Source organism: Allosphingosinicella sp., assembly GCF_059502505.1.
In genome coordinates, this window is sequence record NZ_JCACEU010000016.1 from 55558 (window position 1) to 168075 (window position 112518).

The following is a 112518-nucleotide window of genomic DNA, read 5'->3' on the forward strand; positions in this document are numbered from 1 at the left end:
CGCCAAGACCCATCTCGACGAGACTTTGCTCAGCGCTTTTGCCGACCTGGCCAAGACGCAGAAGCTGGCGGCCGCCCGCGACGCACTCTTTGCCGGCGAGCAGGTGAACGTGACCGAGGGCCGCGCCGCCGAGCATCCGGCTGAGCGGGGCCAGGGCGCCCCCGACAGCGTGCGGCGTGCGCAGGCGCTGCATGCGCGGATGCGGGCGTTGGTCGATGCGATCGAGGTGGGGGCGTTCGGGGACATCGCGCATGTCCTGCACATCGGCATCGGCGGCTCGGCCTTGGGACCCGACTTCCTGATCGACGCCCTCGGGCGGGACGCTGGCCGCTACGAGACGGCGGTGGTCTCCAACGTCGACGGTGCGGCGCTGGAGGAGGCGCTGGGGCGGTTCGATCCGACCGCGACCCTGATCGTCATCGCGTCCAAGACCTTCACGACCAGCGAGACGATGCTGAATGCGCGCTCGGCGATCGCCTGGTTGGAGGAGGGGGGCGTCGAGGATGCCTATGGGAGGGTGATCGCGCTCACCGCCAGCCCGGAGCGGGCGGTAGAATTCGGCATCGACGAGACGCGCATCCTGCCTTTCTCCGAGACCGTCGGCGGGCGCTATTCGCTGTGGTCGTCGATCGGCTTTCCGGTCGCGCTGGCGCTCGGTTGGGACGGCTTCCAGGAGCTGCTCGAAGGCGCGGCCGCGATGGACCGGCATTTCCAGCTCACCTCCACGCTGAAGAATGCGCCGGTGCTGGCTGCCTTCGTCGACCGCTACTACGCCAATGTGCGCGGGGCCGAAACGCGGGCGGTGTTCGCTTATGACGAAAGGCTGCGGCTGCTCCCGTCCTATCTCCAGCAATTGGAGATGGAATCGAACGGCAAGAGCGTCACCGTGGCTGGCGAGCCGGTCGGGCGGGCGACCTCACAGATTACCTGGGGCGGCGTCGGCACGGACGCGCAGCATGCCGTCTTTCAGCTGCTTCACCAAGGCACGCATCTCGTGCCGGTCGAGTTCGTCGCCGCGGTCGAGCCGGATCATGCGCTGGCGGCCGACCATCACCGCCAGCTGCTGATCAACTGCTTCGCGCAAGGCGCTGCGCTGATGGCCGGCAAGCAGGCGGACGATCCGGCGCGCAGCTACGCCGGTGACCGGCCGTCGACCACGATCCTGCTCGAGCGGGTCGATGCGTTCACGCTGGGCGCGCTCATCGCCTTCTACGAGCACCGGACGTTCGTGAATGCGGTGCTGCTCGGCATCAATCCCTTCGATCAGTTCGGGGTAGAGCTCGGCAAGGAGATGGCGAAGGCGATCGACGGCGGGCAGGCGATGGCCTTCGATCCTTCGACCGAGGCTTTGATCGAGCGTGCCCTGGGAGGAGCTGCCTGATGGCGTACGATTATGACCTGTTCGTGATCGGCGCGGGATCGGGCGGGGTGCGCGCGTCGCGGGTTTCGGCGGCGCATGGAGCGCGGGTGGCGATCGCGGAGGAGCATCGGGTCGGCGGCACCTGCGTGATCCGCGGCTGCGTGCCGAAGAAGCTGCTCGTCTACGGGGCCCATTTCGCCGAGGATCTTGCCGACGCGCGGCGGTTCGGTTGGGAAGTGCCGAAATGCGACTTTAACTGGCAGGTGTTGCGCGACAACGTGCTCGCCGAGGTCACGCGGATCGAGGGCGCATATAGCGACACGCTGCAGAACAATAAGGTCGAGATCATCAGGCAGCGCGCCACCGTTACGGGGCCGAACGGCGTTCGCCTCGCCGACGGGTCGGAGATCAGCGCCGGCAGGATCCTGATCGCGACGGGATCGTGGCCGCAGGTGCCGGACTTTCCCGGTGCCGAACACGGTATCACCTCCAACGAGGTGTTCCACCTGGACAAAGTGCCGCGGCGGGCGGTGATCGCGGGCGGCGGCTATATCGCCAACGAGTTCGCGGGCATCTTCCACCAGTTCAGCTGCCACGTGACGCTGGTCAACCGCGGCGAGCAGATATTGCGCTTCTACGACGCCCAGATCCGCGACCGGCTGATGCAGATCTCCGTGACCAAGGGCATCGACTTCAAGTTCAATGCGCCGTTCGAGCGGGTCGAGAAGCAGGGCGACGGATCGTTGGTCATTCATGTCGGCGGACATGAGCCCATCGAGGCCGACATGCTGTTGTTCGCCATCGGCCGGATTCCGAACACGAAGGGGCTGGGGCTGGAGACGGCCGGGGTCGATCTGGCCACCGATGGCGCGGTGATCGTCAATGCCGACAATCAGTCGACCTGCCCGTCCATCTATGCGGTCGGCGACGTTACTAACCGCGTGCAGCTTACCCCGGTCGCGATCCGGGAGGGGCAGGCGTTCGCGGACACCATATTCGGCGGCAAGCCGACGCGGATCGACTATGAGAACATCCCCTCGGCCGTGTTCAGCCACCCGCCGATCGGCGGCGTCGGAATGACCGAAGGCGAGGCGCGCAACCGCCTCGGATCGGTCAAGGTCTATACGTCCGACTTCCGGCCGATGAAGAACGTGCTCGCCGGGCGCAACGAGCGCTCGCTCTACAAACTGGTCGTCAACGGCGAGACCGACCAGGTGGTCGGCCTCCACATGATCGGGCCGGATGCGCCGGAAATCCTCCAGGCCGCCGCCATCGCGGTGAAGGCGGGGCTCAAGAAGAGCCAGTTCGACGAGGTCGTCGCGCTGCACCCGACCATGGCGGAAGAGCTGGTGCTGATGCGCTGAGGTCAGGGCGTGCGGTCGTAGCGCCCCTGTGAGGGTTGGCCGGCGGAGCCGAGTTCGAAGGCCGTCGCGCGGCCGTCCGAGGCGGCGAAATCGAGCTGCGTCGCCGGATCGGTGTCGAAGGCAAAGCGGTTGCCCCCCAGCGGGATGAGCGGAATGCGCGGCCGCTCGGCGCGCTGATAGTAGAGGCGGCCATTCTCGGCGACCAAAGTCCGCTCGCCATAGCGGCCGGCATAAGCGGTCAGGGGAAGCGCGGGGGTGCGGGGCTCCAGGCGAGCGGTGATGCCGCCGGCAATCGCCTCCAGGCGCGCGCGGTCCGTGGCGGGAGCCGCCACCGCGAGCTTGCGCAAGACGTGGGCATGGGCGGCATCGAGCGCCTGCGGCACCGGCATGCGGATGGTCGGCGGAATGCCGACCGCCTCCCAATCCTTGCCGGTCGAGGCGAGGACGGCGCGACCCACCGACACGCTCAGCACGAAGCCGCCGGCAATGGGCACCAGCTCATTGCGGAAGCCGGCGCCGGCGGTGGTCTCGCCGACCAGCTCGCCGAACTTGTAGCCGCCGACATGGCCGGCAAATTCCTCCGCGGCCGAGGCGCTGCCGGGGCTGGTGAGGACGTAGAGCGGCTTGCCGACCATGCGGCCGGCCGGGAGCTCGGCCAGGGTCGACAATTTGTCGGGGCTCGGATTGCCGTTCATGTGGAAGGTGACGAGCGGCCGGTCGGCGGGCAGGAAATGGCTGGCAATATATTGCACCGCCGCCGGGCTGCCGCCGCCGTTGCGCCGGATGTCGATGATGATTGCGTCGCCGCCGGCGAGGAAGCGCATCGCATTGTCGAGCGCGGCGGCGCTTTCCGGGCCGATCCACATGAAGCCGTCATAGGCCATGTAGCGGACGTTGCCCGGCAGCAGCCTGAGCTCGGTGACACCGTGATTGGCGGCGCGGACCTCCGCCTCGTAGCCGGCGACGTCCGGCGCCGCCTCATCATGCGCCGCCGAGAGCAACCCCGCCTGCTGCGGATCAAAGCTGAAGTTGAGGTGCCGGTCCTTGCCCGTGGCCTCGAGATCGGCATTGACGCGCTCGGCGAAGGCCGCCGGCTCGCGCACGTCGTAGCGACCGGAGCTGAGGCCGTCGGCGAGCACCTTGTCGAGCGCGGGACGCCGCTCCGGCAGGACGTAGCGTTCGGCGAGGACCCGGCGGATCTCGGCCACCGCTGCCCGCGGGTCGAACTGTTGGTCCTGCACCGCCGGCGCCTGCTGTCCCTGCGCCATTGTCGCCACGGCGGCCGCCCCCAAAGCCAATGCTGTCCCCGCAGTCATGATCGCACGCATGCTCCCTGCTCCATTTGCCCCTGTTGTGGTCAGTTATCCCTTGGGTCTGATTGGCTTTTCGCGCAAAGACGGGGCTGTGCTTGCCAGATTCTGGCAAAATTGCGGGGGGAGTGATGGCCGCAAGGCTCGACCAGTTGGACTTGAGGCTGCTCGCTTGCCTCCAGGAGGACAATCTCCAGACCTCCGACATGCTTGCGGAGAAGGTGGGGCGCTCGCCCTCGGCGGTGGCGCGGCGCGTGCGGCGGCTTCGTGCCAGCGGCGCGATCGTCCGGGACGTGGCGGTCGTCTCGGAGAAGACGGCGGGCAACCCGCTCTTCGCGGTGATCCACGTGCAGTTCGACCGGCATGGGCCGCAGGGCGAGGACGCCTTGCGGCGGAGCCTGGTCGCGAGCTCCCATGTCCAGCTCTGCCTCGACATTGCCGGCGCCTATGACCTGCTGCTGCTCGTCGTCGCGAGGGACATGGACGATTTCAACGGCTTCACGACCGAGCAGCTGGCAGGGCAGCCCGCCGTGCGGCGCTTTGAGAGCACCTTCGTCAAGCGCCGGGTGAAGGCGAGCCTCGCGCTGCCGATGCCGCCGCTGGCGCGCGCAAACGGAGGCCGCTAGGAAAGCCGCATGGCCGCTCCCTCCTACATGTCCGGCTTTGGAAGCCATTTCGAGACCGAAGCCGTGGAAGGGGCGTTGCCCAAGGGGCGCAATTCGCCACAGCGGCCGGCCTTCGGACTCTATGCCGAGCAGCTTTCGGGAACGGCGTTCACGGCGCCGCGGCATGAGAATAAGCGGAGCTGGCTCTATCGGATGCGGCCAAGCGCGGAGCATCCGCCCTATCGGCGCTACGAGGGGGCGAAGCTGTTCGCGCCGGGCACCACCAAAAACGCGCTGCCGCCCAACCGGCTGCGCTGGAACCCGCTGGCGCTGCCGGAGGAGCCGACCGACCTGATCGATGGGCTGGTGACGATGGTCGCTAACCGGCCGCCGGAGGACCTCGAAGGGGTGGCGGTGCATGTCTACCGGGCGAACCGGGACATGGAGCGGCGCTTCTTCTTCGATGCCGACGGGGAGCTGCTGTTCATTCCGCAGCAGGGGCGGCTGGCCTTGCTGACGGAGATGGGGCGGATCGACATCGCTCCCGGCGAGGTCGCTTTGGTGCCGCGCGGGGTGCGGTTTCGGGCCGTGCTGCCGGATGGGAGCGCCCGCGGCTATGTCGCCGAAAATCATGGCGCGTTGTTCCGGCTGCCCGAGCTGGGACCGATCGGCGCCAACGGCCTTGCCAATCCGCGGGACTTCGAGACGCCGGTTGCGGCCTTTGAGGATGTCGAAGGCGAGGTGGAGCTGATCCAGAAGCATGGCGGGGCGATCTGGACGACGACGCTCGACCATTCACCGCTCGATGTGGTCGCCTGGCACGGCAATCTGGCGCCGTGGCGCTACGATCTCAGCCGGTTCAACACGATCGGCACGGTGAGCTTCGACCATCCCGATCCGTCGATCTTCACCATGCTGACCTCGCCGTCCGACGTGCCGGGGCGGGCGAACGCCGATTTCGTGATCTTTCCGCCGCGCTGGATGGTGGCGGAGGACACGTTCCGCCCGCCCTGGTTCCACCGCAACGTGATGAGCGAGTGCATGGGCCTGATCCACGGCGCCTATGACGCGAAGGCGGAAGGCTTCGCACCGGGCGCGATGAGCCTGCACAATATGATGGCGGGGCACGGGCCGGACGTGGCGAGCTGGCGAGGCGCAAGCGAGGCGGAGCTGAAGCCGCACCGGATCGAGGGCACAATGGCCTTCATGGTCGAAAGCTGCTGGCCGTTCCGTCCGACCGACTATGCGCTCTCCTCGGATGCGCTGCAGACGGATTATGACGCGGCCTGGGGCGGCTTTCCCAAGGCGCGGCTCCCGCAAAGATGAGCACCGGCGGGGCAGCTCACCCCTTGCCCCCGCTTAATGAAGGTAGGCGGGATCGAAGCCGGTCAGATGCGTCAGGCGCTCAGGGTCCAGCAACGTCAAGCGCTTGTGCCTGAACGTGATCAGGCCGTCCTCGCGAAGCCGCTTGATCGTTCGATTGACGTGAACCGATGTGAGGCCGAGGGAGTCGCCGAGCTCTTCCTGCGTCACCGGGAGGTCAAACTCTTCGGCATCGTTCACCAGGCCGATCGTCTTCACGCGGTGCCAGAGCTCGCAGAGGTGGTGGCCCATTCGGTTGAACGCGTCACGCTGGCCGATATTGGCGAGCCGTTCGCGCAAGGTCGCCTCGTCAGCCAGGCTGACCCGCCATAGCGCCCGCTCGATCGACCGGTGGCGGTCCATCAGTTCGCGCATCTGCTCCACCGGCACGACGGCGACCTCGGCATCCGTCAACAATCCGATGCTGTGATCCATCTCGCCAAGCATGGTGCCATGGAGGTCGCAGATGTCGCCGGGAAGCATATAGGCGACAATCTGGCGGCTGCCGTCCTTCAGGACCTTGTAGCGAAAGGCCCAGCCCTGGAGCAGCAGCTGCACGGCGTTGGGCCGTTCGCCCTGGCGGACCAGATCGCGGCCCCGTGTGCGGGGCTCAGGCTTTTCCGAGATGCGCTCCAGGGCTGCCGTCTCTTCTTCGGTGAAGTCGGTAAATCTCGACAATTTCCTCACGAATGCGTTGGCCATCGATCCCCCTCGTCGGGCATACATAGGTGCCGGATTCGGAACGGCGCCTAAACAATTGTTAAGTCCGCGGATGTCCGCAATGCCCGAAGGATATGTGAGCGCTTCCGGTCGTTCATCGACCATGATGGGAGACAACGAAATGGCGGACATGGAGAAGAAGCCCCAAGCTGACCCGGCAGGCGGGGCGGAAGGCGGTATGGCCGAAGGAACGGCTGGCGGGCCTGGGCAGGGCAACCGCCTCAAGGACTTGTCCGACGAAGCGGTGCGGGAGCTGGAAGAGAGCGAGGAGCCGCACGCGGGCCGTGGCGACGGCGGCTGAGATTTTCACGCGCTTCCACTTGTCCTGAGCTTGTCGAAGCACGGCCTTTCTTCCATGCGGCGTCGCAAGGAAGGGCAGGGCTTCGACAGGCTCAGCCCGAGCGGGGTTTGGCCAAGTGGCAAGCACAACAGACGTCGTCATCATTGGGGCCGGGCATAACGGGCTCGTCTGCGCTTATTATCTCGCGTCCAAGGGACTGAAGGTCACGATGCTCGAGCGCCGGCATGTGGTCGGCGGCGCGGCGGTGACCGAGGAATTCCATCCCGGCTTCCGCAATTCGACGGCGAGCTACACTGTCAGCCTGCTCAATCCGACGGTGATCCGCGACATGCGACTCTACGAGCATGGCCTGAAGGTCGTGCTTCGCAAGACCGATAATTTCCTGCCGGCCAAGGGCTGCGAATACCTGCTGGCGGGGAGGGACGGGCTCACCCGGCGGGAGATCGCGCGCCATTCGGCCAAGGATGCCGACGCGTACGACCTCTATTCCGATGCCTTGGTGTCCGTGATCGATATCCTGCAGCAATGGCTGCTGCGGGCGCCGCCTAATGCCGGCGGCGGTGTGGCGGACATCCTCGCCATGCTGAAGCTCGGCAACAGCGTGCGCGGGCTCACCCCCGAGCAGCAGCGCAATCTGTTCGACTTCTTCACCAAGAGCGCGTCGGACATTCTCGACCGCTATTTCGAGACGGATATCGTCAAGGCGCTGTTCGGCTTCGACGCGGTGGTGGGCAATTATGCGAGCCCCGAGACGCCGGGCTCGGCCTATGTGCTGCTCCATCATCTGTTCGGCGAGGCGGCGGGGGTGCCCGGTGCCTGGGGACATGCGATCGGCGGCATGGGCGCGATCACCCAGGCGATGGCGAAGGCCTGTGCGGAGAAGGGCGTGGAGATCGTCCTTGATGCGCCGGTCGAAGAGATCATCGTCGAGGGCGGCAAGGCGGTAGGCGTGTTTGCGGGTGGGCGGGCCTGGCGGGCGCGGCAGGTTGTGGCGAACGTCCACCCACGGATCCTGTTCGAGCGGCTGATTCCGCGCGGCGCGGTGGCGCCGGAGATCGACCGGCGGATGCGGGGCTGGGCGAGCGAAAGCGCGACCTTCCGGATGAACGTAGCCTTGTCCGAACTGCCGCGCTTCACCTCGCTGCCCGAGGCGGGGGATCATCTCACCGCCGGGATCATCATGGCGCCGTCGCTGGACTATATGGACCGCGCCTTCGTCGATGCGAAGCGCGACGGCTGGTCGCGGGAGCCGATCATCGAGATGCTCATCCCTTCCACGCTGGACGACAGCCTTGCGCCGCCGGGGCAACATGTCGCGAGCCTGTTCTGCCAGCACTTCCCCTATGACCTGCCCGGCGGCTGGGAGGCGCGACGCGACGAGGCTGCCGACCACATCATCGCGACGGTCGATTCCTACGCGCCGGGCTTCAAGGCGTCGGTAATCGGCCGCCTCGCGCTCGCACCACCCGATCTGGAGGCGCGCTTCGGCCTGATCGGCGGCGACATCTTCCATGGCAAGATGGGGCTGGACCAACTCTTCTCGGCGCGGCCGATGCTCGGCCATGCCGATTACCGGATGCCGCTTACCGGCCTCTATCTTTGCGGCTCTGGCGCCCATCCGGGCGGCGGGGTAACGGGCGCGCCAGGGCATAATGCCGCGCGCGCCGTGCTGGCCGATCGCAAGAGACTGAGGACATTCACATGAAGACCAGAGCCGCCATCGCCGTCGGACCCAACCAGCCGCTCGAGATCCACGAGGTCGACCTGGAGGGGCCGCGCGCCGGCGAGGTGCTGGTCGAGATCATGGCGACCGGCATCTGCCACACCGACGCGTACACCTTGGAGGGCAAGGACAGCGAGGGCATCTTCCCGTCGATCCTCGGCCATGAAGGCGCGGGGATCGTGCGAGAGGTCGGGCCGGGGGTGACCTCGGTGCGGCCGGGCGACCATGTTATTCCGCTCTACACGCCGGAATGCCGGCAGTGCAAAAGCTGCCTCTCGCAGAAGACCAACCTCTGCACCGCAATCCGCGGCACGCAGGGCAAGGGGCTGATGCCGGACGGGACCAGCCGCTTCCGGCTCGGGAGCGAGACGATCTACCATTATATGGGCTGCTCGACCTTCTCGAACTTCACGGTGATGCCGGAGATCGCGGTGGCGAAGGTCCGCGAGGACGCGCCGTTCGACAAGATCTGCTACATAGGCTGCGGCGTCACGACGGGCGTCGGAGCGGTGATCTGGACGGCGGGTGTGGAGCCGGGCGCCAACGTCGCCGTGTTCGGGCTCGGCGGCATCGGCCTCAACGTCATCCAAGGGGCGAGGATGGCGGGCGCCGACAAGATTATCGGCATCGACATCAACCCGGCGAAGCGGGCGATGGCCGAGCAGTTCGGCATGACCCACTTCATCAACCCGAACGAGGTCGGCTTCGACAAGGTCGTCCAGGCGGTGGTCGACGCGACCGACGGCGGCGCCGACTACAGCTTCGACTGCACCGGCAATACCGACGTGATGCGCCAGGCGCTGGAATGCTGCCACCGCGGCTGGGGCGAGAGCGTGATCATCGGCGTGGCGGAAAGCGGGCGCGAGATTGCGACGCGGCCGTTCCAGCTCGTCACCGGCCGCGTCTGGAAGGGCACCGCGTTCGGCGGCGCGCGCGGCCGCACCGACGTGCCGCGGATCGTCGACTGGTATATGGACGGCAAAATCGCAATCGATCCGCTCATCACCCACACGCTCGCGCTAGACGACATCAACAAGGCGTTCGACCTGATGCATGCGGGGGAGAGCATCCGCTCTGTTGTCATCTACTAACCCCTTCTCCCCTTGCGGGAGAAGGATACGGAGCCTTGGCGACGAAGGAGCTTAGGCGGAGTTGGATGAGGGGTCGCGGCCTTGCGGCCGCGCGGCGGCAAAGCCGCCGACCCCTCACCAGGCTTCGCTAGGCAGCGAGCTGCCAAGCTTCGCCATCCTCTCCCGCAAGGGGAGAGGAGAATGGAGGATCAGCTTGGACACCATCTCCGTCACGCGCGCCCATGGCGGGACGCAGCACGTGGTGAAGCATCAGAGCCGCGCCACGGGCACCGAGATGACCTTCTCGGTCTTCGTGCCGCCGCAGGCGGACGCGGGCGCGGCTTGCCCGGTCGTCTGGTATTTGTCGGGGCTCACCTGCACCCACGCGAACGTTACCGAGAAGGGCGAATATCGCCGCGCCTGCGCCGAGCTGGGCCTGATCTTCGTGGCGCCCGACACGAGTCCGCGCGGCGAGGGGGTGCCGGACGACCCCTCCTATGATTTCGGGCAGGGCGCCGGCTTCTATGTCGATGCGACCGAGGAGCCGTACGCGCGCAACTATCGCATGTACAGCTATGTCGCGGAGGAGCTGGCCGAGGTGGTCGCGTCGGCCTTTCCGATCGATCTGGGGCGGCAGGCGATCATGGGCCATTCGATGGGTGGGCATGGGGCGCTGACGATCGCGCTGAAGAATCCGGGGCGGTATCGCAGCATCTCCGCTTTCGCTCCGATCGTGGCGCCGTCGCAGGTGCCCTGGGGCGAGAAGGCGTTGTCGCGCTATCTGGGGCCGGACCGCGGCGCCTGGATGAAGCATGACGCGGTGGCGCTGATCGAAACCGGTGCGCGCGTGCCGGAGATACTGGTCGACCAGGGGGAGGCGGACAGCTTCCTCGAGCGCGAGCTACGGCCCGAACTGCTCCGCGCCGCGTGCCGCGATGCTGGCATCGATCTCACGCTCCGGATGCAGCCAGGTTACGACCACAGCTACTTCTTCATCTCCACCTTCATGGAGGACCACCTGCGCTGGCACGCCGAGCGGCTCGCCCGCTAGGGGAAGCTCAGAGCCCCCACCAGGGGAGGGCGCCGTAATAGGAACGCACTTCCTCGGCATGCTCGCGGTCGATCGGGCGGTCGGTGTCGTCGAGCGACATGCGCGGGGCGCGCTGGAGCTGCTCTCGGGTCATGTCGACCGAATAGCCGTCGCGATCGACGTCGTAGGTGAGCGAATCCCACGGGATCGGGTGAACGTGGCTGCCGACGCCGAGCACGCCGCCAAACTCCATCAGCGCATAACCGACCCTGCCGCTGCGCTTGCCGATCATCATCGAATGGATCGTGCCGAGCTTCCTGCCGTCGCGGTCGAAGACGCTGGTGCCCTCGACCCGGCGGGAGGAGATCATCTCATGGGCGTGCTCCAGCTCCGCTGCGGGCATGGATTGGGCACCTCCGGCACCCATGACGGTGTTGCTGCTGCTTGCCATGGTCCTGTTCCTTCGCGCGCAAGGTTCCCCGGAAAGACAAGGACGCCCCAGCCGAAGCGGAGGCGTCCCGTGAAGCCGTCAAGGCGACGGCTGCTCAAGATGTGTTTCGGCCAATGCCGAAGGAACGAATGAAGCGCTCGCGGGTTCCGGCAGCCGAATTTCAGATGATGGGGTGGCGTTCCCAATTGGGCGCGTCGACGCGCTTGGTGATTCCGCCGTGGAGGCGGCGGATCGTGTTGCTGCCGGTGTTGACGAACAGGAAGGGGAGCAGGCCGTGGACCAGGCAGGCGAGGCCGGCCCCGATCAGGGTGAAGCCGACACTGCCGGCATGGACCATGTGATGGCCATAGCTTTCGCCGACCTCGTGCGGATGCTTCGTGAAGAGGTTGCCGTCCGCCATTGCCCGCCGTTCCCAAACTGAATAGCGCCTCTTACACCTCGCCTAACCGGCTCTCAAGGGACACCCACCGTGTTCGACCGCTTTCCCGAACCCGTCGCCGATCCGCTGCACGCGGTGATGGCACGCTGCCGCGCCGATCAGCGGCCGGAGAAGATGGATCTCGGGGTCGGCGTCTATCGCGACGACAGCGGCGTCTCGCCAATCATGCGAGCGGTGCGGGAAGCGGAGCTGTGGCTCGCGGAGCATGGCGACACCAAGGCTTATCAGGCGCTTGCAGGCGAGCATTCATTCATAGATGCAATGACGTCGCTCGTGCTGGGAGATGGTCACCCTGCTGTGCGCGAGCGGCGGGTCGCCGCCATTCAGGGAACCGGCGGCACAGGATCGCTACGCATTGCTATGGACCTCGCGTGGATCGCGGACCCTGGCGCCAGATTGTTGCTCGGGGTGCCGAGCTGGCCCAACCATGGGGCCCTGGCCTTAGCGGCGGGGCTGGAGCTGGTCACCCACACCTATCTGGACGTGGCGACGCAGACGATCGACTATAGGGCCATCGCCGAGGCGGCGCGGAGCGCCAGGGCAGGGGACCTGTTCGTCCTGCACGGGCCTTGCCACAATCCGACCGGCGCGGATCTGACGCGGGAGCAGCGCCTTGAGCTGCTGGCAATTCTTGCCGAGCGCGACGCGGTGCCGCTGATCGATGCCGCTTATTATGGTCTGGGCGAGGGCCTGGAGGTGGATCTCCAGATCCTGCGCGACGCGGCGTCGGCGGTGCCGCGGGCGTTCATCGCCGTCGCATGCTCGAAGAGCTTCGGCCTCTATCGCGAGCGCACGGGTGTGCTGCTCGCCATCTGCGCGGACACGGGCGAGCGCGACCGGGTGCAGGGTCAGATGGAGAGGACCAGCCGCACGCTCGTTTCCATGCCGCCGGCGCACGGGGCAGCGGTGGTGGCTCGCGTCCTGGCCGAGCCGAACCTCCGCGCGTCCTGGGAGGAGGAGCTTGCCCAGATGCGCGAGCGGGTCATCGGGCTCAGGGCCGAGCTCGCCGCCTTGTCGAACGAGGCGCCGATCCTGGCGGGCATCGATCGCCAGCGCGGCATCTTCCGGATGCTGCCGCTGACGCCGGAGCAGACCGACAGGCTCGGCTGCGACCACGGCATTCACATGGCACAATCCGGCAGGATCAACCTTGCCGGCCTGAAGCGCGGCGATGCACCGCGACTGGCGCAGGCGCTGGCGTCGATCGTCTAGTTGCGGCAGACCCGCACGTCGGCCCAGCCGCTCTTGCCGTCGCGCACGCGCTCGATCGTGCAGCTCGGCTCGCGCATCGCTTCCCGCTCCTCGTCAAGGGACGCGAGCGAGTAGCTGGGGTAATCGTACGGATAGTCGCGGTCGTAATCGAACATCGCTTTGCCATTGCGGACGTCGACCCCGCCGCCATGCTCGAAATAGCCGTCGTCGCGGCTGACGGTGCGGATATAGTCTCCCGGCGCGAAGACTATGTAGGGACAACCATAGCCACGGTGGACGGGGACGAATTCGCTCCACCCGAGTTCGGCCGCGGCCGGCGCGGCGGTGAGGCCGAGAGCTAGGACGCAGAACAGCTTGCGCATTATCACCTCCAAGACATTCGTGAAATCAGGCCTAGCATCGCGGGCCGGGAGGAGTCCTGCGGCTCGCGCGGGCGCGAATTCCACTCTGGGACAGTTGCAGGCGCGGCGCTGCCGCGGCTAAGGCGGTTGACGTAAACGTAAGGGAGGGGACGCATGGCCGAGGCTTTCATCGTAGAGGCCGTTCGCACGGCCGGCGGCAAGCGCGGCGGCGCCTTGAAGGATTGGCACCCGGCCGACATGGCCGCCGAGGTGCTCGACGCGCTGGTCGAGCGCTCCGGCATCGATCCTGTCCTGATCGAGGACGTGATCATGGGCTGTGTCGGCCAGGCCGGCGAACAGGCCTTCCATATCGGACGCAATGCGGTGCTGGCGTCGAAGTTGCCCCAGTCGGTGCCGGCGGTGACGATCGACCGGCAATGCGGCTCTTCGCAGCAGGCGCTGCAATTCGCTGCTCAGGCGGTGATGAGCGGCACCCAGGACGTGGTGATCGCGTCCGGCGTCGAGTCGATGACGCGTGTGCCGATGGGCCTGCCGGTGACGCTGCCGATGCAGCATGGCATCGGCACCGGCCCCTTCTCCAAGCGCATCCAGGACCGGTTCGGCGTGCCGATGTTCAGCCAGTTCATCGGCGCCGAGATGATCGCTGAGAAATACCAGTTCCGCAAAGAGCAGCTCGACGAGTTCGCGCTCGACAGCCACCGCAAGGCGGCGCGGGCGACGGAGGAGGGCGTGTTCGCCGACGAGATCGTCGCACTGCCGGTGACCGGCGAGGACGGCGAGACGCGCCTCCATGATCGCGACGAGGGCATACGCTATGGTGCGACGCTGGAGGGCATCGCCTCGGTCAAGCTGCTGAAGGAAGGCGGCAAGATCAGCGCCGCCAACGCTTCTCAGATCTGCGACGGCGCGAGCGGGGTGCTCGTCGTCAGCGAGCGGGCGCTGAAGGAGCATGGCCTGAAGCCGCTGGCGCGGGTCGCAAACCTCACCGTCACTGCCGGGGATCCGGTGATCATGCTGGAGGAAGTAATCCCCGCGACTGCGCGCGCCCTGCAGCGGTCCGGCATGAGGATCGAGGAGATCGACCTCTATGAGGTGAACGAGGCGTTCGCGCCGGTGCCGCTCGCCTGGCTGCGCGAGACCGGCGCCGATCCGGCGCGACTCAACGTCAATGGCGGTGCGATCGCGCTCGGTCATCCGCTCGGCGCCTCGGGCACCAAGCTGATGGCGACTTTGGTCCACGCACTGAGGAAGCGGGGCAAGCGCTACGGCCTGCAGACGATGTGCGAAGGCGGCGGCATCGCCAATGTGACGATCGTCGAGAGCCTCGCCTGAGACGGGGCTTTGCCGCGGGCCGGATTGCGCGCTATTCCTGGGGCGGGATGAGCCACTTCAGGGAAATCCCGTCCTCATGATCATTCGAATTGTGCGCGCGGCGCTGGCCGGCGCGGTGGCCTGGTGGGTCGGCATGCAGCTCACCTTCGTGCCGGCGCAGGCGATCCTTGCCGATCCGGCGCTGCAAAGCGCGAAGATGAACGCGATCTACGAGTTGGCGCCGCCAGCGCGGATCGCCACCGATCCCTGGCTGCTCCCGCTCGGCATGCTGATCACGGCGCTGGCCCAGGCGCTCGTCTTCGCCTTCATCCGGCGCGGCCTGCCCGAAGGGCTGATTGCGCGCGGCCTTGCCTTCGGGGCGGTGGCGTGGGGCCTCTTCACGCCTTGGTTCGAATTCTACCTGCCCTGGAACCTGATGCTGGAGCCGACTGCCTTGGTGCTCGTCGAATTGCTCTGCTGGGCCGGCATCCTAGCGCTGGTCGGCGTGGCAATATCGCTCGCGTTCGGACGTGAGCGCGAGGCGCGCGCGGCTGGCGGCTAGGCCTCGCCGACGATCTGGCGGGCGAGGCGGAGGGCCGCGGCGTGGGGCGTGGTGCCCTGCGTCTCGGCGAGATCGAGCACCTCCGCCAGGCGCCGGCCGATCCCCTCCAGCCGTTCCTCGATCGAACTCTGCAGGGGCGGTGCGCGGCCGGGCAGCCTTGCCAGCTCGTCGGCGCTGCTGAGGATGCCGCCGGCGCTGACGATGAAGTCGGGAGCCAGCAGGATGCCTCGCGAACGCAGATCCTCGGCAAGCCCGGCGCGGCTCAGCTGGTTGTTGGCGGCGCCGACGATCGCGCGGCAGCGCAGCTCGGTGATGGTCGCATCGTTGACCACGCCGCCCAACGCGCAGGGGGACCAGATGTCGACCTCCTCGGCGTGGATACGTGCGGGGTCGGCCACTCGCGCGCCGAACAGTTCAGCGGCGGCCTTGGCATGATCGCTTTTGATGTCGGCGACGGTGAGGATCGCACCATCGGCGGCCAGCCGCTCGCATAGCCGCCAGCCGACGCCGCCGAGGCCCTGCACGGCAATCCTAAGGCCGGCGAGATCGTCCTGGCCGAACAACCGGCGCGCGACGTGCCGGAGCGCGTGCCAGGCCCCTTGTGCGGTGTAGACGGCGGTGTCGCCGCGGCCGCCGGTCGCGGTGCCGGCGACATAGGGCGTGAACGCCCGCAACGCCTCGCAGTCCCAGAGCGTGAAGCCGACATCCTCGCCGGTGGCAAAGCGGTCGCCGATCCCGTTGAGAAATCGGCCATAGGCGGCGAGCAGGCCCTGCGGCTTGGTGTTGCTGCCGTCGCTCATGATCACAGCCTTGCCGCCGCCGCATCTCATCCCGGCGAGGGCCGATTTGTAGGTCATCGCCTGCGAGAGACGGAGGGCGTCGCTCGCTGCATGATCGAGGCTGTCGTAGCGCAGGAAGCGCGTGCCGCCGGCCGCGGGACCGAGGCGGGTGTTGTGGACCGCCACCACTGCCGTGAGGCCATTCTCCTCGTCGCGGATGGTGTGGACTTCCTCATGGCCGTCCCAGTCTTCCAGATGCTCGAACATTGCGATGCGCTCCTGCGATCGCGCCATATTATGCACATGTTGGGCAGCAGAGGGTTGCGAACTGCACGGATTGGGTGCTTGTTGTTGGCATGATCTGCCAATCGGAGGCTCGATGAGGCTGGACGCGATCGATCGCAGGATATTGGAGGCGCTCCAGGAGGAGGGGCGGCTCAGCAATCTCGAGCTTGCCGAGCGGGTCGGACTGTCGCCATCGCCATGCCTAAGGCGCGTCAAGCTGCTCGAGCGGATGGGAATTGTCCGCGGCTATCGGGCGCAAGTGTCGCGCGAGGCAGTGGGGCTCGATCTCACCGTGTTCGTCGCGGTGAATCTGGAGGGCCATGGCAGCGACAATCCGCGGCGGTTCCGCGAGGTCGTGCTGGCAATGCCGGAAGTGGTCGCCTGCTACATCGTATCGGGCGAGAGCGACTATCTGCTGCACGTCGTCGCGCCCAATTTCGAGGCCTACCGGCTGTTCGTGCTGGACCACCTGTTGAAGGCGCCGGGCGTCAAGGACATACGCAGCAGCTTCGCTCTCGACGTGCTCAAGGAGGCGGCGCCGCTGCCTCTGGCGCATCTGAAATAGGGCGCCTCAGCCCTCCGCCTTCATCCTCTCGCGGCGCTCCAGTTCCTCCTCGCTGGGCTCCTTGGTCTGGAACGAACCGGTCTGCACTGGCCCGGCCGGCTCGTAGCTGGCGAGGACGACGCCGCTCGGGGAAACCTTGCTGTCGACCAGCTTCAGCGCACCCGAAGCGCCATTCTCCCCGAACAGCCTTTTGCCTTTGCCGAGCAGGACCGGGAAGGTCTTCAGGTACAGCCGGTCGATCAGGCTCCGGGCGAGCAGGTCCGGGTAGAGCCCGCTGCTGCCCTGGATGACGAGGTCGGGGCCGCTGCCCTGCTTCAGCCGCGCGACGCCCTCGACTCCGTCGCCGATCGCGTGGGAGTTTGCCCAGGAAAGCGGCTCCTTCGACGAAGTGACGACATATTTGGCGGCGCGGTTGAAGGCCTGGCCGATCGGATCGTCGTCATAATGCGGCCAGTGGGCGGCGAAGATCTCGTAGGTCCTGCGGCCCAGCAGGAGATCGAACGGCTCCTCGAACAGGGGCGCCATGCTCTCGCCGACCGTGTCGTCCCAATAGGGCGCGACCCAGCCGCCGTAGCGGAAGCCGCCGGTCGGGTCCTCCTCCGGGCCGCCCGGAGCCTGCATGACGCCGTCGAGCGAGACGAAGGCTCCGGCGATGATCCTACGCATCGGCGGTTTCGCCGGCGACCGCGCGCTCGATGGCGGCGACGTCGATCTTGCGCATCGTCATCATCGACTCGAAGGCGCGCTTCGCCTTCGACTGGTCGGAGCTGCCGACCGCGTCCAAGAGGACGCGCGGGGTGATCTGCCAGGAGAAGCCCCAGCGGTCCTTGCACCAGCCGCATTCGCTTTCCTGCCCGCCATTCTGGACGATCGCATTCCAGTAGCGGTCGGTCTCCTCCTGGTCCTCGGTGACGACCATGAAGCTGACCGCCTCGTTCGGCTTGAAGTTCGGGCCGCCGTTGAGGCCGACGAAGGCGCGGCCGAGCAACGTGAAATTCACCGTCAGTTCGGCGCCCTGCTCGCCGCCCGGGAATTCGGAAGGTGCGTGCATGGCGTCATCGACATGGCTGTCGGGGAAGGTCGCCGCGTAGAATTCCGCGGCCTTGCGCGCCTCGCCATGATCGAACCAGAGGCAGGTGGTGAGCTTGTCCGGCATTGATCTTCTCCCAATGATGTTTTCAGTTCCGCTCGCCCTGAGCCTGTCGAAGGACTGTCCTTCCCTTCCGGAGTGGGAAAGAAGGGCAGGGCTTCGACGAGCTCAGCCCGAGCGGGGTTGAGGGTGGTTGCCCGCCACCCCGACAGGAAGTGGCGGGCTGGGCCTTATTTCGCGCCGGCGAGCTCGCGCTCGGCCGAGGCGTTCGGGGCCCCGGCGCTGCTGTCGACGATCGGCTCGAAGCCGCCCCAGAACATGCGCATGCCGTCGAACGGCATGTTGGCATGGTCCGGCTGCATGTCCGGATCCTTCATCAATTTGTCCCAGCCCTGGTCGCGGGTCGCCTTGTCCGGCCACTCGATCCAGGAGAAGACGACATTCTCGTCCTCCTTGGCCTGCACGGAGCGGCGGAAGTCGGTGAGCTTGCCGTCGGGGATGTCGTCGCCCCAGGCCTCGACGACGCGGAGCGCGCCATATTCCTCGAACTTGCGCGACGCTTTTTCGGCCATGTCGTTATAGGCCTGCTTGTTGGCGTGCGGCACCGGTAGGACGAAGCCGTCGATGAAGGCACCCTTGCGCGAGCCTTTGTCGAGCAATGGCGCGAAGCCACCGAAGATCATGCGTTTGCCGTCGAACGGCATCTCCGCGCCCATATTGGCCATGCGCTCGTCGGTCATCATCCGCTGGTTGGCGGCGTCGCGCACCTCCTTCGAGGGATATTCGAAGAAGGAGAAGACGACGTCCTCGTCCTCGGTCGCCTGCACCGCCTTGCGGAAATCGGTGACCTTGCCGTCGGGCACGTCGTTGCCCCAGGCCTCGACCATCCGGGTGGCGCCGAATTCGTGGAACAAGTGCGCCGCGCCCGAGGCGTGGCTGCGATAGAGGTCGCGGTTTGCCTTGGGCACGGCGACGATGAAGCCTTCCACATAGGTCATGATCTCTCTCCTCTTCGAATGGTTGGTCAGGCGACGGCCTCGTGCGCGGGCTGACCGGCGGTGGCGGCCTTCACCGGCGCGCCGATCGACCAGCTGTGGCCGAACGGGTCTTTGAGCTGGCCGTAGCGGTCGCCCCAGAACTGGTCGCCCAGCGGCATGGTCGGCGTCGCGCCGGCCTGCGTTGCGCGGTTCCAGACCTCGTCGGCATCGGTCACCTGCAGGTGGAGCGTCACTCCGCCCGGCGTGGAGCCGGCGCCGCATTCGCCATATTCCGGGAACTCGTCGTTCAGCATCACCGAGCCGCCGTTGATGCGGAGGTGGGCGTGCATGATGCGCTCGCCGTCCTCGGCAAGATGGGGCGGCATCGCCTCCATGGCGCCGAACGCCGCCTTGTAGAAGGCGACGGCGTCATGCCCACGCCTGTCCTTGATGGTGAGATGCGGCGTCACGCCGCCGCTCGGGCCCTGGTCGGGGTTCGCGCTCATCTTGCCCTCCTTCGCTCGTGGGAATGTCTATTCGGCGGCGACAGGCGTGCGCGCCTCCGCTTCCGCGATCTCGGCCAGCTGGTCGGCGCACATCATCCAGCCCTGCTCGAAGCCCATTTCCTGGTGCTTCTTCACCGCTGCCTCGTCCCAGTGGCGGACGCGGGCGGTGTAGCGGGTGCCGGAACCTTCCGGCTCCAAGGTGATGATCGCGACCATCGCGAAATCGCAGCCTTCGTTGCTCAGCACCTGCGGCTGCCAGCCGGGCTTGAAGGCGTTGGTCCAGACGATCCGTTCGCCCGGCACCACTTCCAAGAAGACGCCTTCGCCGCCGTCCGTGTCGCCTTCGGGGCTGCGCATTTCGGTATACATGCGGCCGCCGGTCCTGAGGTCCCACTCGACCGCCGGCGTGCTCCAGGGTTTCGGCACCCACCATTCGGCCGTCCGCTCGGTATAGATGCGGTAGACCGTGTCCGGCGACGCATCGATGTAGCGGGTGACGGAAAGCTCTTTTGCTGCGTTGCTCATCATTCTGCTCCGTTTAGGATTGATTGCGAGGGCCGACGGCGCCGAACAGCGCGCCCTGCGGATCGGTCGCGACGATCATGAAGTCGCCGCCTGGAATCTCGCTCGGCTCCTGATGGACGGTGCCGCCTCCGGCCGTGACCGCGGCCGCGGCGGTGTCGATGTCGGTGACGTAGAAGTAGAAATGCCAAAGCGGCGGCGGCCCGCCGGCCGGGTTGCGCATGACCGCGCCGATCATCCCGCCATTGTGGTTGATGAAGCGATATTCGCCCAACTCGCCCATCGGCATGGCGTCGCCTTTCTCCCAGCCAAACTGGCCGGTGTAGAAGGCGAGGGCGCCGTCCTGATCGGTGGTTGCGAGCTCGTTCCAGCAGCAATGGCCGGGCTTCATGCTGGCGACGAAGGCAGTGCTCGGCTGCTCGCTGGCGCCGCGCATGACGTAGAAGGTGATGCCCTGCGGATCGGCGACCATCGCCATCCGGCCGACGCCTTCCAGGTCCATGGCGGGCATGTGGACGGCGCCGCCGTCCCGCGTGATGCCGTCGACCGCCTGGTCGACATCGTCGACCCCGACATAGCCGAGCCAGACCGGGCGCATCCCGGCCTCGGCCGCGCCTTGCGGCAGCTTCATGTGCCCGGCGACGGCGACTCCGTTGGCGGAGAATAGCCGGTAATCGACACCCGGCTGGCCGGCGCCCGCGGCCGTCCAGCCGATCACGTCGCCGTAGAAGCGCGCGGCGGCATCGGGATCGCTGGTCAGCAGCTCATACCAAATGAAGCTGCCGTGCGGGTTCCTGGCCGTCTGCTCGAGCGTCTGCGACTCAGCGGTCAAAGTCTCGGACATCGTCTTACTCCCTTGCGCTGGCCTCTCCCGTAGAAGAGGCGCTGCCATCGTTGTGGGCCGGGAATGACTTCCTGTAACCCAGGTTAAGCGGCGTCGCCAACCGTTCGGCGGCGAACGGCCCTCCTCAGGCGGCCTCCCGTTCCTCGAAATCGGCAAGCTGCGCCGCCAGCGCCCGTTGAAAGGCGGGACGCGCCTCGCACCGTGTCTGATAGGCGGCGAGGTTCGGATGCTCGGCCACCAATCGGGTGTGCCTCAGGCCCCGCAGGACGGTCGTCATCATCAGGTCGGCGACGGTGAAGCTGCCCTCGAGATAGTCTTTGTCGCCGAGCCAGTCGGCGACGCGCTTCAGCCGCTCGCGCACCTTCTTCTCGGCCTCGGGCCGGCGCAGCTTCGCCCACTCCTCGCCGCGGTTGAAGATGTCGATGTTGATCAGCTCGAAGATCATCGGCTCGATGCTGTTCAGCGCCGCGACCAGCCAGCAGGTCGCCCGCGCCCGGCCGATCTCGTCCCTGGGCAGCAGCGTCTCGCTGCTCTCGCCGATGTGGAGCAGGATGGCGCCAGTTTCGAACATGTGGAGGTCGCCTTTGACGAACACCGGCACCTGACCGAACGGCTGCTCCAGGAAATAATCCTGCGGCCGCTCCGTCATCGCGTCGAGCAGGCGGACGCGATAGTCGATTCCCGCTTCCTCCAGCGCCCAGCGGACCCTCAGGTCGCGGACCACGCCCTTGGCGAAGTCCGGCACCCAGTTGAATGCGGTGATCTCGATGGCGGCATTGGATTCTACAGGCATGGATCCCTCCGGATCAGATGAACAGGCCGTCGAGCCACTGCTCGCCCAGCATCGCGGTCGCGGTGACGAGGAACGAGGCGAGGCCGATCAGGAAACTCTGCTTGTTGGACACGGATCGTCTCCCGCGGTGGAGGGTGTCAGGCATTCTCGAACGCGGCCGCGCCTTGCTCTGCGGCGGCGGCGTCCATCCACATCGGTTCCCAGACATGCCCGTCGGGATCCTCGAAGGACCGGCTGTACATCATCCCCATGTCCTGCGCCGGGCGCGTCTCGCGGCCGCCGGCGGCGACGGCCAGTTCGGTGATGCTGTCGACCGCCTCGCGGCTGTCGCGCGAGATGCACAGCAGCACCTGACAAGTCTCGTGGGCGTCGGGGATCTTCTTGTCGGTGAAACCCTGGAAGAAGGGGTGAGTGAGCAGCATCACGAAGATGGTGTCGGAGAACACCATGCACGCCCCCTGGTCGTTCGTGAACTTGCGCTCGTTCACCGCGCCGATCGCTTCGTAGAAACTCTTCGCCCTCGGAAGGTCGGTGACGGGCAGGTTCACGAAAATCATTTGGGACATGGCGTCTCTCCCTTCGCTCAACATGGATCAGCGAATCACTGTTTGACCGTGATGCGCGTCTGAGTTATGAAAAGCAACTATGAAGTTACAAAAAATAACTGAGTCGCGGCAGAATGGTCCTAGACGGCGTTACGACGACGCCTGCGGCACCGCCCACGGACTCGAACTGATCGGCGAGCGTTGGGCGCTGTTGGTGCTGCGCGAGCTCATGCTTGGGCCAAAGCGCTTCGGCGACATCAAGGCTGACCTGCCGGGAATCAGTGCCAATGTGCTGACGCAGCGGCTGGAGGGGCTGGAGGAGAATGGCCTGGTCGTCCGCAAGCGCCTGCCGCCGCCCGCCAATGCCCAGGTCTATGAGCTCACCGAATGGGGCTACGAGGCCGAGCCGATCGTCCAGACGCTCGGCCGCTGGGCGGCGCGCTCGCCGGCCCACGATCCGACTTTGCCGATCAGCGCGACCTCGATCATGCTGAGCTTCCGGACCATGTACAATGCTGAGCGGGCAAGGGCGCTTGGCGCCGCCATCGGCTTCCGCTTCGGCGCCGACAGCTTCGTCGCGACGGCCGAAATCGGCGAGCTGAAGGTCACGCGCGGCGACACCGCGGGAGCGGACGCCACCTTCGTCGGGGAACCTACCGCGCTCGGCGGCGCCGTCTACGGCAAGGTGCCGCTCGACGAGCTTGCCGCCGCGGGGGTCCTCAAGGTCGAGGGCGACCTCAAGGCGGCCGAACGCTTCATCGCCATCTTCGAATTGCCCCCGAAGGTCGGCGCACCGGCCTAGGCTCCCCTTGTCGAGGCGCGGCACTTCCCTCTAGGAGCGCGGCAAAAGGGGAGAGACCATGAAGCTCGACAACAAGATCGCCGCCATCGTGACCGGCGCCGCCTCAGGCCTTGGCGAAGCCACCGCCCGGGCGCTTGCCGCGCGCGGCGTCAGGGTCACGGTGTTCGACCGGGACGCCGAGAAGGGCGAGCGCGTCGCCGCCGAGATCGGCGGCGTGTTCGCGCAGGTGGACGTAACGTCGAACGAGGCTGTGGATGCCGGCTTCGCGAGGGCGCGCGAGGCGCACGGGCAGGAGCGGATCCTAGTCAACTGCGCCGGTGTCGCCAATGCTGCCAAGACGGTCGGCCGCGACAAGGCGACCGGAGAGGCGAAGCGCTATCCCATCCAACAGTTCGAGCTCGCCATCCAGATCAACCTGATCGGCACCTTCCGCTGCATCGCCGCTTCCGCCTACGGCATGACCGGTCTCGACCCGCTCGAGGATGGCGAACGCGGCCTCATCGTCAACACCGCCTCGGTCGCCGCGCAGGACGGCCAGATCGGCCAGGCCGCCTACAGCGCGTCGAAGGCCGGCGTGCTCGGCATGGCGCTCCCGATCGCCCGCGACCTGATGAGCGAGGGCATCCGCGTCAACACAATCCTCCCCGGCATATTCGAGACGCCGATGATGGCGATGATGCCGCAGAACGTGCGGGACGCGCTCGCCGCCCAGGTCCCGTTCCCCAAACGCCTCGGCCGTGCCGACGAATATGCGCGCCTCGCCGTCTTCATGGCCGAGAACCCCTATCTCAACGGCGAATATGTGAGGCTCGACGGCGCCATCCGCATGGCGCCGCGCTAGGCTCAGCCGGGCGGCAGCGGCTGCCTCATGATGATGGTCTGCCCGTCCCGGGTGATGTTGAAATAAAGCCAGCGTTCGTCGTCGCTGGGCATCCCGCGGGTCTCGCTCACGCCGTCCACGGCGGTGAGGCGCTCCAGCCCCTCGCCGGTCGGCCTGATGCGATGGACGGCAAACTCGCGGCCTTTGCGGCCTTCGACGACTGCCGAGAAATAGATCCAGCGTCCCGAGCGGCTCCAATAGGGGTGGCCGTCAAAGCTCTCGGAATTGGTGATGTTGCGGCGGGCGCCGGTTGCGAGGTCGACGATGACGATCTCGCCGTTGCGGTTGATCTCACCGACGGCGTTCGGGAACCATTCGATCAACGCGGCGGAGCGGCCGTCCGGCGAAAGGGAAGCGAAGGTCTCCACCCGACGAGTGTCGCTGATCGTCTCGACGCCGGAGCCATCCGCCCGTACCCGCAGGATCGCCGAGTCCGTGTCGCCGCCCTTGTCGTTCGGATCGAAGGTGCGGTTGAACACGAGCCATTGGCCGTCGCCGCTCCACTTGGGATGGCCGTCCTTGCCGGGATGCGGCGCCACGCTCCTGGCCGCGCCGCTCGACAGGTCGAGCACATAGACCTCGTCATTGCCGTCGCGGTTGGAGATGAAGGCGAGGCGGGTCCCGTCCGGAGACCAGGCGGGGTGGGTGTCGTCATGGGTGGAGACGTGGAGCCGCCGGATCCTCCCGGTGGCGACGTCGATCGCGTAGAGCTGGGAGCGGCCGTCGAAATTGCCCTGAAAGGCCACCGAGGCGCCGTCCGGCGACGGCGTGGGGTAGCCCATCTCGAACCGTCCGAGAGGCTCCACCGCTGCGGGGGCGGAGGATTGAAGTGCGATCGCCAGGAGCAGGTATGCCATCATCATCATAGGTCGGCGGTCACTCTGAAAAGGACGTTCCTGGGCGCGTTGAAGTAGAAGGCGTTGCTGGCCCGAACCTCCCAGACATAGACGTCGAACAGATTATTGACCTGCAGGCGGAAGGTCATCGGAGTGCCGGCGATTTCGCGCTGGTACCGCACGCCCATGTTCACGAACTCCGCGGGGGGGACGACCAGGCTGTTGGTGACATTGGCGATCCGGCGGCCGAAGCTGTTGATCCCTGCGTCGAACGACAGGCCGGGCAGCTGCGGTGGCCGGTATTCGGCGCTGAGCAGGATCGTGCGGTTCGTCGAAGCGACCGGACGGCGCCCGATCAGCCCACCCGCTACAGCTTCTCCGCTGACCTCCGCGTCCAGCAGGACGGCGCCGGCGACGATGTTGAGGTCGGGGGTGATCGCGCCGGTCAGCGAGACTTCCGCGCCGCGGTGCCGCACCTGGCCGAGCCTCCGATAGAAGTTCTCCGCGTCGAGGCTGAAATAGGGCTTTTCGAGATTGAAGACGCCGGCGACCAGCCGCGTTCCCGGCGCGATCGTCCAGCGCAGGCCGCCATCATATTGGCGGGTGAGGATCGCGGGCGGGGCCTCGTCACGATTGACCGCGACATCGGGCGCGACGGGGCTTTCCTCCAGGCCGCGGCTGATGCCGCCGTAGAGGGCGATTGCATCGGACAGCAGGATAGCGGCGCCGGCATTGTAGAGCCAGGGCGCGGCATCGGTGGGGGCTTCGCTGCGTCCGGGTATGTCTGACGTCTTGCGATAGTCGGTCTTCTGGAGGCCGAGCGTCAGCTCCCCGACCTCGGTCCAGCGGCCTTCATAGCCGATCCCGTAGGAAAGCTGGCGCACCCGATCGATCGACTGCGGCCCGAAGGTGAAGGCGGGCTCCGACGCGATCGGCACGTCGCCAATGTCGGCGGGTCCGAGCTCGGCCGCCGACGAGCCGCCGTAGCGCCGCCTTTGATCGCGCCCGCGCAGGGTCGCCTGGAGGATGTGGCGACGGGGTCCGTCGCTGAAGGGGCGTGCGGCTCTGACTTCGCCGGACGTGGAAGCGAATTTCTGATCGGGCGTGGCGACGACGCGGTGGCGGGCGGCGATCCCGTCAGGCGCGGTGTCGAGGAACTGGTCCGAGAAGCTCTGCCGGGAATTGAAGAAGGATCGGAACGCACCGGCGCTCAGCGACCAGCCGTCCCTGGTGTAGCGCAGGATCGTGCCGTAATTCACGTCCTCGGCATCGCTCAGCGCCCACGGCTGGACCATGTAGCGGCCGCGCGCGATCCGTTTCGGGAGGAAGTCGCCGGCAACGAAGATCCGTGGCTGGGTATCCTCGCTGCGATGGATGAGACCGCTCCAGAAGGGGACGACCTCCAGTCCCTCGAGCGGCCGCCAGCGCAGGATCGCCGCTGCGGCGGCATGGTTCGCTGTTCCGCCGTAGATCGGATTGTCGCGGCTGGCATTGACGCCGAGACCGAGCGACAGGCGGTCGGCGATCAGCGGCACCTGCCCGTCCAGCTCGGCCCGCACCGTGCCGAGGGTCTCGACCGAGGCGACGGCGCTTAAGGCCGCTTCATCGCCCGGCAGCCGCAGCCGGTAATCGGCCACTCCGGTCGGCGCGATGAAGGTGTAGCCCTGGGCCGAGATCCCCACCCGGACCGACGAGCCCCTCACCAGCCGGGTGTTGAAGCCCGTCACTGCATCCAGGTACAGGCCCTCGAGCCGCACATTGCCGGCAGCGAAAGGCGAGAAGCCGCGGACATTGTCCGGATTGTAGAGGCCGATGCTCTCATTGCCGATGCTGCTGCCGAAGGCATCTTCGGCGGACCTCAATGCATTCTCGGCCGCCCGTTGCGCCAGCGCGGGAGAAGCCAAGGCGATCGATGTGCAGGTTGCGGAAAACAGCAGGGATTGGCGAACGACCTGGGAAGCGCCCATTCAACATGGCCTTTCAAGTCATCCCCAGGCCGGACGCTAGCAGTCAGCCGCGCCGCCGTCCCGCGAGAGGCGGCGCACTCGTCGCGGCATCTGGCGGTTCATCGCACATCCGGGCGATCAAGCGCCTTCTCTTTTCCTCGGGGTGCTGCCACTCACCATCGGGGAGGGGCACAATGGCAGCAGTCCTGGCGGGTATCAGGGTCATCGAAATGGCCGGACTCGCGCCGGCGCCGTTTGCGGCGATGATGATGGCCGATCATGGCGCAGATGTGATCCGGATCGAGCGGGCGGGGCATGCGCATCCGATCCCGGCGGAGAAGGATATCCTGCGGCGGGGGCGGGCGGAGGTTCTGACGCTCGACCTCAAGAGCGAAGAGGGCGTCGCGCGGGTGCGGGAGCTGGCGCGCGAGGCCGACGGGCTGATCGAGGGGTTTCGGCCGGGGGTGATGGAGCGGCTGGGGCTGGGGCCGGAGGTGCTGCTCGGCGACAATCCGCGGCTCGTCTATGGCCGCATGACGGGTTGGGGGCAGGGGGGTCCCCTTGCCGAGGCGGCCGGTCACGACATCAACTACATCGCGCTTGCCGGCAATCTTCACGGCTATGGCCGGGCAGGGGAGAAGCCGACGCCTCCGGCGAACGCGGTCGGGGATTTCGGCGGCGGGGGAATGTTGCTGGCGTTCGGGATGTTGGCGGGCATCCTCTCGGCGCGGAGCAGCGGCAAGGGGCAGGTGGTCGATTGCGCGATGGTGGACGGGGCGGCTTTGATCGCTGCGCAGACATGGTCCTTGCTCGCGGCCGGCATGTGGAAGGACGCGCGGGGCGCCAACCTGCTCGACAGCGGTGCGGCCTTCTACGACAGCTATGAATGCGCGGACGGCCGGTTCGTCGCGGTGGGGGCGCTGGAGCCGCATTTCTTTGCGGTGCTGAAGGACAAGCTCGCCCTCTCCTGCGGGCAGTTCGATCCCGGGCTGCGGGACGAGCTTGCGGCCACGTTCCGCACGCATCCGCGCGATCATTGGTGCGCGTTGCTCGAAGGGAGCGACGCTTGTTTCGCACCGGTGCTGTCGATGGCCGAGGCGCCTCGTCACCCGCACATTGCGGCGCGTGGGACTTTCATCGAGGATGGCGGCATCGTCCAGCCGGCGCCCGCGCCTCGCTTCAGGGAGATATGATGCTCGACACCAGCCGCCGCACCTGCTTCACCGAGAGCCACGAGCTGTTCCGCGACAGCGTGCGCAAGTTCTTCGAGCGCGAGTTGACGCCCCACCTGGAGCGTTGGGAGAAACAGGAGATCGTCGACCGCGATTTCTGGAACAAGTGCGGCGAGGCGGGGCTGCTCTGCCCGACCGTGCCGGAGGAATATGGCGGGCTGGGGCTCGACTTCGGCTATAATGCGGTGATCGACGAGGAGCTGGCTTATGCCGGCTCCACCGCCGGCATCACGCTCCATAGCGACATCGTCGCCGATTATATCGTCGCTTATGGCAGCGAGGAGCAGAAGCGGCACTGGCTGCCGCGTATGGTGTCCGGGGAGACGCCCACCGCCATCGCCATGACCGAGCCGGGTGCGGGGTCGGACCTGCAGGGCGTCCGCACCCATGCAGTCAAGGACGGCGCCGACTACGTCATCAACGGCTCCAAGACCTACATCACCAACGGGCAGCATTCCGAGCTGACGATCGTCGTGGCGAAGACGGATCCGAGCCTCGGCGCGCGCGGCACCTCGCTGATCCTCGTCGAGGCGGAGCGGGAGGGCTACGCGCGCGGGCGCAACCTCGACAAGGTCGGCATGCACAGCCAGGACACGTCCGAGCTGTTCTTCAACGACGTGCGCGTGCCGCAGACCAACCTGCTCGGCGCGGAGGGCATGGGCTTCGCCTATCTCATGAACCAGCTGCCGCAGGAGCGGCTGTCGATCGCCTGTTCGGCGCAGGGCTGCGCGCAGCGCGCGTTCGACGAGGCGGTGAAGTTCACCAAGGAGCGCAAGGCGTTCGGCAAGACCGTCTTCGAATTCCAGAACACCAAGTTCACGCTCGCCGATCTCGCCGCCAAGCTGCAGGTCGGCTGGGCGCATCTCGATTGGGCGATCCGCCGCCATGTCGCCGGCGAGCTGACGGCCGCGGAGGCGTCGGCCGCCAAGCTCTGGCATACCGAGCTGCAATGGGAGCTGTGCGACGCCTCGCTCCAGCTGCACGGCGGCGCCGGCTACATGAACGAATATCTAATTGCGCGGCTGTGGCGGGATGCGCGCGTCACGCGCATCTTCGGCGGCACCAACGAGATCATGAAGGAAGTCGTGAGCCGCTCGATCTAGGCCGAATGCTCACGCTGGAAAGCCACGGCGGCGCCGAGGAGGCCGGGCTCGTCATGGGTGAGGAGGCGGACCTGGATGTTCTCCATGCGCTGGCGGTAGCGGCCCTTGGCGATGAAGCGGCCGCCGAACAGCGGCGATTTGAGCTTGTCCGCCATGCGGTTCGACAGCGAGCCGGCGAGCACCACCGCCATCGATCCATGGGCGAGCGAGAGGTCGCCGGCGACCGAGCCATAGCATTTGACGAACTGGTCGAGCGCCAGCGCGGCGGCGGGATCGCTGTCCTCGAGCGCGGCTTTCCACAGGCCGGCGACGCCGCCCACTTCCCACGCGGCGCCGCCGATCAGGCGGTAAATGTCCTCCAGGCCGGGCCCCGAGACGATCCGCTCCACGGAGGCGCGGCCGTAGAGCTGGCGGTAGAGGAGGGCGAGCTGCTCCTCCTCCTCATTGAGCGGGGCGAAGCCGATATGGCTGCCTTCGGTCTCGATCACATGGATCGCGCCCGCCCGGCGGAGGAGCATGGCGACGCCGAGGCCGGTGCCGGGGCCGATGATGCTGGTCACGCTCTCGCCGGCAAGCGGCCGCACCGGCCCGAGGATCGGCTGGAGCTCGGCTTCGTCGAGCACGCTCACCGCATAAGCGATCGCGCCGAAATCGTTGAGCAGTGTCAGCCGCTCGACGCCGATGTCGCGGGCGAGGGTGCGGGTCTCGACGATCCAGCGGCTGTTCACGAAGCGCAGCACGTCGCCGCCGATCGGCGCCGCGACGCCGATCGCCGCGGCGGCGGGGAGGGGCTCGCCGAGTTCCGCGGCGAAGGCGCGCCAAGCCGACGCGATGCCCTCATGGTCGGCTGTGCGATAGCGGAAGACCCGGCCGAGACGCGGCGGCTCGCCGGGTGCGAGCTCCGCCAGGGCGAAGCGGGCGTTGGTGCCGCCCACGTCGACGGCGACGATCCGGTCGCTGGCAGCCGCCATCAGCCTGTTTTGCCGTTCGAAATGCTCAGGAGAACCGCCATTGCGGCGCCCTAGCACGGGCGCTCGCGCTCAGCGACAGATTCGGAAACAGCACGCCGCTTGTGCAGGGCGGATCGTGCACCTAGCCTCCCTGTGCCGCAGCCATGGGAGATGAAGTGATGCGCACCATCAGACTGGCCTCGTTCCTCGCCGCATCTCTCGCGCTGGCGGTTGGTTCGCCGGCCGCGCTGGCGCAGCGCACCGCCAAGCCGGTGCTGCACGGCCGTCACTGGGTGGCGATTACCGGCAAGCCGCTCGCCGCGACGGCCGGGGCGATGATCTATGGCAAAGGCGGCAATGCAGTCGATGCGGCCTGCGCGATGCTGGCGGCGACCTCGACCATGTGGGATGTGCTCTCCTGGGGCGGCGAGACGCAGGCGTTGATCTACAATCCGAACACCAGGAAGGTGATCGGCATAAACGCGCTCGGCGTCGCGCCGACCGGAGCGACGCCCGAATATTACCGCAAGAAGGGCATGCGCTACCCGCCGGAATATGGGCCGCTCGCGGCGGTGACGCCGGGCACGCCGGGCGGGCTGATGGTGATGCTGTCGGAATATGGCAAGCTCAGCCTGGCCGAGGTGCTGGCCCCCGCCATCCAGATGGCCGAGGGCTATCCGATCGAGAAGGCGACTGCCGACAATATCGAGCTCGACAAGGACGAGATCAAGAAGTGGCCCTATTCGCGCGCCCTGTTCCTGACCCATCCGGGCCGGGAGCGCGAGGCGCCCGATCCGGGCGAGATCTTCCGCCAGCCCGACCTCGCCGCGACCCTGCGCAAGCTGGTCGAGGCCGAGCGGCAGGCGCTTGCCGCCGGCAAGACGCGCAAGGAAGCGATCCAGGCGGCGTACGACCTTTTCTACACGGGTGACATTGCCAGGGAATTGGTGCGCTCGACCCGGGAGCAGGGCGGGCTGTTCACGATGCAGGATCTCGCCAACTGGCGAGTGCGGATCGAGGAGCCGGTCAGCGTCAATTACAAGGGCATCGAGGTCTACAAGCTCAGGGAATGGACGCAGGGGCCGGCCATGCTCCAGGCGCTCAACATCCTCGAAGGCTTCGACCTCAAGGGGATGGGCTATAATAGCAGCCGCTACATCCACACGCTCTACCAGGCGATGAACCTCGCCTTCGCCGACCGCGACTTCTATTATGGCGACATCTATTCGGGCCCCGAGGAGCCGATCCGCGGCCTGCTCTCCAAGGACTATGCGCGCAGCCGCGCCCAGCTCATCCGCCCCGATCGCAACGATCCGAACATAGCGCCGGGCGATCCCTATCCCTTTCAGGGTGGCCGCAACCCGTATCAGGATTTGCTGAGGAACTGGAACCGCGGCCGGAGCGAATCCGGGCAGCGCTCAGCACCGCCACAGGCGATGGCGATCTTCGAGAAGAGCTTCCGCTCGGGCACCACGACGGTGGAGGCGGCGGACGCCGAAGGGTGGGTGGTGTCGATCACGCCCAGCGGCGGCTGGGTCCCGGCGGTCATCGCCGGCCGGACCGGCGTGGGCCTCAGCCAGCGGGCGCAGAGCTTCGTCCTCGACCCGGCCGAAAACCCCTTCAACGTGATGGCGCCGGGCCGGCAGCCGCGGGTGACGCTGACGCCGACACTGGCGCTGAAGGACGGCAGCCCGTTCCTCTCCTTCGCCGTGCAGGGCGGCGACACGCAGGACCAGAATCTGCTGCAATTCTTCCTGAACGTCGTCGAGTTCGGCATGAACGTGCAGCAGGCCACCGAGGCGGCGAACATCAATTCCTACCAGATGCGCGCCTCCTTCGGCGCGCACGAGACCCAGCCGGGCCGCCTGTTGCTGAGCGACCAGGTGCCGGCCTGGGTGCGCCGCGAACTGACGGAGAAGGGCTACACCCTCGTCTTCGAGCCGCGCACGTCGGGCCCGATCAACGCGATCTTCTTCGACCGCGAGCACGGCACCTTCTGGGGCGGATCGAGCAATCACGGTGACGATTACGGCATCGCCTGGTAAGCCGCTTTAGCGGTTCCGCCGTCCGTCGATCAGGCTGTCGACCAGCGACGGATCGGCGAGGGTCGAAGTGTCGCCCAGACTTCCGAACTCGTTCTCCGCGATCTTGCGGAGGATGCGGCGCATGATCTTGCCTGACCGCGTCTTGGGGAGGGCGGGGGTGAAGTGGAGGTGGTCGGGCGTGGCGATCGGGCCGATCTCCTTGCGCACATGCTGGCGCAGCTCCGCCTCGAGTTCGGGACCGTCTTTCTCGCCGGCGATCAAGGTCACGTAGCAGTAGATGCCCTGGCCTTTGATGTCGTGCGGATAGCCGACCACCGCGGCTTCCGCCACGGAGCGGTGCGCGACCAGGGCGCTCTCCACCTCCGCAGTCCCGAGGCGGTGGCCGGAGACGTTGATCACGTCATCGACCCGACCGGTGATCCAGTAATAGTCATCCTCGTCGCGGCGGCAGCCGTCGCCGGTGAAGTATTTGCCTTTGTAGGTCGAGAAATAGGTCTGCACGAAGCGGTCGTGATCGCCGTAGACGGTGCGCATCTGCCCCGGCCAGGAGCGGGCGATGCAGAGATTGCCTGAGGCGGCGCCTTCCAGAACCTGGCCGTCGGCGTCGACGAGCTGCGGCTCGATGCCGAAGAAAGACACGCCCGCCGATCCGGGCTTCGCGTCTTGCGCGCCGGGGAGGGTGGTAATCATGATGCCGCCGGTCTCCGTCTGCCACCAGGTGTCGACGATCGGGCAGCGGGAGTCGCCGACCGTTTCGTAATACCAGCGCCAGGCCTCCGGATTGATCGGCTCACCGACGGTGCCGAGGAGGCGCAGCGACGAGCGGCTGAACCGCTTCACCGGCGCTTCGCCCTCGCGCATCAGCGCCCGGATCGCGGTCGGGGCGGTGTAGAAGATGTTGACCTGGTGCCGGTCGATCACGTCCCAGAAGCGGCCGAAATCCGGGTAGTTCGGGACCCCCTCGAACATCAGGCTCGTCGCGCCGTTCGAGAGCGGGCCGTAGACGATGTAGGAATGGCCGGTGACCCAGCCGACATCGGCCGTGCACCAGAAGATCTCGCCCGGCTTGTAGTCGAACACAGCGTCGAACGTCAGGTTCGTCCAGACGGCATAGCCGCCGGTGGTGTGAAGCACGCCCTTTGGCTTTCCGGTCGAACCGGACGTGTAGAGGATGAACAGCGGATCCTCGGCCTTCATCGGCTCGGCCGGGCAGTCGGCATCAACGTCGGCTGCCGCCTCATGGTACCAGATGTCGCGGCCGGGGCTCATCTCGATCGGGCTGCCGCGATGCCGGATCACCAGCACCGTCTCGACATCGGCGCCCTTGGCGAGCGCTTCGTCGACATTGGCCTTCAGGGGAACATGCTTGCCGCCGCGAACGCCGGAATCGGCGGTGATCACGAACCGGCTGCCGCAATCTTCGATGCGCCCATGCAGGGCTTCCGGCGAGAAGCCGCCGAACACGACGGAATGGACCGCACCGATCCGGGCGCAGGCGAGCATCGCCACCGCCGCTTCGAGGATCATCGGCAGGTAGATGGTCACGCGGTCGCCCTTGCGGACGCCGAGCGCCTTCATCGCATTGGCCATCCGGCAGACTTCGGCGTGCAGCTCCGCATAGGTGAGGCGGCGCGTCTCGCCCGGCTCGTCCGCTTCCCAGATCAACGCGGTCTCGTCGCCGCGGGTGGGCAGGTGCCGGTCGACGCAATTGTGGCAGAGGTTGAGGACGCCGTCCTCGAACCATCGGATATCCACCGGATCGAAGGACCAGTTGGCGATCTTCGCGGGTTCCCTGAACCAGTCGATCCGCTTCGCCTGTTCCGCCCAGAAGCCCTCCGGATCGTCGAGCGAGCGGCGGTAGAGCGTCCGATAATCCTCGGCCGAAAAATGAGCGTTGCGCACCGCCTCGGGCGGCGGGGGATACCGGTCGATCATGCTGCTTCTGCCGTGCTGCTGTTGTTCAAGATCTCCCGATGGCTGTTCGGGATGCGCTCAGTCGTCGGCGCCGTGCATCCGCCAAGGCCGAGAGCGCCCAGCGACACGGCGAATTGGCGGCGAGTCCAGACCTGCGTCACGTCACGACATCTGAAGCCGTTTGATGTCCCTGTCGAGTGCTGCCGGGCCGGAGGCACCGTTCGCGTCCCGGCTTGATGCCGATCAGCTTCTTCTTCCGGAACTTGGCGCTGAAATCGAGCATTTAGCCGTAACGATCTCCGGCTGCCCTGCGCCTGTCCTGGCTTTTCTCTCCGCTTCCAGGGCCGCCGACCGAAAAGGAACTCCTCGATGCTGTTTGGCAGCAAGACCGATGAAGGCACGCGGCTCCTCACCCAGCCGATGCAGGTGCTGGAAAAGGGCGTCTATCGCGGGCCCCATTATTACAGCCACACGCCGATGGTCCGCATCATGCTGGACCTCGGTCGTATGGAGGACTGGCCGTCGGACCGCATCCCGGGCTTTGCCGACGCATTGATCGAGGTGCTGCCGGGGCTCGACCGGCACGGCTGCTCCTACAAGAAGAGGGGCGGCTTCATCCGCCGGCTTCGGGAAGGAACCTGGATCGGGCATGTCGCGGAGCATGTCGCGCTGGAGCTCCAGACGCTAGCCGGTCATCGGGCGACGCGTGGCAAGACGCGGAGCGTGAAGGGCAAGCCGGGCGTCTACAATATCATGTTCGCCTATCGCGAGGACGAGGTCGGGCTGCTGGCTGGACGGATCGCGCTCGAACTGGTGAATTCGCTGCTCCCGCCGGACCTTCAGGGAATCAACGGGCTCGATCGGATCGCGGCGGCGCGCGGCGAGTTCGACTTCGAACGGCGCATGGACGCGCTGAAGCTGCTGGTGCGCCGCACCTCCTATGGACCGACCACCCAGTCGCTAATCAACGAGGCGAAGCGGCGCGGCATCCCGGTGATGCGGCTCGGGGAGGGGAGCCTCGTCCAGCTAGGCCATGGCAAATATCAGCAGCGTATCCGCGCCAGCATCAGCGGGACCACCTCGCAGCTCGCGGTCGACGCTGCAGGCAACAAGAATTTCACCAAGCAGCTGCTCGGCGACAACGGCATTCCGGTGCCGCGGGGAGTCGTCGTGCGGCATGTGGAGGATGCGGTGAAGGAGGCGCGCCGACTGCGCTATCCGCTCGTTACCAAGCCGCTCGACGGCAATCACGGCCGCGGCGTCACAATCGGCATCACCGACGAGGAGGGGCTGCGCTTCGGCTTCGAGGAGGCGCAGCGCGAAGCCAAGGGCGGCCGCAGCGTCATCGTCGAGGAGTTTTTCGAGGGCAACGATCACCGCATCCTGGTGATCAACGGCAAGCTCGTCGCGGTTGCGGAACGCGTGCCGGCGCATGTCGTCGGCGACGGGGTGCATAATATCGCCCAGCTCATCGAGGAGACGAACAAGGACCCGCGCCGCGGCGAGGGGCACGAGAATGTCATGACCCGCATCAAGGTCGATGCGCATGTCACCGAGTATCTCGCGCGCTTCGGGTTCACCACGGACAGCGTCCCGGAGCCGGGGCGGATCGTCTATCTGCGCGCGACAGCGAACCTCTCGACCGGCGGCACCGCCGTCGACCGCACCAACCAAATCCATTTCGACAATGCCGAGATCGCCCGCCGCGCCGCGATGATCATCGGCCTCGATATCGCCGGCATCGACTTCATGGCGCCGGACATCTCAAAGTCGGTCCGGGAGACGGGCGGCGGCATCATCGAGGTCAATGCGGCGCCGGGCTTCCGCATGCACATCGACCCGTCCGAGGGCGCGCCGCGGGACGTCGCCCGGCCCGTGATCGAGATGCTGTTCCCGCCCGGCGCCCGGTCGCGCGTGCCGATCATCGCCATCACCGGCACCAACGGCAAGTCGACCACCGGCCGGATGGTAAAGCACGTGCTGCGGCATACCGGCTGCACTGTCGGCCTCACCTCGACCAGCGGGGTCTATGTCAACGACATGCTGATCGCCGAGGGCGACGCCACCGGTCCGCGCAGCGCGCGGATGGTGCTGCGCGATCCGAGCGTGGAGGTGGCTGTGCTGGAGACCGCCCGGGGCGGGCTGCTGCGGGAGGGACTTGCCTTCGAGCAGGCCGACATCGGCACCGTCCTCAACGTCGCACCCGATCATCTCGGCCTGAAGGGCATCGAGACGGTCGAGGACCTTGCCGAGGTCAAGTCGCTGATCATCGAGACCGTGCGGCGCGACGGAACGTCGGTGCTCAATGCCGACGACCCGCTGACGGTGAAGATGGCGCGCCGGGCGCGCGGGCGCGTCGTCTGGTTCTCGATGAAGGGCGGCGCCGACATGCCGGTCTTCCTGCGTCATCATATCGAGGATGGCGGCATGGCCGTGATCCGCGAGCCGGGCGAGGAGGGCGGCGTCATCGTCCATTATGATCGCGGCCTGCGCGAAGTGGTGATGAAGGCGGGCGACATCCCCGCGACGTTGCATGGGATGGCCGGCTTCAACATCGCCAACGCGCTCGCCACCGTGGCGATCTGCATCGCCCATCGCGTGCCGATCCTCACCATCCGCAGCGCGCTGACTTCCTTCCAGTCGTCGTTCGAGCAGAATCCCGGCCGCCTCAACGTTCACGACGATGCATGCGGCTTCAGGGTCATCGTCGATTATGCCCACAATGCCGCGGGCCTGGAGGCGCTGGGCGAGGTGGTGAACGGCCTGCGCCACCGCTATCGGCGGAGCATGGCGGTGCTCTCCATCCCGGGCGACCGGCGCGACGAGGACATAATCGGCCTCGGGCGCATCGCCGGTGCGATCTTCGACGAGCTTTATTTCCGCGAGGACCCCGGCAACCGCGGCCGCCCCCGCGGCGAGGTGCTGAAGCTGCTCGAGCGCGGTGCGATCGAAGGCGGCGCCTCGGCCGAGCGCATCCACCTCATCGCCGGCGAGGCGGCGGCGACGGCGGCCGCTTTGATGGCGGCGAAAGCGGGAGACCTGGTGATCATCACCCCGACCGACGTGACCGGCACCTGGCAGCAGGTCACCACCTTCAAGAAGGTGGAATCCGCGACCAGCGATCGTCCCAGCCATCTGATCGCGGCCGAATAGGATGGCCGAGCAGGGCAAACCGGGCACTCTCGTCATCATCGGCGGGCACGAGGATCGCGACCCGAAGAGCGATCGCAAGATCCTGCGCGAGGTGGCGCGGCGGTTGAGGGGCGGCAAGCTCGTCCTCGCCACCGTCGCCAGCCACCATCCGGAAGGCTATTTCGACGACTATGAGAAGGCCTTTGCCGATCTCGAGATCGGCGACCTGGTGGAGCTCTATGTCGAAGACCGCAGCCAGGCGGGCGACCGCGCGAAGCTGGAAACAATCGACGATGCGGCTGGCATCTTCTTCTCGGGCGGCGACCAGCTCCGCATCACCAGCCAGATCGGCGACACCGGCATCGAGGCCAAGGTGCGGGCCCTCTATGAGCGCGGCGGCCTCATTGCCGGCACCTCGGCGGGAGCTGCGGCGATGAGCGACACGATGCTGGTCAAGGGCACCAGCAGCGAGACCCATCGCATCGGCGACCTCCACATGGCGCCTGGCCTGGGCCTCATCCGCGACGTCATCATCGACCAGCATTTCGCCGAGCGCGGGCGCTTCGGCCGCCTGCTCGGCGCCGTCGCGCACAATCCGCGCGTCCTCGGCATCGGCATCGACGAGGATACCGCTGCTATCGTGGAAGGCGACGAGTTCCAGGTGATCGGCAGCGGCGCCGTCTATGTCGTCGACGGCGAGGGCGTCACCCACTCCAACCTCGCCGAAGCGCGGCCGGAGCGGGTGCTCTCAATGCACGACGTGCGCGTCCACGTGCTCGGCACGGGCGACCGCTTCGATCTGAAGAAGCGGCGGCCGACGCCGCATCGGGACATCGGCTGACCACTTCGCCTCCTACCGGTTTGGGAGAGGTTGAGGAGGGCTCATCCCAGCGGGCGCTTGAGCGTCTCGTCTAGGAAGGCTTCGGTGGCGCGGAAGCTGGTGAGCCAGCTTTGGTGGCGGAAGAAGGTGTGGCGCTCGTTGGGCAGGACGAGGTCTCGATAGGGGATGCGCCGCGCCGCCAGCTCGCGGGCGAGCAGCAGCGACTGGGAGAAGTCGACGTTTCGGTCGTCGTCGCCATGGATCAGCAGGACCGGTGAACGCCAGCCGTCGATCGCCGCGAGCGGTGACGATGTCCATTGCAGCTGCCGCGCCTTCTCTTGAGCTTCGGGAGAGAGCGTGTTCGGCAGCGGCCGGAGCATGCTGTGGACACCGTGGAAGTCCACTCCGGACGCGAACAGATCGCTGTCACGCGCCAGTCCGAGCGCCGCCAGATAGCCGCCCCAGCTGCCGCCCCAGATGCCGATGCGCGATGCGTCCACGTCCGGCCGGCTCTCCAGCCAGCGCCCGGCGGCGAGGATGTCGCGATATTCCGACGCGCCCTCGCGGCCCGTCTCCGGCGCTTCGCGGAACGCCTGCCCGTAGCCGGTGCCGCCGCGATAGTTCACCGACAGCACGTGATAGCCCTTGGACGCCAGGTGCTGGTTCATGATGTAGGCGCGCGAATAATAGCCTGACGGGTGGAAGCCGAGCAGCATCTGCCGGCGAGGGCCGCCATGGACGTAGACCAAAGCCGGGCATTTCCGGCAGCCGCGGGCGCGGAAGAACTGGCCGCGCACTTCCAGTCCGTCCGCCGCGCGGAAGCTGACGGGTTCGGGCGCGACGAAGCTCGGCGCCTCGGCCGCATTGCCAAGCGGCGTCAGACGCGGCCCGACCAAGGCGGGATAAGCAGGCCGCTTCGCGTCGGTGGCGAGCACCGCGATGGCATCGCCCGCGATCGCCGGATGGGATTCGATGCCGTCACCGCCGCTCAGCCGCTGCGCGGCGCCGCCGCGCAGCGGCCGGCGCCAGATGCGGCGGCGGTCGATCTCGTCGGCATTGGCGGCATAGATGAGCGAGCGTCCGTCACGGCCGAGGATGAAGTTCTCAACCTCGAACTTGCCCGACGTGAGGGCCCGCGGCTCGCCCTCGCTGCGCGGATCCAGTGCATAGATGTGAAGCCAGCCGGTCCGCTCCCACGGAAAAACCAGCAGGCCCTCTTCGCTCCAGAAGAGATTGCGGCTCCGCGTGCCGTGAAACCGGCCGCCCGCACCGCCCGGCGCCGCCCAGGCGGTGCGCGCGTTGCCGGTTTCTGCGTCGACCACTCGTATCGACCAATAGGGACCGCTGTCGGGAGCGGCGCCGGCAGGCGGGCCGACGAAGCGGATGAACGCCACCTGCCGCCCGTCCGGCGAGAAAGCCGGGTCGACCGACTGGCCGAGCCCCGGATCGAGATAGGTGAGGCGCGCCTTGGCGAGCTCCAGCAATGCAACGAAGCCGTGCTCGCCGCGATCCTCCGCGACCAGCAGCCGCTCGCCCTCAGGAGACCAGATGAGGCGGGACACTCGGCCCGCCAGCTGCGCCACCTTCTTCGCCTCTGCGCCGGGCGCCCACAGCCAAAGCTCGCCTCGTCTGGCGAAGGCGACGCGGTCGCCCGAGAAGCTCGGCGAATGGCCCTCGCCGATCAGCACCGCTTCGCCGCCGGCGGCCGGCATCACGAACACCTGCTGGCGCGGAGCGAAAGGGGCGGGGCCGGGGTTCGGCATATCGCCTTCGTTCGGGATCTCTTCGTCGCCGCCGCGAACGAAGGCCAAGGTCGAGCCGTCGCGGCTCAGCACGAGATCTGAGATCATCTGACCGTCATCGCCAGCGAAGCTAGTGAGCTGCCGCGCCGTCCGGCCCGGGCCGCCGACCCAGATGTTGCGGGCACCTGCCGCATTCTCGACCCAGGCGAAGACCGCCGCGTCGCGTGCGCCGGCAAGCGCGCTCGCATGCGGCAGCGCCAGCGCCTCCTCCAGCCGGTCGGGTGCGGCGGCGAGCGCGGGCGGCGCCGATGCCAGAACCAGGAAGCCAAGCCACAGTCGAACCAGAGCACGCAACGTCATCGCCCTCTATTGAAGGCGGCGTACGCGCCCGACAAGCATGGGGGGCGGCAACATGCGTTCGAGTTATAGTCGCGCCAAAGCTTTGAATGAGAGCGGCGGCATTGCTCCGCCGGTCTTTGGCTCTACGGTTCGCCCATGGAACGAGTTCGACATGCATTGCAGGCCGGCCTGCTGTTCATCGCGGTCGCGGCCGCTTCTCCAGCCTCGGCGAAAGAGCCGCTCCAGCAGCGGGTCGAGGCGAAGCTGGCGGAAGCAGGGCCGGGGACGCGCTTCGGCCTGGTGGTGGCGACCGCGGACGGCCGTGAGCTGATCGCGATCAACCCGGACAACCGGTTCATACCTGCGTCCAACACCAAGATGTTCTCCACCGCCGCCGCCTTCGCGACGCTCACCGGCGTGGATCAGCCAGACAATGCTGGCGGCGCCGCCGTCCGGCTGGAAGACGGGCGTGTCCCCGACGTCATCCTGAAAGGCTATGGCGACGCTCGCCTTTCCAGCGCTGCCGATTGCCTGACGAATTGCCTGACCGCGCTCGCCGACGCAGTGGCGGCACGGACGAAGGCAGTGGACGATGTGGTCGGCGACGCCAGCCTCTTTCCCGACGAGCGCTGGAGTTCGGGCATGAGCTGGAACAATATTCCGAGCCGCTCAGGCACCGCGATCTCGGCCCTGACGCTGGACGACAACGAGCTGCATATCCGCGTCCTGCCCGGCGCCGTCGGCGCGCCGCCGCGGGTGGAGCTGCAGCCTTATTACGAGATCGACAACCGGGCGGTGACGGTTGTGACCGGCGAGACCGAGCTCAGCTACGATCGCTTTCCGGGCAGCCATCTCGTCCGCCTCACCGGCACGATCCTCGCCACCGACGAGCCCGAGCTGCTTCGCCTCGGCATCGATGATCCCGCCCATTTCGCCGCCTGGCGCCTCAAGACTTTGCTGGAGGCGCGCGGCGTGAAGGTCGGCGGGAAGGTCGAAAGCCGCTATCGCCGGGCCGGGCCGATCGACGACCCTGAGCAGCGCAAGGGTGCGCCGCCGCCGCGGCCGCCGGAGCCGACGCACCTCGCCAGGCTGTCGCCGCCGCCGCTTGCCGAGGACCTCAAGCACATCAACAAGGTCAGCCAGAATCTTCATGCCGAGCTGGTCCTGCGCCGTGTCGGCCTCCGCGACGGCACCGGCTCCATCGCCGACGGGGTCGAAGCCGTCGAAGACATGATGGAGCAGGCCGGGGTCCCGCGCACCGGCTGGGACCTGTCCGACGGCTCGGGCATGTCCACGTACAATCGTCTCGCTCCGCGCGCGGTCGCTACTTTTTTGCGGTGGGTCTCGGCGCAGCCGTGGGGCGCCGCCTATCGCGACACCCTGCCGATCGCAAGTGTCGACGGCACCCTCACCAATCGCTTCCGCGGCACGACGCTCGAGCGGCGCCTGTTCGCTAAAACTGGCAGCTTGAACGCCACCAATGCCTTGTCCGGCTACATGACCGCGAAGAGCGGGCAGACGCTGATCTTCTCGGCCTTTGCCAACGATGTCCCTCCCGATGTTCGCGCCACCACGGCGATGGATGCCGCGCTGGAGCTGATCGCGTCGGAGAATTAGGCGGCGTCCCAAGCCCCCACCACCGCCTCGCCGGTGGCGCGGCGGAGCGGGGCGATGCCGGTCTCGCGGTGACGTGTCGGGTGGACGCGGTTGGTGAGCAGGGTCCAGGCGAGGCCGCGGTCGAAATCGACCCAGAGGCCGGTGCCGACGAAGCCGGTATGGCCGATCGTCTCGGCCGAACAGGCATTGCCGCCGTGCCAGCCGTCGAACCTCTTCTCCCACCCGCAGGTGCGGTGTTCGTAGACCGGGGTGCGGATCTCGTTCAGCAGGGCCGGCGAGGCGCGGCTTCCGTCGAGCAGCCCAAGCGCATAGTCGAGCACACCGGCCACCGTCCCGAACAGCCCGGCATGTCCGGGTGCGCCGCCCAGCGCGGAGGCATTTTCATCATGCACCTCGCCCTTCATCACGCGCCCGCGCCAGCTGCACGCTTCGGTCGCTACCGCCGGTCCGGGCGGAGGCCCATAGGTGAGGCCGGGGCCGAGCGGCCATTCCCTCAGCGATTTGCCGGTGATCCGCTCGATGGCGATGCCGAGCAGGATGTAGTTGATGTCCGAATAGACGGGTGGTCCCTTGCGCCATTCCCGCTGTAGCACGAAGGCGCGCAGCCGCGCCGGATCGTCGCCATAGGTGTAGATCGGCTCCACCGCTGGCAGGAAGGTGCGGTGGGCGAGGCAGTCACGGAAGGTGAGCTTGCGCTCCTCCGCGCCGGCGACGTCATATTGGCGAAGGTCAGGGATCGCGTCGGTGAGCGGCCGGTCGAGGTCCAGCCGCCCTTCCTCAGCGAGGGTCAGGATCATATGCGTGGTCGCGATCACCTTCGACACGGAGGCGAGATCGAACCAATGCGCCTCCGTCAGTGGCTCCGGCTCGGGCACCAGAGCGGCCATGCCGGCGAACCGCACCGCGCGGCGCCCATCCGCGGCGACGATGCCGAGTGTGGCGCCGGGAATGCGGCCGCTCTCGACTGCCTCCTTGGCGGGCGCGAAAGCCGCGTCGATCATGAAGCAGGCTCGTCCGACGGCCGCGGCCGCGCGCGGCCGATGATCGGCAGGAAAAGGATCGCCGCCAAGCTCAGCACGCCCGACAGGATGAAGAAGACGTCGAACCCATTGTAGCCGGCGCGGTCGAGGCTCTCCACGATCGCCCCGCCAGCGCCCGACAGCAGCCGCGAGAGCATGAAGGCGAAGGCGGAGAGGAAGGCATATTGCGCGCCGGCGTAGCGCGGGTTCACCAGCATCGACAGATAGACGACGAAGATCGTGCCGGCCATGCCGTTGCCGAATTGGTCCGCAGCGGTGGCGACGTAGAGCAGGGTCTCGTCGACCGGCTGATGCGCCAGCCAGACGAACGCGAAATTGCCGATCGCGGCGAAGATCGCGCCGATCGTGAGCGTGAGCGGCATCGACCATCTCGCCGCCATCCAGCCGCCGAGGCCGACCCCGGTGATGCTGGCGATCAGCGCGACATAGGAATCGGCGCGGCCGATTTCGGTGAGCGTATAGCCCAGCTCCTTGATCATCGGCTTGGACAGGTTGAGCGCCAGCACGTCCCCCATGCGGTAGATCGAGACGAAGGCCATGATCGCCAGCGCCAGGAAACCGTAGCGCCAGAAGAAGTCGACATAAGGCCCGATCGCCGCCGATCGCCGCCAGGGTGCGTCCGGACCGAGGTTGCGGATCTTCGGCAGCGCTGCCGCCATGACCAGGAACGGCACCATGCAGATCACCAGCACATAGGGCGTGACGTTGGTCTCGGCGCTGATGCCGATGCCGGAAGCGGCGCCGAGCAGCAGCCAGCCGACGACCGCCGTGACGACCGTTAAGGCGCCCAGGATCACGGCGGTCGCCACAAGCCCGGTAGCCAGAGCAGTGATGCGGCTGCCGTCATGGCCGGGGTCGCGGCGCATCGCGGCGAGGATCGGGAAGGGGATTATGGAGACGGCGGCGATGACGAGATAGGCCGCGGTCCAGCCCCAGCCCGGCTGGTCGGCGACGAGCAGGGCGCCGCTGCCGGCCGCGACCATCGCGGTGCGGTAGCCCCAGAGATTGGCAGCGGCGATCGGGCCCTGCTCCTCCTGCGTCGGCGCGAGCTCGATCCGCCAGGCGTCCGCCGCGACCTCCAAAGTCGTCGTCCAGAAGGCGAGCAGGACGGCAAATAGCGCGGTGATGCCGAGATTCTCGTCCGACGAGGTCAGCGCCATCGTCACCAGCGAGGTGAAGATGCCGAGCTGCGACAACATGATCCAGCCGCGCCTCTTGCCCCAGAAGCGGCCGAAGCCGGGCACCTCGAACCGATCGAGCATCGGCGCCCAAAGGAACTTGAAGGTCGGCAGCAATTGCACCCAGGCGAAGAAGCCGATCACGACCAGCCCCACCTCATGCGCCTGCAGCCTGAGCGAGAGAACGGTGGAGAACATGTAGAAGGGCAGGCCGGCCGAGAAGCCGAGCATGATGTAGAGCGCCTGTCGCCCCATGCCCTTCGGCACCACCTGCGCCGCTGCGGGCCTCTCGGCAGGTGCAACTGACGCCATTACCACGCGCTCCACATCATCGCCCGGAGGCTCGACCGCCGCGCGACGTTCGTCAACGCCTCGACTGTTGCGTTCGCGTCACATCCATGCGGCTTTCGTGCCCGACAATGGCCAGAGGTTATGCCTGCGCCAACAGAAACTATGGTGAGCCATGACATTCTTGTTACTTAATGCCGCTTGGCTGCCGCCTAGGGGGATTGAGTGATGATTGCTTCCATGTCGTCGAAAACTTTTCTGTTTTCGGGAGCGGCTTTCGCCGCGATCGCGCTGGGTATGGCCAGCCCTGCCCTGGCGCAAACCGCGCCGGTCGAGGAAGAGCCGTCGACGAGCGTCGCGGCTGACCCACTACCGGCCTCCGATGAGGACATTGTCGTCACAGGCACGCGCATCATCCGCGACGGTTTCCAGGCTACTACGCCGCTGACGGTGATGACCGAAGCGGACATCGAAAGCGGCTCTCCGACGAACAACATCGCCGACTTCGTCAACACCCTGCCGTCGCTTGCCGGCTCGACGCGTCCTTCCAACTCGCGCCTCAACATCTCGAGCGGGCAGGCGGGCATCAACGTGCTCAACCTGCGCAACCTCGATAACAACATTGCCGGGACTCGCACGCTCGTGCTGGTCAATGGCCGGCGGTCCGTGGCCTCGGCGATTACCGGGGTCGTCGACGTCAACACCATCCCCCAGGCGCTGATCTCCCGTGTCGATGTGGTGACCGGCGGCGCCTCCGCGGCCTATGGCTCCGACGCCGTCGCGGGCGTCGTCAACTTCATCCTCGACAACAAATATGAAGGGCTGAAGCTCGAGGCCGACTCCGGCATCACCAGCCGTGGCGACGGCTTCAACTATTCGTTCAACGCTGCGGGCGGATTGTCGTTCGCCGGCGGCCGCGGTCACATCCTCTTGAGCGGAGAGGTCGCCCATCGTGACGGCATCCTGCAGGTCGATCGCGGCTGGAACCAGATCGGGTTCCTCCGGTTCGAGAATCCGGCCTACCTCGCCAACCAGAATTCGGGCGCCCCGCAATATATTTTCGTGCGCGGCGCGGGTCCGACCAATTCCACTCCCGGCAGCATCATCACCAACTCCGCCGGCGGCACCGCGAACCGGCTGCGCGGCCTCTATTTCGGCCCGGGGGGGGTGGTGAACCAGTTCGTCTTTGGCGACCTGACATTCCCGGCGTTCAGCGGCAGCGCCGTGCCGCTGCGCACGCGGGGCGGCGACTGGCGAGTCAACGATTCGGGCCGCAATATCGGACTGGAGCCGCGGGATGACCGCTACGGCGTTTTCGGCCGCATCAGCTACGAGGTCACCGACAGCATCGAGCTGTTCGCCGAAGCTGCGTATAACCAGCAGGAAGTGTTGTTCAACGCCGGCCCGAACCTGCAGACCGGCATCGTGCTCAATGCCACCGGATGCACCCAGACGCCGGTGCCGATCACCTGCAACGCCTTTCTGCTCAACACGCTGGGCGCGGCTCAGCTGCAGGGCATCACCAGCGTGACCATCGCCACAACCTCGGCCGACCTGCCGTTCCGCGGAATCAACAACAAGCGCGAGGTGCAGCGCTACCTGATCGGCGCGGAGGGCGATTTCGAGGCGTTCGGCAAGACTGCGCGCTGGGACATTTATGGCCAATATGGCCGCGCCGAGCTGCGCGAACAGCTGCGCGACATCCAGAATATCGCGCGCATCAACGCCGCTCGGGACGCCGCCTTCGCCCCCGCCGGCAGCGGCTTTCCCACAGGCTCGATCCAGTGCCTGATCAACGTCGATGCCAACCCGAACAACAACGATCCGGCTTGCGTGCCGATCAACCGCCTCGGCCTCGGCGTCGCCAGCCAGGCGGCGATCGATTACGTGCTCGGCGACCCCCGTCGCGACCAGCTGCTTGAACAGACCGTGGTCGGGGCGAACTTCTCGGCCACGCCGTTCGCCACCTGGGCGGGCGATGTCAGCATCGCGGTGGGCGCGGAATATCGCAAGGAAGAGGTCAGCGGTTTCGTCCCCGACGAGTTCAAGCCGGTGCCGATCGTCGATGCCAACGGCAACGTCACCGGCGCTACCAATCGCTGGTCGGTTGGCAACTACCTGCCCAGCTTCGGATCGTACGACGTCAAGGAAGCCTATCTCGAAACGGTCGTTCCGCTCGGCTTCGGCCTCGAGTTCAACGGCGCGGTGCGTGCGACCGATTATTCGACCGCGGGCTATGTCACGACCTGGAAGGCAGGCCTGACCTGGCAGCCGATCGACGACATCCGCCTTCGCGTCACGCGCTCGCGTGACATTCGCGCGCCCAACCTGAACGATCTGTTCCAGGCCGGCACCGCGAACAGCGACTCCGTCAGCAATCCCGGCTTCATAGACGGCACCAGCCCGTCCTTTGTCCCGGCGGGTCAAAACCCGGTGGCCAGCTACAGCTATTCCGGCTTCGCAACGGGCAATTCCAATCTGGAGCCGGAAAAGTCTGACCAGTGGAACGTCGGCGCGGTATTCTCGCCGACCTTCCTGCCGGGCTTCAACCTGGCGGTCGACTATTTCGACATTGACGTGAACGCCGGGATCAGCACCTTCAGCGCACAGTCGATCGTCAATCTGTGCTTCCTGGGGGAGCAGGCGTTCTGCGACGCGATCAGCACCGATCCCGCGCGCACGCAGAATCCGGGCCAGCCCTATCTGATCATCCTGACGCAGCCGTTCAACGCCGCCAGCCAGGAAGTGCGCGGCGTCGACATCGATGCGTCGTACCGGCTGCCGATCGACCGGCTGTTCGGCGACGTCGATGGATCGTTCACCCTGCGCGGTCTCGCCACGCGCTATATCGACAATCTCTTCGACAGCGGCGTGCCCAGCACGGTCGTGCTCAACTCGGCGGGCGTGAACGGCAGCCAGATCACCACACCGAAATGGATCTACCGTTTCAGCGCATCATACGACACTGAGGATTTCGGCATCACCGCGATCGGACGCGGAGTCAGCTCCGGCAAATATGTCGCCAATGGTATCGAATGCCAGACGGACTGCCCGGTCTCAACCGTCAACGCGCCGACCTATGAGCGCAATCACGTCGAAGGGGCGTTCTACGTCGATCTCAACCTGACTTCGAAGTTCGACGCACTTGGTCGCGGCGACGGAGAGTTCTTCATCAACGTCACCAACGTGTTCGACTCCGATCCGATCAAGCTGCCCGAAACCGGTCTTGCGGCGAACAGCACCTACAGCGATCTGCTCGGCCGCGCTTTCCGGGTCGGCGTTCGGCTGAAGCTGAACTAAGGCTTGGACCCTCGCGAAGCCGCGGCCTTTCGAGGCCGCGGCTTTGCTCTTCCTGGCATTGCTCGATCGCGCGCTACGGTATCGGGAGCAAGTTGATGAGCCACTTTCCCCTGCGCCAGGGGGTCGTCCACTGCGAGGATGTGCCGCTGCCGCTGATCGCCGAGCGGGTCGGCACGCCGGTCTTCGTCTATTCGACCGCGGCGATGCGGCACCAGGCGCGGGTGCTGCGCGAGGCGCTGTCGCCGCTTGGCGATCCGCTGATCGCCTATGCGGTGAAGGCCAACCCCAATGCGGCCGTGCTGGCGACGCTCGCCGCGGAAGGGCTGGGCGCCGACGTCGTGTCCGGCGGCGAATACCGGCGCGCCCGGGCGGCTGGCATCGCCCCCGGCAAGATCGTCTTCTCTGGCGTCGGCAAGACCGAAGCGGAGATGCGTCTCGCCCTCGAAGGCGGGCTCTGCCAGTTCAATCTTGAATCGCTGCCGGAAGCCGAGATGCTCTCGGAAGTCGCGCTGTCGATGGGGCGGACGGCGCCGGTGGCCTTCCGCGTCAATCCCGACGTCGAGGCCGGCGGTCACGCCAAGATCACCACCGGGGCCGCGCACAACAAGTTCGGTATCCCCATCGGCGACGCCCCCGCCGCCTGCGCCCGGGTGCGCGATCTGGCCGGGCTCGAGCTCAGGGGCCTTGCCGTCCATATCGGCAGCCAGATCACCAGCCTCGCTCCACTGGAGACCGCGTTCGGCAAGGTCGGTGCGATGATCGCCCAGCTACGGGCGGAGGGCCACGACATCCGCACCGCCGATCTCGGCGGCGGCCTCGGCGTTCGCTACGATCCGTCAGCGCCGCTGCCGCCGAGCCCCGAGGATTATGGCGCGATGGTCGCCCGGGCGACCGCTGGCTGGAATGTGCGGCTGATCTTCGAGCCGGGCAGGCTGATCGTCGGTGATGCCGGCGTGCTCCTCACCGAAGTGATCCGTGTCAAATCAGGGCCAAAATATCCGTTTGTTATTCTCGACTCAGCGATGAACGACCTGATGCGGCCGACCCTCTACGACGCCTATCACGGCATTGATCCTGTCGCGCCCAAGGGCGAACGGATGGTCGCCGACGTCGTGGGTCCGGTCTGCGAGAGCGGCGACACCTTTGCCGTCGCGCGGCCCTTGGAGCGCGTCGAAGCGGGCGATCTGATGATCATCCGCACCGCCGGCGCTTACGCGGCGACCATGGGCAACACCTACAATTCGCGCCCGCTGACGCCGGAAGTCTTGATCAACGGAGACGACTGGGCCGTCATCCGGGAGCGCAAGGACGTCGACACCTTCATGCAAGACGAAAGCGTACCGGACTGGCTCGCCACCGCTCGCCTCTGACCGATCCTGCGGCTCAGCGGCAGACGTCGACCCAGCCGCTCGAGACCAAAGCCGCCAGCCGCTCCGGGGCCACTCGCACCGAGCTGTTGAGAGATCCGGCGGCTGGATAGACGATGTCGAACGCCAGCAGCGAGCGGTCGCAATAGACGGGCAGCGCCGTCGCCAGTCCGAACGGGCAGACGCCGCCGACGGCATGGCCGGTAACCGCCAGCGTCTCCTCGGCATCCAGCATGCGCGGCCGGCCGCCGAACTCGGCCTTGGTCTTGATATTGTCCAGTCGCGCATCGCCGCGGGTCACCAGCAGCACGACCGTGCCGTTGATTCGAAGCGCGAGCGTCTTGGCGATCCGCCCCGGCTCGACGCCGAGCGCTTCCGCCGCCTCGGCCACCGTGGCGGTGCTTTCGCTCGTCTCGATGATCGGCAGGTCCGGCGCATGCTCCGCCAGCCAGGCGCGGACGCTCTCCAGGCTCATGCGCTCAATCGCCGATCAGGTGGAGCGCGAGGCTGCGCCGGTGGGGCCGGCGGCGATGCTCGAACAAGTAGATGCCCTGCCAGGTGCCGAGCGCGAGCCGGCCGCCGATCAGCGGTATCGAGAGCTGCACCTGGGTCAGCGCCGCGCGGAGGTGCGCCGGCATGTCGTCGGGGCCTTCGTCATCATGTTCGTACGCGGCGGGATCTTCCGGCGCGATCCGGGCGAAATAGGCTTCAAGGTCGCGCCGCGCGGCCGGCGCCGCATTTTCCTGGATCAGCAGGGAGGCTGACGTGTGGCGGCAGAAGATGGTCAGCAGCCCTTCGCCAAGCTGCTGAGCCTCTACCCAGTCTCTGACGGCGTCCGTTACCTCGTGAAGCCCAGCGCCGGGGCTGGCAAATTCGATCTCGCCTGTCGCCTGTCTCATTCGCCGCTTCAAGCGCGGCACCGGCTATTCCGCAAGGGGAACGCCGTAGCTTTCGAGCAGCTTGCGTACCTCCCCGCTGCGGCGCGACAGCACGTCCTCAACCTCCCGCCGCAGCGGCAGGTCAGCTTTGCGGACCCCCATCGAGACGTCGTAGATCATCGGCAGCTGCGGGCCGTCGAAGGCCGGCGTCACCGGCACGATGCGCAGGGGCACGTCCTGCCGGGCGGCGAAATAGCCGGCGACGGGTCCCCAGACGAAAGCCACGTCTAGCTCGCCCGCCGCGACGGCCTTCATGATCTCCTGCTGCGGCGCAGGCTGGGAATAGTCGCCGTAGATCATGTAGCCGCGGACGTTTTCGACGATGCCGCGCCGCGCGAGGGAATGGGCCGGCGGTGTGTTGGAGCCGTCATCGCCGATCAGCTGAACGCCGATCGCGAGATCCTTCAGGCGCGGGTCGTCGAACGAGGCGATGTCGAGGCTCCGATCCGCGCGCGTCACCGCCACATAGGTCGAGCGGTAATAAGGGCGGCTGGTGCCGAGCATCTCCAGGCTGCTGCCGATCCCGGGTATGAGGTCGCAGGCACCTTCGTTGAGCGTCTCGCGCACGTTGCCCCGCCGCTGCGCCCACCAGGAATAGCTGACCTTCGCGCCCAGATCCTTCGCGATCAGCTCGACCAGCTTGTTCTCGAACCCTTCGCCGGCTGCGTTGGAGAAGGGCAGGTTGTTGGGATCGGCGCAGACGCGCAGCTCGCGCTGCGGCTGCTGCGCGGCAGCCAGGGCGGCGGCGATCAGCATCCAGCTCATGGCGCCGCGACGATCCCCCAAGGCTTGCCGCCGAGCTTCACCGTGCCGAGCGGCTTGTTGGCGACGATATCGATGGCGCTCATGTCGCCGGTTAGGCCGTTGGCGGTGTAGAGCCGTGCCTCGTCGGGCGAGAGCGCGAGGTTCCAGGCGCGCCAGCCGACCGGGTAGGTGCGGATGAGCGTAAAGCGCTTCGGGTCAACCTCCGCCACCAGTCCTGCGCGGCCGAGCGCTACGAAGGCGCGGCTGCCGTCTTGGGTGAAGGCGATGCCGACAGGCTGCACGATCCGATCGGGCGGGTTGTCCTTGCCGAGCGGCTGGAAGTCGATCTTGCCGAGCGGCTTGCGCGTCGCCGCGTCGAACATGGTGACGGTGGCGCGGATCTCCGACGACACCCAGAATTGCTTCCCGTCCGGCGTGAAGGCGACGTAGCGCGGCCGCGTATCCACCAGCAGATTGTCGATCACCTCGCCGGTCGCGGCATCGACGACATGGGCCATGCTGGCGCTCTCGGAAGTCTGGACGACCAGTTTGCCGTCGGGGCTGACGGCGGTGCCTTCCGGTTCGCCGCCGACCTGAATTTCCTCGATGATCCTGCGCCCCTCCAGGTCGACCACGGACAGCAGATTGTCGTCCTCGTTAGCCGCGTAGAGGCGCTTGCCGTCGGGCGAGACGGCGAAGGTCTCCGGGTCGGGACCAGAAGGAATGTGACCGGTGATCGTGCCGGTGGCGACGTCCACCATGGCGACTCGATTGTCCTTGCTCACCGCCACCAGCAGGCTGCGCCCGTCGAGCGACAGGACCATCCCGCGCGGACCGTTGCCGATCCTGATCGGTGCCCGCTCCTTCATCGTGTCTACGTCGATCACATGGACGACATTAGCCTCTTCGTTGGAGACGTAGATGGTGCCGGTCAGCAGGAGGGCGAGGAGGGGGTGCATCAGCTGTTCGTATAGAGGAAGGCGGCAATGTCCCGTGCATCGGCGGGCGTGACGTCGAGGTCGGGCATCGCGGTCCCCGGTGCGACCTTCTGCGGCTCGGAAATCCACAGCATCAGGTTGGATGGCTTGTTCTCGAGCCGGCCGCCGATGATGGCGCGGGCGCCGACGCCGCTGAGCGGCGGGCCGACCAGGCCGCTCGCCTGCGGCACCCCGCTAATCGTATGGCATCCGCCGCAGCCGTAGCGGCCGAAGGCGAGCTTGCCGCGCGCGACATTGCCGCCAGTGATCGCCTCCGCCCGCTCCTGAAGGTCGTGCTTCTCATAGCGATATTCGGCGAACACGGCCGTGCCCGCGGCAAGAGTGAGCCCGAGGGCCGCCAGGGGCCAGATCATCGTCTTATTCCGCCGCGACCGCATGGCGCTCCTCGCCGGCCTTCAGCCATTTGTAGAAGAAATAGATCGCCGCTGCGGCGTGGAAGAAGCCGCCCGGTATCCACATCAGCAGGCCGGCAAGCTGTTGGTCCTCGACCGGCGTGAGGCCGATCGGCGTCATCCCCATCGCGGCATAGCCTGCGTACCAGGGGCTCGAGGAGAGCGCCATCAGCGCGCCCAGCGCGCCGCCAATCATGGAGGTCAGGAAGAGGCACAGCGCCGAGACTCCGAAGCCCTGACGGCCGGCGCGGCCGTGCGCCATCGCCCACCAGAAGAGGAGGGCGGTGATCACGAAGGAGAGATGCTGGGCGATGTGCCAGCCATTGCTCGCCAGCGCCCGGTCGAACAGCGACGGGACGTGCCACAGCCAGATGGCCAGGCCTTGCAGCGCGGTGGCGATGAACGGGTTGGTGAGGGAGCGCCACGCGGCCGTCGCCCAGCCGGCGCGGCCGATGCCGGCGAGCGCCTGGCGCTGCGTGGGCGGGAATGCCCAGAGCATCGCCGCGCCGGGCCTTGAGAGGACCAGCAGCAGGGCTGCCGGCAGCATGATCACCTCATGCTCGATCATGTGCATGGTGAAGGAGCGCTCGCCCGCCTCGTGCAGTGGCGAGACAAGGGCCGCGGCGAGCGTCAGCCAGCCGGCGGCGAACAGCAGCCCGTCCTTCCTCAGAGCCGGGCGCCCGAGGTCGGAGCGTCGCCAGAGCCGCGAAAAACCGAGCGCATAGAGGAGGACGCCGAGAAGCAGCGGACCGGTCACCCAGAGGTCGAAGGTCCAGCTCGAGGTCTCTTCATGCGGCCCGACATGCGCCGCCGCCGGGGCCGCGGCCACGAGAAGGGCGAGGGCGGCGAGGCCCTTCATGCGAGGCATTGCGGGATGATGAAGCCCGCCGCGGTCTGGAACAGGATCGCGATCGAGAGCAGCGCGCCGAGCATTGCGCTGAGCAGCGCGAGGAAGCGGCGCGCCTCGCTTTCGGTCTCGGCGCGGCGCCACACCTTGAGCGCCAGAAGCGCCCCACCCAAAGCCAGGCCGAGACCGAGCAGACCGAGCAGGCCGACGACCCACCACTCGCCGAGATCGCAGCGGTCCTGGACGAGGTTCGATCCGATCTGCTGGGTCAGGAACCATCCCGTGGCCGCGCCGATGATCCCGGCCCAGGGCAGCATCAGCTCGATCGCTTTGCGGCGCTCGATCATGCCACCCACCGCGGCAGCCAGTAGATCATCAGGTAGATGGGCAGCCAGAGCAGCCACACGAAGCGCCAATACATGGCGTTCTCGGCGACATCGACGAACCGGCGCCCCTCGAAACCATGCTTGGTGAACATCAAGGCCGCCAGCACCGCGGTGTCGACCCAGTCGGTGAGGAAATGAACGAGGTGCAGGAGCAGTAGCGCCCAAAGGATTGAGCCATAGGCATTGTCGGTCCACCAGACGTTGAGCGAGGCGAACTCGAAGCCGCGCAGCACCATCAGCAGCACCCCGATGCCGACGATGATCAGCAGCCCGGTCCGCACCTTGCGGATCTCGCCCTTTTCCGCCGCGCGCTTCAACATCGTGTTCGGGATCTCGCTCAGCAGGATGATCAAGGTGAACAAGGTTCCGGCGAGGAGGCCCGGCGGGTCGACCGGCTCGGGCGGCCAGCCCTGCTCCTGGTTCATCAGGAAGAAATAGGAGGCGAAGGTCAAAGCGAAGGCGGCGCCTTCGATCAGGAAGAAGGCGACGACGCCCCACCAGGTGAGGCTGCGATGCCCGAACGCATGGGTCGGCAGCTTGGCCAGGTCGCCCGAAAAAAGCGGCTCCCGCAGCATCAGTCGATTACCGGCTCGGGCTGAAGGCTACTCTCTTTCGGCCAGAACCAGGCGATCAGCGCGACCGCGATCGGCACCGCCCCGATCGCCACCGCCCAGGGTGTGAAGATCGAGGAGATGAGCATCGCCGCGGTCACGACCGCGGCGACGAAGGGCCAGATCGTCGGCGCGGCCGACGGTTCGCGCACGTCGGGCGTGGCATCGATGACGGTGGTCAGCAATTGTTCGCGGTCGTCGACGCGCAGCCCCGTCATCACGGGCAAACGCTCGCGATCGTCCCACAACGGGGTGCGGCCGGCGACGAGCGGGATGTGCGGGAAATTATAGGGCGGCGGCGGCGAGCTGGTCGCCCACTCGAGGCTTGCCGAATCCCAGGGGTTCGCGCCCGCCACTTTGCCGCGGCGAAGCGATACGAAGACGTTGGCGAGGAACAGGATGCCGCCCAGCGCAAGCACGGCTGCGCCAGCGCTGGAAAGCAGGTTCAGCCCCTCCCAGCCCATCCCGGCCGGATAGGTGTAGACCCGCCGCGGCATCCCGATCATGCCGGTGATGTGCATCGGGAAGAAGGCGAGGTTGAAGCCGCCGAACAGCAGCCAGAAGGCGGTCTTGCCGAGGCCTTCCGACATCATCCGCCCAGTGATCTTCGGAAACCAATAATGGATGACGCCGAGCAGCGGGAACACCGCTCCGCCGATCAGCACGTAATGGAAATGGGCGACGATGAAATAGGTGTCGTGGAGCTGGAGGTCGAGCGGCACGCTGGCGATCATGACGCCGGAAAGGCCGCCGATCACGAACGTGACGATGAAGGCGACGACGTAAAGGAGCGGCGTCGCAAATCGCGGCCGCCCGTCCCACATGGTCGCGATCCAGCAGAAGATCTGGATGGATGCGGGAATGGCCACCGCCATCGTGGCGGCGGTGTAGAATGAATAGCCGAGCCGCGGCAGGCCAGTCGCGAACATGTGGTGGACCCAGACCCCGAAGGCGAGCAGGCCGGTGCCGATCAGCGCCAGCACCATCACCGGATAGCCGAATACCGGCCGCCGACAGAAGGTCTCGACGATCTGGCTGACGAAGCCGGTCGCCGGCAGGAAGATGATGTAGACCTCCGGATGGGCGAAGAACCAGAATAGGTGCTGCCAGAGCAGCGCGTCGCCATGCTCGAACGGATTATAGAAATGCGTGCCGACGAGCCGGTCCGAGATCAGGAAGCTGGAGGCGAGCGCGACCGCCGGCATCGACAGGATGATCATGATCGACGTAACGAGGATCGCCCAGATGTAGAGCGGCATTCGGCTGAGGCTCATCCCGGGCGCCCGCAGCTTCAGGATCGTGGCAACGAGCTCGACCGCTACGGCGAGCGCCGCGATTTCGGTGAAGGTCACCATCTGCGCCCAGATGTCGGTGCGCTTGCCCGGCGAGAATTCGGGGCCGGAAAGCGGCACGTAGGTGAACCAGCCCGCGTCCGGACCGACGTTGAGGACGAACGACACCCACAGTAGCAGCGCGCCGGCGAGATAGGTCCAGTAGCTGAAGGCGTTGAGGCGCGGGAAGGCGATGTTGCGGGTGCCCACCATCAGCGGCACGAAATAGACGGCGAACGCTTCCATCACCGGCACGGCGAAGAGGAACATCATCGTCGTGCCGTGCATGGTGAAGATCTGGTTGTAGCGGTCTGGGCTGATCAGCCCGCTTTCTGGCCGCGCCAGCTGCAGCCGCATCGCCATGGCGAGCGCGCCGCCCAGCACCAGGAAGATCATCGCCGTGACGATGTAGCGCCGGCCGATATCCTTGTGGTCGACCGTGGTCAGCCAGCCCCAGAAGCCGGGCTCCCGCTTCCAGGTGCGATGGAGCCGGGCATGCAGCTGCTCGCCGCACAGCAGCTCGCCGTCGCGCGGCAGCTCCTGGCCGGAGAGCACGGTCATTTCAGCGTCTCCAGATAGGCGACGATCGCGTGCAGCTCCTGTGGCTCAAGGCCGATATAAGGCATGTAATTGCCGGGCTTGGCGCCCTGCGGATCGGCGATCCAGGCGTAGAGATGGCCGCGGCTCATGGGGAACGTCCCGGCGCCGATCGAGCGGCGGCTGGCGATATGAGTTAGATCAGGCGCGATCTGGCCGCTGGCGGGCGTGCCGGTGATGTTGTGGCAGACGCTGCATTCGCGGCCGGTCACGTAATTGTATCCGGCGAGGGTGAGGGGGGTCGTCGGTTCGGGCGGCGGCGCCAGCTGCGCCCTGCGCCACGCCTGGAACTCGGCCGGGCTCTCCACGGTCACGTCGAGCGCCATATGGGCATGCTGGGTGCCGCAATATTCGGCGCATTCGCCCCGGAACACGCCCTCCTCGGTGGGCAGCAGAAGGATGTCGGTCACGCGGCCCGGGATCAGGTCCTGCTTGCCGGCGAGGTTCGGCACCCAGAAGCTGTGGATCACGTCGTTCGACTTGAGCGTGATATGCACCGGCACGCCCGCCGGCAGGTGGAGCTCGTTGGCGGTGCGGACGATATTGCCGGGGATTGCGTCCTGATAGGTCACGTCCCACCACCATTGATTGGCGGTGAGCTCGATCTGGATCGCCTTGTCCGGCGCCGCGCGGCCCCAGCTGCGGTCGGTGAGGAAGCTCGCGAGCGTCAGTCCGAACAGGCCCGACACGACCAGGATCATCCACCCGGCCAGCGCGGTGCCGAGCGCGCCGTCGCGGCTCTTCCCTTCGTCCGGCAAGCCGTCCTGCCTCCTGCCGCGGCCGCGGAAGATGGCAGCGACGAGGAAGCCGATCACCAGCAGGTAGAAGATGCCGCAGACGACGAGGAAAATCTGGAACAGGATCGCGAAATCGCGGCCGTGGACCCCGTCGCCGCCCATCACCGACTGAACACCGTCGCAGCCGGCGAGAAAGATGAAGAGGAGCGCGGCCCCCGCGCGTCTCACTGACTGGTGCCCTGGACGGCAGCAGCGGACGAATCCCGCACCGGCTGCCGCTCCTGTAGCGTCAGGGGCTCGGTGTTGCTCATCTCGTCGGCGCGCGCGGGCAGCGCATCCTGGCGCGGCTGGGCCGAGAGCGAGCGGACGAAGGCGGCGAGCTGCCAGGCCTGCTGCTCCGTCACCTTGCCGCGGAAGGAGGGCATGCCGTTCGGCCGCCCCTCGATCACCGTGGAGACGATCTGCGGCATCTCGCCGCCATAGCGCCACTGGTCGTCCATCAGCGGCGGGCCCATGCCGCCGCCGCCATGGGCGTGGCAGCCGACGCAGTTCATCCAGCTGAACAGCCGCTGCCCCTGCGCAATGTGAAAGGCGTTGTTCTCATATTCCGCCGAGCGCGGGTCCGGCCGCCCCGGCACCGGCGCGCCGGCATAGAGGGTGCTGGTGACGGAGCTGCCCGGCGCCGTCTCCGGCAGCGGCTTGCCGCGCGATTCCCGCTCCTCCCGGTCGCAGCCGGCCAGGGCGAGCGCGATTAGGGCGAGGCTAGCGAGTGGGAAGCGCGAAGACATAGAGCATCCCTCCGGCCGTGGTCTTCTGCGGCAGGTCGCGCGTCGCGTTGACGAAGCCCAACGCGCCGGTCGGGTCGCGCGGGTCGAGGTTGTTGGCGACGATCGCTCCCGCCCAGCCGCCGACGCCGGCCAGCACGGCGATATATTGGCGATTGCCGACGCGGTAGCTGATCGGCTGGCCAATGATCCCGGAGCCCGCCTTGAACCGCCACAGCAGCTTGCCGTTGGTCGCGTCGATCGCTTTGAACCAGCCGTCCATGGTGCCGTAGAAAACCACGTCGCCCGCCGTCGCGAGGGCGCCGCTCCACAAGGGCAGATCCTCCTTGATCCGCCAGGCGGCGCGGCGGCGCACCGGGTCCCAGGCGGTGAAGACGCCGCGATTGCCGCCCGGCCCCGCATACATCTTCACGTCCATGCCGATATAAGGCGTGCCGGAGATGTAGTTGGCCTCCATCGCGCCCATGTCCTGGCACAGGTTGATGTGCGGCACGTAGAGGAGGCCGGTGCGGGGGCTGAATGCGGAGGGGTTCCAGTCCTTGGCGCCTGGCGAGGCCGGGCAGACGCCGCGGATCACACGGCCGACCTTGGGCTCCTTCTCCTTGACCGGAATCAACCGCCCCGTTTTGAGGTCCACGCCCTTGGCGCTGTTGATGAAGCTGTAGGGGTCGGCCGAGAGCACCTGTCCGGTCGCCCGGTCCTGGACATACATGTAGCCGTTGCGGCCCGGGCGAACCATCACCGCCCGCATTCGTCCGTTCACCGGCATGTCGAGCAGGATCTGCTCGTTGATGTCGTCATGGTCGTAAAGGTCATGCGGCGAGGATTGGTAGAACCAGCGCGCTTGGCCCGTACGCACGTCGCGCGCGAACACTCCGGCGGTCCACTTGTTGTCGCCGGGCCTTTGCTCCGGGTTCCAGGGGCCGGGATTGGACGTGCCGTAATAGATGAGCTGAAGCTTCGGATCGTAGCTGATCCAGCCCCAGACCGTGCCGCCGCCCATCTTCCAGGCACCCGGCGGCCAGCTCTTGACGCCGAGATCCTTGCCGCGATCCATCGCGTAAAAGGGCTTGAAGCCGGGCCCGATCAGCACGTCCTTGTCCGGACCCGTGTTGAACGCCTTCCAGGCGATCCGGCCGGAGCCTGCGTCGAGGGCCGTGATCCAGCCGCGAACGCCCATCTCGCCGCCGGAATTGCCGACCAGCACCTTCCCGTCCGCCACCAGCGGCGCCATCGTGATGGTCTCGCCCTTGTTGATGTCGCCGAGCTTGGTCTCCCAGATGCGGCGCCCGCTGTTCGCGTCGAGCGCGATGGTCCGGCCGTCCAGCGTGTTGAAGAAGATGCGCCCGCTCGCATAGGCGGCGCCCCGGTTGACGACGTCGCAGCAGGCGACGCCCTGCGCCGCCGACAGCGGCTTGGGCTTGTACGTCCACTTGGTCGGCGCACCCGGCTTCGTCAGGTCGAGCGCGTAGACGATGTTGGGGAAGGGGGTGACGATATACATCGTCCCGCCCACCACCAATGGCGCCGCCTCATGCCCCTTCGCAATACCCGTCGAGAAGGTGAAGGCGAGGCCGAGATTGCGGACGTTCGCGCGGTTGATCTGCGTCAGGGAGGAGTAGCGCGTGCTCGCATAATCCTTGGCGGGCATGGCCCATTGGCCATCGTCCCGCGGCCAGGCGGATGCGGCAGGTCGCGCCTTTGTTGCCGTCTGCGCAACAGCGGGCTGAACGCCAAGGAGGAACAGGAGAAGGACGCCTGCCAAGCCTGTCCGGAACCGCTCGGCGCCTTTCGACTTCACGCGATGGTCGAGCAATCGCATTCCCCCATGTTGTAGCAAAGCTGTCACAGCCTGAGGGGCGGTTCAAACGAAATGTGTGTTGCGGCGGGGCGACTTAGCTGATCTGGATCAAGCGAGGACGAAGCGGGGGACAGATGGCCACCATCGAACAGAACGGACGACCTGAATCTCCTCGAGGCCAGAGCGAGAAGCTGGTCATCGCCGCCTCATCGATCGGCACGGTGTTCGAGTGGTACGATTTCTACCTCTACGGACTGCTCGCCACGATCCTTTCGGCGCAATTCTTCTCGGGCGTGAACGAGACGACAGGCTTCATTTTCGCGCTCGCGGCATTTGCGGCCGGCTTCGCGGTGCGGCCCTTCGGCGCCATCCTGTTCGGGCGCATCGGCGATATCGTCGGGCGCAAATACACGTTCCTGGTGACGATGGGGATCATGGGCGTCGCCACTTTCGCGGTCGGCCTGCTGCCGAGCTACGCTACGATCGGGGTCGCGGCGCCTGTCCTGCTCGTGCTCCTGCGGCTGCTCCAGGGGCTGGCGGTAGGCGGCGAATATGGCGGTGCTGCAACCTATGTCGCGGAGCACGCGCCGAACGGAAAGCGCGGCCTCTATACGAGCTTCCTCCAGACGACGGCGACGCTCGGCCTGTTCGCCGCCTTGCTGGTGGTGATCGGCATCCGCACGGCGCTTGGCGAGGAGGCCTTCGCCGACTGGGGCTGGAGAATTCCGTTTCTCAGCTCAATCCTGCTGCTGGCCGTGTCGCTGTGGATCCGCATGCAGCTCGACGAGAGTCCGGTCTTCCGGAAGATGAAAGAGGAGGGCACGACGACGAAGGCGCCCCTCACCGAGGCATTCGGCAAGTGGTCGAACCTGAAGCTCGTCGTGATCGCCTTGTTCGGCGCGATCGCGGGGCAGGCCGTGGTCTGGTACACTGGCCAGTTCTATTCGCTGTTCTTCCTCGAGAAGATGATGAAGGTGGATGCAGTTACCACCAATGTCATGATCGCCGCCGCGCTGGCGATCGGCATGCCGTTCTTCATCCTGTTCGGCTGGCTGTCCGACCGGATCGGTCGCAAACCGATCATCCTGGCCGGCTGCGCTCTCGCCGCCCTCACCTACTTTCCGCTCTTCGACGCATTGTCCAAGGCGGCCAATCCGGAGCTTCATGCGGCGCAAGCGAGCGCGCCGGTGAGCGTGATCGCGGATCCTGAAGACTGCTCGGTCCAGTTCGACCCGATCGGCCGGAACAGGTTCGACGCGCGCTCATGCGATATCGCCAAATCCTTTTTGTCGAAGGCGGGCATCAGCTACACGAATGTGGAAGCAGCTCCCGGGACGCTCGCCCAACTTCGAATCGGCAACACGATCATTCCCGCGGTTGATCCGGCCACCGCTAGCGGTTTCGCACGAGCGGATGCGATCAAGACCTTCCAGGCCGAAGCCAATGCTGCCTTAAAGGCAGTCAACTATCCGGACAAGGCGGACCCTGCACGCATCAACAAGCCGCTCGTGATCCTGATCCTGACGATCCTCGTCCTCTATGTGACGATGGTCTACGGACCGATCGCGGCCTTGCTGGTCGAGCTGTTCCCGGCACGCATCCGCTACACCTCAATGTCGTTGCCTTATCATATCGGCAACGGCTGGTTCGGCGGCTTCCTGCCGACCACCGCCTTCGCAATGGTCGCCGCCACCGGCGACATCTATTACGGCCTCTGGTATCCGATCGTCGTGGCCGCGATCACGGTCGTGGTGGGCCTGCTGTTCCTGCCGGAGACCCGCCGGCGCGACATTGAGGCGTGACGTCTCAGCGCTGCGGGATGTCGGCTTCGGTGTCGTAGAACTCCATGGCCACCGAATTCAGGCAGTAACGCTGGAAGGTCGGCGCGGGGCCGTCCGGGAAGACATGGCCGAGATGGCTGTCGCACCGCGCGCAGCGAATCTCGGTGCGGACCATGCCGTATTTCCGGTCCTCGATCTCGCTGATGTGATCGGGATCATAGGGTTCGGTGAAGCTCGGCCAGCCGGTGCCGGATTCGAACTTCGCGCCCGACTTGAAGAGCGGCAGGCCGCAGAGGCGGCAGGCATAGACGCCATGGCTCTTGTTGTTGAGCAGGGTGCCGCAGAAGGCGCGCTCGGTGCCGTGGTCGAGCAGCACGTCGCGCTCCTCTGGAGTGAGGTCGGCCGCCAGGCGGTCGCGCTCGACGATGCTCAGCGGCGCGACGTCATAGCCCGAAGCGGAGGTGCGGCTTTCGCGGATGTCGGTCACGGTGCGTCTCCTTGGCTGGTCCTCACAAGATAGGTTGCCTAAGGCGTCGGCGCCACCATGCGGGAGATGCCGATGAAAGCCCTGTTCCTGAGCTGCACCCTCAAGGCCTCGCCCGCTCCGTCCAACACGGAGGCGCTCTGCCAGGTGCTGGTCCGCCAGTTCGAGCAGGAGGGGGTGACGAGCGAGATCGTCCGCCTGGTCGACTACAATGTGAAGCCCGGCGTCAAATCGGACGAGGGGGAGGGCGACGACTGGCCCTTCATCCGCGAGAAGATCCTGGCCGCCGACATCCTCGTCATGGCCACCCCCACCTGGCTGGGCCAGCATTCCAGCGTCTGCCAGCGCGCGCTCGAGCGGATGGATGCGATGCTCTCGGAGATGAAGGAGGACGGGCGTCCGATCGCCTTCGACAAAGTGGGCGGCGTCGTCATCACGGGGAATGAGGACGGCGCCCACCACATCGTCGCCTGCGTCAGCCAGCCGCTGATCGACATCGGCTTCACCATCCCGCCGCAGAGCTGGACCTATTGGCATCTCGGCCCCGGCCCGGGTCCCGATTACCGCGACACGGACGAAGGCCATGAATGGTCCGACCGCACCGGCCGCAACGCAGCCCGCAATCTCGCCGCCGTCGCACGGGCGCTGAGGGCGATGCCCCTGCCGCAGCAGGAAAGCTCGGGCTAGGGCTTGCGCCACAGCTCCGCGCGATAGCGCTCGAAGCAGCGCGCGCCGCATTTGAGGCGGATCAGCGCGCCCTCGGCGATCGCGGTCGCTCGGCGCGGATCCTCCTCGACCAGCGGGCGCAGCGCTTCCCGGTTCCAGTCTTCGCTATGCTTGATGTCGAGCGTCGAATGGAGCGCGAAATAGAGCCGCTCCTTGCCCGACATGCCAAGCCGGCGAAGCCCCTCCGCGGTGGCGGCGGCGCGATCCGGCGCGGTCAGTTCGATCGCTCCGAGCGCCCCGACCGAGTGCCACGCATAGCGCCGGGTCGTCGCCATCGCCGTCATCGCATTGGCGAGTGCCAGGCTTTCCCACGCCGTGGCTTCGATCCGCGGTTGAGCCCCAAGCGTCTCCACCAGCGCATCGAGCATCGGACCGTGCATGCCCTTGGCGGTGCCGCGGCCCATCTCGTCCCAATAATTGCGGGCAAGCTCCAGCTTCGCCTGCGTCGGGAACTTCACCTGCGTCATCGCGACGAGATCGTCGAAGCCCGCTTCGCCGGCGGCCTCCTGCTCCAGGAACCAGCGCATCTCGTCCAGCGTGGCCTGCTCCGCGATCCACGGGAAAAGCGGATCGCCCTGACCGGGACCGACCTCCTTGAGCGCCTCGAACCAGGCTATGAAGCCGTCGACATTCGTGGGTGCGGTGGCGGCCTCGTCGGCGATTTCGGTGCGCAGCTCCTCGATGAAGCCGCCCTCCAGGCGCTGCATCCGCAGATCTCGTTCCAGATCCTTCTGCCAGTCGGCATGGGGGAAAGCGGGTGCGAGCCGCTCATGATTCCAGTGGGCGAGGGCGCGCTGAAAGCTGTCGGAGAGGAATTGCGGCGCCCCCGCCGACATGTCGGAGGGGCGGAGCTCGGTGGCCATGAATGAATCTCTTGCGTAACGGTCTGTTCCACCGTCAACCCGCCGCTCGCGCTGCGGTTCCTGCGAAGCCGTTGAAGGTGGGGCTGTTTTGCCTACATACAGGTTAGTGTGGTAAAGAACGAGCCACGGGGGAGGCTTGATTCCCGGCTCGGACCAGCTTTCCAGGACAACCGGTAGACCGACGTACGGTTGTCAGAAAAACCGCACCGGCTTATGGGGCGCGGCCGATTTTCGGAGTATTTGATGACGACTGACACCTTGCGGATGCCAGCCTTGCCGAACTTCGCGCGCAAGCACGGAATCACTTCGATCGTGCTGTTCACCGTCCTCGCACTGAACCTGTTCGCGGGGATCAGCCTGATGGGCCTGAACGTGACGCAGGGCCGCGCCGTTGCCCGCGTCACGCCGAACCTCACCGGCGAGGTCGCCAAGCTCGCTCCCGCAGTCGATCCCCTTCAGTTCCGCTCTGACGTGGCGCCGCAGGATGCGCTCGCGATCAACGCCTCGGTGCCGATCGTGGACGGCCCCAACCCCGCCGCCAAGTCCTTCAAGCTACTTGCGGCAAGCGATATCGACCGGATGCGCTCCGTCGACTGCCTCACGCAGGCGATCTACTATGAGGCCGCGACCGAGCCGGACGACGGCAAGCGCGCGGTCGCCCAGGTCGTGCTGAACCGCGTCCGCCACCCCGCCTATCCGAACAGCGTCTGCGGCGTCGTCTATCAGGGTTCGCAGCGGGCGACCGGTTGCCAGTTCACCTTCACCTGCGACGGCTCGCTCGCCCGCGCGCCGATGGCGCCCTATTGGCAGCGCGCCCGCGCGATCGCGCAGGAAGCACTCGCCGGCAAGGTGTTCGCGCCGGTCGGTTGGGCGACCCATTATCACACCAACTGGGTCGTTCCGTACTGGAGCTCCAGCCTGGCGAAGGTTGCCAATGTCGGCACCCACATCTTCTATCGCTGGACCGGGGGATGGGGTCGCGGGCCCGCCTTCACCAGTCGCTATGCCGGCTCGGAGCCCGACGTGAGTGCCCTTGGCCGCAAGTCGGCGGCGGCGGTGGAGATGGCGGCCGAGCTGAAGCCCGAGGACATGACTCCGGAGCAGCTGGCGGCGGCCGAGAAGGCGCCGGACGGCACCGCTCTCCCGCCGAGCAGCGCCGACAGCTTCCAGCGCGCGGTCCTGCGCCGCTACGAGCCGATGCCGGGCGCCGCGGTGAAGTCGCTGCTCGCTTCGCAGGCCCGCAGCGCCGACAAGGCCTATTCTTCCACTCACGTCTGGGCGATGAGCGGCGTGGCCAAGGCCGCGCAGCCGCTCGGCAAGCCCGTCGGCGAGGCTGCCAAGGCGCTCGGCGTCGGCAGCGCGAAGGCGATCGGCGTCGCCAGTGCTGCTTCAGTCGCCAAGCCTGCCGAGGCGAAGCCGGCTCAGCCGCAGGCGCTCGATGGCGTCCGTCGTGCGGAGAAGGAAGTCCAGGGGCCGCCGAAGAGCTGAGGCTTTCCGCCGAGACCCGGCCGCCATATAGGACGCCCTTTCGCAGCAAGGGCAGCCATGGCGGCGCAACCTCTGATCTTCGTCCTCAACGGACCCAATCTCAACCTGCTCGGCACCCGTGAACCTGAGATCTACGGTTCCGATACGCTCAATGACATTGCCGCCGCGCTCGACGAGCGCGCGCGCGAGCTCGGCCTGCGGGTCGACGTCCGCCAGTCCAATCATGAGGGGCATTTGATCGACTGGCTGCATGAGGCGCAGGCGGCGGGGGCGAAGGCGGTGATCCTCAATGCAGGCGGCCTCACCCACACGTCGGTTGCGCTCCACGATGCAGTAAAGGCGATCACGACCCCCGTGATCGAGGTCCATCTCTCCAATCCGCAGGCACGCGAACCCTTTCGCCGCCGTTCCTATGTCGCCGCGGCCGCGCGGGGCTCCGTCACCGGCTTCGGCCCGCTCGGCTATCAGCTTGCGCTGGACGCCGCCGCTCGTCTCTGACAGAGCCCCGCCCAACAGGGAATTGGTTCTATGAACAATGAGAAAAGCGACGCCGAGGGTGCGCTGCAGGTCGATACCGACCTGGTGCGGCAGCTCGCGCAGATGCTGAACGAGAGCGATCTTTCCGAGATCGAAGTGCAGGACGGCGCCCGGCGTATCGTCGTAAAGCGCAAGCTCGCCGCACCGGGGCCTGCCGCGCCGGCGCCTGTCTATCATGCCGCGCCGGCCGCTCCTGCTGCCGCCCCGAGCTCGGCCGCCGAGGCGCCCGCGGGAGATCATCCGGGCGCGGTGAAATCTCCTATGGTCGGCACGGTCTATCTGGCGGGGCAGCCGGGCGCGAAGCCGTTCGTCCAGCCCGGCGCCAAGGTCAGTGCCGGCGATACTTTGCTGATCGTCGAGGCGATGAAGGTGATGAATCCGATCACCGCCCCCCGCGCCGGCACGGTCAAGCAGATCCTGGTCCAGGACGCCCAGCCCGTCGAGTTCGATCAGCCGCTCGTCATTGTCGAGTAAGGCGGCATGTCGATCAAGAAAGTCCTGATCGCCAATCGCGGCGAGATCGCGCTCCGCATCCACCGCGCCTGCCATGAAATGGGCATCAAGACCGTCGCGGTGCACTCGACCGCCGACACCGACGCGATGCACGTCCGCCTCGCTGACGAAGCGATCTGCATCGGCCCGCCGCCGGCGGCGGAGAGCTATCTCAACATCCCCAACATCATCTCGGCCGCCGAGATCGCCCATGCGGACGCGATCCACCCGGGCTACGGCTTCCTCTCCGAGAATGCCCGCTTCGCCGAGATCGTCGAGCTCCACAACATCATCTGGATCGGCCCCAAGCCAGAGCATATCCGCACGATGGGCGACAAGGTCGAGGCAAAGCGCACTGCCGCCAAGCTCGGCCTGCCGCTCGTCCCCGGCTCGGATGGACCGGTCGAAGGGGTAGAGGAGGCGAGGGCGGTCGCGAAGGAGACCGGCTATCCCGTCCTGATCAAGGCCGCTTCGGGCGGCGGCGGCCGCGGCATGAAGGTTGTGCGCTCCGAGGACGAGCTCGAGAGCCAGATCATGCAGGCGCGCTCGGAGGCGAAGAACGCGTTCGGCGACGACACCGTCTATATGGAGAAGTATCTCGGCAATCCGAGGCACATCGAGTTTCAGGTGTTCGGCGACGGCAACGGCAAGGCCGTGCATCTCGGCGAGCGTGACTGCTCGCTCCAGCGCCGCCACCAGAAAGTGCTCGAGGAGGCGCCCTCGCCCGTCATCACCGCAGAAGAGCGCGAGCGGATGGGCGCGATCGTCGTCAAGGCGATGGCCGGCATGGGCTATCGCGGTGCCGGCACGATCGAGTTCCTCTACGAGAATGGCGAATTCTACTTCATCGAGATGAACACCCGGCTGCAGGTCGAGCATCCGGTGACCGAGATGATCACCGGCATCGATCTGGTGCGCGAGCAGATCCGCATTGCCTGCGGCGAGGGCCTCAGCTGCGAGCAGGACCAGATCGAATTTCGCGGGCATGCCATCGAGTGCCGCATCAACGCCGAGGACCCGAAGACCTTCGCGCCGTCTCCCGGCACGGTGAAGAACTATGTCGCCCCCGGCGGGATGCATGTCCGCGTCGATAGCGGCCTCTACGGCGGCTATAAGGTGCCGCCTTATTACGACAGCATGATCGCCAAGCTGATCGTCTACGGCACCACTCGTGAGCGCTGCATCATGCGCCTCAAGCGTGCGCTCGAGGAATATGTGATCGACGGCATGAAGACCACGATCCCCCTCCACCAGAAGCTGATCGAGGACCCGGAATTCCGCGCCGGCGACTATACGATCAAGTGGTTGGAGGAATGGCTGGCGCGAGACGAGCAGGCCTGAAACGAAAGAAGCCCCGGCGTTTCCGCCGAGGCTTCTCGAAGCGAAAGCCTGAACTGCTTACCGCACACGGCCGCGGCGGAAGAGGTTGACGATCGCGAGCAGGATGATCGCACCGAGCAGCGCGACGAGCAGCGTGCGGAAATCGAGCGAGCCGCTCAAGAGGTTGCCGCCGCCGATCAGCGGGCTGAGCAGCAGGCCGCCCAAGAGCGAGCCGACGATGCCGACGACGATATTCAAAAGGATGCCCTGCTGGGCGTCCGTGCGCATGACAATGCTGGCCAGCCAGCCGATAATGCCGCCCACGACCAGTGCAATGATCAGACCCATGGCGTTTCTCCTGTTACTCCACAAACCGAGCTGTTTCGGCTGCGGTCTGAACGGAAAGACGCTCAAGCGGGCGGGATGTTCCGGAAATTGCGGTGGAATGGGCGGGACGCGCCGCCCGGTTCAACGGGCGCGGCTGTAAGCGAGCTGTGTGCGGCGCTGCGGCGGCGGCGTGTCGCAGCTCTTGAAATAGAGATGCGAGATGAAGAAGCAGAGGCTGATCGTGTGGCAGAGATTGTCCAGCCCCTCGCAATAATAGACGCTGAGCGGGAGTAGGCCGACCAGGATGTGCCGGAAGATCGACTCGCGCATGCGGGCGGTCTGCCGCCCGAGCGAGGAAGAGGCTTGGCGGTATGCCGCGCGGCGGATCAGATCCATCACCAGCAGCCACAGCGCAGCGGCGAGCAGGTCGATGAAGATGCCGTCGTTCATGCCCTTCGACGCGATCGTGAGGGCGACGCCGGCCAGATAGAAGGCGACGGTGCCGTTGAGGCACTCGATCGCGAGACGCCATTGATCGACGCCGAAATGCTGGTTCACCCAGCCGGTCAGCGGCGTGTAGACTTTTTCGATGATGGCGGTGTCGAACGGCGTCATGGAACGAGGTTAATGACGAGATCGCCTTGCTAGAAAATGAAAAAGTTCCCGAGGCCGCAAATTTTATCCCACCTGTGTCGGGATTGCAGCGGTCAGAAGCTCATCTCGTCATAGATATGGCTGACATCGCCCTGCCATTCGCCGCGATAGCGCTCGAGCAGCAGCTCCGCAGGCGATGAGCCGCGGGCGAGGATGTCGCGCAACGGATCGAGGAAGCCGCTCTCATTGTCGCCGGCTAGGTTGGTGGCGGCGCGGGCATTGAGACCGGCTTCGGCAATGGCGAGAATGCGGGCGCCGAGCTGCTGCAGCGTCTCGCCGCCCGGAACCTCCGCCTTGAGGGCGAGCTTCGGCACGCTGTCACGGAGATGCTGGCGCTCTTCCAGCGTCCAGTGCTTGACCTCGTCCCAAGCGGCGTCGAGCGCGGTCTGGTCGTAGAGCAGGCCGACCCACAGCGCGGGAAGCGCGCAGATACGGCTCCAGCGGCCGCCGTCCGCGCCGCGCATCTCGAGGAAGCTCTTGAGCCGCACTTCCGGAAAGGCGGTCGAGAGATGATCGTTCCAGTCGGACAGGAGCGGCTTCTCGCCGGGGAGAGCGGGTAGGCGGCCCTCCATGAAGGAGCGGAACGACATGCCAGCCGCGTCGATATATTTGCCGTCGCGGAAGACGAAATACATCGGCACGTCGAGGGCGTAGTCGACATAGCGTTCGTAGCCGAAGCCTTCCTCGAACACGAAGGGGAGCATGCCGGTGCGGGCGGGGTCGGTGTCCGACCAGATGTGGCTGCGATAGGACAGATAGCCGTTCGGCCGCCCCTCGGTGAAGGGTGAGCTGGCGAAGAGAGCGGTGGCGAGCGGCTGGAGCGCGAGGCCGACGCGGAATTTCTGCGCCATGTCCGCTTCGGAGGCGTAATCGAGGTTCACCTGGATGGTGCAGGTGCGCAGCATCATGTCGAGGCCCAGCGTGCCGACCCTTGGCATGTGGCGGAGCATGATCGCGTAGCGGCCCTTCGGCATCACCGGCAGGTCCTCGCGCTTCTTGTCCGGCCACATGCCGAGCCCGAGAAAGCCGAGGCCGAGCCGGTCGCCGACCGCCTTGACCTGTTCGAGATGTCGCCCGGCCTCGGCGCAGGTCAGATGGAGATGCTCGAGCGGAGCGCCGGAAAGCTCGAGCTGGCCGGCCGGCTCGAGGCTGACATTGCCGTCCGGGCCGGAGAGAGCGATGACGTTGCCGTTCTCGACGACCGGCTGCCAGCCATAGTCGGTGAGGCCCATGAGCAGGTCGCGGATGCCGCCGGGCTCGTCATAGCTCGGGGCCCTATGATCGGCGAGGCGAAAGACGAATTTCTCGTGCTCGGTCCCGATCCGCCACCTGTCCTTCGGCTTCTCTCCCCCCGCGAACGGGCGCAGGAGATCGTCCCGGCTCTCAATTGGGGGATCGAAGCGGGCTGTGTCGGTCCGGGTCGTCATCGCGCGCGCAATAGCGAGGTGGCGGAAGCGCTGCCAGTCGGTTTCAGAGGGCTACCGAGTGGAGTGGAGACCCCAATCGCCGGCTGCCGCCATCCACAGCGAAAGCGCAGCGATAGCGGCGGTATCCGCACGCAGGATGCGAGGGCCGAGCGAAACGGCCTTTGCCTGCGACACGGAGCGGATCAGCGCCCGCTCCGCATCGGTGAAGCCGCCTTCAGGACCGATCAAAATGGCCGCGGGTCCGGATGATGCCGCTTCGATCATAGGCGCGCCGCCAGCCTCGTCGGCGAACAGGAGAGTGCGCTCGGCAGGCCAGGATTTGAGCAAGCTCTCGAGCTTCTGCGGCTCGGCCAATTCGGGAAGAGCAGTGCGGTCGCATTGCTCGGCGGCTTCGATGGCGTGCGCGAGAAGGCGCTCGTCCTTGACCCGATCGACGATCGTGCGACTTGTGATCACAGGGACGAGGCGTGCCACGCCGAGCTCGGTCGCCTTTTCGACCAGCCAGTCGATCCGGCCTCGCTTGATCGGCGCAAAGAGCAGCCAGAGGTCGGGCACCGGCTCGCGCGGGCGGAGATGGCGAACGATCCGGAGGGCGACGCGCTTTCTTCCCGCTTCGACAATCTGGCCGAGCCATTCCCCGGTGCGGTTGTCGAACAGCTTCACCTGCGCATTCGGGCCGAGGCGCAGCACGTTCGCTAGGTAATTGGCCTGCGCTCCTTCCAAGATCAGCGACGAGCCGTCGGAAAGCGTCTCCTCGACATAGAGGCGGGGAAGGCTGGCGGGCGGCCAGGCAGGGGTAGCGGGCATCCTCGCCCACTAGCCGTTCGTGTCGAGCGAAGTCGAGACATGCCCCGCGCTCAGGCGCTTCTCGACTTCGCTCGAAGCGAACGGGTAGGGGAGCCCATGGTCGAGCAAATGGATATCGTCCCGGACAGCGAGCGGCGCGGGCTGATCGGTGCGCTCCCCGGAGCGCTGCGGCCTTATGCCTCGCTCATGCGGCTCGACCGGCCGATCGGGGCGTGGCTGCTCTTCTGGCCGTGCGCGTGGAGCGTCGCGCTGGCCGGTATGGGTTCTGAGGGGCCGGCTCTCATCCTCTGGTTGGGCCTCGGCGCCTTCGCGATGCGGAGCGCGGGCTGCGTCTATAACGATATCGTCGATCGCGACCTTGACAAGCAGGTCGAGCGGACGCGCCTGAGGCCGCTCGCCAGCGGCCGCGCGCCGCTCTCTGGCGCATGGGCGTTGCTCGTGGGGCTGAGCCTGATTGGCCTGATCGTGCTGCTCCAGCTTCGCCCGACGGCGCAGATCGTCGCACTTGCCAGCCTTGCGCCCGTCGCCGCCTACCCGTTCATGAAGCGGATCACCTGGTGGCCGCAGGCATGGCTCGGCATTGTCTTCTCCTGGGGAGCCCTGGTTGGCTGGCCGGCTGTGACGGGGGAGCTGGAGCTGACGGCTCTGCTGCTGTGGGGAGGCTCGGTCGCCTGGGTCATCGGCTACGACACCATCTACGCCCTCCAGGATCGGGAGGACGACGCCTTGGTCGGCGTAAAATCGTCCGCCCGCGCCTTGGGATCGAAGGTGAAGCCGGGCGTGCTCGCCTTCTATCTGATCGCGCTGGCGCTCTGGGCGGCGGCGATCTGGCAGGAGCGGGCGGACTGGCTCGGGCTCGCCGCATTGCTGCCGATGGCGCTCCACCTCATTTGGCAGGTCGCGGCCCTCAAGCCGGACGACGGCGCGGATGCGCTCGCCAAGTTTCGCTCGAACCGTTTGGCGGGCCTGCTGATGTTCCTTGCCTGCCTTGTCGTAGGCACCAGCTAGGCCTTCTCTTTTGCGGCTGCCCCCCTTAAGCGCTGCCGATGCTCACAGTGAAAGCAGCCGAGGCGAAGGCCGCGTCGCTCATCGAAATGGCGAGGAAGGCCGGCGCGGACGCCGCCGACGCACTCTATGCCGGCGATGCCTCCACCGGCGTGCAGGTGCGGCTGGGTGCACTCGAGGATGTCGAGCGCTCGGAAGGCGAGGAGATGGGCCTCCGCCTGTTCGTCGGCCGCCGCTCCGCGAGCGTCTCTTCGTCGGACCTGTCTGACGAGGCGCTGGCTGCTCTCGTCGAACGCGCGGCAGCGATGGCGCGGGAGGCGCCGGAAGACCCTTATGCCGGCCTAGCGCCTGAAGAACTGTTGCTGCGCGGCGCCGGTCCGGACGTGGAGGGCGACGACGGCGCCGATCCCTCGCCCGCCGAACTGAAGCAGCGCGCGTTGGCGACCGAGGATGCGGCGCGTGCGGTGGACGGTGTCACCAACAGCGAGGGCGCCGGGGTGAGCGCGGGCCGCTCCGTGATCGCGCTCGCGACCAGCGCCGGCTTTTGCCGCGGCTACTCGACCACGGGCTATTCGGGCTCGGCAAGCGTGATCGCCGGCACGGGCAGCTCCATGCAGCGCGATTATGCCAGCCACAGCGTCCGCCATTATGCCGAGCTCGACGATCCGGAGACACTCGGCCGTCTCGCCGCCGAGCGAACGGTGGCCAGGCTGAGCCCGGCGAGGCTCGCCAGCGGAACCATGCCGGTGGTGTTCGATCCGCGCATCGGCTCGAGCCTGATCGGGCACCTCATCAGCGCGATCACCGGATCGGCGATCACGCGGCGGACCAGCTTCCTGCTCGGCAAGGAAGGGGAACAGGTCTTCGCTTCCGGAATCACGATCCGCGATGATCCCCACCGGCCGCGTGCCCTTCGCTCCAAGCCGTTCGACGGCGAAGGTCTGCCGACGCGCGCGAGCAACCTCATAGAGGATGGCCGGCTGACGGGCTGGCTGCTCGACAGCGCTTCGGCGCGGCAGCTGGGGCTGCAGCCGACCGGCCATGCCAGCCGCGGCGTCGGCGGCAGTCCCGGGGCGGGGGCGACCAATGTCGACCTGCTGCCGGGGAGCATCAGCAAGTCCGAATTGATGAGCGACGTGAAGCGCGGGCTCTACGTCACCGAGCTGATCGGGCAGGGCGTCAATCCGGTCACCGGCGACTATAGCCGCGGCGCGTCGGGCTTCATCATCGAGGATGGCGAGATCGCCGCGCCAGTCGCGGAGATCACGATCGCAGGAAACCTCCTGGACATGTTCCGCATGTTAGCGGCTGCGGACGACCTGGAACATCGCCGCGCGGTCAATGTTCCAACTCTGCGGATCGAAGGAATGACTGTCGCTGGTGCTTGAAGACGTATCGAGGATTGCCGCCGAAGCCGGGAAGATCGCCCACGCCAAGCAGGGCGGAGAGTTCAGACGCTGGGAGAAGGTGCCGGGACATCCGGTGTGCGACATCGACCTGGAGGTCGATGCGTTCCTGCGCGATCATCTGAGCCGGCTCGATCCGGACGCCGGGTGGCTGTCCGAGGAGACGCTGGACCAATCCGATCGGATCGAGCGGCGGCGGGTCTGGGTCGTCGACCCGATCGACGGGACGCGAGACTATCTGCGCGGCCGCAACGGCTGGTGCGTATCGGTGGCCCTGGTCGAGGACCGGGTGCCGATCATCGGCGTGCTCGACGCGCCGGGCCGGGGCGAGCATTGGAGCGCGCAGAAGGGCAGGGGCGCCTGGCGCAATGGCGGGCGGCTGCGGGTCAGCCAGCGTACGGAGTTCAGCGGCGCCCGTGTCCCCGCGGACCAGCTTCCCAACGCCGACAGCGACCTCGTCGCGATCGCCAAGCCGAATTCGATTGCACTCCGTATTGCGCTGGTCGCGGCGGGCGAGGCGGACCTCGTCGCCACGTTGCGCTGGGGTTATGAATGGGACATCGCCGCCGCAGCTCTCATCGCGCGGGAGGCGGGAGCGGCGGTGGCGGGCGTGCTCGGCCAGCCGTTGGCCTTCAACACCGCCTCGGCCGAGGCCTTCGGGGTGCTGGTGTCGACGCCGGGGATTCACGACGCGGCGGCGGAGCGGCTCAGGGAACGTGCCCTCGCCGTCGTCTGATCACTGGTTAGACTGGGCGGCCTTGCGAATGAAGTGGCCCGCCGAAACCCCGCGGAGAAGCGCCAGGCGGTAGGGCTGGAAGACCTCCGGCTTGTGCCAGCCGCCTTCCGGCCAATCGTCGATCAGCGCCTGCATCTTGCCCGCGTCCAGCGCCTCTAGCGCCGGGCCCGCGCTGGCTATGCGGCCGACTTCCTCGCGCAGCTCTTCGCGGGCGGCGGTCAGGCCCTCGTGCCAGTCGACCGCCTGATACCCCTTACGCCGCTCCTCGGTCACGATCGGGGGCAGCCGGTCGGCAAGCGCGCGGCGGGCGAGGGCGCGCTGCGTGCCCTTGGCAAGATATTGCTCGGACGGCACGCGAAGGCAGAATTCCATCAGCTCACGGTCGGCGGTGGGATCGCGCACGTCGATGCCCCAGCCGCCAAGCACGCCCTTATTGTAATTGCCGCGGTCGACCCGGCCGATCGACCACAGGCGCGCCGCAACGCCGCTCCGCCACGGGCGGTAGCTGGTGTCGAGGCCGCGCTCCGCTGCCCGACTGCGGACCTCCGTCACGATGTCAGGCCGGATCGCGCTGTAATCGGTCAGTGAGCGGCCGCGGCCGCGAATGCGTCCGATCAGCGTCCAGAGGCGCTCGGGAAGATAGGGGCCCAGGCTCTGTGAGGCGATCGTGCCGAGCCTAGTCCCGTTGCGGCGCAGGGCCAGCGCCTCGCGCGAGAAGCGGATCAGCCGACCGCGGGCGAGCAGCTGGGTGAGCAGGTCCATGCCCTGGTAGCTGAAGCTCATATTGCCGAGCGATCCGATCAGTAGCACCGGGCAACCACGCTGCCTCGCGCCGTCGAGGATGGCGTGATACCAGCTCTGGTTGCAGATGTTCAGGACCGGCCGCTCGTTGAGGAAGAAGTTGCGGTCGAGCTGGGTAAGCGGATTGAGGCCGCCGGCCGGCACGAGCACATGCTCGATATTGTCGTAAAGCGCGGCCACCGCGGCGGCATGGGCACGTTCGTCGCCGAAGCTCCCCCGAAGGCTCGGCAGCTCGTAATCCTCCCGCGGCACCGACGTGAACGCGATCACCTTTGCGTTGCTATCCACGAGACGGGCGGCGGTTGCGGTAACAGCCGAGCTGTCCAGTCCGCCGCTCAGCGTCGACGCGACGCGGTTCTCGGCGCCTCGGAGGCGGACGCGGACGGCGCGGTCCAGCTGCGCCCGCAGGGCTTCGGCATATTCCTGATCGTTCTTCAGCGTCAGCGGCTCGAGGTTCGGGCGCCAATATTTGCGCGAGGTGACCCCTTCTGGCGTGACTGTGACGATCTGGCCCGCCTCGACCTTGTGGATGCCGGCGAAGAAGGTGCGGGAGCCGGTCTCCGGCATGAGGGCGACGAAGTTGGTCGCGATCTCGATGTCCGGCGCATAAGGGATGTCGGGGAGGGCGTGCAGCCCCTTGGCCATCGAGGCGAAGGCGAAGAGGTCGCGGCCCTGGTGGTAGTGGAGCGGACGCTGACCGAGATAGTCGCGCGCCAGCGTCAGCCGCCGCCTGTTCGGATCCCAGAGTGCGAAGGCGAAGTCGCCGTTGAGCCGCTCGACCGCATCCTCGCCCCACTGTTCGAGCGCCCGCAGCAGGATGGCCGCGTCAGGCTGAGCGCGAGCGTCGGCGAGGCCGAGCAGGGCCACGAGTTCGTCCCGATTGTCGAGGCGCACGTCTGCTACGAGAGCGAGGCCGCTGCCGCCGGTCTGCGGCCCGCGATCGTAGCTGTCCTCGGGTAGGCTGCGATGCAAAGCGCGGCCGATCGAGATTTCGCCGCCTTTCCAGACCGAGGTTCCGTGCGTGCCATAGATCGCCTGGGACCGCAGCATGCGCTCGCAGGAAGCCGCCGTGTCCTCGGCTCCGAAGCTCCAGAAACCGGCAATCGCTGTCACGTTTTATCCGGTCTGACTGATCCTGGGGATGCCGAACCGGGGGATATCGATCTTCGGGCAGCGATCCATCACCACCTTGAGGCCGGCGGCTTCGGCGCGGGCGGCGGCCTCGTGGTTGATGACGCCGATCTGCAGCCAGACCGATTTCGCGCCGGCGGCGATCGCCTCGTCGACCGCTTCGCCCGCGGCCTGGGGGCGGCGGAAGATGTCGACCATGTCGATCGGCTCGCCGATCTGGCTGAGCTCGCGCCACACATATTCGCCGTGGACATGCTCGCCGGTGATCTGCGGGTTGACCGGCAACACGCGGTAGCCATGGCTTTGGAGGAACTTCATAACGCCATAGCTCGGCCGGTCGGGTCGGTCCGACGCGCCGATCATCGCGATCGTGCGGGTGGAGCGGAGCAGCTCCGCAATATCCTCGTCTCTGGTCAGCGGCATGGTGCCTCCATGACTATCAAGCGGGTTGAAGCTGTGCCAGCAGCTTGCGTGCAAGCGCCGCGAAAACCGCTGCTTCCTCGCCCTCACCGGCGGCGGGCGGATGGCCGTTGTCGGAGGAGCGGCGGATGTTGAGAGTGAGCGGCACGCGCCCAAGGAAGGGGATCGACATCACCTTGGCCGCGGCTTCGGCGCCGCCGATGCCGAACGGATCGGAGACCTCGCCGCAATGCGGGCATTCGTAGCCGGCCATGTTCTCGACCAGGCCGAGCACCGCCACGTCCATCTTGCGGAACAGGTCGATCGCGCGGGTGGCGTCGATCAAAGCGAGGTCCTGCGGCGTCGACACGATCACCGCACCGGCCGGTTTCCATTTCTGGATCAGCGAAAGCTGGATGTCGCCCGTGCCCGGCGGCAGGTCGACAAGCAAAAGCTCGGTATCGCCCCAGTCGCCGTCGAGCAGCTGGCCGAGCGCGCTCGCCGCCATCGGCCCACGCCAGGCGAGCGCGGCTCCGGCTTCGACTAACTGGCCGAGCGAGAGCAGCTTCACGCCATAAGCTTCGACGGGAATGATCTGCTTGTCCGCCAGCTCCGGCCGCTCCTCGCTGCCCATGATGCGTGGCTGGGACGGGCCGTAAATGTCGGCGTCCACAAGTCCCACCTTGTTGCCCATGCGGGCGAGGGCGACGGCGAGATTGGCGGACAATGTGGACTTGCCGACCCCGCCCTTGCCGCTGCCGACGGCGACGATGCGCCGCTCCACCTTCTCGGCGGTCATCGCGAGGCGGAGGTCGTTGACGCCCGGCACCGCAACCATCGCCGCGCGGATGCGGCGCTCGAGATTGGCACGCGCATCGGCGGAGAGCCCGGTGACATCTAGGATGAGGCTGGCAACGCCGTCATTGATCCGCGGCGCCTGCACGCGGCCCTTGCTGACGATGTCCTCACCGGCGGGGTCCGGCACGCGGCTCAGGGCCGCCATCATGCTGTCGATGCTCATCTGCCTGCGACGGATAGGCATCTGATCGACCGATGCCACTGTTTTTCGCTCCGGGCCCTTCCTATAAAGGTTCCATGATCAGAATTTTCGGGTGGGGCGCACGTCCCGGCGCAGTGTTGAACGAGAATAAGGGCGGCCCCTGGGGCCCCGGCGGCGGCAGCGGCGGCGGATCCGGAGGCGGCGGCGGTCCGCGCAATCCCTGGGGACAGCCGCCGCGGCGGCCGCGCCCGAGCGGGCCGGGCAACGTCACCTCCCTCGATGATTTCCTGAAGAAGAGCCGCGACCGCTTCGGCGGGCGCTTCCCGACCGGGAATGATGGGCGCCCTTACTGGCTCTACGGCCTCGGCATCGCGGTCGTCCTGTGGCTGCTTTTCACCAGCATCCATCGCATCGGACCGCAGGAAAATGGCGTCCTCACTCGCTTCGGCAGCTATGTGACGACGTTCGAGCCCGGCATCAGCTTCTCCTTCCCGGCGCCCATCGACCGCGTCCAGAAGATCGACGTGCAGCAGATTCGCACGGTCGACATTCCTCCGGGCGGCGGCAGCAGCGAGAATCTGATCCTAACCGGCGATCAGAACATCATCGACCTGGCCTATTCGGTCCGCTGGAATATCAAGGATCCGGAGCTCTTCCTCTTCCAGATCAAGGATCCTGAAGGGACGATTCGCGAGGTCGCGGAGAGCGCGATGCGCGCCGTCGTTGCCGGCGTCTCGCTCGACGACGCGATCGGCGCGGGCCGCAGCGATATCGAGCAGCGCGTGCAGCAGGTGATGCAGCAACTGCTCGACCAGTATCGCGCGGGCATCGCGGTGCAGGGCGTTGCGATCAAGCAATCCGATCCGCCCGCCGCGGTCACCGATGCGTTCAAGGACGTTTCGGCGGCGCAGCAGGAAGCGCAATCCTACATGAACCAGGCGCGCGCCTACGCGCTCCAGATCACCGCCAAGGCGCAGGGCGAGGCCGCGGCCTTCGACAAGGTCTACGAGCAGTATCGCCTCGCCCCCGAGGTGACGCGCCGCCGCATGTATTATGAAACGATGGAGAAGGTTTTGTCCAAGGTCGACAAGACGATCGTCGAGGCGCCGGGCGTGACGCCCTATCTGCCTCTCCCCGAGGTCCAGAAGCGGGCCACGCCGACCGAAGGAGCGGCCCGATGAACGCGCGGCTGCTCCGCAACCCGTTCGCGCTCGGCTTCCTGGCGATCCTGCTGCTGATCCTCCTTTTCAGCACCATCTCGGTGGTCCCGGAGACGCGGCAGGCGGTGATCGTGCGCTTCGGCGAGGTCGATCGGATCGTGAATCCCTATCGTGCCAATGCGCCGTTCGGTCGCACTGGCGCGGGCCTGATCGCGCGCTGGCCGTTCATCGAGGAGATCGTCTGGATCGACAAGCGCATCCAGAGCGTGGACATGGACCGGCAGCAGGTGCTCTCGACCGACCAGCTGCGGCTGCAGGTTGATGCCTTTGCACGCTATCGGATCACCGATCCGCTCCGCATGTATATTTCGGCCCGGACCGAGCAGGCGGTGAGCGACCAGCTTCGCCCGATTCTCGGCTCCGCGCTCAGGAACGAGCTCGGCAAGCGCCCGTTCGCGGCCTTGCTGTCGCCCGAGCGCGGTCAGCTGATGGAAAATATCGAGCGCAATCTCAATCGCGTCGCGCGGCAATATGGCGCCGAGATCGTCGACGTCCGCATCAAGCGCGCCGATCTGCCCGAAGGCACGCCGCTCGAATCGGCCTATCAGCGCATGCAGACTGCTCGGCAGCAGGAAGCGCGCTCGATCCGGGCGCAGGGCGCGAAGCAGGCCCAGATCATCCGCGCCGACGCGGATGCCGAAGCGGCCAGCACCTATGCCGAGGCGTTCGGCAAGGATCCGGACTTCTATGAATTCTATCGGGCGATGCAGTCGTACGAGACGACTTTCGTCAACGATGGATCGGGCACGGAGATGGGCCGTTCGAGCATCGTCCTGTCGCCGAGCAATGAGTATCTCAAGGAGTTCAGCGGGAGGGAGTGAGCGGGCTGCGGCGGGGGCTATTCATTCAATCCCCGTTCAGCCGCGCGACCTAGCTTTAAGAGGGGAACTTCCGCCCGTCCGGGCAGCCCGGCCGGGCATCTGAATACTAGGAGGATCGACATCGTGCGTTATGTTTATGGCATCACTGCCGCTCTTTTGCTGGGCGGGAGCGCCGCAACGCTAGCGACGTCCGTCGGGGCCCAGACCGCTCAGAACGAGCCCGGCACCATCTCGGCGGCGACGCCGCGTCCGGGTGCACCAATGAGCTTCGCGGACCTCGCGGCGCGGCTGCAGCCGGCCGTGGTCAATATCTCGACCAAGCAGAGCATCCAGGTGAGCCGCAACCAGGGCTTCCCGCCGGGGTTCGAGGAATTCTTCCGCCGCTTCGGCGGGCGGCTGCCGCAGGGCGGCGACAATGAGGACAATACCACCACCCAGCGTGGCGGTTCATTGGGCTCCGGATTCCTGATCTCGGCCGACGGCTATATCGTCACCAACAACCACGTGATCTCGCCCGCCCGCAACGGCGCGACGGTCGATGAGATCACCGTCAGGCTCTCCGATCGAAAGGAATATGAAGCGCGACTGATCGGCCGTGACGTCGAATCGGATCTGGCGCTGCTGAAGATCGACGCGCAGGGCCTGCCGTTCGTCCGCTTCGGCGATTCGACCCGCACCCGGGTCGGCGACTGGGTGGTCGCGATCGGCAATCCGTTCGGCCTCGGCGGCACCGTCACCGCCGGCATCGTCTCGGCGCTGCACCGCTCGATCCAGGGCGGCGCGGCCTATGATCGCTACATCCAGACCGACGCGTCCATCAACACGGGCAATAGCGGCGGCCCGATGTTCGACATCAACGGCAACGTGATCGGCATCAACACCGCGTTGATCTCCCCGACCGGCGGCAATGTCGGCATCGGCTTCGCCATCCCAGCCGAGCAGGCGTCGCCCGTCATTAACGCGCTTCGTCGCGGCGAGCGTCCGCAGCGCGGCTATATCGGCGTCAGCCTCCAGCCGCTCGACGAGAGCGTCGCGGCCGCGCTCGGCGTCGCCAAGAATCGCGGCGAACTGATCCGCGGCGTCACGGCGGGCGGAGCGGCGGAGCGCGCCGGCATTCGCCAGGGTGACGTCATCGTTCGCGTCGCGGGCCGCGAGGTCACCGAGGACGAGTCGCTGGCCTATCTGGTCGCGCAGCAGCCGATCGGCTCCCGCGTTCCGATCGAGCTCATCCGCAACGGCCAGCGCCAGACCGTCACTGTCGTGGTCGCCCAGCGGCCGACGACGGAAGAGCTGGCGCGCCTCAACGGCATCGAGACGGACGACGACGAGCCGGGCATTCGTGCCCAGCCGGAGTCCGAGCAGTCCGCCGGTCAGCGTTCTGCCCGCGCCAGCCTCGGCGTCACCGTGCAGGCGCTGACGCCTGAGATCGCACGTTCGCTGCGCATCACCGACACGGCCACTCGCGGCGTTGTCGTCGCCTCGGTCGATCCGGGCAGCGATGCGGCGGCCAAGGGTATTCAGCAGGGTGACGTGATCCTCTCGATCAACCAGCGCCCGACCCGGACGCCGGAAGAGGCCGCCGCGGCGGTCGAGGCCGCGCGCGGCACCGGCCGCGGATCGGTGCTGCTCCTCATCCGCCGCGGCAACGCGCCGGCCCTTTACGTCGGCGTCGACGTCCGCCGCTGACCCGTTCGCCGCTTGCCGCGCCTCATTCCTTCGGGAATAGGTGCGGCGGCAGCGAAGGGGATAGCGTGGACGAGGGCATCCTGATCGGACTCGGCGGCAGCGGCGAGCTGCAGCGCCTGACGCTGAGCCGCGCCAACCGCCACGGGCTGATCGCCGGCGCGACCGGCACCGGCAAGACCGTGACGCTGCAGGGGCTGGCGGAAGGCTTCTCGGCGGCCGGCGTGCCGGTGTTCGTCGCCGACGTGAAGGGCGACCTCGCAGGCATGGCGATGCCGGGATCGCCGATCCATCCGGCGCACGAGGCGCTCACGCGGCGTGTGGTGGAGCTCGGCATGGCCGACTTCGCTTATGCCGACAATCCAGCGATCTTCTGGGACTTATACGGCGAGCAGGGCCACCCGATCCGCACTACCGTGTCGGAGATGGGGCCGCTGCTGCTGGCACGCCTGCTGAACCTCAACGAGACGCAGGAAGGCGTGCTGAACATCGCCTTCCGTGTTGCCGACGAAGAGGGGCTGCTGCTCCTCAATCTCGAAGACCTCCAGGCGCTGCTCATCCATTGCGGCGAGCGGGCGGGCGAGCTCTCCACCCGCTACGGCAACGTCACCAGGCCCAGCATTGGCGCGATCCAGCGCCAGCTGCTCCAGCTCGAATCGCAGGGCGGCGACCGCTTCTTCGGCGAGCCTGCGCTCGACATCGCCGACTTCATGGCTGTCGACGAGCTCGGCCGCGGCTATGTCAGCATCCTCGCCGCCGACAAGTTGATGGCGAGCCCGCGCCTCTATGCGACCTTCCTGCTCTGGCTGCTGTCCGAGCTGTTCGAGGAGTTGCCTGAGGTCGGTGATCTGCCGAAGCCGAAGCTCGTCTTCTTCTTCGACGAGGCGCACCTGCTCTTCGACGACGCGCCCAAGGCGCTCCAGGACAAGATCGAGCAGGTGGTGCGGCTGATCCGGTCCAAGGGCGTCGGCGTCTATTTCGTGACCCAGAACCCGATCGACGTTCCCGAGGAGGTGGCCGGCCAGCTCGGCAACCGCATCCAGCATGCGCTCCGCGCCTATACGCCGCGCGACCAGAAGGCGATCCGCGCAGCCGCCGAGACCTTCCGCGTCAATCCGAAGCTCGACGTCGCCACCGCGATCACGGAGCTGAAGGTGGGCGAGGCGCTCGTCTCGGTGCTCCAGGAGGATGGTGCGCCCTCGCCGGTCGAGCGGACGCTGGTGAAGCCGCCGCGCTCGCGCCTGGGACCGCTGACGATGAAGGAGCGGGCGGTGATCCAATCGATCTCGCCCGCGGCTGGAAAATATGACGAGGCCGTCGATCGCGAGAGTGCCGAGGAGATATTGAAGGCGCGGGGCGCCGAGGCGGCAGCCGCCGCTGTCGCCGCGAAGGCCGAAGCGGCCGAGGCCAAGGCGGCCGCGGAGCAGGCCAAGGTGGAGGCCCGGGAGCGCGCGGCCCAAGCCAGGGAAGAAGCGCGCCTTGCCCGCGAACGGCGAGCCAATCCCCCGCTCCACGAGCAGATGGTGCGGCAGGTCGGCAAGGCGGTGCAGCGGCAGGTCGTCAACAAGGTCGCAGGCTCGCTGTTGCGCGGCCTGCTCGGTGGCTTGTTCAGGGGCAGGTGAGGGACGCGGGCGGAATGGCTTCCGATGGACGCGACTTCCATCTGCGCTGGAAAAGGTCGCAGCCGCCCCTCCGTCTGCACCCTGACGTTCCAGTCGCGGTCGCAAGGCACCTGGAGCCAGGCGATGACCCGGTCCTGCTGCTGGGGGTGACGCCGGAACTGGCCGACATAGCGGCGCACGTGGTGGCGATGGACTGGAACGAAGCGATGATCGCGTCGGTCTGGCCCGGCGACACTTCCGCCAGGCGCGCCATGCTGGGCGACTGGCGCAGCATGGCGCTGCCGGACAAGTCCATGGCGGCGGCGGTGGGCGACGGCTGTTTCACCATGCTGAGCTATCCCGAGGATGCGAGGCTGCTGATCGAGCAGCTTGCCCGGGTGCTGAGGCCTGGGGCTCGGGCCGTGATCCGCTGCTTCGCGACGCCCGAGGAGGGGGAAGATGTGCTCGCTGTACGGGACGCCTCTTATGCGGGCGGCATCGGCTTCCATGCTTTCAAGCTGCGTTTCAACCAGGCGGTCACGCTCGAATCGGGACGGATGAGCATCACCAGCGACGATCTGTTCCGCCGCTTTCAGGCACTGTTCCCGGATCGCGAGGCGCTGTCCCGCGCAAGCGGCTGGAGTCTCGAGACGATCGCTGAGATGGATGCATATCGGGGTGCGGCGTCGATTCATTCCTACCCCAGCCGCAGCAGGCTGCTTGAGCTCGTGCCGGACGGGATGCGCGATGCCTTCTTCGCGCCGTCGGGCGACTATCCGCTCGCCGAGCGATGCCCGCTCTTCATTCTCGACTTTCCATGACGGGTGCCGACGAGCGCCTCGCGACCATGTGCGGCGACGTGCCGGGCTCGCTCTGGCCGCCTGTCTTCAGCACGCGGAGATCTTCGCTCGCCGCGCTGATGCTGACTCTCGAACGTTCGCAATGGTCCTCCCCCGAGCTGCTGCAGGCCGGGCAGTTGCGGCAGCTCGGCTCGCTTGCCGCGCACTTCGCGGACCATTCGCCACGCTTTCGGGAACGGCTGCACCGCGCCGCTCTGGAGGCGTCCGATCTGGGAAGAGCCGAGGGCATCTCTGCCTTGCCGCCGCTGACGCGGCGCGAGATCCAGCAGGACCCCGACAGCTTCTTCTCCCGTGCAGTCCCGGAAGGCCATTCGCCGCTGCAGCTGTTCCAGACCTCTGGTTCGACCGGCGAGCCGGTAAAGGTCCTGAAGACGGCGCTGACGCAATTGTTCTGGACCGCGCTGACGCTTCGCTATCATTTGTGGCACGAGCCGGATTTCACCGGCCGCCTCTGCGCGATCCGCGCGCTGGTCCAGGAGGCGCGGGAATCATCGAGCTGGGGCTCACCCTTCAGCGACTTTTTCGAGACAGGGCCGGCCCTCCTCGTCGACAACGGCACCGACCTGACTTTGCAGATCGAGCAGGTGCGGAGGTTTCGGCCCACCACCTTGATCATCTATCCCACCAACCTCGCAGCGATGATCGACCGATTTCAGAGGGACGGCATCACGCTCCCCGACCTCCGCCGCGTCCGCACGGTCGGCGAGACGCTGCCCCCGGACGTCCGGGAGGCCGCGGAACGGCGGCTGAACGTCGAGCTGCGCGACTGCTACTCGTCCGAGGAATTCGGCTATCTCGCCATCGAATGTCCACTCGGCGGCCTCTACCACCTCATGTCGGAGGCGCTGCTCGTCGAGGTTGTCGACCAGCAAGGCCGCCCCTGCCGGGAGGGCGAGATTGGCCGCCTCGTCGTCACCGATCTCCACAACCACGCGTCGCCGATGATCCGCTACGACATCGGCGACTATGCCGAAGTCGGTGGCCCGTGCCCCTGCGGCCGCGGCCTGCCGACGCTGCGGCGGATCCTGGGGCGGACACGCAACATGGTCGTGCGGCCGGACGGCAGCACCTATTGGCCGATCACCGGCTTCAAGCACTTCCGCAACCTGGCGCCGATCGTCCAGTATCAGCTTGTCCAAGACAGCCTGACCAGCGTCGAGGTGCGGCTGGTGGTGGAGCAGGCGCTGACGGCCGACCAGGAGCAGGCCGTGTCGAGCCACATCCAGAACTTCCTCGGCTACCCCTTCGAAATCCGCTTCAATTACTTCGAAGACCGGATTCCAGCGGGGCCGAACGGCAAGTTCGAGGAGTTCAAGAGCCTCGTCTCGCCTCCAGCCAGCGGGTGATGTCGGGCAGGCGCTGCTCGCGGACGCGCGCACGATCACGCACGGCCGAGATGGATTGCCGCGCCGTCTGGGCTGAATCCGGATGCGCTGCCGCGAACGCCTCCAGCTTCGTTACCATCGCCGCATCCGCGGAGCCGGCGGCCAGGCTCGGTATGTAGGCGGCGCGGGCGAAGGCATCGACCAGCGGCTCTACCGCCGCTCGATTGGCCACGGCAAAGTCGTAGGCGAGATCGGGATGTTCCGCTGCCACGGCGGAGATGAGCGCCGCCCGGTTGGTGGCCCCCGGTTCCTCGGTCAATGCTAGTTCCAGAGAGCGCCGGGCAAGGGCAGGATCCCGTGCGCTCCCGAGCAGCCCGTAAAGCCCTTGCCGCACCTGCGCGCTTTTCTCGTCCCGCGCCTGCGCGCGAAGCTGATCCCAGCCGGCGGCATCCATGTTCGCGGCGACGGCGGCGAGGATCGCGGTGCGGAGCGGACCCTGCGTCGCGAGCGGGTCGCCGGCGTCGCGGAGGCGCCGGGCTTCGGCGGCCACTGTTGGATCGCCGAGCAGACCGAGCGTGCGGATGAGGTTCGCCCGGAGCACGGCTACGCTCGCCTGCTCATTCGGTTTGGCGCGCCAGCCGATGCGTCTCAGCACCGGCCCCAGCTTCGCAGAGGCGTAGCGCGACACCAGCGCCTGTCGTGCGGCGTCGCCTTGGTAGAGGCGAAAGAGCTGGGTCAGCACGGTCGCGGCGCGGCCCCAGAGCTGCGGATTGCCGTTGGCGGGAATCGCCTCCACCAGGTCCATGGCCTCGGCGGCCGATTGGTAGCCGGCGAGACCCAGCGCCCAATTGTCGGCGACGAGGCCGATCTGGTCTATCGGCTGGAGGCGCGCGAAATCACGTTCGATGCCGTCCAGCAGCGCCGGCGCATAGAGCGTCCGGTAATAGCCGGCCTGCCCCTGGTTGACGATGGCGGTGCCGCAGCCCGGCAGCGACAGGCTGCCCGACCCGCCCTCGATCAGCATTCGTGCCTGCCTGCCGCCGGCGACTGCGGCGATGACCGGCACGCGCCATGCGAGCGGCGTCTTGTCGGGACGATCGCGGCTGAACTCGCCTTGGCGCAGCGACACGTTGGTGCGTCCGCCGGTGCAGGTGGCGCTCTCGACACGGATCAAAGGTACGCCCGGCTGCCGCGTGAAATCGTCCGCGACGGCACGCACCGGAACGTCGGACGCGCTCTCGACCTTGTCCCACAGGTCCCGCGTCACGGTGTTCTGGAGGCGGTAGGTGCGGATATAATCCCGGACGCCGCTGCGCCACTGATCTTCACCGACATAATCCTCCAGCATCGTCAGCACCGCTTCGCCCTTCTGGTAGGTGATGACGTCGAAGATGCGGTTCATCTCCTCGACCGTCTTCACCTCCTGGATGACCGGGTGGGTCGTGGCGACGCTGTCGAGGTTCATCGCCGTCTCGCGGGTCCCGATCCGCGCCAGCGTCGGCTCCCATTCGGGATGGATTTCGGTGAGGGCCTTGGTGGTGATCCACGAGGCGAAACTCTCGTTCAGCCAAATGTCGTCCCACCATTTCATGGTGACGAGGTTGCCGAACCATTGATGCGCGATCTCGTGGGTCAGGATCAGCGCGATCGACTGCTTGCCAGCCTCGGTTGTGATCGCCGGATCGACCAGCAGATACTGGTCGAAGGTGAAGATCGCGCCCCAATTCTCCATCGCCGCGAAAGACTGGCTGCCGCCCGGGCCGGCGACATTGTCGAGCTTGGGCAACGGGTAGGGCGTGCCGAAATACTCGGTATACCAGGGCACGACCTTGACGGACTCCGCGAGCGCGAAGCGGCCCTGCTCGCCTGATCCGCCCTTTGTGACGATGGCAACTTCGGTGCCCGCGCTCGGCGCGGCGATGCGGTCGAAGTCGCCGACGCCGAGGAACAACAGGTAGCTGGACATCGCCGGAGTGGTCCGGAACGTGACGATGCTGCTGCCGTCGGGCCGGTTCTCGCGTCCAGCCTCCGGCATGTTGCTCACCGCGCGCTGGCCGGCGGGGATAGTGACGCGAAGGTCGTAGGGCGTGCGGAAGTTCGGCTCATCCCAGGACGGCATGAAGCGGCGGCCGTCGGCCGGCGCAAACTGGGTGTAGAGCGCCCGCCGGGTGCCGGCGGGCCCTTCATAGTCGAGCGCGAAGAGGCCGGTCGCCTGGGTGTTGATCTTGCCCGTATAGTCGATCTGAAGCTGGTAGCGGCCGGGTCGGATCGCCTGCGCGAAGCGGAAGGTGGCGATCTGCTGTGCTGCGTCGGGCCGGATATCCACTGGTGAGATCGCCAGCGGCGGGCTGCCGGGCACGTTGGTAAGCGACACGCTGCCGAAGTCGAGCTCCATGGCCGAGAGCGTGATGCTGTCCACCGGCTCCAGCACCTCGATGTCTATCCTCGCGGTGGCCGCGAAGCGCAGGTTCGCTGCGTCGGGCTGCACGGAGATCGAGTAATGGAGCGGCCGGACGGTGCGCGGCAGCTGCGTCGGGACCTCGCTTGCCGTCGCTGCGCTGGCCGCCGGTGGGACGCGATCCGAAGCGGCGGTGGTGCAGGCGGCGAGGACGGCGGTGAATGCGAGAGCGGAAGCGGTCGCGAGAAGACGCATCGGGTCTGGGTCCTTGGCAGGGGAGCTGCGCCGGGACCTTGCCCGGCTCACCGGGTGAGTCAATCGATCGCCGGGAAAGCCTCAGCTGCGCGGGAAGAAGTGGCTCGCGATATCGGCGGCGATCCGGGACGGGCGGAGCGTCTCGGCATCGAGGCAGCACCAGCTCGACTTCACTTCCGCCAGCACTTCCTCGCCCCGCTTGATCAGCGTCTCGTAGAAGGCGCGGGCACCCTGCACCTTCTCGAGCACGACCGAGGCAACGACCTCGTCATCGAGAAATGCAGGCTTGCGGTAGGTGATCTCGTGCTTGAGCGCGACCCAGAGGTGCTTGGCGACGGCCTCAGCGGGGGCGAGCTTCTGCCAGTGGCTCACCACCGCATCCTGCACCCACTTCAGATACACGGCATTGTTCACGTGACCCATGAAGTCGATGTCGGCGGGGTCGATCCCGATCCTGAAGCTGTGCGCGGCCATTGGACTCACATTAGTGTCAGTAGCCGAAGATTGCGACCCCGCGATGACCTTCCAGGACATATTTGCGCAATTGATCGGGGCTCCACAGCCGCTCGACGCCGGCCTCGCGTTGTTTGATCAGGCTGACGATGGCGCTGTTCACCGGCGCCTCGCGGCCGAGCGAGGCGGCAAGGCGCACGACCTCCCCGTTCAGATAGTCTATCTCGGTCTCACGGCCCGAATTGAGGTCGTCTGCCATGGACGAGCGCGCCTGCGCGTCGATCTTCTGGACCTTAAGCAGCAGGTTCCTGAAGATGAAGTCGGGCGCCGCGATGGCGTGGGGGAGGAGCTTGGGCGGAAGCGGTCCGCTCTGCGCAGGCTCGATCCCCGCTTGCTTGAGGAGGTCGAGCGCCTCGACGATCGATGCGGCGACGACGCGCCGATAGTCGCGCTTGCCGAGCTGATCGAGCAGGGTTTCGCCCGACAGCGCATTCACCGCATTGTTGAGGTTGATGAGCAGCTTGCCCCAGGCGACCGCGGGCATGTCGCTCGCGAGCCGGAGCCTGCCCGGGCGGTCGCCTATGCGGGCGGCGAGAGCGCGGCTGGTCTCCGTCTCCTCCGCCACGAGCTCGCCGGACGTCCCTTTGTGGAAGCGGCCGCTGCCGAGATGCGCCACATTGTAGGGCACCACGCCCTGCACCACCTCCGGCCTGGGCAGCAGCCTCCTCAGTGTATCGGGGTTGCTGACGCCGTTCTGGAAGCTGAAGACGGCCGGCTTCTTCTTGCCGTGCGCGGCGATCTGCTTCGCCGCCGCTTCCGTGTCGCTGCTCTTGACGCAGAGCACGACGATGTCCGCCTTGGCCAAAGCTGCCGGCTTGGTCGCGAACTCGATCAGATCGTGCGCGAGGTGGATCCGCCAGCCGGTATGGTCGCTGAGCGTCAGGCCGTTCGCCTTGATCTCGTCCCGCACCCGCTCGCGGCCGATGAAGGAGACGCTGCACCCGGCCGCCAGCCAGGCGCCGCCGACGAAGCAGCCGATCGAGCCGGCGCCGAGAACGACGATGCGCGGCCCGTCCGCCACGCCCTTAGCCCCGGCCGCGATAGGCGGGGACGCCCTGGTCCGGCACCCAGAGACCCTGCGGGGGATCGCCGGACTGCCAGAAGACGTCGATCGGCATGCCGCCGCGAGGATACCAATAGCCGCCGATCCGCAGCCAGAGCGGCTTCATCTCGGCGACGAGCCGCTCGGCGATGCCGACCGTCACGTCTTCGTGAAACCCGCAATGATTGCGGAACGCGCCCAGGAACAGCTTCAGCGACTTTGATTCGACGATCGTCTCGCCGGGCGCGTAGTCGATGACGAGGTGGGCGAAATCGGGCTGGCTCGTCACCGGGCAGAGCGAGGTGAATTCCGGCGCTGTGAACCGAACCAGATAGGGCCGGCCGGTGCGCGGGTTGGGCACATAATCGAGAACGGCATCGTCGGGCGACGAGGGGAGGGAGCTGCCCTGGCCGAGATGGGTGAGCGTCATGGGCCGCTCTCTAGAGCCGCCCGCGCCTCCTGTCATGCCGCCCTAGGCAGCGTGCGGGCCGGCGACCAGCTCCTTCTCGACGAGCCTGCCGAGATCCTCGAGCAGCTTGCGTTCCTCGTCGGTCAGCTGCCGCGGCCGATGATCGATGATGCACAAGGTGCCGATGCAGTGCCCCCCGGCGATGTGCAGGGGAGCGCCCGCATAGAAGCGGATGCGGGGCCCGCCGACCACGATCGGATTGTCGGCGAAGCGCGGGTCGGCGAGCGCATCGGGGACGACCATCACCTCATGCTGCTTCAGCGCATGGGCGCAGAAGGACACCTCGCGCGAGGTCTCGCACTCGTTGGTGCCGATGCACGACTTGAACCATTGCCGGTCCTCGTCGACCAGGGTGACGAGCGCGACCGGCACGTCGAACAGGGCCGCGGCGATGCGGGTATAGCGGTCGAAGCGCTCCTCCGGCGCGGTATCGAGGAGGTTGAGCGAGCGGAGCGCCAACAGGCGTTCCTTCTCGTCTTCGTCGACAGGCGCCCGCAGCCAGCGGAACTGGCCGCGCATCAGCCAGGTGCGGATGCGGGCGCGGGCATATTCGCCGGAAAAGGGCGTCTGCAGCCAATCGGTCGACTTGCCGAGGCCGCCATTGCCCGGATTCGCATCTGGGCTCAGGATCATGATCGGGAGATCCGCCTCTGCGGAACCGGCAAGGCTGCGGATGGCGTCAGACAGGTCCTTGCCTTTGCTGTCCGGAAGATTGTCGTCGATGATCACCAGCGACGGGTGCTCGCTCTGGAACAGGCGCAGCGCGGTCTCGCCCGTCGCCGCCTTCACCATCTGCACCGGCTCCGCCTCGACCGCCTGCTGCAGCTTGTCGCTGACCGAATTGTCGGCGGTGGCGACGAGCAGCAGGGGCACGCCGTCCGCGCCGACATTCAGCGCGTGATCGAGCTGGGTTTCGGCGACATTTGCCGCTTCGGGAGCGTTGAGGTCGAGGATCATCCCCTCGGCCGCCGCGAAGACGTCGAGGATGGAATCGGGGCCGAGGCTCGCGCGGTCGCGCTCGACCAGCCTGTCCAGCGCATCGTCGGAGCGCATCGGATCGTGATGGCTGAGCGCGAGCCGCTTCACGCCGACCGAGTCGCAGATCTTAACGACATATTCGTGGGTGCTGTGGCCCCAGCCGATTTTCGGCTCATATTCTTCGGCCGTATATTGCGCGTCGTGGATGACGAGGTCTGCGTTGGCGAGGAAGTCGGCATGGAGCCGGTCCTGCCCTGTGATCGGCCCTTCCGCGGCGGCAAGGGCCCGGGAATGCGGCTCGTGATCGCACGCATAGACGATCGCCACGCCGTCGCATTCGATCCTGTAGGCGAGCGTAAGGGCCGGGTGGTTCAGGAAGCGCGTGCGGATCGTGATATCGTCGATCCGGAAGCTGCCTTCCGACAGGCTGTTATATTTCATCTCCGCCGCGAACGCGTCCGGCGTGACCGGGAAATAGGTGAACTCCATCTGTCCTGCGAGCGTGTCGCGCAGCGAGTCGCCGAAGCCCTGCGGGGCATAGAGGTCCCATTTGTAGCCGGGGATGAAGAAAGGCGCGAAGAAGGGGATACCCTGGATATGATCCCAATGGGTGTGGCTGATCAGCATGTGGCCGCGGATCGGCTTGCCCTGCCGCGCGAGGTGGGCGCCGAGCTCGTGCCCGCCCGTGCCGCAGTCGATCACGAGGAATGTGCCCTTGGAGGAGACCATCTGCACGCAGGAGGTATTGCCGCCGTAGCGCACGGTGGACGGGCCTGGCTTTGCCAGCGACCCGCGCGTTCCCCAGAACCGGACCTGCATCCAGATTTCCCCGTACCCGCGACTCCGCGTCCCGGGACTCCCGGCCGCTACTGAGCAACAGGCGAGGGGATCAGTCAAGGACCGCGCGCGAATGAGTCGCAAGTGCACCAAAGCGGACCGGCTTCCGTGGCGGCGGAGGCCGTGCAATAGCTGCGACGCCCGAAACGGATGAGGATCGCGATGCGCCGGACTTTGCCGATTGTTTCCTGTGTCTTGGCTGCGGCTCTGGCCGCCACTGCCGCGCCGGCGCAGGGGCAAAGCGAGGCCAGGCCGGTGCCGAAGGAGGATGCACCGGCAATTCCGCCGCCGAATATTTCCGTGACCCGGCACAGCGGCACGTTCGGCGGCCAGCGGATCAACTATGTCGCGACCGCGGGCGAGACCTACTTGAAGGCCGCCGACGGGACGCCGCGGGCTGCGATCTTCTCGACCTCGTACGTGAAGGAGCCGCGCGATCCCAACCGGCCGGTGACCTTCCTGTTCAACGGTGGCCCCGGATCGGGATCGGTCTGGCTGCACATGGGCGCGTTCGGGCCGAAGCGGGTCGCAATCCCGTCCGACGCGCGTGACGACAGCGGCCCGCCCTATCCGCTGCTCGACAATGCCGACAGCCTTCTCGACGTCACCGACATCGTGTTCATCGATCCGGTCGGCACGGGCTTCAGCCACGCGCTCGGCAAGACCGAGCCCAAGGAATTCTGGGGCGTCACCAAGGATGCCGAATCGGTCGCGCAGTTCATCCGCCTCTGGCTCAACGAGAATGGCCGATGGAATTCGCCAAAATACCTGGGCGGCGAGAGCTACGGCACGACGCGCTCGGCCGCGGTCGTTGATCAGCTGGAGGGCCAGTATAACGACGTCGCGCTGAACGGCGTGATCCTGATCTCGACCGTGCTCGATTTCGCTGCCGGCGCCGACACGCCGGGCAACGAGCTGAGCCCGGTCCTGAACCTGCCTTCGATGGCGGCGACGGCGCTCTATCACGGCAAGGCTCAGGCTCCGTCCGTCGAGGGGTTCGTCGAGGAGGCGCGGCAATATGCGCTGGGGCCCTATGCGGCGGCTCTGCTGAAGGGACAGCGGATCAGCGCGGAGGAACGCGCATCGGTGCGGCGCGAGCTGGCCCGGTTCACCGGACTGTCCGAGGCGTATCTGGAACAGGCCAACCTGCGAGTCACGCCCGACCGCTTCTACAAGGAGCTGCTGCGCGATCGCGGCCTCACCGTCGGGCGGCTCGACAGCCGCTATACGGGCCGCGACTATGACAACGCCGGTGAGACGCCCGACAACGACCCCAGCTTCTACGGCATCGACGCGGGCTATACGGCGGCGATCAATGCCTATGTCCGCGGGCCGCTCGGCTACAGGACCGACCGATCCTACGTTACCATCGGCAGCGTCGGCCCGTGGGACTGGCAGATACCGGGCGGCCGCGACGCCAACGCTTATCTCAACCTCACCCCCTATCTGGGCAAGGCGATGCGCGAGAATAGCGGCATGCGCATCTTCGTCGGCCAGGGCTATTACGATTTCGCCACGCCCTTCTTCGCGGCCGAATATGCGCTCTCCCGCACCGGCATCCCGCAGGAGCGGATCGAGTATCGATATTATGGCTCCGGCCACATGATGTACGTGCGCGACGAGGACCGCAGCGCGCTCAGCCGCGACGTCCGCGCCTTCATCCGGGGGAGATAGGATGGACAAGCTGGTTTCGACGGAATGGCTGGAGGCGGAGCTCGGCGCGCCGGACCTGCGCGTGATTGACGCGACCCTCTTCCTCGCCTCCCACGGCCGCGATGCCCGCGCCGAATATGAGGCGGAGCATATTCCCGGCGCCGTCTTCCTGGATCTGGACGAGGTCGCCGACAGCGCCGATCCCGCCCCGCACATGCTGCCGCCCGAGCACAAGTTCGCCAGCCGGATGCAGTCGCTCGGCCTCGGCGACGGCAACCGCTTCGTCGTCTACGACAACACGCCCCTGCACAGCTCGGCCCGCGCCTGGTGGATGCTGAAGCTGTTCGGCGCCCATTATGCGGCCATCCTCGACGGCGGCATGCAGAAGTGGAAGGCGGAAGGGCGGCCGGTGGAAGCTGGGAGGCCGCAGGTCCGGCACGCGCATTTCACACCGCTGTTCGACGGGCGGCAGGTGGCGGACAAGGCGTTTGTCAGCTCGATTCTCGGCACCGGCCAGCATCAACTGGTCGATGCCCGCAGTGCCGCCCGCTTCGCCGGCGAGGAAGTGGAGCCGCGCCCCGGTCTTCCGGCGGGGCATATCCCGGGATCGAAGAACCTGCCGCAGGGTCAGCTCTTCAATGCCGACAATAGCTGGAAGCGCGGCGACGATCTCCGCGCTGCTTTCGACGCGGCAGGGGTCGACCTGTCGAAGCCGCTGGTGACGACCTGCGGTTCGGGCATCACCGCGGCGGTCTTGCTGTTCGGGGCGCAGCTGCTCGGGAAGGATGACGTCATGCTCTATGACGGCAGCTGGTCCGAATGGGGTGCCGACGCCGAGACCCCCAAAGCGACAGGCGCGGCGTGAAGGGGAGCAAGGGCCGGCCCGACACACGGATCGTGCAAAGCGGGCGGCGCGAGGAATGGACTCGAGGCATCGTCAACCCGCCGGTCTGGCGCGCCTCCACCGTGCTTTTCGACAGCGTCGCCGACATGCGCGCGGCGAACCCGCCGGCGGACGGAAGACTCCATTACGGGCGCAATGGAACTCCGACGCAATGGGCACTGGCCGAGGCGCTGACGGAGTTGGAGCCCGGCGCGGCGGGGACGCGCCTCTACCCGTCCGGCGTCGCCGCGATTGCCTCCGCCTTGCTGGCGGTGCTGGAGAGCGGCGACGAACTGCTGATGGTCGACAGCGTATATGCCCCGACCCGCGCCTTCTGCGACGACCTGCTCGTGCGGATGGGCGTCAGCACCGTCTACTACGATCCGCTGATCGGCGCCGGCATCGAGACGCTGTTCACCGAACGGACGCGCGCCGTCTTCATGGAAAGCCCGGGAAGCCTAACCTTCGAGGTGCAGGACGTGCCGGCGATCGCAGCCGCGGCGCGGAGCCGGGGCATCGTCACCCTCCTCGACAATACCTGGGCGACGCCGCTCCTGTTCACCGCGGTTGAGAAGGGGGTCGACCTCTCCATCCTCGCCTGCACCAAATATGTGGTCGGCCATGCCGACGTGATGCTCGGCTCGGTCACGGCCGCGCCGGCTGTGTGGCCGAAGATTCAGCAGGCGAGCCGCGCGCTTGGCCAGCATGCCAGTCCCGACGATGCCTACCTGGCCGCGCGGGGGCTGCGGACGCTCGGCGTGCGGCTGCGCCAGCATGAGCGCAGCGCGCTCACCGTCGCCCGCTGGCTGCAGGAGCAGCCGCAGGTCGCGAAGGTGATCCATCCAGCCCTGCCGGGCTGCCCGGGCCACGAATTGTGGCTGCGTGACTTCAACGGTGCCTCCGGTCTGTTCTCCTTCGTGCTGAAGGGCGGCAGCGATGCCGATCGGGCTCGGTTCATCGACGGACTTGAGCAATTCGGGATCGGCTACAGCTGGGGTGGCTTTGAGAGCCTCGCCCTGCCAATTGACCCCGCACGCGTCCGAAGCGTTGGCACCTTCGAGGAGGAAGGGCCGATGGTGAGACTGCATATCGGACTTGAGGACACCGACGACCTGATCGAGGATCTCGCGGCGGGCCTGGCGCGCTACGGCTCCGCGGCGTGAACGGTTTGCTCGCGCGTTTCGGCATCTCGCTTCCGGGGGCACCCGAGCTCATCTCCGCAGTCGCGGCGCTGATCGTGATCGCCCTCGCCTGGCTCGTCGCCGGCTTCGCCGGGCGCCGGGCGGGGCCGAAGCTGGCGCGGCTCTGGGAACGGCATGCGGGCGTGCGCAACGCGGGCATCGGCGACCGGATGTGCGCGATGCTTCGCTACCTGGTGGCGTCGCTGCTCCTTGCCCTGGCCATCGTGATCGAGCCGTGGCTGGACCTGCCCGAATTCCTGCTCGGCGTCGCATTGGGCTCCGCAGCCGGAATGCTGGTCTACAGCCTGATCCGGGGACTGCACCTGCCGCGCTGGTCAGCGGCCTTGCTGGCCGCGGTCACCTTCGTCGCGATCGTGGCGGACGTGATGGACGGCCTGGATCCGGTCACCAACGCGCTCAACCAAGTCGGCTTCAACGCCGGCGATACCCGCATCTCGCTGCTGTCGGTGCTCAAGGTCGCGGTGGCGCTGCTGGTCCTGTTCGCGGTCGTGCGGCTGGCGAGCCGGATCATCAATCATCAGATCCGTCGCACGCGAGGACTGGATCCCACCCAGCAGCTGCTTGCCCAGAAGCTGGCGGGGGTGGCGCTGCTCGTCGCCGCCTTCTTCATCGGCATCGACCTTGTCGGCATCGACCTGACGGCGCTCGCCGTCTTCTCCGGCGCCGTCGGCCTCGCGATCGGCTTCGGGCTGCAGAAGACGTTCGGCAACCTGATCGCCGGGATCATCCTGCTGATGGATCGCTCGATCAAGCCGGGCGACGTGATCGCCGTTGGCGACAGCTTCGGGTCGGTCAACAAGATCGGCGTTCGCGCGGTCTCGATCATCACCCGCGAGGCCAAGGAGCATCTCATCCCGAACGAGCTGCTGATGACCGAGGAGGTGGTCAACTGGTCCTATTCCAGCCGCAACGTGCGGATCAGCATCCCGGTCGGGGTCGCTTATGATTGCGATCTTCCGCTGGCGCAGCGGCTGATGCTCGAAGCGGCGACCGGCGCCGGGCGGGTGCTCGACAATCCGCCGCCAAAGGTCTGGCTGCGGGCGTTCGGCGAGAGCTCGGTGGATCACGAGATCCGGCTCTGGATACAGGACCCGGAGGATGGGCTCGCCCCCGTCCAGTCGGAGGTGCTCAACCGGCTCTGGGTGCTGTTCAAGGAGAACGGCATCGAGATCCCGTTCCCGCAGCGCGACGTGAGGGTGAAGGAGTGGCCCGCCGCAGCGCCGGCGCCTCCGGCCGGCGATTAGGCGCGAAGCACGCGCCGGAGGTCGATCAAGGCCCGGTCGAGTTCCAGTGCCAGCACGGCGGCGGCGGCGCGCGGCGGCTCGGGCGCGTCCTGGTGGGCGAGCAGGGCTTCGACGCCTGCGGCGGCCCAGCCGGCGGTTTCAACCGCGAGCGCCTGGAAGCGGCGCTGCGCGACGGGCACGGCGCGGCCATAGGCGGCGTTGAGGGCGGTGCCTTCGTCCAGCACCGCATCCTGGTCCATCGGCAGGGAGTCGCGGCCGGCCATTTGCTCGACCATCATCAGCACGTTACGGAGACGAGCCACGTGCCAGCCGGCCTCGATCGGCTGCGGCGTCTGCTGCGCGGGCTCCTGGTGCGTCATGCGCGCCAGCCTAAGGCGAAGCGCGCTAAGGAAGGGCTAACGCGCCCTTCACCTCGTCCGCCGGAACGGCGGCCCGCTTATTGCGGCGTGGAGACGCGCGCTTCCTGGCCGTCGCCTTCCGGCACCTGCAGGATGGTCTGGGTGGTCGCGCCCTTGTCGACGACGACGGTGTTCGGGTCGCCGACCACCGAGCGGGCGCCGGCAGCCGCGCGATCGCCTTCGGCCTCGCGCAGCAAGGTGGTCTCGGACGAGCTGCGCGGCGAGGGGCCTCCGAACAGCGCCTCGATCGCCTGGGTGCGGCTGTCGACGGCGTTCGGCGACGCTTCGCCCGGGCGGGGCGGCGTCAGCGCGAAATCGGGCGGAACGACCAGGGGCGCATTGCGGGCGACGGCGAACTCGTCCGGCCGGCTGCGGTTGAGCCCTCCGCCGGTGCCGCAGCCCGCGAGCAGGAGAGCGGCCGCCGAGGCCGCGAGGCCGATATTCACGATACGCATGGTCAAACTTCCTTACCTGGGCCCTTCTTGTCGCGCGTCAGCAGCGCGCGAACGAGCAACAGCAACACGCCGATGGTAATCGCAGCGTCGCCAACATTGAAGATCAAAAAGGGCCGCCATTCGCCGAAATGCAGGTCGGCGAAGTCGACGACGTAGCCGAAGCGGATACGGTCGACGATGTTGCCGAGGGCGCCGCCGAGCACGAGGCTGAGGGCGATCGCATCGTCGCGCCGTTTCTCGCGCCAGATCCAGACGAAGACGCCGGTCGCGATGGCGGCAGTCAGGATCACGAGCAGCCAGCGGCCGAGATCGGTATCGGCGGTGAGGAAGCCCATCGAGACGCCGCGATTCTCGACCCAGCGGAGATCGAAGAAATCGAGCAGCTCCATCACGCTGCGCCTCTGAAGCTGGAGCGGCCCGATCACGATATATTTGGTGAGCTGGTCGAAGGCGAAGACCAGGGCCGCAATCGACAAAGCGAGGCCGCGGTGATTGCGCTCCACAGGCTCAACCCTGCGTGCAGGAGCCTGAGCGGTGCTGTCAGCCATTCACAACCTCGTCGCAGCGGGCGCAGAGCGCGCCGTCTTCCTTCACTTCCGGCAGATGGCGCCAGCAGCGGCCGCATTTCTCGCGGTTGGTGCGGGTGACGGCAACCCCATCCTCCGGCCCCGCCTGCGCAGCGAGTTCGGAAACGATACAGAGCTCCGTGAAATCGACCGAGGAGACGGCTGCCGCAAGCTCCTGCTCGGCGAGCGTCAACTCAACCTCGGCCTCCAGGCTCGATCGGACGATTTTGTCGCGCCGGAGCGGCTCGATCGCTTCGGTGACGCGGGTGCGGACGGCGCGCAGCCGGTCCCACTTCGCGCCGAGCGCCTCGTCGCGCCAGGCCCGGTCGATCTCGGGCCAGGTCTCCAGATGCACCGATTGAGCCTCGGGATAGCGGCTCTGCCAGACCTCTTCGGTGGTGAAGGGGATGATCGGGCTCAACCAGCGCACCAGCGCCTGGAAGACGGCGTCGAGCACAGCGCGGTAGGCGCGGCGCTTCGGGTCCGTCGGCGCGTCGCAATAGAGGCTGTCCTTGCGGATGTCGAAGAAGAAGGCGGACAGATCGTCGTTGGCGAAGGTGGTGAGCAGGCGAGTGTAGCGATTGAAGTCGAAGCCTTCCGCCGCCTCGCGCAGCTCGGCATCCATCCCGGCAAGGCGGTGCAGGACCCAGCGCTCCAGCTCCGGCATTTCCGCGGGAGCGACGCGTTCCTCGTCGGAATAGTCGCTGAGCGCTCCGAGCAGGTAGCGGAAGGTGTTGCGGAGCTTGCGATAGGCGTCGGAGGTGCCGGCGAGGATCTCCTTGCCGATCCGCACGTCCTCGAAATAGTCGGTCGAGCCCACCCAGAGGCGGAGGATGTCGGCGCCCGATTCCTGGATGATCTTCAAGGGATCGATGACGTTGCCGACCGACTTGGACATCTTGCGGCCGGTCTGGTCGAGCGTGAAGCCGTGGGTCAGCACCGCCTTGTAGGGCGCGCGGCCGCGGGTGCCGGAGCTTTCCAGCAGCGACGACTGGAACCAGCCGCGATGCTGGTCGGAGCCTTCGCAATAGAGGTCGGCGCGGACGCCCTCGCCATAGCGCTTCTCGACCACGAAGGCGTGAGTGGAGCCGCTGTCGAACCAGACGTCGAGGATGTCGTTGACCGGCTCATAATCGGCGAGATTGTAGTCGTTGCCGAGCAGCGCCTGATGGTCCGCGCCGAACCAGGCGTCGGCGCCGCCGGCCTCGAACGCGGCAAGGATGCGGGCGTTGACGGCTTCGTCCCTGAGATAGTCGCCGGTCCTGCGGTTGACGTAGAGCGCGATCGGCACGCCCCAGGCCCGCTGGCGGCTGATTACCCAGTCCGGGCGGCCTTCCACCATCGCGCGGATGCGGTTGCGGGCCTTTTCAGGGACCCAGCGCGTATCCTCGATCGCCTGGAGGGCGGTGGCGCGGAGTGTCATCCCCTCTCCCATTTCGGGAGAGGGAGGGGCCCGCTCGGCGGAGCCGAGTGGGAGGCTGAGGGACTGAGTGTCCGACCCCTCACCCTGGCTCGCTGCGCGAGCCTGTCCCTCTCCCGCAAGGGGAGAGGGGCTTTGTTGGTCCATCGGGATGAACCATTGGGGGGTGGCGCGGAAGATGACCTTGGCTTTGGAGCGCCAGCTGTGGGGGTAGCTGTGCTTGAAGTCGGCGCTGGCCGAGAGGAGGGCGCCGGCCTCGCGCAGGTCCGAGTTGATCGGGCCGTCGGGCGCGTTGAACTTGGGGTTGATGATTGAGCCCTGGCCGCCGAGCCACGCCCAGTCCGCGCGATACTTGCCGTCCGCCTCGACCGCGAAGACCGGCTCCAGCCCATGCGCCTTACAGAGCAGGAAGTCGTCCTCGCCATGATCCGGCGCCATGTGGACGAGGCCGGTGCCGGCATCCGTGGTGACGAAATCACCGGGCAGGAAGGGACGGGGTCGCGCGAAGAAGCCGCCGAGATGGTGCATCGGGTGGCGGGCGACGGTGCCGGTCAGGGCTGAGCCCTTCACTCGCGTCTGGATAACCGAATCGTCAAGCTGGGCGCGGTCCTGAACCTGCTTGAAGAGCGGTTCAGCAACCAGATAGCGCCCTCCCCACTGGTGGAGAAACACAACGTATTCGATGTCTTCGCCGTAAGCGATCGCCTGGTTGACCGGGATCGTCCACGGAGTGGTCGTCCAGATTACGGCATGGGCGCCGACCAGCTCCGGGATCGGGCTCTCGACGATTTCGAACGCCACGTCGATCTGCGTGGACGTGATGTCCTCATATTCGACCTCGGCTTCGGCGAGGGCTGTCTTTTCGACCGGGCTCCACATGACCGGCTTGGCGCCGCGGTAGAGCTTGCCGGCCATGGCGAATTTGAGGAGCTCGCCGGCGATCACCGCCTCGGAGGCAAAGTCCATCGTGCGGTAGGGGTCCGCCCAGTCGCCGGTGATGCCGAGGCGCTGGAACTGCTGCGACTGCACGCCCACCCAATGCTCGGCATAAGCGCGGCATTCGGCGCGGAATTCGCGCGGCGGAACCTCGTCCTTGTCCTGCTTCTTCTTGCGATACTGCTCCTCGATTTTCCACTCGATCGGCAGGCCGTGGCAGTCCCAGCCGGGGATGAAGGGCGCGTCCTTGCCCATCAGCGACTGCGAGCGGAGGATGAAGTCCTTGATCGACTTCATCATCGCGTGGCCGATGTGGATGTCGCCGTTGGCGTAAGGTGGCCCGTCGTGCAGGATGAAGCGCTCGGCGCCCTGGCGGGCGCGGCGGATCTGGCCGTAGAGGTCGCTCTCGGCCCAGCGCGCGAGGATGGCCGGCTCCTTCTGGGCGAGGCCGGCTTTCATCGGAAAGTCGGTCTTCGGCAGGAAGACCGTGTCTCGGTAATCGGGTTTTTCGGACATTTGGCGGCGGGCTTAGCGGGGAAGCCACGCCTTGGGAATAGAGCGGTGGCGGCTACTGGTTGGCGCATGCCCCGGGCGCCGAAAGTCACAAAAGTCACCTAGGAGACGTGAAATCTCGAAGGCGTCCCCCGCGTCACGGCGTGATGGCGTCGCGTGGCCGCGCGTAAGGGGTCCGAGAATCATCAGGCCAGCGAACCAGCCGACTTCCTATTTTGCAAGCGGCATCAATTCCGGGGCGGCGCGGCCGCAAGCCGCTTGCCGGCTACGGCACAGTCCAGCCTCATCTGGGCGGTGAGGGCGTCGAGGCTGTCGAACTTCTGCTCGGGCCGGATGAAGGAAATGAGATCGACCTCGATGACCTGGCCGTAAAGGTCGCCGGAGAAGTCGAAGAAATGGGGTTCGAGCAGCTCCCTGGCCGGCTCGAAGGTGGGGCGGATGCCGAGATTGGCGGCGCCGTCGAGGACGCGGCCGTCGGGGAGGCGGGCGCGGACGGCGTAGATGCCGAAACGGGGGCGGAGATAGGTACCGAGGCTGAGATTGGCGGTCGGATAGCCGATCGTGCGGCCGCGCTTGTCGCCATGCTCGACGACGCCTTCGATCGCGAAGGGGCGGGTGAGGAGAGCGGCGGCGGTCTCGCAATCTCCGGCTTCGAGCGCCTCGCGGATCGAACTGGACGAGACCGGCTCGCCGTCGCCCATGACGGGCGCCACCGCGTCGACCGAGAGGCCGTGCTCGGCGCCAAGACGCTTCAGCACCTCGACATTGCCGCCGCGGCCCTTGCCGAAAGTGAAGTCCTCGCCGGTGGCGACGCCGGCGGCGCCGATGCGGGCGATCAGCCGGTCGGTGACGAACTCATCGGCGGTGACGGCGGCGAGCTCCGCGTCGAAGCGGAAGACGATCATCGCGTCGGCGCCGGCGGCGGCGAACAGGCGCTCGCGCTGGTCCAGGGTCGTCAGCCGGAAGGGCGGCAGATCGGGCTTGAACAAGCGGACCGGATGGGGATCGAAGGTGGCCACGAGGGCGGGACGGCCTTCGGCACGGGCGCGTGCGATGGCGCGGCCGACCACCGCCTGGTGCCCCCTGTGAAACCCATCGAAATTGCCGAGCGCGACGATACCGCCGCGAAACGCTTCCGGAACCGCCGAGCCGCCCTCCAGCCGCTCCATGAGCGCGGTATAGGAGGCGCTGGGGACGGGGGCAATTCGGGAGAGATTTCCTCTCCGCGCCTCTTTTTTTCTTCTCCGCGCCTCCCCGTGGGGAAAGGGAAGATGGTTCACGCGGAGGCGCGGAGAGAGGAGATGAGGCGCGGAGAGAGTGTTCTCGCTTCGCGGGTTTACTCCTGCGTGGTCCAGACGCCGGTCCAGTCGGCGGCGGGCGGGTTTCGTTCGAGGATGCGGGTGCGTTCGAGCATGAGGGAGGAGGGGCGGTCGTCGGGATTGAGGGCAACAGCCTCCTCGAATGCCTTGGCCGCGGCGGGCCAGTTGCGGTTGAGCAGGCTTTGCCGGCCCTCAGCATAGGCGGCGAGGACCGCGTCGCCGTTCAGGAAGGCGCCGTTCTCGGTCAGCACCTGGAAGATCTTCTCCGGCCGCTGACGTCCGCGGACCTGGATGAGGTCGAGCTCGCGCAGGGGCTGGCTGCCGCGGACCTCGGCGGCGGTGGTCTCGTCGACGATGATGCCGACCTGGTAGCGCTTGGTGATGTCCTGGAGGCGGGCGGCGAGGTTCACACTGTCGCCGATTACGGTGTAGTCCATGCGCTTGGGGCTGCCGATCGTGCCGGCAACCACATCGCCGGTGGCGATGCCGACGCCGAGGCGGAGATTGGCGAGCTGGCGCTCGCGGCGGCGGACGTTGAGGCCCTCCAGCATGTGGAGCATCTGGACCGCGCTCTCGACCGCATTCTGCGGATCGCGGCCGGTGGAGAGGGGCGCGCCGTAGACGGCCATAATCGCGTCGCCGATGAACTTGTCGAGGACGCCGTCCGAGGCTGCCACCGCCTCGAATAGCTCGGTGAAGATCTCGTTGAGCATGTCGACCGTCTCGCGCGGAGCGAGGCGTTCGGCGAGGCTGGTAAAGCCGCGTATGTCGGCGAACAGAACGCTCGCCTCGCAGGAGGTGCCGAACAGGAGATCGTCGCCGCGGCCGAGCACCTGATCGACCACCTTTTGGGTCATGAAGCGCCGCATCGCGCCCTGCAGCCGCTTGCCCTCGCTGATGTCCTCGATGAGGATGAGGAGGCCGACCCGCTCGGTCTCGCTCATCAGCGGAACGATCGTGATGTTCGCCGAGATGTTGTCGCCGCGGGCGGTGCGCACGTCGATGTCGAGCAGGGTCTTGGGCTCGCCGCCGGCGCTGACCGCCTCGACCTCTCCCATGATGAACGGATTGCCCTCGGCGAGGAGCTGGCGGATGTTGGCGCCGCCGGCCTCGTCGGCGCTGAAGCCGAGCATCTCGCAGGCGGCGCTGTTGAGCTTGGCGACATTGGCGTCGCGGTCGAGCGTGATGACGCCGCTCGACATCGAGCGCAGGATGCTCTCGTTGTAATTCTTGGCGGAGACCACCTCGGAGAAGAGGGTGGCGTTGTCGATCGCGATCGCCGCCTGCGCCGCGAACGCGCTCATGCGGGCGATGTCGCCGCTGCTGAAGCGCCCGCCCTGGCGATTGAGCGACTGCATCACGCCGAGCCGGCGGCCGTCGCGGGCGTTGACCGGCATGGTGAGGATGGAGTGGGTGGTGTAGCCGGTCTCGAGGTCGATCTCGCGGTTGAAGCGCGGGTCGTTATACGCCTCGTCGATGTTGAGGATTTGGCCGGTCTGGAAGCTTTCGCCGGCGATGCCGAGCGTGTCGGCGAAGCGGATCTCGCGCGTCTCGACCCCTTCGGCGACCAGCGACCAGAGCTGCTTCGCCTTGTCGTCGTGGAGGAAGAGCGAGCTGCGGTCGGCATGGACGATCTTGCTGGTTACCTGGACGATCTTCTTGAGGAGCGCGCCGAGCTGCATCTCGGTGGTGATGGCGGTGTTGACCTCGAGCAGACGGCGGAGGTCGTCGTTCATCTGCTCGGCATTCTGGATCGCGACCGCCCAGCGCTCCGCCATGATGACGACATGGCTGAACAGCAGCATGAGGACGCCCATCGCGGTATATTCGTAGCCGACCACCTGGTCCGCGCGGATGACGCCGCTGGCGACGATCGCGCCGACGACGAAGGTGAAGATGAAGATGCTGAGGCCGAGCAGGAAGATGGCGGCACCGGCGCGGCGGCGGAGGGTGGCGCGGGCGACGATGAAGAGAGCGTAGAAGAGGACCGTGAAGACGATCCCGATCATGAAGACCTGCTGGACGCGCGAGGAGAGGAGGGTGTCGCCCGACAGGAGGATGATCGTCTGAAGGATGAAATAGAGGCCGAGCAGGGCAACGATCCCGGCGGCGACCAGCTTCGAGCTTTCGTTCGGGAAGAGGGTGTGGGCGTTGAGGAAGAAGAAGCCGATCGCGAACGCGCCGGGCAGATATTGGACGAGCAGCATGTCGCGGAACGACATGCTTGGGAAGGTCAGCAGCAGCAGATTGTCGTAGCCGAACACCGACGCCGACGGGATAAAGAGCAGGCAGGAGAGGCCGAAATAGAGCGGCGCGCGGTCGCGCGGGCGGAACAGGTAGACGGCGATGCCGAGCGCGGCGATCAGCAGCAGGGCGATATTGTAGAGGAATTCGCGCGACCATTTGAGCGCGATCCAGGTGCGCATCGGCCCGTCGAGACCGATGACCGGCGGCTCCTCGAGGCCATTGTCGCGGTGGTGGAAGGCGGCGGCATCGATCCGCAGGCGGATCGGGCCGCCGCTTGCCTCGAAGGGAATGTCGTGAGCGCGGACGGAATAGCGGGTGGTCTCGGGCGTCGAGCCGATCTGCCCGCGCGAGGACATCAGGCGGCCGTTGATCCAGACCTGGTTGGCGGCGAAGATGTTTGGGATGTGGAGAAGGTAGCTGCCGGCGGGGATGCCGGTGAGCGTCGCCTCGTAAGAGGCGAGGCCGCTGGTCGGGAGCGTGCCGCCGCCCGGGCCCGGCGTGCCTTCCCACAGGCCCGGCACTCGCACCTGCATCCGCGTGCCCGGCGGGGGGCCGCCCGGACCGGCGCGCCATGTGAAGGTCCAGTCGCCGGCGAGTTCGACCGGCTCGTCGAGCGGACCCCAGTTCGCGTAGTCGACCCGTCCGCCGCGCACCGGCGGTGAATTCTCCGCGATCAGCTCGGTGAAGAAGGGCGCGCAGAGCGCTCCCAGCATCAGCAGGACGAGCACCCCGTAGAGGAAGCGGCGAAGCTGCGCCCTCGGCGTGCCGGAAGCGGCATCGTCCAGTGCAGAGCTGGCGGCAACCTGCGTCATGCGGACCCCCTCGGTGAAGGGTTATTGCCGCTCCGGGGCCCTGAGTCACGCCCCAAGGGGGCAGCGCCGCTAGGCCCGCTCCAGCGTCACGAAGCTGTAGCCCTCACGATCCTCGCGGAACGCCTCCCGCCACTCCGGGCCGAACGCGGGAAGATAGGTGTCGCCCAAGGGGGCGCCGTGCACCTCGGTCAGCTCCACCCGGTGAGCGCGGTCGGCGAACAGGCTGAAGATCTCGGCGCCGCCGATCACCGAGACGCCGCCGTCGCCGGCAAGCGCGAGGGCCCCTTCAATGTCGTTCGCAACCTCGGCTCCTTCCGCATGCCAGGCCGTGTCACGCGTGATGACGATGTGACGTCTTCCGGGAAGAAGCTTGGGCAGGCTTTCGAAGGTTTTGCGGCCCATGATCATCGGCTTGCCCATGGTCAGCGCCTTGAACCGTTTGAGGTCGTCCGGGAGGTGCCATGGCAGCGCGCCGTCTCGGCCGATCACTCCATTCTCGGCTCGCGCGACGACGAGCACGATCTCACGGCTCACACCGCCACCGGCGCGGCGATGTGGGGGTGGGGCTCGTATTCGCTGATCTCGAAATCCTCATACTCATACTGATCGATGGCGTCGGGGCGGCGGAGGATGGTCAGGCGGGGGAGGGGGCGGGGGTCGCGGGTGAGTTGGAGGCGGGCCTGGTCGAGATGGTTGGAGTAGAGGTGGCAGTCGCCGCCGGTCCAGACGAAGGTGCCGGGCTCCAGGCCGCATTGCTGGGCGAGCATGTGCGTCAGCAAGGCATAGCTGGCGATGTTGAAGGGGACGCCGAGAAAGACATCGGCGCTGCGCTGGTAGAGCTGGAGATTGAGGCGGCCGTTCGCGACCTGGGTCTGGAACAGGCAGTGGCAGGGGGCGAGCGCCATCCGGTCGATCTCGGCCGGATTCCAGGCGGAGACGATCTGGCGGCGGGAGGCGGGGTTGGTGTTGATCTGCTGGATGAGGCCCGCAATCTGGTCGATGCGCTGGCCGTCGGGCCCCTCCCACTCGCGCCACTGCTTGCCGTAGACGGGGCCGAGGTCGCCATTCTCGTCCGCCCATTCGTCCCAGATGCTGACCTTGTTTTCCTTCAGGTAGCGAACGTTGGTGTCGCCCTTCAGGAACCAAAGCAACTCGATGATGATCGAGCGCAGGTGCAGCTTCTTGGTGGTGACGAGCGGGAAGCCTTTGCTGAGGTCAAAGCGCATCTGGTGGCCGAATACGCTCAGGGTTCCGACGCCGGTGCGGTCCTGCTGCGGCACGCCTTCGTCGAGGATGCGCTGGAGGAGATCGTGATAAGCCTGCATGGTCCGACTATGGCCGCTGGCCCGCTTCATTCCAAGCAAGCTCTATCCGAAGCGGCGTCAAAACGGATGAAGCAACGCCAGCGCCGGGGCGGGAGCGATGGCATGAAGCCTCATGCCTCTCGCGCAACAGGTTTTTCCCATCGTGGCGACGGCACGGGACGCGGCGGATCTCGTTGGGCCGATTTTCGCAGCCCTCAGGGAAGAGAAGCTCGTCGTGCTGCATCTCGATGATGGCCGGCGGCTGCTGGGGCTTGCCGAAGGCGAGGTCGAGGCGGAGGCGGAGGTCAACCTGCCGATCCGGTCGATCGTTGCCGATACGCTGCGGTTCGGATCGACCGGACTCGTTCTCGCGCACAATCATCCGAGCGGCGACGAGGCGCCGAGCGCCAGGGATGTCGAGGCGACGCGCAGGCTCGCGGCGGTCCTGTCGGAGCTGGGGGTCGCGCTCCACGACCATCTCATATTCGCGGGGCCGCGGATCAGCAGCTTTCGGGCGCTGAAGCTGCTCTGAGCTTCAGGCCGGGCAGGTGGGTATCTGCTCGGGCGCGGGACGGGGGCCGCGTGCTTCGAACTGAGCGAAGTAGGATTCGCTGTCGGGAAGACGCTCGAACCGGGTGAGCTCGTAGCCGACGGCGGCGAATTCGCAGACCAGCAGCTTTGGCGGCGTGCCATGGCGGTCGGTGGTGCGGTCGGCATCGACGACGATCACGCGGCCGTCGCGCTTCAGCGAGCCGCGTATGTGCCAGAGGAACTCGCTCGGCCGCTCGATCTCGTGATACATGTGGATGAGAAGGATACGGTCGAACGAGACTTCCGGCAGCTTCGGGTCGTTCGATTCGCCGAGCTTCACCGCGACATTGTCGAGCCGTTCGCGGTTGACGCGCTGGGCCAGCGCATCGCGGGTGGCGGGCACGATATCCTGAGCCAGGACGCGGCCCTTGGGGCCGACGAGCGGTGACAGGCGGATCGTATAATAGCCTTCGCCCGCGCCGATGTCGGCAACCGACATTCCGGGCTCGATGCCGGCCAGATCGACGACCGTCTCGAACTCGCCGATGCTGTCGCGGGCGTCCTCATTGGAATAGCGGGGCGAGACGATCGGCGCGACGGGGCGCTGCGGATCGGGGAAGGGGCTGGGCTCGCGCGCCTGCTGGGCATCGCAGGCGGGTGCGAGCAGGACGAGCGGGAGAAGAGCGCCCCTATTCCACATCTTCGACTTCGACCTTCTCGCCGGTCACCCGCTGCGACAAGGCGGCGGCCATGAAGCGGTCGAGGTCGCCGTCGAGCACGTCGGACGGCGCGGTGGAGGTGACGCCCGTGCGCAGGTCCTTCACCAGCTGATAGGGCTGGAGGACGTAGCTCCGGATTTGGTGGCCCCAGCCGATGTCGGTCTTGCTCGCGGCGGTGGCATTGGCCTCGGCCTCGCGCTTCTGCAGCTCGGCCTCGTAGAGGCGGGCGCGGAGCTGGTTGAACGCCTCGGCCTTGTTCTTGTGCTGCGAGCGCTGGTTCTGGCACTGGACGACGATGCCGGTCGGGAGGTGGGTGATGCGCACCGCCGAATCGGTGGTGTTGATGTGCTGGCCGCCCGCACCTGACGCGCGATAGGTGTCGATGCGGAGCTCGCTCTCGTTGATCTCGATATCGATATTGTCGTCGACCACCGGATAGACCCAGACGCTGGCGAAGCTGGTGTGGCGGCGGGCCGAGCTGTCATAGGGGCTGATCCGGACGAGGCGGTGGACGCCGCTCTCGGTCTTGGCATAGCCGTAGGCATTCTCGCCCTTGAGCAGCAGGGTCGCGGACTTGATGCCGGCCTGCTCGCCCGAATGCTGGTCGACCAGCTCGACCTTCATGCCGTGGCGCTCGGCCCAGCGCTGGTACATGCGCTGGAGCATGCCGGCCCAGTCGTTGCTCTCGGTGCCGCCCGCACCGGCATTGATCTCGACATAAGTGTCGTTGGCGTCGGCTTCGCCGGCAAGGAGGGCCTGGACCTTGTCGCGCTCGGCGCGCTCCGCAAGCGCGGCGAGCGAAGCGACGGCGTCGTCGACCATCGCGTCGTCGCCCTCGGCTTCGGCCATTTCGATCAATTCGACCGTGTCGTCGAGCTCGGTGCTGATCGCCTTGGTGGCGCCGATCGCCTCGTCCAGCCGGCGGCGCTCGCGCATCACCTCCTGCGCGGCCTTGGCGTCGTTCCAGAGCGCGGGGTCCTCGACGCGGTTGTTGAGCTCGTCCAGCCGCCTCAGCGCGCGATCCCAATCGAGGAATCGGCGGAGGAGGTCGAGCGCGGACCTTATCTGGTCGACATGGGCTTGCGCTTCGGCGCGCATGGATAATCCTTGGCAATAACGGATGAGGCCGAGGCGGACCTAGTAAATCCCGCCCTCTCTTTGCAAGAAGTCGCTGTCGGGCCGAACGACGGGGCCGCCCATGCCGGATTGGCGGCGGGACCGCGCCTGGATCGCCTGCTCGAGACGGGCCTTCAGATCCTCGCGGCTGGCGACCTCGTAGCGGGTGGCGGTGCGGCGCGGCTCGCTTTCGGGCTTGAACGCCTCCCAGATCACCGCCGCCTTGGGCTCGGTCGCGCTCGGCCAGGCGCCGAACACCTTCTTGCCGGAGCGGCGATCGATCCGGACCATGCGCACCCCCTGCGGCGCCCGGAACGGCACCACCGGCATGTCCTTGAACGCCTTGATCGCGAAATCCTTGAAGATCGGCGCAGCGAGGCGGCCGCCCTGGGCATAATGGCCCATCGGCCGCGGCTGATCGAAGCCCATGTAGACACCCGCGACTACATCCTGCGTGCCGCCGATGAACCAGACGTTGGTCGGGCCGGTCGAGGTGCCGGTCTTGCCGAAGAGCGGCCACTTCAGGTCGCGCAGGCTTTGGGCGGTGCCGCGGGTGACGACGCCCTCCAGGATATGGACCATCTGATAGGCGGTGATCGGGTCCATCAACTGCTTGGTGCGGAGCGGCGGGCGCGGCATCGGCCGGCCGTCCCAGTCACCCGCGTTGCAAGCATTGTTCATCGCGCCGCAGCGCGTGTCGGCGCGGTAGATCACTTTGCCGCGCCGGTCCTGGATATAGTCGACCAGGCTCGGCTTCACTTCCTTGCCCTGATTGGCGAGGATGGCGAAGGCATTGGTCATTTTGAGCGCCGTCGTGTCGCCGGCGCCGAGCGAGATCGACAGATAATTCTCATAGTCGCCCACGCCGAGGCGCCGGGCGAGCCTGGTCACATTGTTCATGCCGGTCTGGTTGGCGGCGCGGACCGTCATCAGGTTGCGCGACTGTTCGAGGCCCCAGCGCATGGTCTGTGGCCCGGCATTGCCGCCGGAGAAGTTGCGGAAGCATTTCTGCGGCAGAGCGGGACCCTGGCTGACGCAGAAGGGGCCGTCGATGATGATCGAGGCGGGCGTCATGCCGGCGTCGAGCGCGGCCGCATAGACGACCGGCTTGAAGGTCGAACCCGGCTGGCGCAGCGCCTGCGTCGCGCGGTTGAAGGAGGAGCCGCGCACGTCCCAGCCGCCCTGCATGGCGAGCACGCGGCCGGTCGCGACTTCCTGCGCGACGAAGGCGCCGCCGATCTCGGGCACCGATCGCAGTGCATAATCGTCGGTGCCGTTGCGCTTGACCGCGATGATCATGCCCGGGCGAAGGAAGTCGAAGGCCGGTCCGCCGCCGCCACGCTTCGGCATCGAGGCCGCAGAGCGGGGGAGGGTGGCGGTGGTGCCGTCGGAGAAGCCGATCGTCGCAGCGCTGCCATCCTTGTCGACGACCACGGCCGAGCGCCAGTCATCGTAGCCGACGCCGTAGTCGGCGATGGCGAGCTGGCTGCGCCAATCCTTGGACATGTCGATGCTGAGTCCGGGATCGCGCCAGCCGCGGCCGCCGTCATAGCGCATCAGGCCGTCGCGAAGGGCATTCTCGGCCGCCTTCTGCATCTCGGGATTATACGGCGTGCGCACCCACAGGCCGCCGGCATAGACGCTGTTGGGGCCGGTCTCCGCATTCTCGCCATAGCGTTCGACGAGGAGGCGGCGGACCTCCTCCATATAATAGCCGCCGACATTCTTGACGGTGTTGCGGGCGCCGCGGACAGTGCCGAGCGGCTGGGCCGCGGCGGCGGCGCGCTCGGCTTCCGTGATGAAGCCGTTGCGGGCCATCTCGGACAGGACGAAATTGCGGCGGGCCAGGGCGCGCTCATTGTGCCGCTCGGGCGTGTAGTTGCTCGGCGCCTTGGGCAGGATGGCGAGATAGGCGGCCTCGTGCAGCGCCAGATCGTCGACATCCTTGTCGAAATAGGCGCGCGCCGCCGCCTGCACGCCATAGGCGTTCCGGCCGAGGAAGATTTGGTTGAGGTAGAGCTCGAGGATCTGCTGCTTGGTCAGCACATCCTCGATGCGGCGGGCGAGGAACAGCTCGCGGATCTTGCGGGTGTAGCTGAGCTCATTGGTGAGCAGCAGGTTCTTGGCGACCTGCTGGGTGATGGTGGAGGCGCCGACCGGGCGGCCGCTATTCTGGAGGTTGGTGATGATCGCCCGGAAGATGCCCGGATAGTCGATGCCGCCATGAGTGAAGAAGGTGCGGTCCTCGGCGGCCAGGAACGCTTGGATCAGCTGGCGCGGATATTCCTCGTAGGAGAGCTGGACGCGGCGTTCACGGGCGAAGGTCTGGATCGGCTCGCCGTTGATGCCGCGCACGTTGCTCGGCAGCGGCGGCTCGTAGGTCAGCAGCGATTCCGCCGACGGCAGGTCGCGCGTGAAGATCGCCCACAGCAGCAGATAGAAGAGCAGCCCAAGGAGGGCGAGGAGTGCCAGCACCTTCACCCACGTCCGGCCCCAGGCGCGGCGCAGGAACGGGGTGACCCGGCCGGCAGAGTGACGGAACTGGGCGAAGCGGGTCGGCTGGACGGCGTCGATACTCATGTGCGGGCGGCTTTAGACCATTGCGCGCAAAGGGTGAAGGGAGTGCGACGCTGCGTCGGTGCGTCTGAACCCGGCCGAACGTCAGCGCGCCCGCGTCCAGCGCTGCGACTGGCAGATGAAGGCGATGCAGCCGGACACCTTGAGCGAGCCGTCCGGATTGAGCCGGAGCATCGAGCGATAGGTGCGGCCCGAATTGGGGTCATAGATCCGGCCTCCGCTCAGCCCCTTCGCGTCCGGTGTGAAGCCGGTCAGGATCGGCAGCCCGATGACGGGCCGCGAGCGCAGCTTCGGATCCGGATTGTTGACGTCGTTGCCCTTCCAGTCAGGCGTGCGCCGCAGGATCCGCGCGACCCTGCCGCACCAGCTCCCGCCGCAGCGGGCGATCGTCACCGTCGCGCTCTTGTCCTCGACCAGCCACTCGCCGGCAAGATCAGGTGCGGCCAAAGCGGGAGCGGGGAGAAGGGCGAGCAACAACAGGAGTGCACGCATGGCAGGGCTCCTCATCGAAAGGTCACCGGCTTGCCAGCCGGGCGAGACGCTGCGCCTGACGCATCATGCGCGTGGCGAAATGGGTTTCGATGGCGCGGCGCATGCCGGTGGCGATCTGCTGCTGGCCTTCGGGCGACTGGATGTAGGCGCTGTCGTGCGGGTTGGTGAGGTAGCCGGTCTCGAACAGGACCGAGGGGATGTCGGGCGCCTTCAGCACGATGAAGGAGGCGAAGCGGTGCGGGTCCGGGCGGAACGGGAAGAAAGGGGAGGCTTCGCGCATCAGCAGGCGGGCGAAGTCGGCCGAGACGTTCATGCTCTCGCGCTGGGCAAGGTCGATCAGGATCATGTTGACGTCGGCGTTGCGGCCGCGGAGGTTCACGCCGCCGATGACGTCGGACTGGTTCTCGCCGCTCGCAAGCAACGCCGCCTCCCGGTCGGAAGCCACTTCGGAGAGGGTGTAGACGGTGGCGCCACGCGCCTCGTCGCTGAGCGGCGCGGCGTCGGCATGGACCGAGACGAACAGCTCGGCGCCGAGGCGGCGGGCGATCTCGAAGCGCTCGCGCAGCTCGATGAAGCGGTCGCCGTCGCGGGTGAGGGCGACGCGCATCTTCCCCGACCGCACCAGCTCGTCGCGGATCGCGCGGGCGAGCTCGAGCGTGATCTCCTTTTCGGCGCGGCCATTATCGGTCGCTGTCGCGCCGGAATCGCGGCCGCCATGGCCGGCATCGATGACCACCAGCGGCCGGTTCGGATCGTCGGCGCCAACGATGGCGGGGTCATCGGGTCGGGGCCCGGATGTCGCCGCCTCGACCGGCACCGTCACTTCGTTCCGGGCGGGGACTTCCACGGTTTTGGCGCTGCCGATCAGGCTTGGAGCAAGGCTCAGCAGGGCGGACAGTAACGCGGTCAGCAACATGGCCCTTTCTGCCGTGCGATGCGCCTTCCGGTCCAGCGGAAATGCGGCTGGAGGACGAGCCTTAAAGTGTTGCCGCTTGTATCAACCGATGCTAGCACTCACCTTAGCGGTTCGAAGGCCGACGGAGCCTTCCGTCACAAGATCGGGCCGTGACGATTTTGCCGGCGGTGCAAGCCGGTCTTCTAGGTTGACGCTGCATGAGGCATGTTTCCCCGCTGATCCGACGCTCCCTTGCGGGCGTTCCGGCAGCGGCCCCATGGCTGGCATTTTCGCCCGGCCTGCCCCTCGCAGCAGACACATATTTTCTTTCAACCCGGACATTCGAGGCGCGCGCCAGGTCGGCCGCGCCTTCGTCCATTTATGAGCGCGCGAACCGCGCTGCCCACCAGGGACATCCAACGACAACATGGTTCGGCGGACCCCCGGGCGTGGCGGCACGCGCGTGGAGTGACATCAATGACAATGCGCATGCTGATCGACGCGCGCCACCAGGAAGAAACTCGGGTGGCCGTGGTCAAGGGGAACCGGATCGAGGAGTTTGACTTCGAATCCGCCGAGCACAAGCAGCTCAAGGGCAATATCTATCTCGCCAAGGTAACCAGGGTCGAGCCGTCGCTGCAGGCGGCCTTTGTCGATTATGGCGGCAACCGCCACGGCTTCCTGGCCTTCAGCGAAATCCACCCCGATTACTACCAGATCCCGAAGGAGGATCGCGAGGCCCTGCTCCGCGAGGAGGCCGAACACGCCGCCGAGGAGGAGCGCCTCCGCGCCGCCGAGGACGCCCGCTACGAGAATGACGACAGCGGCGAGACGCTGGAGAGCTCGGGCGCCGAAGAGGACCAGATCGAGGAGGTCGGCGACGATGCCGGCGGTCCGGCCGAAGAAGGCGACGAGGACGCACCCGCGCCGTCTAAGGCTGCCACCACCAACGGCTCCGACGAAAATGCCGCCGACGAGTTGCGCCGCAAGCGCCAGAATCTGCGTCGCCGCTACAAGATCCAGGACGTCATCCGCCGCCGCCAAGTGCTGCTCGTCCAGGTCGT

103 protein-coding genes and 1 pseudogene (2 of these 104 cut by a window edge) are annotated in these 112518 nt (G+C 66.9%); 43 read left to right on the forward strand and 61 right to left on the reverse strand.

The window, feature by feature from the left end; genetic code table 11:
- Together pgi and gorA are read left to right on the forward strand one after the other, a co-directional pair.
- On the forward strand, positions 1-1381 hold the 3' portion of the coding sequence (gene pgi, locus AC5JBD_RS08540) for a glucose-6-phosphate isomerase (protein ID WP_495721372.1). Its footprint begins 122 nt before the window's first position; only the last 1381 of its 1503 coding nucleotides appear in the window; its start codon lies off the left edge, out of view; the stop codon is at positions 1379-1381.
- Positions 1378-2724 (forward strand): glutathione-disulfide reductase, encoded by a 1347-nt coding sequence (gene gorA / locus AC5JBD_RS08545; RefSeq protein ID WP_495721985.1) that lies wholly within the window; start codon positions 1378-1380, stop codon positions 2722-2724. The genes pgi and gorA overlap by 4 nt, the downstream gene beginning before the upstream one ends.
- A 2-nt stretch (positions 2725-2726) precedes the next feature.
- Here gorA and AC5JBD_RS08550 read toward each other — a convergent pair whose 3' ends face one another.
- A complete protein-coding gene (locus tag AC5JBD_RS08550) occupies positions 2727-4052 on the reverse strand; it encodes a S41 family peptidase (protein ID WP_495721373.1) in 1326 nt (441 codons plus the stop codon).
- Positions 4053-4165: 113 nt separating this feature from the next.
- Between AC5JBD_RS08550 and AC5JBD_RS08555 the strand changes: the two genes are divergently transcribed.
- A complete protein-coding gene (locus AC5JBD_RS08555) occupies positions 4166-4660 on the forward strand; it encodes an Lrp/AsnC family transcriptional regulator (RefSeq protein WP_495721374.1) in 495 nt (164 codons plus the stop codon).
- A 9-nt stretch (positions 4661-4669) separates the two neighbouring features.
- On the forward strand, positions 4670-5965 hold the full coding sequence (gene hmgA, locus AC5JBD_RS08560) for a homogentisate 1,2-dioxygenase (protein ID WP_495721375.1): 1296 nt from the start codon (positions 4670-4672) through the stop codon (positions 5963-5965).
- A 33-nt stretch (positions 5966-5998) separates the two neighbouring features.
- On the opposite strand, the gene AC5JBD_RS08565 is transcribed toward hmgA, so the two are convergent.
- Positions 5999-6703, reverse strand: coding sequence for a Crp/Fnr family transcriptional regulator (locus AC5JBD_RS08565; protein WP_495721376.1), 705 nt, complete (start codon positions 6701-6703; stop codon positions 5999-6001).
- A 79-nt stretch (positions 6704-6782) separates the two neighbouring features.
- Here AC5JBD_RS08565 and AC5JBD_RS08570 point away from each other — a divergent pair, with 79 nt between their 5' ends.
- From AC5JBD_RS08570 to fghA, 4 genes are all read left to right on the forward strand, one after another.
- Positions 6783-7022 (forward strand): hypothetical protein, encoded by a 240-nt coding sequence (locus tag AC5JBD_RS08570; protein WP_495721377.1) that lies wholly within the window; start codon positions 6783-6785, stop codon positions 7020-7022.
- Positions 7023-7137: 115 nt separating this feature from the next.
- Complete coding sequence (locus AC5JBD_RS08575; protein WP_495721378.1) at positions 7138-8727, forward strand: phytoene desaturase family protein; 1590 nt, start codon at positions 7138-7140, stop codon at positions 8725-8727.
- Positions 8724-9836, forward strand: coding sequence for an S-(hydroxymethyl)glutathione dehydrogenase/class III alcohol dehydrogenase (locus AC5JBD_RS08580; protein WP_495721379.1), 1113 nt, complete (start codon positions 8724-8726; stop codon positions 9834-9836). Before AC5JBD_RS08575 ends, AC5JBD_RS08580 begins: the two co-directional genes overlap by 4 nt.
- Positions 9837-10023: 187 nt before the next feature.
- Positions 10024-10866, forward strand: coding sequence for an S-formylglutathione hydrolase (gene fghA, locus AC5JBD_RS08585; protein ID WP_495721986.1), 843 nt, complete (start codon positions 10024-10026; stop codon positions 10864-10866).
- 7 nt (positions 10867-10873) lie between these two features.
- Here fghA and AC5JBD_RS08590 read toward each other — a convergent pair whose 3' ends face one another.
- Together AC5JBD_RS08590 and AC5JBD_RS08595 are read right to left on the reverse strand one after the other, a co-directional pair.
- Positions 10874-11296, reverse strand: a complete 423-nt coding sequence (locus AC5JBD_RS08590) for a PRC-barrel domain-containing protein (RefSeq protein ID WP_495721380.1) — start codon at positions 11294-11296, stop codon at positions 10874-10876.
- A 160-nt stretch (positions 11297-11456) separates the two neighbouring features.
- Positions 11457-11696, reverse strand: coding sequence for a DUF6356 family protein (locus tag AC5JBD_RS08595; protein ID WP_495721381.1), 240 nt, complete (start codon positions 11694-11696; stop codon positions 11457-11459).
- 69 nt (positions 11697-11765) lie between these two features.
- Here AC5JBD_RS08595 and AC5JBD_RS08600 point away from each other — a divergent pair, with 69 nt between their 5' ends.
- Entirely contained in the window at positions 11766-12947 is a 1182-nt protein-coding gene (locus AC5JBD_RS08600; protein WP_495721382.1) for an amino acid aminotransferase, read from the forward strand.
- Here the strand turns inward: AC5JBD_RS08600 and AC5JBD_RS08605 are convergent.
- Positions 12944-13309 (reverse strand): hypothetical protein, encoded by a 366-nt coding sequence (locus AC5JBD_RS08605; protein WP_495721383.1) that lies wholly within the window; start codon positions 13307-13309, stop codon positions 12944-12946. The two genes, AC5JBD_RS08600 and AC5JBD_RS08605, sit on opposite strands and share 4 nt — an antisense overlap.
- 153 nt (positions 13310-13462) lie before the next feature.
- On the opposite strand from AC5JBD_RS08605, the gene AC5JBD_RS08610 reads away from it, so the two are divergent.
- Both AC5JBD_RS08610 and AC5JBD_RS08615 read left to right on the forward strand, forming a co-directional pair.
- Positions 13463-14641 carry an acetyl-CoA C-acetyltransferase gene (locus AC5JBD_RS08610; RefSeq protein WP_495721384.1) on the forward strand — a complete coding sequence of 393 codons (1179 nt, stop codon included), beginning with the start codon at positions 13463-13465 and terminating at the stop codon, positions 14639-14641.
- Positions 14642-14717: 76 nt separating this feature from the next.
- Positions 14718-15182 (forward strand): hypothetical protein, encoded by a 465-nt coding sequence (locus AC5JBD_RS08615; RefSeq protein ID WP_495721385.1) that lies wholly within the window; start codon positions 14718-14720, stop codon positions 15180-15182.
- On the opposite strand, the gene AC5JBD_RS08620 is transcribed toward AC5JBD_RS08615, so the two are convergent.
- On the reverse strand, positions 15179-16255 hold the full coding sequence (locus AC5JBD_RS08620) for a Glu/Leu/Phe/Val dehydrogenase family protein (RefSeq protein WP_495721386.1): 1077 nt from the start codon (positions 16253-16255) through the stop codon (positions 15179-15181). The two genes, AC5JBD_RS08615 and AC5JBD_RS08620, sit on opposite strands and share 4 nt — an antisense overlap.
- A gap of 85 nt (positions 16256-16340) precedes the next feature.
- On the opposite strand from AC5JBD_RS08620, the gene AC5JBD_RS08625 reads away from it, so the two are divergent.
- Positions 16341-16811: an Lrp/AsnC family transcriptional regulator gene (locus AC5JBD_RS08625; protein ID WP_495721387.1), complete on the forward strand. Its 471-nt coding sequence runs from the start codon at positions 16341-16343 to the stop codon at positions 16809-16811.
- Positions 16812-16817: 6 nt separating this feature from the next.
- Here AC5JBD_RS08625 and AC5JBD_RS08630 read toward each other — a convergent pair whose 3' ends face one another.
- From AC5JBD_RS08630 to AC5JBD_RS08670, 9 genes and pseudogenes are all read right to left on the reverse strand, one after another.
- Positions 16818-17477: a dihydrofolate reductase family protein gene (locus AC5JBD_RS08630; RefSeq protein WP_495721388.1), complete on the reverse strand. Its 660-nt coding sequence runs from the start codon at positions 17475-17477 to the stop codon at positions 16818-16820.
- Positions 17470-17967 (reverse strand): VOC family protein, encoded by a 498-nt coding sequence (locus AC5JBD_RS08635; RefSeq protein WP_495721389.1) that lies wholly within the window; start codon positions 17965-17967, stop codon positions 17470-17472. The genes AC5JBD_RS08630 and AC5JBD_RS08635 overlap by 8 nt, the downstream gene beginning before the upstream one ends.
- A 164-nt stretch (positions 17968-18131) precedes the next feature.
- Positions 18132-18584 (reverse strand): DUF1428 domain-containing protein, encoded by a 453-nt coding sequence (locus tag AC5JBD_RS08640; RefSeq protein ID WP_495721987.1) that lies wholly within the window; start codon positions 18582-18584, stop codon positions 18132-18134.
- 18 nt (positions 18585-18602) lie between these two features.
- Positions 18603-18899 (reverse strand): annotated as a pseudogene (locus AC5JBD_RS08645) (DUF1428 domain-containing protein); the annotation flags it as partial.
- Between the two features lie 26 nt (positions 18900-18925).
- Complete coding sequence (locus tag AC5JBD_RS08650; RefSeq protein WP_495721390.1) at positions 18926-19384, reverse strand: VOC family protein; 459 nt, start codon at positions 19382-19384, stop codon at positions 18926-18928.
- A gap of 27 nt (positions 19385-19411) precedes the next feature.
- Positions 19412-19909 carry an SRPBCC family protein gene (locus AC5JBD_RS08655; protein ID WP_495721391.1) on the reverse strand — a complete coding sequence of 166 codons (498 nt, stop codon included), beginning with the start codon at positions 19907-19909 and terminating at the stop codon, positions 19412-19414.
- 13 nt (positions 19910-19922) lie between these two features.
- Positions 19923-20750 carry a VOC family protein gene (locus AC5JBD_RS08660; RefSeq protein ID WP_495721392.1) on the reverse strand — a complete coding sequence of 276 codons (828 nt, stop codon included), beginning with the start codon at positions 20748-20750 and terminating at the stop codon, positions 19923-19925.
- Positions 20751-20874: 124 nt separating this feature from the next.
- The gene (locus tag AC5JBD_RS08665; protein WP_495721393.1) at positions 20875-21543 is read right to left on the reverse strand and encodes a glutathione S-transferase family protein; all 669 of its coding nucleotides are present in this window, start codon (positions 21541-21543) and stop codon (positions 20875-20877) included.
- 137 nt (positions 21544-21680) lie between these two features.
- Positions 21681-22109, reverse strand: a complete 429-nt coding sequence (locus AC5JBD_RS08670) for a VOC family protein (protein ID WP_495721394.1) — start codon at positions 22107-22109, stop codon at positions 21681-21683.
- Positions 22110-22188: 79 nt separating this feature from the next.
- Here AC5JBD_RS08670 and AC5JBD_RS08675 point away from each other — a divergent pair, with 79 nt between their 5' ends.
- Both AC5JBD_RS08675 and AC5JBD_RS08680 read left to right on the forward strand, forming a co-directional pair.
- Positions 22189-22890: a winged helix-turn-helix transcriptional regulator gene (locus AC5JBD_RS08675; protein ID WP_495721395.1), complete on the forward strand. Its 702-nt coding sequence runs from the start codon at positions 22189-22191 to the stop codon at positions 22888-22890.
- A gap of 58 nt (positions 22891-22948) precedes the next feature.
- Positions 22949-23731 (forward strand): SDR family NAD(P)-dependent oxidoreductase, encoded by a 783-nt coding sequence (locus AC5JBD_RS08680; protein WP_495721396.1) that lies wholly within the window; start codon positions 22949-22951, stop codon positions 23729-23731.
- 2 nt (positions 23732-23733) lie between these two features.
- Here the strand turns inward: AC5JBD_RS08680 and AC5JBD_RS08685 are convergent, their stop codons facing one another.
- Both AC5JBD_RS08685 and AC5JBD_RS08690 read right to left on the reverse strand, forming a co-directional pair.
- On the reverse strand, positions 23734-24627 hold the full coding sequence (locus tag AC5JBD_RS08685) for a TolB family protein (protein WP_495721397.1): 894 nt from the start codon (positions 24625-24627) through the stop codon (positions 23734-23736).
- Positions 24628-24632: 5 nt separating this feature from the next.
- Positions 24633-26573: a TonB-dependent siderophore receptor gene (locus AC5JBD_RS08690; RefSeq protein ID WP_495721398.1), complete on the reverse strand. Its 1941-nt coding sequence runs from the start codon at positions 26571-26573 to the stop codon at positions 24633-24635.
- Positions 26574-26746: 173 nt separating this feature from the next.
- Here AC5JBD_RS08690 and AC5JBD_RS08695 point away from each other — a divergent pair, with 173 nt between their 5' ends.
- Together AC5JBD_RS08695 and AC5JBD_RS08700 are read left to right on the forward strand one after the other, a co-directional pair.
- The gene (locus AC5JBD_RS08695) at positions 26747-27745 is read left to right on the forward strand and encodes a CaiB/BaiF CoA transferase family protein (RefSeq protein WP_495721399.1); all 999 of its coding nucleotides are present in this window, start codon (positions 26747-26749) and stop codon (positions 27743-27745) included.
- Positions 27745-28887: an acyl-CoA dehydrogenase family protein gene (locus AC5JBD_RS08700; protein WP_495721400.1), complete on the forward strand. Its 1143-nt coding sequence runs from the start codon at positions 27745-27747 to the stop codon at positions 28885-28887. Before AC5JBD_RS08695 ends, AC5JBD_RS08700 begins: the two co-directional genes overlap by 1 nt.
- On the opposite strand, the gene AC5JBD_RS08705 is transcribed toward AC5JBD_RS08700, so the two are convergent.
- A complete protein-coding gene (locus AC5JBD_RS08705; protein ID WP_495721401.1) occupies positions 28884-29858 on the reverse strand; it encodes a glucokinase in 975 nt (324 codons plus the stop codon). The two genes, AC5JBD_RS08700 and AC5JBD_RS08705, sit on opposite strands and share 4 nt — an antisense overlap.
- Positions 29859-30016: 158 nt before the next feature.
- On the opposite strand from AC5JBD_RS08705, the gene AC5JBD_RS08710 reads away from it, so the two are divergent.
- Positions 30017-31882: a gamma-glutamyltransferase family protein gene (locus tag AC5JBD_RS08710; protein WP_495721402.1), complete on the forward strand. Its 1866-nt coding sequence runs from the start codon at positions 30017-30019 to the stop codon at positions 31880-31882.
- Between the two features lie 6 nt (positions 31883-31888).
- Here AC5JBD_RS08710 and acs read toward each other — a convergent pair whose 3' ends face one another.
- Positions 31889-33817, reverse strand: coding sequence for an acetate--CoA ligase (acs, locus tag AC5JBD_RS08715; RefSeq protein WP_495721403.1), 1929 nt, complete (start codon positions 33815-33817; stop codon positions 31889-31891).
- A gap of 348 nt (positions 33818-34165) precedes the next feature.
- Here acs and cphA point away from each other — a divergent pair, with 348 nt between their 5' ends.
- A complete protein-coding gene (gene cphA / locus AC5JBD_RS08720; protein ID WP_495721404.1) occupies positions 34166-36949 on the forward strand; it encodes a cyanophycin synthetase in 2784 nt (927 codons plus the stop codon).
- 1 nt (position 36950) lies between these two features.
- Positions 36951-37769, forward strand: a complete 819-nt coding sequence (locus tag AC5JBD_RS08725) for a cyanophycinase (protein ID WP_495721405.1) — start codon at positions 36951-36953, stop codon at positions 37767-37769.
- A gap of 41 nt (positions 37770-37810) precedes the next feature.
- On the opposite strand, the gene AC5JBD_RS08730 is transcribed toward AC5JBD_RS08725, so the two are convergent.
- A complete protein-coding gene (locus AC5JBD_RS08730) occupies positions 37811-39850 on the reverse strand; it encodes a S9 family peptidase (RefSeq protein ID WP_495721406.1) in 2040 nt (679 codons plus the stop codon).
- 135 nt (positions 39851-39985) lie between these two features.
- On the opposite strand from AC5JBD_RS08730, the gene dacB reads away from it, so the two are divergent.
- A complete protein-coding gene (dacB, locus tag AC5JBD_RS08735) occupies positions 39986-41446 on the forward strand; it encodes a D-alanyl-D-alanine carboxypeptidase/D-alanyl-D-alanine endopeptidase (protein WP_495721407.1) in 1461 nt (486 codons plus the stop codon).
- Here dacB and AC5JBD_RS08740 read toward each other — a convergent pair.
- Positions 41443-42447 (reverse strand): serine hydrolase domain-containing protein, encoded by a 1005-nt coding sequence (locus AC5JBD_RS08740; RefSeq protein WP_495721408.1) that lies wholly within the window; start codon positions 42445-42447, stop codon positions 41443-41445. The genes dacB and AC5JBD_RS08740 overlap by 4 nt on opposite strands.
- The gene (locus tag AC5JBD_RS08745) at positions 42444-43976 is read right to left on the reverse strand and encodes an MFS transporter (protein ID WP_495721409.1); all 1533 of its coding nucleotides are present in this window, start codon (positions 43974-43976) and stop codon (positions 42444-42446) included. Before AC5JBD_RS08745 ends, AC5JBD_RS08740 begins: the two co-directional genes overlap by 4 nt.
- Before the next feature lie 273 nt (positions 43977-44249).
- Here AC5JBD_RS08745 and AC5JBD_RS08750 point away from each other — a divergent pair, with 273 nt between their 5' ends.
- Both AC5JBD_RS08750 and lysA read left to right on the forward strand, forming a co-directional pair.
- Positions 44250-47252, forward strand: coding sequence for a TonB-dependent receptor domain-containing protein (locus AC5JBD_RS08750; protein ID WP_495721410.1), 3003 nt, complete (start codon positions 44250-44252; stop codon positions 47250-47252).
- Positions 47253-47347: 95 nt separating this feature from the next.
- Complete coding sequence (lysA, locus tag AC5JBD_RS08755; RefSeq protein ID WP_495721411.1) at positions 47348-48622, forward strand: diaminopimelate decarboxylase; 1275 nt, start codon at positions 47348-47350, stop codon at positions 48620-48622.
- Between the two features lie 13 nt (positions 48623-48635).
- Here lysA and AC5JBD_RS08760 read toward each other — a convergent pair whose 3' ends face one another.
- From AC5JBD_RS08760 to AC5JBD_RS08815, 12 genes are read right to left on the reverse strand one after another with little or no spacing between them, the layout of a single operon-like run.
- Positions 48636-49094, reverse strand: a complete 459-nt coding sequence (locus AC5JBD_RS08760) for a YbaK/EbsC family protein (RefSeq protein ID WP_495721412.1) — start codon at positions 49092-49094, stop codon at positions 48636-48638.
- 4 nt (positions 49095-49098) lie between these two features.
- Positions 49099-49518: a secondary thiamine-phosphate synthase enzyme YjbQ gene (locus AC5JBD_RS08765; protein ID WP_495721413.1), complete on the reverse strand. Its 420-nt coding sequence runs from the start codon at positions 49516-49518 to the stop codon at positions 49099-49101.
- A gap of 24 nt (positions 49519-49542) precedes the next feature.
- On the reverse strand, positions 49543-50322 hold the full coding sequence (locus AC5JBD_RS08770) for a substrate-binding domain-containing protein (RefSeq protein WP_495721414.1): 780 nt from the start codon (positions 50320-50322) through the stop codon (positions 49543-49545).
- Positions 50319-51260: a PQQ-dependent catabolism-associated beta-propeller protein gene (locus tag AC5JBD_RS08775; RefSeq protein WP_495721415.1), complete on the reverse strand. Its 942-nt coding sequence runs from the start codon at positions 51258-51260 to the stop codon at positions 50319-50321. The genes AC5JBD_RS08770 and AC5JBD_RS08775 overlap by 4 nt, the downstream gene beginning before the upstream one ends.
- Positions 51260-51652, reverse strand: a complete 393-nt coding sequence (locus AC5JBD_RS08780; protein ID WP_495721416.1) for a c-type cytochrome — start codon at positions 51650-51652, stop codon at positions 51260-51262. Before AC5JBD_RS08780 ends, AC5JBD_RS08775 begins: the two co-directional genes overlap by 1 nt.
- A 4-nt stretch (positions 51653-51656) precedes the next feature.
- Positions 51657-52559: a cytochrome c oxidase assembly protein gene (locus tag AC5JBD_RS08785; protein WP_495721417.1), complete on the reverse strand. Its 903-nt coding sequence runs from the start codon at positions 52557-52559 to the stop codon at positions 51657-51659.
- Positions 52547-52885 (reverse strand): hypothetical protein, encoded by a 339-nt coding sequence (locus AC5JBD_RS08790; protein WP_495721418.1) that lies wholly within the window; start codon positions 52883-52885, stop codon positions 52547-52549. Before AC5JBD_RS08790 ends, AC5JBD_RS08785 begins: the two co-directional genes overlap by 13 nt.
- Entirely contained in the window at positions 52882-53499 is a 618-nt protein-coding gene (locus AC5JBD_RS08795) for a cytochrome c oxidase subunit 3 (RefSeq protein ID WP_495721419.1), read from the reverse strand. The genes AC5JBD_RS08790 and AC5JBD_RS08795 overlap by 4 nt, the downstream gene beginning before the upstream one ends.
- Positions 53499-55427: a cytochrome c oxidase subunit I gene (ctaD, locus tag AC5JBD_RS08800; protein ID WP_495721420.1), complete on the reverse strand. Its 1929-nt coding sequence runs from the start codon at positions 55425-55427 to the stop codon at positions 53499-53501. The genes AC5JBD_RS08795 and ctaD overlap by 1 nt, the downstream gene beginning before the upstream one ends.
- A complete protein-coding gene (gene coxB, locus AC5JBD_RS08805; protein WP_495721421.1) occupies positions 55424-56428 on the reverse strand; it encodes a cytochrome c oxidase subunit II in 1005 nt (334 codons plus the stop codon). The genes ctaD and coxB overlap by 4 nt, the downstream gene beginning before the upstream one ends.
- Positions 56425-56988 (reverse strand): c-type cytochrome, encoded by a 564-nt coding sequence (locus tag AC5JBD_RS08810; protein ID WP_495721422.1) that lies wholly within the window; start codon positions 56986-56988, stop codon positions 56425-56427. Before AC5JBD_RS08810 ends, coxB begins: the two co-directional genes overlap by 4 nt.
- On the reverse strand, positions 56963-58807 hold the full coding sequence (locus tag AC5JBD_RS08815; RefSeq protein ID WP_495721423.1) for a methanol/ethanol family PQQ-dependent dehydrogenase: 1845 nt from the start codon (positions 58805-58807) through the stop codon (positions 56963-56965). The genes AC5JBD_RS08810 and AC5JBD_RS08815 overlap by 26 nt, the downstream gene beginning before the upstream one ends.
- Positions 58808-58920: 113 nt before the next feature.
- Between AC5JBD_RS08815 and AC5JBD_RS08820 the strand changes: the two genes are divergently transcribed.
- Complete coding sequence (locus AC5JBD_RS08820; RefSeq protein ID WP_495721424.1) at positions 58921-60588, forward strand: MFS transporter; 1668 nt, start codon at positions 58921-58923, stop codon at positions 60586-60588.
- A gap of 4 nt (positions 60589-60592) precedes the next feature.
- On the opposite strand, the gene msrB is transcribed toward AC5JBD_RS08820, so the two are convergent.
- Positions 60593-61000 (reverse strand): peptide-methionine (R)-S-oxide reductase MsrB, encoded by a 408-nt coding sequence (gene msrB, locus AC5JBD_RS08825; RefSeq protein ID WP_495721988.1) that lies wholly within the window; start codon positions 60998-61000, stop codon positions 60593-60595.
- A 126-nt stretch (positions 61001-61126) separates the two neighbouring features.
- Between msrB and AC5JBD_RS08830 the strand changes: the two genes are divergently transcribed.
- Positions 61127-61738, forward strand: coding sequence for a flavodoxin family protein (locus AC5JBD_RS08830; RefSeq protein WP_495721425.1), 612 nt, complete (start codon positions 61127-61129; stop codon positions 61736-61738).
- Here AC5JBD_RS08830 and AC5JBD_RS08835 read toward each other — a convergent pair.
- Positions 61735-62640 carry an iron-containing redox enzyme family protein gene (locus AC5JBD_RS08835; protein ID WP_495721426.1) on the reverse strand — a complete coding sequence of 302 codons (906 nt, stop codon included), beginning with the start codon at positions 62638-62640 and terminating at the stop codon, positions 61735-61737. The two genes, AC5JBD_RS08830 and AC5JBD_RS08835, sit on opposite strands and share 4 nt — an antisense overlap.
- 243 nt (positions 62641-62883) lie before the next feature.
- On the opposite strand from AC5JBD_RS08835, the gene AC5JBD_RS08840 reads away from it, so the two are divergent.
- The 4 genes from AC5JBD_RS08840 to accC are packed head-to-tail and all read left to right on the forward strand — an operon-like array spanning position 62884 to position 66498.
- Positions 62884-64128 carry a cell wall hydrolase gene (locus tag AC5JBD_RS08840; protein ID WP_495721427.1) on the forward strand — a complete coding sequence of 415 codons (1245 nt, stop codon included), beginning with the start codon at positions 62884-62886 and terminating at the stop codon, positions 64126-64128.
- 57 nt (positions 64129-64185) lie between these two features.
- Positions 64186-64626 carry a type II 3-dehydroquinate dehydratase gene (gene aroQ, locus AC5JBD_RS08845; RefSeq protein WP_495721428.1) on the forward strand — a complete coding sequence of 147 codons (441 nt, stop codon included), beginning with the start codon at positions 64186-64188 and terminating at the stop codon, positions 64624-64626.
- 30 nt (positions 64627-64656) lie between these two features.
- A complete protein-coding gene (gene accB / locus AC5JBD_RS08850; RefSeq protein WP_495721429.1) occupies positions 64657-65139 on the forward strand; it encodes an acetyl-CoA carboxylase biotin carboxyl carrier protein in 483 nt (160 codons plus the stop codon).
- Between the two features lie 6 nt (positions 65140-65145).
- The gene (gene accC / locus AC5JBD_RS08855; RefSeq protein WP_495721430.1) at positions 65146-66498 is read left to right on the forward strand and encodes an acetyl-CoA carboxylase biotin carboxylase subunit; all 1353 of its coding nucleotides are present in this window, start codon (positions 65146-65148) and stop codon (positions 66496-66498) included.
- A gap of 57 nt (positions 66499-66555) precedes the next feature.
- Here accC and AC5JBD_RS08860 read toward each other — a convergent pair whose 3' ends face one another.
- The 4 genes from AC5JBD_RS08860 to AC5JBD_RS08875 all read right to left on the reverse strand — a co-directional run bounded on the left by AC5JBD_RS08860 (position 66556) and on the right by AC5JBD_RS08875 (position 69692).
- Positions 66556-66825: a GlsB/YeaQ/YmgE family stress response membrane protein gene (locus AC5JBD_RS08860; RefSeq protein WP_495721431.1), complete on the reverse strand. Its 270-nt coding sequence runs from the start codon at positions 66823-66825 to the stop codon at positions 66556-66558.
- Between the two features lie 120 nt (positions 66826-66945).
- Positions 66946-67419, reverse strand: coding sequence for a hypothetical protein (locus AC5JBD_RS08865; RefSeq protein ID WP_495721432.1), 474 nt, complete (start codon positions 67417-67419; stop codon positions 66946-66948).
- A 92-nt stretch (positions 67420-67511) separates the two neighbouring features.
- Positions 67512-68885, reverse strand: a complete 1374-nt coding sequence (locus AC5JBD_RS08870) for a glutamate--cysteine ligase (RefSeq protein WP_495721433.1) — start codon at positions 68883-68885, stop codon at positions 67512-67514.
- A gap of 51 nt (positions 68886-68936) precedes the next feature.
- On the reverse strand, positions 68937-69692 hold the full coding sequence (locus tag AC5JBD_RS08875; RefSeq protein ID WP_495721434.1) for a 16S rRNA (uracil(1498)-N(3))-methyltransferase: 756 nt from the start codon (positions 69690-69692) through the stop codon (positions 68937-68939).
- A gap of 96 nt (positions 69693-69788) precedes the next feature.
- On the opposite strand from AC5JBD_RS08875, the gene ubiA reads away from it, so the two are divergent.
- From ubiA to AC5JBD_RS08890, 3 genes are read left to right on the forward strand one after another with little or no spacing between them, the layout of a single operon-like run.
- On the forward strand, positions 69789-70700 hold the full coding sequence (ubiA, locus tag AC5JBD_RS08880; protein WP_495721435.1) for a 4-hydroxybenzoate octaprenyltransferase: 912 nt from the start codon (positions 69789-69791) through the stop codon (positions 70698-70700).
- Between the two features lie 38 nt (positions 70701-70738).
- Positions 70739-72085: a TldD/PmbA family protein gene (locus tag AC5JBD_RS08885; RefSeq protein WP_495721436.1), complete on the forward strand. Its 1347-nt coding sequence runs from the start codon at positions 70739-70741 to the stop codon at positions 72083-72085.
- Positions 72078-72839 (forward strand): 3'(2'),5'-bisphosphate nucleotidase CysQ, encoded by a 762-nt coding sequence (locus AC5JBD_RS08890; protein WP_495721437.1) that lies wholly within the window; start codon positions 72078-72080, stop codon positions 72837-72839. Before AC5JBD_RS08885 ends, AC5JBD_RS08890 begins: the two co-directional genes overlap by 8 nt.
- Here AC5JBD_RS08890 and AC5JBD_RS08895 read toward each other — a convergent pair whose 3' ends face one another.
- From AC5JBD_RS08895 to AC5JBD_RS08905, 3 genes are read right to left on the reverse strand one after another with little or no spacing between them, the layout of a single operon-like run.
- A complete protein-coding gene (locus AC5JBD_RS08895; protein ID WP_495721438.1) occupies positions 72840-74753 on the reverse strand; it encodes an asparagine synthase-related protein in 1914 nt (637 codons plus the stop codon).
- 3 nt (positions 74754-74756) lie between these two features.
- Entirely contained in the window at positions 74757-75194 is a 438-nt protein-coding gene (locus AC5JBD_RS08900; protein WP_495721439.1) for a CoA-binding protein, read from the reverse strand.
- A 16-nt stretch (positions 75195-75210) separates the two neighbouring features.
- Positions 75211-76173, reverse strand: a complete 963-nt coding sequence (locus tag AC5JBD_RS08905; RefSeq protein WP_495721989.1) for an Mrp/NBP35 family ATP-binding protein — start codon at positions 76171-76173, stop codon at positions 75211-75213.
- 92 nt (positions 76174-76265) lie between these two features.
- Here AC5JBD_RS08905 and hflK point away from each other — a divergent pair, with 92 nt between their 5' ends.
- The 6 genes from hflK (at position 76266) to AC5JBD_RS08935 (ending at position 83701) form a co-directional block, all read left to right on the forward strand.
- Positions 76266-77351 (forward strand): FtsH protease activity modulator HflK, encoded by a 1086-nt coding sequence (gene hflK, locus AC5JBD_RS08910; RefSeq protein ID WP_495721440.1) that lies wholly within the window; start codon positions 76266-76268, stop codon positions 77349-77351.
- The gene (gene hflC, locus AC5JBD_RS08915) at positions 77348-78211 is read left to right on the forward strand and encodes a protease modulator HflC (protein WP_495721441.1); all 864 of its coding nucleotides are present in this window, start codon (positions 77348-77350) and stop codon (positions 78209-78211) included. The genes hflK and hflC overlap by 4 nt, the downstream gene beginning before the upstream one ends.
- Positions 78212-78334: 123 nt before the next feature.
- A complete protein-coding gene (locus AC5JBD_RS08920) occupies positions 78335-79897 on the forward strand; it encodes a Do family serine endopeptidase (RefSeq protein ID WP_495721442.1) in 1563 nt (520 codons plus the stop codon).
- A 65-nt stretch (positions 79898-79962) separates the two neighbouring features.
- On the forward strand, positions 79963-81516 hold the full coding sequence (locus tag AC5JBD_RS08925; RefSeq protein ID WP_495721443.1) for a helicase HerA-like domain-containing protein: 1554 nt from the start codon (positions 79963-79965) through the stop codon (positions 81514-81516).
- Positions 81513-82316 carry a class I SAM-dependent methyltransferase gene (locus AC5JBD_RS08930; protein WP_495721444.1) on the forward strand — a complete coding sequence of 268 codons (804 nt, stop codon included), beginning with the start codon at positions 81513-81515 and terminating at the stop codon, positions 82314-82316. The genes AC5JBD_RS08925 and AC5JBD_RS08930 overlap by 4 nt, the downstream gene beginning before the upstream one ends.
- Positions 82313-83701: a phenylacetate--CoA ligase family protein gene (locus tag AC5JBD_RS08935; RefSeq protein WP_495721445.1), complete on the forward strand. Its 1389-nt coding sequence runs from the start codon at positions 82313-82315 to the stop codon at positions 83699-83701. Before AC5JBD_RS08930 ends, AC5JBD_RS08935 begins: the two co-directional genes overlap by 4 nt.
- Here the strand turns inward: AC5JBD_RS08935 and AC5JBD_RS08940 are convergent.
- The 5 genes from AC5JBD_RS08940 to AC5JBD_RS08960 form a co-directional block, all read right to left on the reverse strand.
- A complete protein-coding gene (locus tag AC5JBD_RS08940; protein WP_495721446.1) occupies positions 83667-86333 on the reverse strand; it encodes a M1 family metallopeptidase in 2667 nt (888 codons plus the stop codon). The two genes, AC5JBD_RS08935 and AC5JBD_RS08940, sit on opposite strands and share 35 nt — an antisense overlap.
- Positions 86334-86414: 81 nt before the next feature.
- The gene (locus AC5JBD_RS08945; protein ID WP_495721447.1) at positions 86415-86807 is read right to left on the reverse strand and encodes an acyl-CoA thioesterase; all 393 of its coding nucleotides are present in this window, start codon (positions 86805-86807) and stop codon (positions 86415-86417) included.
- Between the two features lie 16 nt (positions 86808-86823).
- Positions 86824-87867, reverse strand: coding sequence for a 2-dehydropantoate 2-reductase (locus AC5JBD_RS08950; RefSeq protein WP_495721448.1), 1044 nt, complete (start codon positions 87865-87867; stop codon positions 86824-86826).
- Between the two features lie 4 nt (positions 87868-87871).
- Positions 87872-88318 (reverse strand): preQ(1) synthase, encoded by a 447-nt coding sequence (gene queF, locus AC5JBD_RS08955; protein WP_495721449.1) that lies wholly within the window; start codon positions 88316-88318, stop codon positions 87872-87874.
- A 42-nt stretch (positions 88319-88360) separates the two neighbouring features.
- Complete coding sequence (locus AC5JBD_RS08960; RefSeq protein ID WP_495721450.1) at positions 88361-90154, reverse strand: GAF domain-containing protein; 1794 nt, start codon at positions 90152-90154, stop codon at positions 88361-88363.
- Positions 90155-90334: 180 nt separating this feature from the next.
- On the opposite strand from AC5JBD_RS08960, the gene AC5JBD_RS08965 reads away from it, so the two are divergent.
- The 4 genes from AC5JBD_RS08965 to AC5JBD_RS08980 are packed head-to-tail and all read left to right on the forward strand — an operon-like array spanning position 90335 to position 95154.
- Entirely contained in the window at positions 90335-91846 is a 1512-nt protein-coding gene (locus AC5JBD_RS08965; RefSeq protein WP_495721451.1) for a S10 family peptidase, read from the forward strand.
- 1 nt (position 91847) lies between these two features.
- On the forward strand, positions 91848-92690 hold the full coding sequence (sseA, locus tag AC5JBD_RS08970; protein ID WP_495721452.1) for a 3-mercaptopyruvate sulfurtransferase: 843 nt from the start codon (positions 91848-91850) through the stop codon (positions 92688-92690).
- Positions 92645-93871, forward strand: a complete 1227-nt coding sequence (metC, locus tag AC5JBD_RS08975) for a cystathionine beta-lyase (protein ID WP_495721453.1) — start codon at positions 92645-92647, stop codon at positions 93869-93871. The genes sseA and metC overlap by 46 nt, the downstream gene beginning before the upstream one ends.
- Positions 93868-95154, forward strand: a complete 1287-nt coding sequence (locus AC5JBD_RS08980) for a mechanosensitive ion channel family protein (RefSeq protein ID WP_495721454.1) — start codon at positions 93868-93870, stop codon at positions 95152-95154. Before metC ends, AC5JBD_RS08980 begins: the two co-directional genes overlap by 4 nt.
- Here the strand turns inward: AC5JBD_RS08980 and AC5JBD_RS08985 are convergent.
- The 8 genes from AC5JBD_RS08985 to AC5JBD_RS09020 form a co-directional block, all read right to left on the reverse strand.
- Positions 95151-95513, reverse strand: coding sequence for a hypothetical protein (locus AC5JBD_RS08985; RefSeq protein ID WP_495721455.1), 363 nt, complete (start codon positions 95511-95513; stop codon positions 95151-95153). The two genes, AC5JBD_RS08980 and AC5JBD_RS08985, sit on opposite strands and share 4 nt — an antisense overlap.
- Positions 95514-95590: 77 nt before the next feature.
- Complete coding sequence (locus tag AC5JBD_RS08990; protein WP_495721456.1) at positions 95591-96007, reverse strand: DUF3035 domain-containing protein; 417 nt, start codon at positions 96005-96007, stop codon at positions 95591-95593.
- A gap of 2 nt (positions 96008-96009) precedes the next feature.
- Positions 96010-96555 (reverse strand): signal peptidase II, encoded by a 546-nt coding sequence (gene lspA, locus AC5JBD_RS08995; RefSeq protein WP_495721457.1) that lies wholly within the window; start codon positions 96553-96555, stop codon positions 96010-96012.
- On the reverse strand, positions 96548-99445 hold the full coding sequence (gene ileS / locus AC5JBD_RS09000; protein WP_495721458.1) for an isoleucine--tRNA ligase: 2898 nt from the start codon (positions 99443-99445) through the stop codon (positions 96548-96550). The genes lspA and ileS overlap by 8 nt, the downstream gene beginning before the upstream one ends.
- Before the next feature lie 224 nt (positions 99446-99669).
- Positions 99670-100611, reverse strand: coding sequence for a bifunctional riboflavin kinase/FAD synthetase (locus tag AC5JBD_RS09005; RefSeq protein WP_495721459.1), 942 nt, complete (start codon positions 100609-100611; stop codon positions 99670-99672).
- Positions 100612-100778: 167 nt separating this feature from the next.
- On the reverse strand, positions 100779-103820 hold the full coding sequence (locus AC5JBD_RS09010) for an adenylate/guanylate cyclase domain-containing protein (RefSeq protein ID WP_495721460.1): 3042 nt from the start codon (positions 103818-103820) through the stop codon (positions 100779-100781).
- A gap of 69 nt (positions 103821-103889) precedes the next feature.
- Complete coding sequence (locus AC5JBD_RS09015) at positions 103890-104354, reverse strand: dihydrofolate reductase (RefSeq protein ID WP_495721461.1); 465 nt, start codon at positions 104352-104354, stop codon at positions 103890-103892.
- On the reverse strand, positions 104351-105145 hold the full coding sequence (locus AC5JBD_RS09020; RefSeq protein WP_495721462.1) for a thymidylate synthase: 795 nt from the start codon (positions 105143-105145) through the stop codon (positions 104351-104353). Before AC5JBD_RS09020 ends, AC5JBD_RS09015 begins: the two co-directional genes overlap by 4 nt.
- A gap of 142 nt (positions 105146-105287) precedes the next feature.
- Here AC5JBD_RS09020 and AC5JBD_RS09025 point away from each other — a divergent pair, with 142 nt between their 5' ends.
- Positions 105288-105656, forward strand: coding sequence for a JAB domain-containing protein (locus AC5JBD_RS09025; RefSeq protein WP_495721463.1), 369 nt, complete (start codon positions 105288-105290; stop codon positions 105654-105656).
- A gap of 3 nt (positions 105657-105659) precedes the next feature.
- On the opposite strand, the gene AC5JBD_RS09030 is transcribed toward AC5JBD_RS09025, so the two are convergent.
- From AC5JBD_RS09030 to AC5JBD_RS09050, 5 genes are all read right to left on the reverse strand, one after another.
- The gene (locus AC5JBD_RS09030) at positions 105660-106355 is read right to left on the reverse strand and encodes a class I SAM-dependent methyltransferase (protein WP_495721464.1); all 696 of its coding nucleotides are present in this window, start codon (positions 106353-106355) and stop codon (positions 105660-105662) included.
- Positions 106345-107472, reverse strand: a complete 1128-nt coding sequence (gene prfB / locus AC5JBD_RS09035) for a peptide chain release factor 2 (protein WP_495721465.1) — start codon at positions 107470-107472, stop codon at positions 106345-106347. Before prfB ends, AC5JBD_RS09030 begins: the two co-directional genes overlap by 11 nt.
- 39 nt (positions 107473-107511) lie before the next feature.
- Positions 107512-110070: a penicillin-binding protein 1A gene (locus AC5JBD_RS09040; protein WP_495721466.1), complete on the reverse strand. Its 2559-nt coding sequence runs from the start codon at positions 110068-110070 to the stop codon at positions 107512-107514.
- 81 nt (positions 110071-110151) lie between these two features.
- Positions 110152-110559, reverse strand: coding sequence for a DUF2147 domain-containing protein (locus tag AC5JBD_RS09045; protein ID WP_495721467.1), 408 nt, complete (start codon positions 110557-110559; stop codon positions 110152-110154).
- Between the two features lie 22 nt (positions 110560-110581).
- Positions 110582-111475 carry an N-acetylmuramoyl-L-alanine amidase family protein gene (locus AC5JBD_RS09050; protein ID WP_495721468.1) on the reverse strand — a complete coding sequence of 298 codons (894 nt, stop codon included), beginning with the start codon at positions 111473-111475 and terminating at the stop codon, positions 110582-110584.
- A 456-nt stretch (positions 111476-111931) separates the two neighbouring features.
- Here AC5JBD_RS09050 and AC5JBD_RS09055 point away from each other — a divergent pair, with 456 nt between their 5' ends.
- A protein-coding gene (locus tag AC5JBD_RS09055) for an Rne/Rng family ribonuclease (protein WP_495721469.1) crosses the window boundary here: on the forward strand, positions 111932-112518 show its 5' portion. The gene runs 1981 nt beyond the window's last position; 587 of the gene's 2568 nt are visible here — the first part of the coding sequence; it begins with the start codon at positions 111932-111934; the stop codon falls past the right edge of the window.

What these genes read in the sequence shown, in the direction of transcription:
- AC5JBD_RS08660 (WP_495721392.1), bottom strand. Translation starts at nt 20,750, where the DNA reads ATGTCCGAGACTTTGACCGCTGAGTCGCAGACGCTCGAGCAGACGGCC.
- AC5JBD_RS08935 (WP_495721445.1), top strand. Translation starts at nt 82,313, where the DNA reads ATGACGGGTGCCGACGAGCGCCTCGCGACCATGTGCGGCGACGTGCCG.
- AC5JBD_RS08960 (WP_495721450.1), bottom strand. Translation starts at nt 90,154, where the DNA reads ATGCAGGTCCGGTTCTGGGGAACGCGCGGGTCGCTGGCAAAGCCAGGC.
- AC5JBD_RS08580 (WP_495721379.1), top strand. Translation starts at nt 8,724, where the DNA reads ATGAAGACCAGAGCCGCCATCGCCGTCGGACCCAACCAGCCGCTCGAG.
- AC5JBD_RS08885 (WP_495721436.1), top strand. Translation starts at nt 70,739, where the DNA reads ATGCTCACAGTGAAAGCAGCCGAGGCGAAGGCCGCGTCGCTCATCGAA.
- cphA (WP_495721404.1), top strand. Translation starts at nt 34,166, where the DNA reads ATGCTGTTTGGCAGCAAGACCGATGAAGGCACGCGGCTCCTCACCCAG.
- AC5JBD_RS08870 (WP_495721433.1), bottom strand. Translation starts at nt 68,885, where the DNA reads ATGACGACCCGGACCGACACAGCCCGCTTCGATCCCCCAATTGAGAGC.
- metC (WP_495721453.1), top strand. Translation starts at nt 92,645, where the DNA reads ATGGGGTGCCGACGCCGAGACCCCCAAAGCGACAGGCGCGGCGTGAAG.
- hflC (WP_495721441.1), top strand. Translation starts at nt 77,348, where the DNA reads ATGAACGCGCGGCTGCTCCGCAACCCGTTCGCGCTCGGCTTCCTGGCG.
- AC5JBD_RS08990 (WP_495721456.1), bottom strand. Translation starts at nt 96,007, where the DNA reads ATGCGTATCGTGAATATCGGCCTCGCGGCCTCGGCGGCCGCTCTCCTG.
- AC5JBD_RS08570 (WP_495721377.1), top strand. Translation starts at nt 6,783, where the DNA reads ATGCCCGAAGGATATGTGAGCGCTTCCGGTCGTTCATCGACCATGATG.
- prfB (WP_495721465.1), bottom strand. Translation starts at nt 107,472, where the DNA reads ATGCGCGCCGAAGCGCAAGCCCATGTCGACCAGATAAGGTCCGCGCTC.
- AC5JBD_RS09040 (WP_495721466.1), bottom strand. Translation starts at nt 110,070, where the DNA reads ATGAGTATCGACGCCGTCCAGCCGACCCGCTTCGCCCAGTTCCGTCAC.
- AC5JBD_RS08875 (WP_495721434.1), bottom strand. Translation starts at nt 69,692, where the DNA reads ATGCCCGCTACCCCTGCCTGGCCGCCCGCCAGCCTTCCCCGCCTCTAT.
- AC5JBD_RS09020 (WP_495721462.1), bottom strand. Translation starts at nt 105,145, where the DNA reads ATGCAGGCTTATCACGATCTCCTCCAGCGCATCCTCGACGAAGGCGTG.
- AC5JBD_RS08865 (WP_495721432.1), bottom strand. Translation starts at nt 67,419, where the DNA reads ATGACGCCGTTCGACACCGCCATCATCGAAAAAGTCTACACGCCGCTG.
- AC5JBD_RS08655 (WP_495721391.1), bottom strand. Translation starts at nt 19,909, where the DNA reads ATGAGCAACGCAGCAAAAGAGCTTTCCGTCACCCGCTACATCGATGCG.
- AC5JBD_RS08860 (WP_495721431.1), bottom strand. Translation starts at nt 66,825, where the DNA reads ATGGGTCTGATCATTGCACTGGTCGTGGGCGGCATTATCGGCTGGCTG.
- hmgA (WP_495721375.1), top strand. Translation starts at nt 4,670, where the DNA reads ATGGCCGCTCCCTCCTACATGTCCGGCTTTGGAAGCCATTTCGAGACC.
- AC5JBD_RS08835 (WP_495721426.1), bottom strand. Translation starts at nt 62,640, where the DNA reads ATGGCCACCGAGCTCCGCCCCTCCGACATGTCGGCGGGGGCGCCGCAA.
- AC5JBD_RS08780 (WP_495721416.1), bottom strand. Translation starts at nt 51,652, where the DNA reads ATGATCTGGCCCCTGGCGGCCCTCGGGCTCACTCTTGCCGCGGGCACG.
- AC5JBD_RS08690 (WP_495721398.1), bottom strand. Translation starts at nt 26,573, where the DNA reads ATGGGCGCTTCCCAGGTCGTTCGCCAATCCCTGCTGTTTTCCGCAACC.
- AC5JBD_RS09030 (WP_495721464.1), bottom strand. Translation starts at nt 106,355, where the DNA reads ATGTGGAATAGGGGCGCTCTTCTCCCGCTCGTCCTGCTCGCACCCGCC.
- AC5JBD_RS08685 (WP_495721397.1), bottom strand. Translation starts at nt 24,627, where the DNA reads ATGGCATACCTGCTCCTGGCGATCGCACTTCAATCCTCCGCCCCCGCA.
- AC5JBD_RS08595 (WP_495721381.1), bottom strand. Translation starts at nt 11,696, where the DNA reads ATGGCGGACGGCAACCTCTTCACGAAGCATCCGCACGAGGTCGGCGAA.
- hflK (WP_495721440.1), top strand. Translation starts at nt 76,266, where the DNA reads ATGATCAGAATTTTCGGGTGGGGCGCACGTCCCGGCGCAGTGTTGAAC.
- AC5JBD_RS09045 (WP_495721467.1), bottom strand. Translation starts at nt 110,559, where the DNA reads ATGCGTGCACTCCTGTTGTTGCTCGCCCTTCTCCCCGCTCCCGCTTTG.
- AC5JBD_RS08635 (WP_495721389.1), bottom strand. Translation starts at nt 17,967, where the DNA reads ATGCCGGACAAGCTCACCACCTGCCTCTGGTTCGATCATGGCGAGGCG.
- AC5JBD_RS08615 (WP_495721385.1), top strand. Translation starts at nt 14,718, where the DNA reads ATGATCATTCGAATTGTGCGCGCGGCGCTGGCCGGCGCGGTGGCCTGG.
- queF (WP_495721449.1), bottom strand. Translation starts at nt 88,318, where the DNA reads ATGACGCTCACCCATCTCGGCCAGGGCAGCTCCCTCCCCTCGTCGCCC.
- AC5JBD_RS08830 (WP_495721425.1), top strand. Translation starts at nt 61,127, where the DNA reads ATGAAAGCCCTGTTCCTGAGCTGCACCCTCAAGGCCTCGCCCGCTCCG.
- AC5JBD_RS08810 (WP_495721422.1), bottom strand. Translation starts at nt 56,988, where the DNA reads ATGTCTTCGCGCTTCCCACTCGCTAGCCTCGCCCTAATCGCGCTCGCC.
- AC5JBD_RS08555 (WP_495721374.1), top strand. Translation starts at nt 4,166, where the DNA reads ATGGCCGCAAGGCTCGACCAGTTGGACTTGAGGCTGCTCGCTTGCCTC.
- AC5JBD_RS08640 (WP_495721987.1), bottom strand. Translation starts at nt 18,584, where the DNA reads ATGATCTTCGGTGGCTTCGCGCCATTGCTCGACAAAGGCTCGCGCAAG.
- AC5JBD_RS08675 (WP_495721395.1), top strand. Translation starts at nt 22,189, where the DNA reads ATGAAGTTACAAAAAATAACTGAGTCGCGGCAGAATGGTCCTAGACGG.
- AC5JBD_RS08630 (WP_495721388.1), bottom strand. Translation starts at nt 17,477, where the DNA reads ATGCGTAGGATCATCGCCGGAGCCTTCGTCTCGCTCGACGGCGTCATG.
- AC5JBD_RS08680 (WP_495721396.1), top strand. Translation starts at nt 22,949, where the DNA reads ATGAAGCTCGACAACAAGATCGCCGCCATCGTGACCGGCGCCGCCTCA.
- AC5JBD_RS08605 (WP_495721383.1), bottom strand. Translation starts at nt 13,309, where the DNA reads ATGCGCAAGCTGTTCTGCGTCCTAGCTCTCGGCCTCACCGCCGCGCCG.
- AC5JBD_RS08940 (WP_495721446.1), bottom strand. Translation starts at nt 86,333, where the DNA reads ATGCGTCTTCTCGCGACCGCTTCCGCTCTCGCATTCACCGCCGTCCTC.
- AC5JBD_RS08625 (WP_495721387.1), top strand. Translation starts at nt 16,341, where the DNA reads ATGAGGCTGGACGCGATCGATCGCAGGATATTGGAGGCGCTCCAGGAG.
- accB (WP_495721429.1), top strand. Translation starts at nt 64,657, where the DNA reads ATGAACAATGAGAAAAGCGACGCCGAGGGTGCGCTGCAGGTCGATACC.
- AC5JBD_RS08965 (WP_495721451.1), top strand. Translation starts at nt 90,335, where the DNA reads ATGCGCCGGACTTTGCCGATTGTTTCCTGTGTCTTGGCTGCGGCTCTG.
- AC5JBD_RS08670 (WP_495721394.1), bottom strand. Translation starts at nt 22,109, where the DNA reads ATGTCCCAAATGATTTTCGTGAACCTGCCCGTCACCGACCTTCCGAGG.
- AC5JBD_RS08905 (WP_495721989.1), bottom strand. Translation starts at nt 76,173, where the DNA reads ATGGCGGCCCTGAGCCGCGTGCCGGACCCCGCCGGTGAGGACATCGTC.
- AC5JBD_RS08705 (WP_495721401.1), bottom strand. Translation starts at nt 29,858, where the DNA reads ATGGCGGCTGCCAGCGACCGGATCGTCGCCGTCGACGTGGGCGGCACC.
- dacB (WP_495721407.1), top strand. Translation starts at nt 39,986, where the DNA reads ATGGAACGAGTTCGACATGCATTGCAGGCCGGCCTGCTGTTCATCGCG.
- AC5JBD_RS08620 (WP_495721386.1), bottom strand. Translation starts at nt 16,255, where the DNA reads ATGGCGCGATCGCAGGAGCGCATCGCAATGTTCGAGCATCTGGAAGAC.
- AC5JBD_RS08770 (WP_495721414.1), bottom strand. Translation starts at nt 50,322, where the DNA reads ATGAGCTGGATGCTGATCGCCGCCGCCCTGGCTGCCGCGCAGCAGCCG.
- AC5JBD_RS08820 (WP_495721424.1), top strand. Translation starts at nt 58,921, where the DNA reads ATGGCCACCATCGAACAGAACGGACGACCTGAATCTCCTCGAGGCCAG.
- AC5JBD_RS08550 (WP_495721373.1), bottom strand. Translation starts at nt 4,052, where the DNA reads ATGCGTGCGATCATGACTGCGGGGACAGCATTGGCTTTGGGGGCGGCC.
- AC5JBD_RS08795 (WP_495721419.1), bottom strand. Translation starts at nt 53,499, where the DNA reads ATGCTGCGGGAGCCGCTTTTTTCGGGCGACCTGGCCAAGCTGCCGACC.
- AC5JBD_RS08840 (WP_495721427.1), top strand. Translation starts at nt 62,884, where the DNA reads ATGACGACTGACACCTTGCGGATGCCAGCCTTGCCGAACTTCGCGCGC.
- AC5JBD_RS08745 (WP_495721409.1), bottom strand. Translation starts at nt 43,976, where the DNA reads ATGGCGTCAGTTGCACCTGCCGAGAGGCCCGCAGCGGCGCAGGTGGTG.
- sseA (WP_495721452.1), top strand. Translation starts at nt 91,848, where the DNA reads ATGGACAAGCTGGTTTCGACGGAATGGCTGGAGGCGGAGCTCGGCGCG.
- ctaD (WP_495721420.1), bottom strand. Translation starts at nt 55,427, where the DNA reads ATGACCGTGCTCTCCGGCCAGGAGCTGCCGCGCGACGGCGAGCTGCTG.
- AC5JBD_RS09005 (WP_495721459.1), bottom strand. Translation starts at nt 100,611, where the DNA reads ATGGAGCGGCTGGAGGGCGGCTCGGCGGTTCCGGAAGCGTTTCGCGGC.
- AC5JBD_RS09010 (WP_495721460.1), bottom strand. Translation starts at nt 103,820, where the DNA reads ATGACGCAGGTTGCCGCCAGCTCTGCACTGGACGATGCCGCTTCCGGC.
- AC5JBD_RS09050 (WP_495721468.1), bottom strand. Translation starts at nt 111,475, where the DNA reads ATGTTGCTGACCGCGTTACTGTCCGCCCTGCTGAGCCTTGCTCCAAGC.
- ileS (WP_495721458.1), bottom strand. Translation starts at nt 99,445, where the DNA reads ATGTCCGAAAAACCCGATTACCGAGACACGGTCTTCCTGCCGAAGACC.
- AC5JBD_RS08790 (WP_495721418.1), bottom strand. Translation starts at nt 52,885, where the DNA reads ATGATCGAGCGCCGCAAAGCGATCGAGCTGATGCTGCCCTGGGCCGGG.
- lspA (WP_495721457.1), bottom strand. Translation starts at nt 96,555, where the DNA reads ATGGCTGACAGCACCGCTCAGGCTCCTGCACGCAGGGTTGAGCCTGTG.
- AC5JBD_RS08695 (WP_495721399.1), top strand. Translation starts at nt 26,747, where the DNA reads ATGGCAGCAGTCCTGGCGGGTATCAGGGTCATCGAAATGGCCGGACTC.
- AC5JBD_RS08710 (WP_495721402.1), top strand. Translation starts at nt 30,017, where the DNA reads ATGCGCACCATCAGACTGGCCTCGTTCCTCGCCGCATCTCTCGCGCTG.
- AC5JBD_RS08740 (WP_495721408.1), bottom strand. Translation starts at nt 42,447, where the DNA reads ATGATCGACGCGGCTTTCGCGCCCGCCAAGGAGGCAGTCGAGAGCGGC.
- AC5JBD_RS08785 (WP_495721417.1), bottom strand. Translation starts at nt 52,559, where the DNA reads ATGCCTCGCATGAAGGGCCTCGCCGCCCTCGCCCTTCTCGTGGCCGCG.
- AC5JBD_RS08985 (WP_495721455.1), bottom strand. Translation starts at nt 95,513, where the DNA reads ATGACGCACCAGGAGCCCGCGCAGCAGACGCCGCAGCCGATCGAGGCC.
- AC5JBD_RS08610 (WP_495721384.1), top strand. Translation starts at nt 13,463, where the DNA reads ATGGCCGAGGCTTTCATCGTAGAGGCCGTTCGCACGGCCGGCGGCAAG.
- AC5JBD_RS08760 (WP_495721412.1), bottom strand. Translation starts at nt 49,094, where the DNA reads ATGAGCCTGGAGAGCGTCCGCGCCTGGCTGGCGGAGCATGCGCCGGAC.
- AC5JBD_RS08590 (WP_495721380.1), bottom strand. Translation starts at nt 11,296, where the DNA reads ATGGCAAGCAGCAGCAACACCGTCATGGGTGCCGGAGGTGCCCAATCC.
- AC5JBD_RS08725 (WP_495721405.1), top strand. Translation starts at nt 36,951, where the DNA reads ATGGCCGAGCAGGGCAAACCGGGCACTCTCGTCATCATCGGCGGGCAC.
- AC5JBD_RS08900 (WP_495721439.1), bottom strand. Translation starts at nt 75,194, where the DNA reads ATGCCGCTGACCAGAGACGAGGATATTGCGGAGCTGCTCCGCTCCACC.
- AC5JBD_RS08945 (WP_495721447.1), bottom strand. Translation starts at nt 86,807, where the DNA reads ATGGCCGCGCACAGCTTCAGGATCGGGATCGACCCCGCCGACATCGAC.
- AC5JBD_RS08750 (WP_495721410.1), top strand. Translation starts at nt 44,250, where the DNA reads ATGGCCAGCCCTGCCCTGGCGCAAACCGCGCCGGTCGAGGAAGAGCCG.
- AC5JBD_RS08815 (WP_495721423.1), bottom strand. Translation starts at nt 58,807, where the DNA reads ATGCGATTGCTCGACCATCGCGTGAAGTCGAAAGGCGCCGAGCGGTTC.
- AC5JBD_RS08700 (WP_495721400.1), top strand. Translation starts at nt 27,745, where the DNA reads ATGCTCGACACCAGCCGCCGCACCTGCTTCACCGAGAGCCACGAGCTG.
- accC (WP_495721430.1), top strand. Translation starts at nt 65,146, where the DNA reads ATGTCGATCAAGAAAGTCCTGATCGCCAATCGCGGCGAGATCGCGCTC.
- ubiA (WP_495721435.1), top strand. Translation starts at nt 69,789, where the DNA reads ATGGTCGAGCAAATGGATATCGTCCCGGACAGCGAGCGGCGCGGGCTG.
- AC5JBD_RS08765 (WP_495721413.1), bottom strand. Translation starts at nt 49,518, where the DNA reads ATGAGACAGGCGACAGGCGAGATCGAATTTGCCAGCCCCGGCGCTGGG.
- AC5JBD_RS08565 (WP_495721376.1), bottom strand. Translation starts at nt 6,703, where the DNA reads ATGGCCAACGCATTCGTGAGGAAATTGTCGAGATTTACCGACTTCACC.
- lysA (WP_495721411.1), top strand. Translation starts at nt 47,348, where the DNA reads ATGAGCCACTTTCCCCTGCGCCAGGGGGTCGTCCACTGCGAGGATGTG.
- AC5JBD_RS08665 (WP_495721393.1), bottom strand. Translation starts at nt 21,543, where the DNA reads ATGCCTGTAGAATCCAATGCCGCCATCGAGATCACCGCATTCAACTGG.
- AC5JBD_RS08650 (WP_495721390.1), bottom strand. Translation starts at nt 19,384, where the DNA reads ATGAGCGCGAACCCCGACCAGGGCCCGAGCGGCGGCGTGACGCCGCAT.
- AC5JBD_RS08775 (WP_495721415.1), bottom strand. Translation starts at nt 51,260, where the DNA reads ATGCACCCCCTCCTCGCCCTCCTGCTGACCGGCACCATCTACGTCTCC.
- acs (WP_495721403.1), bottom strand. Translation starts at nt 33,817, where the DNA reads ATGATCGACCGGTATCCCCCGCCGCCCGAGGCGGTGCGCAACGCTCAT.
- aroQ (WP_495721428.1), top strand. Translation starts at nt 64,186, where the DNA reads ATGGCGGCGCAACCTCTGATCTTCGTCCTCAACGGACCCAATCTCAAC.
- AC5JBD_RS08730 (WP_495721406.1), bottom strand. Translation starts at nt 39,850, where the DNA reads ATGACGTTGCGTGCTCTGGTTCGACTGTGGCTTGGCTTCCTGGTTCTG.